The sequence below is a fragment of the Micromonospora sp. CA-248260 genome (assembly GCF_050942205.1).
Classification (GTDB): domain Bacteria; phylum Actinomycetota; class Actinomycetes; order Mycobacteriales; family Micromonosporaceae; genus Micromonospora; species Micromonospora antibiotica.
In genome coordinates, this window is record NZ_CP192021.1 from 6757087 (window position 1) to 6840000 (window position 82914).

61 protein-coding genes, 2 tRNA genes, 2 rRNA genes, 1 other RNA gene and 5 pseudogenes (2 of these 71 cut by a window edge) are annotated in these 82914 nt (G+C 71.1%); 33 read left to right on the top strand and 38 right to left on the bottom strand.

The features are described 5' to 3' along the window. Positions 1–625: the 3' portion of a GntR family transcriptional regulator gene (locus tag ACQP2H_RS29445; RefSeq protein WP_433229655.1), read on the top strand. Its footprint begins 167 nt before the window's first position; only the last 625 of its 792 coding nucleotides appear in the window; the start codon falls outside the window, past its left edge; the stop codon is at positions 623–625. Continuing rightward, on the top strand, positions 622–1233 hold the full coding sequence (locus ACQP2H_RS29450; RefSeq protein ID WP_433229658.1) for a GNAT family N-acetyltransferase: 612 nt from the start codon (positions 622–624) through the stop codon (positions 1231–1233). Before ACQP2H_RS29445 ends, ACQP2H_RS29450 begins: the two co-directional genes overlap by 4 nt. 36 nt (positions 1234–1269) lie before the next feature. Here the strand turns inward: ACQP2H_RS29450 and ACQP2H_RS29455 are convergent. From ACQP2H_RS29455 to ACQP2H_RS29480, 6 genes and pseudogenes are all read right to left on the bottom strand, one after another. Continuing rightward, positions 1270–2438, bottom strand: a protein-coding gene (locus tag ACQP2H_RS29455; protein ID WP_357538599.1) for an IS3 family transposase whose coding sequence is annotated in 2 segments (ribosomal slippage) — positions 1270–2151 and positions 2154–2438 — 1167 coding nt in all. Because the reading frame shifts where the segments join, the coding sequence is not laid out codon by codon here. 893 nt (positions 2439–3331) lie between these two features. After that, positions 3332–3497 (bottom strand): annotated as a pseudogene (locus tag ACQP2H_RS29460) (transposase family protein); the annotation flags it as partial. An 833-nt stretch (positions 3498–4330) separates the two neighbouring features. Beyond that, the gene (locus ACQP2H_RS29465; protein ID WP_433229663.1) at positions 4331–5548 is read right to left on the bottom strand and encodes a tyrosine-type recombinase/integrase; all 1218 of its coding nucleotides are present in this window, start codon (positions 5546–5548) and stop codon (positions 4331–4333) included. Next, a complete protein-coding gene (locus ACQP2H_RS29470) occupies positions 5548–5745 on the bottom strand; it encodes an excisionase family DNA-binding protein (protein ID WP_433229666.1) in 198 nt (65 codons plus the stop codon). The genes ACQP2H_RS29465 and ACQP2H_RS29470 overlap by 1 nt, the downstream gene beginning before the upstream one ends. Continuing rightward, positions 5742–7301, bottom strand: coding sequence for a replication initiator (locus ACQP2H_RS29475; RefSeq protein WP_433229669.1), 1560 nt, complete (start codon positions 7299–7301; stop codon positions 5742–5744). The genes ACQP2H_RS29470 and ACQP2H_RS29475 overlap by 4 nt, the downstream gene beginning before the upstream one ends. A gap of 1048 nt (positions 7302–8349) precedes the next feature. Next, entirely contained in the window at positions 8350–8955 is a 606-nt protein-coding gene (locus tag ACQP2H_RS29480; RefSeq protein ID WP_433229672.1) for a DUF4145 domain-containing protein, read from the bottom strand. A 152-nt stretch (positions 8956–9107) separates the two neighbouring features. Between ACQP2H_RS29480 and ACQP2H_RS29485 the strand changes: the two genes are divergently transcribed. Both ACQP2H_RS29485 and ACQP2H_RS29490 read left to right on the top strand, forming a co-directional pair. Beyond that, positions 9108–9644 (top strand): hypothetical protein, encoded by a 537-nt coding sequence (locus tag ACQP2H_RS29485; RefSeq protein ID WP_433229675.1) that lies wholly within the window; start codon positions 9108–9110, stop codon positions 9642–9644. A gap of 128 nt (positions 9645–9772) precedes the next feature. After that, a complete protein-coding gene (locus ACQP2H_RS29490; protein ID WP_433229678.1) occupies positions 9773–11170 on the top strand; it encodes an IS1380 family transposase in 1398 nt (465 codons plus the stop codon). A 321-nt stretch (positions 11171–11491) separates the two neighbouring features. Here ACQP2H_RS29490 and ACQP2H_RS29495 read toward each other — a convergent pair whose 3' ends face one another. The 3 genes from ACQP2H_RS29495 to ACQP2H_RS29505 form a co-directional block, all read right to left on the bottom strand. Then, on the bottom strand, positions 11492–11968 hold the full coding sequence (locus ACQP2H_RS29495) for a hypothetical protein (RefSeq protein WP_433229681.1): 477 nt from the start codon (positions 11966–11968) through the stop codon (positions 11492–11494). A 526-nt stretch (positions 11969–12494) separates the two neighbouring features. Beyond that, positions 12495–12935 (bottom strand): hypothetical protein, encoded by a 441-nt coding sequence (locus ACQP2H_RS29500; protein ID WP_433229694.1) that lies wholly within the window; start codon positions 12933–12935, stop codon positions 12495–12497. 1046 nt (positions 12936–13981) lie between these two features. Beyond that, complete coding sequence (locus ACQP2H_RS29505; RefSeq protein WP_091247778.1) at positions 13982–14383, bottom strand: winged helix-turn-helix domain-containing protein; 402 nt, start codon at positions 14381–14383, stop codon at positions 13982–13984. A 369-nt stretch (positions 14384–14752) separates the two neighbouring features. Between ACQP2H_RS29505 and ACQP2H_RS29510 the strand changes: the two genes are divergently transcribed. Then, complete coding sequence (locus ACQP2H_RS29510; protein ID WP_433229697.1) at positions 14753–14971, top strand: flavin reductase; 219 nt, start codon at positions 14753–14755, stop codon at positions 14969–14971. Positions 14972–15317: 346 nt separating this feature from the next. Here ACQP2H_RS29510 and ACQP2H_RS29515 read toward each other — a convergent pair whose 3' ends face one another. Further along, positions 15318–16145, bottom strand: a complete 828-nt coding sequence (locus ACQP2H_RS29515; protein WP_357536539.1) for a LysR family transcriptional regulator — start codon at positions 16143–16145, stop codon at positions 15318–15320. A 69-nt stretch (positions 16146–16214) separates the two neighbouring features. Here ACQP2H_RS29515 and ACQP2H_RS29520 point away from each other — a divergent pair, with 69 nt between their 5' ends. Both ACQP2H_RS29520 and ACQP2H_RS29525 read left to right on the top strand, forming a co-directional pair. Further along, positions 16215–16946 (top strand): SDR family oxidoreductase, encoded by a 732-nt coding sequence (locus tag ACQP2H_RS29520; RefSeq protein WP_357536541.1) that lies wholly within the window; start codon positions 16215–16217, stop codon positions 16944–16946. A gap of 197 nt (positions 16947–17143) precedes the next feature. After that, entirely contained in the window at positions 17144–17824 is a 681-nt protein-coding gene (locus tag ACQP2H_RS29525; protein WP_357536543.1) for a M23 family metallopeptidase, read from the top strand. A 270-nt stretch (positions 17825–18094) separates the two neighbouring features. On the opposite strand, the gene ACQP2H_RS29530 is transcribed toward ACQP2H_RS29525, so the two are convergent. Together ACQP2H_RS29530 and ACQP2H_RS29535 are read right to left on the bottom strand one after the other, a co-directional pair. After that, positions 18095–18571 (bottom strand): hypothetical protein, encoded by a 477-nt coding sequence (locus ACQP2H_RS29530; RefSeq protein ID WP_357536545.1) that lies wholly within the window; start codon positions 18569–18571, stop codon positions 18095–18097. A 495-nt stretch (positions 18572–19066) separates the two neighbouring features. Then, complete coding sequence (locus ACQP2H_RS29535; protein ID WP_357536547.1) at positions 19067–19750, bottom strand: histone deacetylase; 684 nt, start codon at positions 19748–19750, stop codon at positions 19067–19069. A gap of 174 nt (positions 19751–19924) precedes the next feature. Here ACQP2H_RS29535 and ACQP2H_RS29540 point away from each other — a divergent pair, with 174 nt between their 5' ends. Next, the gene (locus ACQP2H_RS29540; protein ID WP_308290930.1) at positions 19925–21346 is read left to right on the top strand and encodes a sensor domain-containing diguanylate cyclase; all 1422 of its coding nucleotides are present in this window, start codon (positions 19925–19927) and stop codon (positions 21344–21346) included. Between the two features lie 12 nt (positions 21347–21358). On the opposite strand, the gene ACQP2H_RS29545 is transcribed toward ACQP2H_RS29540, so the two are convergent. After that, positions 21359–22420 carry an aspartate-semialdehyde dehydrogenase gene (locus ACQP2H_RS29545; protein WP_208567686.1) on the bottom strand — a complete coding sequence of 354 codons (1062 nt, stop codon included), beginning with the start codon at positions 22418–22420 and terminating at the stop codon, positions 21359–21361. Positions 22421–22425: 5 nt separating this feature from the next. Then, on the bottom strand, positions 22426–23691 hold the full coding sequence (locus ACQP2H_RS29550) for an aspartate kinase (protein ID WP_208567685.1): 1266 nt from the start codon (positions 23689–23691) through the stop codon (positions 22426–22428). 419 nt (positions 23692–24110) lie between these two features. Between ACQP2H_RS29550 and ACQP2H_RS29555 the strand changes: the two genes are divergently transcribed. The 3 genes from ACQP2H_RS29555 to leuA all read left to right on the top strand — a co-directional run bounded on the left by ACQP2H_RS29555 (position 24111) and on the right by leuA (position 27417). Further along, positions 24111–24755 (top strand): hypothetical protein, encoded by a 645-nt coding sequence (locus ACQP2H_RS29555; protein ID WP_433229703.1) that lies wholly within the window; start codon positions 24111–24113, stop codon positions 24753–24755. 84 nt (positions 24756–24839) lie between these two features. Then, positions 24840–25370 carry a nitroreductase family protein gene (locus ACQP2H_RS29560; protein ID WP_433229705.1) on the top strand — a complete coding sequence of 177 codons (531 nt, stop codon included), beginning with the start codon at positions 24840–24842 and terminating at the stop codon, positions 25368–25370. A gap of 292 nt (positions 25371–25662) precedes the next feature. After that, positions 25663–27417 (top strand): 2-isopropylmalate synthase, encoded by a 1755-nt coding sequence (gene leuA / locus ACQP2H_RS29565; RefSeq protein WP_219465131.1) that lies wholly within the window; start codon positions 25663–25665, stop codon positions 27415–27417. A gap of 140 nt (positions 27418–27557) precedes the next feature. Here the strand turns inward: leuA and ACQP2H_RS29570 are convergent, their stop codons facing one another. Beyond that, positions 27558–29021, bottom strand: coding sequence for an MFS transporter (locus ACQP2H_RS29570; RefSeq protein WP_363819875.1), 1464 nt, complete (start codon positions 29019–29021; stop codon positions 27558–27560). A gap of 107 nt (positions 29022–29128) precedes the next feature. Here ACQP2H_RS29570 and ACQP2H_RS29575 point away from each other — a divergent pair, with 107 nt between their 5' ends. Both ACQP2H_RS29575 and ACQP2H_RS29580 read left to right on the top strand, forming a co-directional pair. Next, positions 29129–29788, top strand: coding sequence for an HNH endonuclease family protein (locus tag ACQP2H_RS29575; RefSeq protein WP_219465133.1), 660 nt, complete (start codon positions 29129–29131; stop codon positions 29786–29788). Positions 29789–29873: 85 nt separating this feature from the next. Then, positions 29874–30260: pseudogene (locus tag ACQP2H_RS29580) on the top strand (hypothetical protein); the annotation flags it as partial. Positions 30261–30414: 154 nt separating this feature from the next. Here ACQP2H_RS29580 and ACQP2H_RS29585 read toward each other — a convergent pair. From ACQP2H_RS29585 to ACQP2H_RS29605, 5 genes are all read right to left on the bottom strand, one after another. After that, the gene (locus tag ACQP2H_RS29585) at positions 30415–31491 is read right to left on the bottom strand and encodes an ABC transporter ATP-binding protein (protein WP_219470434.1); all 1077 of its coding nucleotides are present in this window, start codon (positions 31489–31491) and stop codon (positions 30415–30417) included. Positions 31492–31682: 191 nt separating this feature from the next. After that, complete coding sequence (locus ACQP2H_RS29590) at positions 31683–32669, bottom strand: ABC transporter ATP-binding protein (RefSeq protein WP_208567679.1); 987 nt, start codon at positions 32667–32669, stop codon at positions 31683–31685. A gap of 127 nt (positions 32670–32796) precedes the next feature. Next, entirely contained in the window at positions 32797–33894 is a 1098-nt protein-coding gene (locus ACQP2H_RS29595) for an ABC transporter permease (RefSeq protein ID WP_219465136.1), read from the bottom strand. After that, entirely contained in the window at positions 33891–34898 is a 1008-nt protein-coding gene (locus tag ACQP2H_RS29600) for an ABC transporter permease (protein WP_208567678.1), read from the bottom strand. Before ACQP2H_RS29600 ends, ACQP2H_RS29595 begins: the two co-directional genes overlap by 4 nt. A 99-nt stretch (positions 34899–34997) precedes the next feature. Beyond that, complete coding sequence (locus tag ACQP2H_RS29605) at positions 34998–36674, bottom strand: ABC transporter substrate-binding protein (protein WP_219465137.1); 1677 nt, start codon at positions 36672–36674, stop codon at positions 34998–35000. A gap of 767 nt (positions 36675–37441) precedes the next feature. Between ACQP2H_RS29605 and ACQP2H_RS29610 the strand changes: the two genes are divergently transcribed. After that, positions 37442–38035, top strand: a complete 594-nt coding sequence (locus tag ACQP2H_RS29610) for a hypothetical protein (RefSeq protein ID WP_433229713.1) — start codon at positions 37442–37444, stop codon at positions 38033–38035. Positions 38036–38154: 119 nt separating this feature from the next. Here the strand turns inward: ACQP2H_RS29610 and recR are convergent, their stop codons facing one another. The 4 genes from recR to ffs all read right to left on the bottom strand — a co-directional run bounded on the left by recR (position 38155) and on the right by ffs (position 42057). Continuing rightward, complete coding sequence (recR, locus tag ACQP2H_RS29615; RefSeq protein ID WP_208570826.1) at positions 38155–38748, bottom strand: recombination mediator RecR; 594 nt, start codon at positions 38746–38748, stop codon at positions 38155–38157. Positions 38749–38755: 7 nt separating this feature from the next. Next, entirely contained in the window at positions 38756–39064 is a 309-nt protein-coding gene (locus ACQP2H_RS29620; protein WP_219470436.1) for a YbaB/EbfC family nucleoid-associated protein, read from the bottom strand. 108 nt (positions 39065–39172) lie between these two features. Continuing rightward, positions 39173–41860, bottom strand: a complete 2688-nt coding sequence (locus ACQP2H_RS29625) for a DNA polymerase III subunit gamma and tau (RefSeq protein WP_433229717.1) — start codon at positions 41858–41860, stop codon at positions 39173–39175. 107 nt (positions 41861–41967) lie between these two features. Continuing rightward, an RNA gene (gene ffs, locus ACQP2H_RS29630) (signal recognition particle sRNA small type) lies at positions 41968–42057 on the bottom strand. An 82-nt stretch (positions 42058–42139) separates the two neighbouring features. Here ffs and ACQP2H_RS29635 point away from each other — a divergent pair. After that, positions 42140–42224 (top strand) — tRNA-Ser (locus ACQP2H_RS29635). A gap of 88 nt (positions 42225–42312) precedes the next feature. Here the strand turns inward: ACQP2H_RS29635 and ACQP2H_RS29640 are convergent. Next, positions 42313–43255 (bottom strand): annotated as a pseudogene (locus ACQP2H_RS29640) (tyrosine-type recombinase/integrase); the annotation flags it as partial. Here ACQP2H_RS29640 and ACQP2H_RS29645 point away from each other — a divergent pair. The 3 genes from ACQP2H_RS29645 to ACQP2H_RS29655 all read left to right on the top strand — a co-directional run bounded on the left by ACQP2H_RS29645 (position 43223) and on the right by ACQP2H_RS29655 (position 48511). After that, a complete protein-coding gene (locus ACQP2H_RS29645; protein WP_308290931.1) occupies positions 43223–43852 on the top strand; it encodes an HAD family hydrolase in 630 nt (209 codons plus the stop codon). The pseudogene ACQP2H_RS29640 and the gene ACQP2H_RS29645 overlap by 33 nt on opposite strands. A gap of 232 nt (positions 43853–44084) precedes the next feature. Next, on the top strand, positions 44085–47402 hold the full coding sequence (locus ACQP2H_RS29650) for a type ISP restriction/modification enzyme (RefSeq protein ID WP_219465142.1): 3318 nt from the start codon (positions 44085–44087) through the stop codon (positions 47400–47402). A gap of 413 nt (positions 47403–47815) precedes the next feature. Then, entirely contained in the window at positions 47816–48511 is a 696-nt protein-coding gene (locus ACQP2H_RS29655; RefSeq protein WP_219465144.1) for an alpha/beta hydrolase, read from the top strand. 133 nt (positions 48512–48644) lie between these two features. Here the strand turns inward: ACQP2H_RS29655 and ACQP2H_RS29660 are convergent, their stop codons facing one another. Continuing rightward, a complete protein-coding gene (locus tag ACQP2H_RS29660; protein WP_219465146.1) occupies positions 48645–48893 on the bottom strand; it encodes a flavin reductase in 249 nt (82 codons plus the stop codon). A gap of 157 nt (positions 48894–49050) precedes the next feature. On the opposite strand from ACQP2H_RS29660, the gene ACQP2H_RS29665 reads away from it, so the two are divergent. From ACQP2H_RS29665 to ACQP2H_RS29680, 4 genes are all read left to right on the top strand, one after another. Then, positions 49051–49257 carry a helix-turn-helix transcriptional regulator gene (locus tag ACQP2H_RS29665; RefSeq protein ID WP_088646531.1) on the top strand — a complete coding sequence of 69 codons (207 nt, stop codon included), beginning with the start codon at positions 49051–49053 and terminating at the stop codon, positions 49255–49257. 150 nt (positions 49258–49407) lie between these two features. Further along, complete coding sequence (locus ACQP2H_RS29670; protein WP_219465147.1) at positions 49408–50022, top strand: hypothetical protein; 615 nt, start codon at positions 49408–49410, stop codon at positions 50020–50022. A gap of 32 nt (positions 50023–50054) precedes the next feature. Next, positions 50055–50549, top strand: a complete 495-nt coding sequence (locus tag ACQP2H_RS29675) for a hypothetical protein (protein ID WP_374197584.1) — start codon at positions 50055–50057, stop codon at positions 50547–50549. Between the two features lie 90 nt (positions 50550–50639). Next, a complete protein-coding gene (locus ACQP2H_RS29680; protein WP_219465149.1) occupies positions 50640–53213 on the top strand; it encodes a hypothetical protein in 2574 nt (857 codons plus the stop codon). 105 nt (positions 53214–53318) lie between these two features. Here ACQP2H_RS29680 and ACQP2H_RS29685 read toward each other — a convergent pair. Continuing rightward, positions 53319–53405, bottom strand: a tRNA-Ser gene (locus ACQP2H_RS29685). A 75-nt stretch (positions 53406–53480) separates the two neighbouring features. On the opposite strand from ACQP2H_RS29685, the gene deoD reads away from it, so the two are divergent. Then, a complete protein-coding gene (deoD, locus tag ACQP2H_RS29690; RefSeq protein ID WP_433229724.1) occupies positions 53481–54191 on the top strand; it encodes a purine-nucleoside phosphorylase in 711 nt (236 codons plus the stop codon). 121 nt (positions 54192–54312) lie between these two features. Here deoD and ACQP2H_RS29695 read toward each other — a convergent pair whose 3' ends face one another. The 4 genes from ACQP2H_RS29695 to ACQP2H_RS29710 all read right to left on the bottom strand — a co-directional run bounded on the left by ACQP2H_RS29695 (position 54313) and on the right by ACQP2H_RS29710 (position 56157). Beyond that, positions 54313–54903, bottom strand: coding sequence for a nucleoside deaminase (locus ACQP2H_RS29695; protein ID WP_433229727.1), 591 nt, complete (start codon positions 54901–54903; stop codon positions 54313–54315). Further along, the gene (locus tag ACQP2H_RS29700) at positions 54893–55423 is read right to left on the bottom strand and encodes a tRNA adenosine deaminase-associated protein (RefSeq protein WP_208570818.1); all 531 of its coding nucleotides are present in this window, start codon (positions 55421–55423) and stop codon (positions 54893–54895) included. The genes ACQP2H_RS29695 and ACQP2H_RS29700 overlap by 11 nt, the downstream gene beginning before the upstream one ends. A 115-nt stretch (positions 55424–55538) precedes the next feature. Next, positions 55539–55706 carry a hypothetical protein gene (locus ACQP2H_RS29705; protein WP_208570817.1) on the bottom strand — a complete coding sequence of 56 codons (168 nt, stop codon included), beginning with the start codon at positions 55704–55706 and terminating at the stop codon, positions 55539–55541. Positions 55707–55779: 73 nt separating this feature from the next. Further along, positions 55780–56157, bottom strand: coding sequence for a hypothetical protein (locus ACQP2H_RS29710; protein WP_208570816.1), 378 nt, complete (start codon positions 56155–56157; stop codon positions 55780–55782). A gap of 165 nt (positions 56158–56322) precedes the next feature. On the opposite strand from ACQP2H_RS29710, the gene ACQP2H_RS29715 reads away from it, so the two are divergent. The 5 genes from ACQP2H_RS29715 to ACQP2H_RS29735 all read left to right on the top strand — a co-directional run bounded on the left by ACQP2H_RS29715 (position 56323) and on the right by ACQP2H_RS29735 (position 63783). Continuing rightward, a complete protein-coding gene (locus tag ACQP2H_RS29715; RefSeq protein ID WP_357536585.1) occupies positions 56323–57093 on the top strand; it encodes a M23 family metallopeptidase in 771 nt (256 codons plus the stop codon). A gap of 163 nt (positions 57094–57256) precedes the next feature. Further along, positions 57257–60202: a glycosyl hydrolase gene (locus ACQP2H_RS29720; protein ID WP_433229731.1), complete on the top strand. Its 2946-nt coding sequence runs from the start codon at positions 57257–57259 to the stop codon at positions 60200–60202. A gap of 75 nt (positions 60203–60277) precedes the next feature. Then, the gene (locus ACQP2H_RS29725; protein ID WP_433229734.1) at positions 60278–61348 is read left to right on the top strand and encodes a PHP domain-containing protein; all 1071 of its coding nucleotides are present in this window, start codon (positions 60278–60280) and stop codon (positions 61346–61348) included. 81 nt (positions 61349–61429) lie between these two features. Further along, positions 61430–62032 (top strand): Uma2 family endonuclease, encoded by a 603-nt coding sequence (locus ACQP2H_RS29730; protein WP_433229737.1) that lies wholly within the window; start codon positions 61430–61432, stop codon positions 62030–62032. A gap of 80 nt (positions 62033–62112) precedes the next feature. After that, positions 62113–63783, top strand: coding sequence for a DUF885 domain-containing protein (locus ACQP2H_RS29735; RefSeq protein ID WP_363823860.1), 1671 nt, complete (start codon positions 62113–62115; stop codon positions 63781–63783). A gap of 316 nt (positions 63784–64099) precedes the next feature. Here ACQP2H_RS29735 and ACQP2H_RS29740 read toward each other — a convergent pair whose 3' ends face one another. Beyond that, on the bottom strand, positions 64100–65269 hold the full coding sequence (locus tag ACQP2H_RS29740) for a DUF3068 domain-containing protein (protein WP_363823859.1): 1170 nt from the start codon (positions 65267–65269) through the stop codon (positions 64100–64102). Positions 65270–65381: 112 nt separating this feature from the next. Between ACQP2H_RS29740 and ACQP2H_RS29745 the strand changes: the two genes are divergently transcribed. Then, positions 65382–66602 (top strand): acyltransferase family protein, encoded by a 1221-nt coding sequence (locus tag ACQP2H_RS29745; RefSeq protein WP_363823858.1) that lies wholly within the window; start codon positions 65382–65384, stop codon positions 66600–66602. Here ACQP2H_RS29745 and ACQP2H_RS29750 read toward each other — a convergent pair. After that, positions 66497–70759 carry an alpha-(1->3)-arabinofuranosyltransferase domain-containing protein gene (locus tag ACQP2H_RS29750; RefSeq protein ID WP_433229742.1) on the bottom strand — a complete coding sequence of 1421 codons (4263 nt, stop codon included), beginning with the start codon at positions 70757–70759 and terminating at the stop codon, positions 66497–66499. The two genes, ACQP2H_RS29745 and ACQP2H_RS29750, sit on opposite strands and share 106 nt — an antisense overlap. Positions 70760–70943: 184 nt before the next feature. Between ACQP2H_RS29750 and ACQP2H_RS29755 the strand changes: the two are divergent. Next, positions 70944–72089 (top strand): annotated as a pseudogene (locus tag ACQP2H_RS29755) (glycosyltransferase family 4 protein); the annotation flags it as partial. Between the two features lie 164 nt (positions 72090–72253). Here the strand turns inward: ACQP2H_RS29755 and ACQP2H_RS29760 are convergent. After that, the gene (locus ACQP2H_RS29760; protein WP_208570806.1) at positions 72254–72448 is read right to left on the bottom strand and encodes a hypothetical protein; all 195 of its coding nucleotides are present in this window, start codon (positions 72446–72448) and stop codon (positions 72254–72256) included. A 206-nt stretch (positions 72449–72654) separates the two neighbouring features. Then, positions 72655–74202 (bottom strand): annotated as a pseudogene (locus ACQP2H_RS29765) (hypothetical protein); the annotation flags it as partial. Between the two features lie 382 nt (positions 74203–74584). On the opposite strand from ACQP2H_RS29765, the gene ACQP2H_RS29770 reads away from it, so the two are divergent. The 3 genes from ACQP2H_RS29770 (at position 74585) to ACQP2H_RS29780 (ending at position 80608) form a co-directional block, all read left to right on the top strand. Further along, positions 74585–75811, top strand: coding sequence for a polysaccharide biosynthesis protein (locus tag ACQP2H_RS29770; protein WP_219470443.1), 1227 nt, complete (start codon positions 74585–74587; stop codon positions 75809–75811). Continuing rightward, entirely contained in the window at positions 75801–78362 is a 2562-nt protein-coding gene (locus ACQP2H_RS29775) for a DUF5005 domain-containing protein (protein WP_433229746.1), read from the top strand. Before ACQP2H_RS29770 ends, ACQP2H_RS29775 begins: the two co-directional genes overlap by 11 nt. 422 nt (positions 78363–78784) lie before the next feature. Further along, positions 78785–80608, top strand: coding sequence for a VanW family protein (locus tag ACQP2H_RS29780; protein WP_357536599.1), 1824 nt, complete (start codon positions 78785–78787; stop codon positions 80606–80608). A 109-nt stretch (positions 80609–80717) separates the two neighbouring features. On the opposite strand, the gene ACQP2H_RS29785 is transcribed toward ACQP2H_RS29780, so the two are convergent. The 3 genes from ACQP2H_RS29785 to ACQP2H_RS29795 form a co-directional block, all read right to left on the bottom strand. After that, positions 80718–81344, bottom strand: coding sequence for an NADPH-dependent F420 reductase (locus tag ACQP2H_RS29785; RefSeq protein WP_219465168.1), 627 nt, complete (start codon positions 81342–81344; stop codon positions 80718–80720). 387 nt (positions 81345–81731) lie between these two features. Then, positions 81732–81848: ribosomal RNA gene (gene rrf / locus ACQP2H_RS29790) — 5S ribosomal RNA — on the bottom strand. Between the two features lie 100 nt (positions 81849–81948). After that, positions 81949–82914, bottom strand: a 23S ribosomal RNA gene (locus ACQP2H_RS29795); it runs 2144 nt beyond the window's last position.

An 82914-nucleotide genomic window follows, 5' to 3' on the forward strand; every position in this document is an offset into this window, starting at 1 on the left:
CGTCCGCCTAGCCCTGTCCGCCCTGAAGTCGCAGGGCCTGATCGGGTCTGGGCAGGGGCAGGGCACGTACGTGCGCAAGGCTCGGCCCATTCGCGTCATGGCGATGGATCAAGATCGACGGGCCCGGCGGGCCGAGAACCATGCGGCGACCTTCAACAGCGAGGTTGCTCGGCAGGGTCGGATCGGGCGTCAGAACATCCTCAGCGTCGCCCCGGAACCCGCCTCAGCCGAGGTGGCACGGTGGCTACGCATCGCGGAGGGAACGCCAGTGCTGGCACGCCGTCGGGTGATGCTTGTCGATGACGATCCGTATCAGCTTGGCGACAGCTACTACCTCAACGAACTAGTCAAGGACACTGCCATTGCCCAGGCAGCACCCGTCGAGGAGGGCGTCTTGACGGTGCTCGAACGGGTGCATGGCAAGCCGATCTCGTACTACATAGACGAGCTGAGCTTCCGCATGCCGACGCCCGAGGAGGCCACGACGTTACGTCTCGACCCTGGGGTTTGCGTCGTGCGTGCGGTCCGCATCGCATACGACAGCGAGGACACGCCGATTGAGGCGTTCGACCAGCTTCTAGCCGGCGATAAGCACATCTTGGTATACGAGGTTTCGGGCGAATGAACGAGCCGATGGAGCTTGGACAACCCACCCTCACCGGGAAGCTCATCCGACTGGAACCCTTGACCGAGGACTCAGCCGCTGCACTCGCGGAAGCTGCAAAGCACGCGGAAATCTGGCGCTACCTCGACGAGCCCACACCGGACACCAAGCAGGCCGTCTCAGACCTGGTGAAAGAGGCCATCGAGGAGCAGCGCCAGGGCGTGCGAGTACCGTACGTAATTACTGAACGTCTCCACGGAAACGCCATCGGAAGCATCAGCTTTATCGACATTCAACCCCGGCACCGAGGCGTGGAGATCGGGTGGGCATGGGTAACGCCGAGCCACTGGCGCACCGGCGCTGCACGTGAGGCGTCATATCTACTCATGCGCCACGCTTTCGAGACGGCGGGTGCGATTCGAGTCGTCTTCAAGACGGACTCTCGCAACCTCCGCTCTCAACGAGCGATCGAACGAATCGGTGCAACCCGCGAAGGCGTCTTCCGCAACCACCGCATTCTGCTCGACGGCCACATTCGCCACTCGATCTTCTACAGCGTCACGGTGGAAGACTGGCCAGGCGTACGCCAGTTGCTCGACTCATGGCGAGAGTCGTTGCCGGCCGGGTAAGGCAGGGTCTGCTGCACCGATAGGTGACAGGTGTAGTCACGCGGCCTGACTGGCCGGTGGGGTCATGATGGTCTCGTACTCGATGGGGGTCAACCGGGACAGGGATCGTTGGCGTCGGCGGCGGTGGTAGGTCCGCTCGATCCAGGTCACGATCGCGGTCCTCAACTGCTGCCGGGTGGTCCAGGTTCGCCGGTCGAGGACGTTGTTCTGGAGCAGGCCGAAGAAGGATTCCATGGCGGCGTTGTCGCCGGCGGCGCCGACCCTGCCCATCGACCCGATCATGTGGTGCTGGTTGAGGGCGTGGACGAATTTCCGGCTTCGGAATTGCGACCCGCGGTCGGTGTGCAGCACGCAGCCGGCCACGTCACCACGGCGGGCTACGGCGTTGTGCAGGGCGTTGACGGCCAGCCTCGACTTCATCCGTGAGTCGATGGAGTAGCCGACGATCCGGTGGGACCACACGTCCTTGATCGCGCACAGGTAGAGCTTGCCCTCGCCGGTGCGGTGCTCGGTGATGTCGGCCAGCCACAACCGGTTCGGGCCGTCCGTGGTGAAGTTGCGGCGCACCAGATCGTCGTGCACCGGCGGACCGACCCTGCCGCCCTTGCCCCGACGCTTCTTTTTGCTGAACGCGCTCCGCCAGCCCATGCCAGAGCAGATTCTCCAGGCGGTGCGCTCGACCATCGGCTGGCCGGCAGCGCGGGCCTCATCGGCCAGGAACCGGTAGCCGAACTCCGGGTCGTCGCGATGTGCGTCGAACAACGCGTCCGCCCGGTACGCCGCAGCCAGTTCAGCGTCGCCGACGGGCTGGGCGAGCCACCGGTAGTAGGGCTGACGAGCGATGTTCAATACCCGGCACGTCACCGCGACGGGGATCCCGTCGGCGGCCAGCTCGCTCACGAGCGGGTAGAGCCTTTTCCCGGCAGATTCGCCTGCGACAGGTAGGCCGCGGCCCGACGCAGGACCTCGTTCTCCTGCTCGAGGAGCTTGATCCGCTTACGGGCCTCCCGCAGCTCGGCCGACTCGCCGCCGCTGACACCCGGTCTGGTTCCGGCGTCAACGTCAGCCTGGCGCATCCACTTGAACAACGTCATCGGGTGGACTCCGAAGTCCTTCGCGATCTGCTCGACGGTCACGCCCGGATCACGGTCACGGGCCACCCGCACGACGTCATCGCGGAACTCACGAGGGTAGGGCTTGGGCACAGCAACATCCTTCCAGCTCACCGTCAGGGCAAGCCATCTCAGATGTCACCTATCGGTGCAGCAGACCCGCAGGTGGAGAAGGGTAGCCGGCGAGGCGACAAGGTTCTCAGCTGTCATGAGTTGGTGGAGATGAAGGCAGCGGCCCACCGGCAACAGCACGGGTGCCCCTCGATCGACAGACACGACCCTCACCGGGAGCAAGGCTGCAAGGTTGCTGCGGATGGGAGACGCCGGGTGGTTGGTGTCGTCGTACCCGTCCGGGTTGGCTCGGAGCTTGCGGTGATCTGTTGCCGAATTGGCCTGTACTAGATCAAGCGCGCTCCGCGCGGCGCGGGCCGGGCGCGGTAACCGGCTCCTGCGGAGCCGCCGCCCCGCTCGCCTTCGGCGGCGGGGCGGAAAGTCAGCCGGCCCGAAGCCCACGCCCGCCCCGCGCGTCACCCCCTGGTTCCGTGAAAGGAACCGGTGACGAGTCCCGGAGACCACCGGGACCAGGACCACAACCCCGATCCTCCGACCGTCTCCCACCTCGTGACGTCTCACCTCGGACCGGTCGACGGTCGGTCGGGCGAAGTTGCCGAACGGAATCCGTCGGGCCGCTCACGGTCCGAGGTAGGGAAGGGGTGAGGGTGGGGAAGGGGGCGGCGGGGTGGTGGCGGGGTTGGGGTTAGGGCTGTGCCTCCGGCGGGGGCCAGACGACTCCAGGATGGAGTTGCCGAACGTTGCGGTGGGTAGGTGGTGGGTGGTGGGGGTGGGATGCCATCCCGCCAGCCACCGACCCAGGCAGAGCCGAGCAGATCAGGGCCAGGGCGACAAGGTCGTTCGTCCGGTAGGGCGCTCCACCTTGTCACCCTGGCCCTGACCTGCTCCACGGTGTGTGGGTCGGCGGCAGACGGGATGGCAAGGGCATTAGCGATCGTGGTCGCTCGCCGCGGGCAGCAGCGCAGCATGGTCAGGATTCCAGGTCCTGAGGGTGGCGATCGCGCGTTCACCGCGGGCGCGGACCTTCGCGTGGGCGCGGTTCACGGCCTTCTGCCGGCGTGACAGCTTCGGGCGGAAGCGGCGACCTGCAAGATCAGCTTGAAAACAGCTCACTGTCTAGAACCTGACAGTATTCAGTGCGGTTATGGTGCTGCCGACGCAACTGCTACGCGACGGCCACCGCAGCAACCAGGGCTGACGCAACCAAGCTCGATGGGCTGTATGTCCGATTAATGGCGAATTTGGCGGAAAGTTCGATCCGGTGGGTGATTATGTGCCTCGCCCTTACAGTCGGCATGTGCGTCTGGCCCTCAAGCTGGGCCGATGCCGAAGAGATGCGGCCCTCCGGAGGCAAGCCGGAGAGCCGCAGGGATCCAGCCCTCGTCAGCGTGTAACAGGAGGCACAGAAACCCATGACAATCGTATCCCCGCGCTCGGAGACTAACCACGGGCAGCCAGGTTCTTCCGATGCCAACGCCATCCGGCTACTTGCGGGAGTGGCGGCTGGAGCCATCATGGCCATCTTGGTAGTCGTGGCGATGACCCTTCCTCAAGCCACCGCAGTAGCAGCAAGCGCCATCGCTGCGATCAGCGCAGTCGGCCTTGCCGCAATCGGCGCACTTGGTACCGCCCTGCGGCGCAGGAGCAGGCAGAATCGACGCTAGTCCCAGGAAGCAGCAGGAAGGCAGCGAACCTATCGCCAGCGGCTGACAACAGACCGCACTGGCAAGCAGGGCAACCACGCTCACCGATGCCGGAAGACAGCCAAGGGCAGCCGATGACGCTGCTCACCCGCGTTCGGGACGAAGAGGTCGTCGGTTCGAATCCGGCCACCCCGACAGAGGTCAGAGGGCACATCCGATCCATGGATGTGCCCTCTAGTGCTTCTGTACAGCAGTGAAGTACAGCAGCGGTCACCGCAGGCTCTCGCCGAGGCGTTTGAGGGCATCGCGGGTGGCGTCCGAGGACGCCTGCGAATAGATCTCCATCGTCACCGACACCTCGGCGTGCCGGAGCACCTGCATGATGACGCGCGGATGCACGTCCAGGTCGACGAGCAGGGTCGCGCAGGTACGCCGGGCGTCGTGCACGGTGATCTTCCGAACTCCGGCACGGGCGCAGCGGGCGTCCCAGGAACGGTTGACGTTGCGCGGCTCGATGGGGGTCCCGTAGCGGGTGGTGAACAGCAGTGGCGAGCCCTGCCAGGCGATCCCCGCCTCGTCGCGGTCGGCCTTCCTCGCCTGCTGGCGGAGGGCGAGTGCCGCCGCGCAGATGTCCGGCAGCGGGAGGGTTGCGTCCGAGGTCTGCGTCTTGGTCTCCCGGTGCAGCAGTTGGCCGCCGACCCGCTGCAACTGCCAGCCGATCGACAACTCCCCCGCCGCCAGGTCGACGGCATCCCCGGTGAGGCCGAGCACCTCGCCCTTGCGCAGGCCGAGCACCAGGATCAGCACGTACGCGGCGTACAACGGATCGCGGTCGGCCCGCGCGGATTCCAGGAAGCGACGCGCCTCGTCACTGGTCCACGCCCGGCCCCTGCGGCGACGAACCGGTGGGAGCTTGACCAGGGCGGCGGCGTTGCGGGTGACCAACTCCTCGGTGGCGGCGTGGTTGAGCGCCGAGCGCAGCACACCCCGGACGTCCTTGACGGTGCGGGCGGACGGCACGTCACCGCAGCACCGGCCGAGCGCGCAGCAGCGCCTTTTGAGTTCCGGGCGGCGGGCGTCCTTGCCCTGGGCGCAGCACTGGCAGGCGCGGGCCACCTCGTTGATCCAGGTCTGCACGTCGCGCACCTGAAGCCGGTCGAGCCGCTTCCCGCCGAGGCCGGGGATCACGTACAGCCGGAGGATCGTCTCGTAGGTGGCGCAGGTCAACGGCGCGAGGTTGGGGCACACGACCTCCCGGTGCCAGTAGGTCAGATAGTCACCGAGGGTCGGCACCCGGGTGGCGACCGGCCCGGCCTTGGCCTGCTGGTGCAGCTTGATCCACTTGTCGTGGACGACCTCCCGGGTCTGGCCGTAGACATACTTGCGGGTGCGTTTGCCGTCGGGCTTGGTGACCCAGACGTACGCGGCGAAGCCGTTGCGGTACGGGAAGATCGAGCCTTCGCCGTTGGCGCGGGTACGGGCGGGCATCAGGCGGCCCCCTGCCGCTCGACCTGCTCGCGGACGTACTCGTCGACCCACTCGGGTAGGACGCGGCGGTACTTGCCGTCCTTGATGGAGCGCAGCTCGCCGGTGGCGATCTTCATCTTGACCTTGGACAGGCCGAAGCCGAGCAGGACGGCGACCTCGGCGGGCGAGTACCAGCGTGGGGTGAGGGGTCGGGTCACGCCGCCACCCCCGACCACGCTTCGTGGGCGAGTTCTTCCCGGCCGATGCGTTGGCGTTCGCGGCGTTGGGCGGCGGCGGTGTTGGCGAGCAGGGCGTCGCCGTCGGTCAGCCAGCCGGAGCCGACGAAGGCCAGCGTGCCGACGCTGACCGTGCCGACGGTGTCGTCGCTGTCGGCGGTGCCGGCGTGCTCGGTGCGGCGGTAGGCGGCGCGGGTGTCGCGGAGCAGGCCGAAGGTGACCGAGTAGCGGCGGGCCTTGGTGAGGAAGTGGCCGCCGTAGCCGAGCATGTGCGCCCAGCGGCGCAGCCCGGCGTATTCGTTGGGTGTGGTGTCAAGGTCGCCTTGACGGTCTTCTGTCTTCCCGACTGTCCGGGTGACGTGGTGCCGGGTAGGGCGGCCGAGTCGCCAGCAGGCGTCGATGAGGCGGGCGAGGTGGTCGCCTTCCGGGTCGGCGTAGGCGTCGACGGTCTCCGGGGTGAGTCGGGTGGAGCAGTGGCCGGTGACCTCGGTGGACTTGGTGGCGTACTTGGCGAGGTAGGCGGCCACCTTGGCGTCGGTCACGTCGCCGTCGCTGGGGCCGATGCGGCGTACGTCGATCTGCTCGCCCCAGGCGATCGGCCAGCCGTGCGGGCGGTCGGGGTGTGGTGGGGTGGTGACGGTGATCTGTCGGGTGGCGGCGTGGACGGCGGCGTCGAGGTCGTCGACGGAGACGCCGGCCGGCGGCGGGACCAGGGCGTGCCGGTCGTGGGGGTCGACGCCGTCGAGGCGCAGCAGGACGTGGAAGTGCACCGCGCCCCGGCGCTGCATCTCGGCGACCTTGCCGTGGGACACCCGCACCGGCGGCACCCGCCGGACCCGGCCGGAGTCGGTGGTGACCTGGACGTGGGGGATGCCGCGTCGGCGGCACACTGCGGTGAGGTGGCGTTCGATCGCCTGTTTGGTGCGTCGCCACAGCTCGCCGGAGAAGTAGTTCCAGACGGCCTGGTGGTCATGGTCGTAGCAGTCCAGGCAGAGCGGTCGACCGAGCTGCGGATCGTTGGCGTCGTGGCGGGTGAAGCAGGCGACGGGCTGCCCGTGTGGGCAGGTGCCGGCGGTGCTCCGGGCGCGGCAGGGTGCGGGGCGGCAGTCGCAGCGCCGCCGGTGTGTGCAGGTGTGTCGGGGGATGTGCCGGTGGTGGACCGGGCCGAAGGATGGGGCGGTGAAGGTGGCGAAGACGACCGGATGCGCGCTGACGGTAGCGGGGATGGTCTTGCCGCCGGTCAGGCCGCAGCGGACGACCTGGAAGGCGTCACCGGCGTAGACCCAGGCGCAGTCGGGGCACTGGGCGACACGGCGGTTGCCGCACGCCTTGTAGAGCGTCCGGTCGGGCAGTTCGTCGGTGTGCCGCTCGGCCAGGACTCGGCCGGTGCCGGGTTCGACGGTGGTGAGGGTGCCGGTCAGGCGGATCGGGCGGGTGCAGCCTCCGGCGGCGCGGGTGTGCTCCAGCCAGCCGAAGTAGTCCGGGGCGGCGGCGCGGCGCAGGGCCTGGGCGTCACGGCCGGCGGTGAGGGTGGACACGGTTTTCTCCTCAAGGGGTGGCAGGGGACGGACGACGAACTGCCACCGGACGCCGGAGCGGTGTCCGGTGGTGGTGTTCGTGGTGTCTCCTGGCACCGCCGGAGAAGGGCGGCTCACGCCGGAGCACGGGTGCAGGCCATCGGCCTTGGACCGCCGTTGAGCTGAGGTTCTTGGATCTTGAGTGATGCCGGGACGGGTAGGGTGCCTGGTCGTCGGCTTCCGGTGGTTGCCGCAGGCGATCCCCACCCGTCGAGGTGTTCGAATCCGAGGGCCATCGTGGACGGCGGGAAGGCCGTGCTGGGCCGCTCAGCGGATTCCGGGCCGGCGCAGTGGCCGGTGCAATCGAGAGCCGGCGGGACGTGACCCGCACCAGCGGCAGGAAGGCCGCTCGGCAACTCCGAAGTCGAGTTCAGCGATCCGGCGGGAAGGCCGCGCTGGCGTGCTCGACGAAGGCCAGAGTAGCACCGGGTACCGACACGTCAACCCGCCGTGAAACCGCAGAGCGGCCGGCTGCCGACCGGTGTGGGAGGACTTTCTGTACGTCTATCAAGGCGGCCCTGAACGGGCCGCACGCGCCGCCGCCTGGGCGCGCGTCCGTCGCTCCGCTGGCGCTCCGACTCCGGCCACGCAACACGCCCGGCGGCTGGCGCGGAGGGCGGGTAGCCCGGTGGGCCGCCGGATGACGACAGGCCGTTGCCCGGTGGGGTGGTGGGGCCGGCAGCCGGCCGGGCCGCGCGGCGAGCACCGCGCGGCGTAGGGGCAGCGGACGCCGGCTCCGTCGGCGGCTGCCGGGCGGGTGGGGGTTGCCGTTACTGCGCCTCCGGCGGGGGCGCTCCGGCTCCAGGATGGTCGGGGGTCCGTCGGCGGCTTGCGGTCCGTGGGTGGTGGCGGTGGGGAGCCATCCCGCCCGCCGTCGACCCGGGCGAGCCGAGCAGACCACCGCCCGACCCGCCAGCGTCCGACCGTTCGTCAAGGCCGCCTTGACGTGGCGGGCCGGGCGGCGGCCCGCTCCACAGGAGTGCGGGTCGACGGCAGACGGGATGGCGAGTCAGTTTGCGCTGCGGCGATCCTTGAACTCCTTGAACCTCTTCGCGAGGACGTAGAGGTGATCGAGCATGGCTTCCGCGAGATCTAGTGCATCTCGCGCATCTTCCCTGTTCACAGGGCTTCCGGTGTAATGCGCTCCTGCGTTACCCAATGCACGTAGCTCTTGGCTCCACTCCAACAGGCGTGCATCTAGGTGACCTTGTTCAAGCATCTTCTGCAGCGCCTTGGCCAAGGGGCGATCGTCAACGCCGTGTTCTTGGCATACGCCTTCCAGGGTTCGCCGGACCATCACCACAGCCGCCGTGTACGCCTTGGCGTCGTAGCACGCACGTGCTTCCTCTGCCTCGCGCCGTAACGACGCCGGAATTGCGGAACTTAGTAGCCGCTCGTTGTGAGGCCAGACGCGTACTGGATCATCCCAACCTTGGCCGAAGTCCTCTTGAACCAGGAGGGCCGGGTTCGTGCACTTGCTGCACCGGACCAGGCTGTAGAGACTGGGTGGACCGTAGCTTGAATTACGAACCTCAACCGTGCCGCGTGATGCAGCCAGGGTGGCTACCTCACACTCAGGGCATTGCAGCACCTGCCCTGCCTGCTCGTTACCCATGAGACCTCCTGTCACCTCGACCTACTGATCGTTGCTCTCTGATGGACAGTCGTCGAGTCCCTTTGCTGAGCACGAGCCTTGTCCGATGCAGACAGTTGAGAGTTTGGCTACCCGAGCGTGACACCGTTCGGAGGCTCAGCAAGTATTGCTGGATGGCAGCAACCGAAGTAGCTCTCTGGGTGCCTCTTGCCTCCGGCGCTCTCGGCATCCTGGGGGCTCTAGCCGGTGCCGGCATCACCCAGTGGGCCACCAGGAAGCGGGAGGACCGTCGTTGGGAACGTGAACGCGAGCTGGACCAGGTCCGGCACGAACGGGAGCGTCTTGCGCGGCAGCGCGAACGTCGGGCCGATCTCTACGTGGACCTGGCTGAGTACTCGCAGAGTGAGCAGTCTGCCCTGGAGTCTTCGACCGACGAGTACAGCGAGAGCCGGGTCAAAGTGCCAGACCTTCAGCATCCGGACCGCCTGACAGCGCGGGTGAGGCTATACGCGGCACCTCAAGTGATCGAGAGCTGGATCGCTCTGATTGAGGCTACAGAACGCATTCGGTGGGAATGGCACGAAGGGGACGTTAACTACAATGGGTCCCGAATGTGGATTGATGTGGAAAACCCTGCCGTAGTGGGACTAGATAAGGCCATCAAGGAAATGCAGTCAGTGCTGAGGGCTGCTGTCGACGAGGACGCCTGAGTGACTAACCTCGGCCCTTCAGTAAGGGCTGTCCACGGACTGGGCTGAGAACGAAGAAGTGCCTTCTGATCTGGGAAAATAGGGCTTGTCGAGAGTCCCATGTTCCTGTCACGGAAGGCACTTGCTGGGTGAAGGCTACCGCAACACGTCCGAAGATCGTGGTGACCGGGGGTGGGCGGGGCGTGGTGGGTCACGTCGGTGCCCGGCTGCTCGCTGACCTGGCCGATGCGACTGGGCTGACCAGCGCGTTCGGTGAGGCCCTGGCCGGGCTGCGGCAGCGGCGGGGCGGGCACGATCCGGGCCGGGTAGCGGTCGATCTGGCGGTGATGCTCGCCGACGGCGGTGAGGCTATCGCTGATCTCGCGGTGCTGCGTAACGAGGCCGGTCTGTTCGGGCCAGTGGCCTCCGACCCGACCGCGTGGCGGCTGTTGTCCCGACTGGACGAGCCGATGCTGGCCCACCTGCGTGCTGCGCGGGCCCGAGCCCGCGAGGTCGCCTGGGCCCAGCACGCCGAGGTCCGCGGCGACCTGCCGCAGCCCACGGTGGCCGGCCGCCCGGTCGACGGCCTGGTCCTGGACATCGACGCCACCATCGTGATCTGCCACTCCGAGAAGGAAGCAGCGACCCGCACCTGGAAGAAGACGTTCGGCTACCACCCGCTGCTGTGCTTCCTGGACAACACCGGCGAAGCCCTCGCCGGCCTGCTACGGGAAGGTCGGGCCGGATCCAACACCACCGCCGACCACATCACCGTGCTCGACCAGGCCCTCGCCCAGATCCCCGACGCGGCCCGGCACGGCACCCCCATCCTGCTGCGCAGTGACTCCGCTGGTTCCAGCCACGGCTTCCTCGCCTACATCCGAGCCTTGCGCGAGCAGCACCTGGACATCCGATTCTCCGTCGGCGCCGCGATCACCGAAGGCGTGCGGGCGGCGATCCGCGCCGCGACCGGCTGGGTTCCCGCCGTCGACACCGAGGGTGACCTGCGTGACCATGCCGAGGTCTGCGAGATCACCGGCCTGTTCGAGGCCACCGGATGGCCGCCCGGCACCCGGCTCCTGGTCCGCCGGGAACGCCCGCACCCCGGCGCCCAACTGACCCTGTTCGACACTATCGAAGGCTGGCGGCACCAGGTCGTCGCCACCGACACCCCACCCGGCGGCGGCAGCATCCAGTTCCTGGAGGCCCGGCACCGGGCCCACGCCCGCGTCGAGGACCGCATCCGCACCGGCAAGAACACCGGCTTCGGCCGGTTCCCGTCGCGACACTTCGCCATCAACCAGGCCTGGCTCCACCTCGCTCTGACCGGCATCGACCTACTCGCCTGGACCCAGAACCTGCTCCTGGACGGCGAGCTGGCCACCGCCGAACCGAAGAAGCTGCGTTACCGGCTGCTGCACGTCGCCGCCCGGATCACCCGCACCGCCCGGCGGACCCGCCTCGCCATCGCCGCCAACTGGCCCTGGACCGACGCCCTGACCAGCGCGTTCAACAAGCTCACCGCACTACCCCGGCCCACCGGCTGACCTCGAGACGCACGCCCGACCATCACCACGGAGGAACCCGGCCCAGCGCCGGGACCTTGGCATGCCAACAGAACATCAGCAAACACGCAAACTGCACTCATCGAGCGGCGGCTATTGATCCATGCTCAAGTGAAAGACCGAGGCTAACTGAGTGACGACGGGCGGGAGCAAGGCCGGCGTCCGTGGACGCTGATGGACAAGGTAAACCAGGGCGACATGCTGTCACCGCAGGCCAACGCTTAACGATCGTTGCCCGGGGGTCAAGGAGCCGAGGGCTCGTGCGATGCTTCGAACCCAGTCGTGCGAGAGCCGGCCGCCCGACTAGGCGTAGCTATCAAGGGTGCTGACTCCTTGCAACTCGGAGCGCATTTGAGCTGCGACGACTTCAAGTCGCGCTGACTCTTGTAGGATTATGCCCAAACGTTCAATTGAATGAGCTGTACCGATAAGGTCGTGCACCTCGGGCGATCCGAAGGCAGTGAGTTGGGCCAGCGCTGCCGAGAGAGCAGCCCTTTGCTCGATTTCGAGCACGACAGGGCCTCCAAGCTTACCCGCCTGAAGGGTTAGAGCCGCATTGAGGCTCATTTCTGAGGTTACCTTCATCCAGTTGATGTATGCCTCCGCCCTCTTCTCCCACAAGCGCTTTTCCTTGTCGGTATCACGCTGAAATAGCAACTGCGTAGCGAGGTTCTTGGTACTACGCCGCACGCTGTACCAGGCCATGCTGGTCGAGAGTAGTGCGGACAAGACGGCCACGCCTGTCGAGAGCAGGGCGGCGGTTCCAGGCGTGAACTTCACTCCGGCAGAGTATCGAATGAACTTGGGCCGAGGGTGACCGTGGTCAGGTCGGCGACAGCGAACAGAAGCACGGCGAATCGCGCGCCCGGCGTTGGAAGGGCAGCGAAAAGGCGGCGAATGCAGCACTACTGCCCGGCACCCATACCGGACGGACCATGCACCAGGTGCATGAAGCCGCACCGAGGAAACTGGGTGGCAGCCGCTGGCACGCCGAAGCGGTCACCGTGCCCGACGCGTACCTGATGCAGGGGTCAACGCCGGCGTGCAGAGGCGCTGCGGCTGCGGCAATCTGGACGCTGCGTGCGCGTCTACAAGGTGGTACGGCTGCCCATGGTGTAGATCTAGGCGATTCCCAAGCTGAGAGTCCGTCCCGGATGCCGGTGGCCCTGCTGCTGTCGACAGCAACGGTGACAGCAACAGGGCCGGACGCGGAGAGTCGGGGGCGGGCGGCTGCGGATCAGCGGCCGACGTCAGGGACGTGCGCGGACGCGTCCGGACGAAGCGCCCAGAACTTACAAGCGAGGGATCATGGTCGTCCGGCGGTGCTGTCCGGTGAGTAAGGAGTCCTGCCGAGCTGCTCGGCAAGCTCCTCTCGCTCACGGAAAAGACGCCGGAGGTAACGACGCTGTTCAGAGCCCCACAAACCTTCGTCGAGCTGTCGCTCCTGCTGCACTTGCACCGTCCACACCTGTCCGATGAACGACGCAAGTGCGAAGATGGAGCCTACGACAAGCGCAACGCCTAGCTCCTTGGTGTCCTTGCCGAACGTGAACGCTATCCCAGACCCGAACGTAACGACACAGACGCCGACCAGGACGAGGAACCAACTCCTTGAAGTCATCACTCGGATGACCCTGAGCGGACCGACATGGAGTTGCCATGTGGCCTCGCGTTCCCACGCCTCGTGCAACTCTTGCTCTACTTCATGCAGCCTTGCCGCGATCGCTTCAGCATCCCGTTTCACCACATGATGAGCGTATGTAGGGCTAGCAAGGCACAGCTCCCCTGCGGTCGAAGGGTGACGCCGGGGCAAAAGCCGTGAACAGGCCGTAAGTGGTGGACCAGCGTTGACCAATAAAGGCTACCGGTGCCCAGTGTTTGTGCAGCCCAGCGTCCGACCCGGCCCGCTTCGTCCGGCAGGTCGGCCCGACGGCCGGCGAGAGTTCAACGCCAAGTACTGGCAGACGGTTCTACTTAGGATTGGTCTTCCGAGAGGGGCGGCGCCCCCCGGCCCGCCTCGGCTGGTCAGGCTGCGCGTACTTCCTATGAGCAGCTTGAGTAGATATACCCAAATCCTCACCAACCTCTCGCCACGTGGGTCGACCTGGCAGTCCCAGCACCCGCATGAGTAGCCCTTCGGCCCCGTGGCCGACCTGGGCGAGAATGTTCTCCTCGACGGCTGCACGGATGTCGGCCAAGGCTCGCAACTGAGATCCGCCGGTGTCCGCGACTACGCGAGCTGCAAGCCGCTCGATCGCGACGCGCAAGGTTGTCCCCTCGATAGGGCGATCCGGATCAGGAGTATGTCGTGCCATCAACATATGTTGACGCCATCAGGCCCGGTACAACAAAAGCCCTGCTCACAGGTTCGCGACATAAGAGTTCGCGGTCAGTAGCGTTCCGGACATGACAGAGCCCGAAACTTCGCCGAGAAGACCCGAGGCGCTACTCAGTCTCCGTACCGCCCTGATCTTGACCCTTGGGGCAAGCTCGGGGCTTGCGATCGGTGTGCTGACTGCGTTAGCAGGTGGCACGACGCCGGCTTCCGCGATTGCCGGCTTGGTAGCGGCAGGCAGTAGCACTGTCGGGTTTCATAGCCTAATCGGTTCGTGAACCCGGCCTGCGACAGCAGCCCGGCAGGTAGAGGCAGCACGAGCCTTGACCCAGGTAGGCACCGAACGTCGAATGACAGCGGCGCGCACCTGCTCGACAGCATGAGCCGCTAGAAGTCGGCAGCGGCCAGCAGCTTCAGACCCCATCCCCCGGGCGGGGTTCCCCAGAGTTGGGGAAGGGTCAGCGACCGACGCGGATGCGGTCGGCGGCGTACAGCTCGCGGGAGCCGTCGGCGCGGAAGATCACGATGACCGGGATGCCCTCGCCCATCTCCAGCTCGCGTCGCTCGGCCGGGGTAGGCATCCGGGCGGTAGCGGTGTCGCCCTTGAGAAGGGTCACCGTTTCGGTCGGCTCGATGGCGCGGACGAACGTACCGCGCGGTGGTTCCACGATGACGAGCCCTTCCGACCGGAGCAGTGCTACCGCTTGTCGGACGCTCGTACGACTCAGCCCGTACTCCTGAGCCAACCGCAGCTCGCTGGGCAGTGAGGCCCCGGGCGCGAGGGCACCAGAGGTGATCCGGTCTCGCAGGAGGTCTGCGAGCTGCCGGAACACGGCGCGATCCGCACTCGGGTCGATCACGAAAGTGACGCTACGTGTCCAACAGTTCTACATCTTATTGTATCTACAGTCCTACGTCGTTACGGTGACATGAGCCGTGGCGTTGACCCCAGAGGCCGGCCCGGCACCCCGACCACCAGGACAACCGAGGGGAGAACCAGTGCCTCGCGTCTCGTATGAGGAGTACCTGACAGCCGTCGCGCTCACCCTGTCGAGACGACACCGACCGGTCTGGTCCTGGAAGCGATGGCGGACAGTCTGCCGATGCGGTAGCGAGCTGCCATGCCACGCCACACACCGGATTCCGATCAGCCGAGACCACTGGCCCTCTGAACACAGCCAGGCCGAGGCCCCACCATCCGATCAACCGGCCACCCGGGAGACACCGCGATGACCACACACCTTCCGCTCACGCCGGGCTGGACCTGCGGCGGCTGCAATGCCGAATGGCCCTGTCCCACCCGTCGTCAGGAGTTGCGAGCGGAGTACGACCGCGCCCCGGTGTCGCTGGCCCTCTACCTGGCCGCCCAGTTCGTCGACGCCGCCCAGGACCTGGCCCATATCCCCGCAGGCACCCTGCACTACCGATTCCTCGGCTGGATGCGATGAGGATCCACCGACTCAGTGCAGGCAGCTCATCCGACGCCAGCAGTACAGCAGCGAAGTACAGCAACCCAGCCCACCGAACCCGACCCGAGGCGACCCCAGCAGGCCGGATGACCTCGGATGACACCCGATCCACCCGGCCCGCCGCCAGTTCGGGACGAAGAGGTCGTCGGTTCCGGCCACCCCGACAGAGGTAAGAGGGCACATCCAATCGGTGGATGTGCCCTCTGGTGCTTCTGTACAGCAGTGACGTACAAGCGGGTCCGGGCGGCTGCGCGGGGTCGACGTGGTGCTGGACGCGGTCGGCAGGCAAGGGCTGCGCGTGTGTTGCTGCGGCGGCGAGCCGGTGTCAGCCGGCAACCGCCGCGCGGACGAAGGCGGCGACCTCGCGCGACGTGCTGGTCTGCGACCAGGCGAGGACCAGGGTGGCCGGGTCGGCGTCCAGGACGGGGCGGCTGATCAGGCCCGGGGGCAGGTACTCGCCTACCGATTCCGGGACGACCGCGATCAGGCGGCCGAGCTGGATCAGGTGCAGCAGCTGGTTGCTGTCGGCGACCGGGTGGCCGGTGACGCCGGGTCGGGCTTCGGGCCAGCGGGGCATCGGCTCGCCGTGCAGGTCGGCCATCGTCACGGTGGCGCGTTCGGCGAGCCGGTGGCCCTCGGGCAGCAGCACGACTTGGCCCTCTGTGTGCAGGTCGTCGCTGTCCAGGCCGGTCAGGTCGTTCTGCGGCCGGTGCAGCAGGGCGAGGTCGGCGCGGCCGTCGCGGACCATGGCGGCGCGTTCGCCGACCCGGAAGGCGAGGTCGACCGGAACGGCGCCGGGAGATGCCGCGTAGCGGTCGAGGATGGTGCGCAGCAGTCCGGCGTCGCCGCCGGGCTTGAGGGCCAGGGTGAGGTGCGGGGTGGTTCGGGCGGCTTTTCGGGTACGCCGGATCGCCGTCTCGACCGCGTCGAGCGCGCCGCGGGCCTCGGTGAGCAGCACCTCGCCGGGCGGGGTGAGGTGGACCGCGCGGCTGGTGCGTTCCAGCAGCGTGACGCCCATCCGGCGTTCGAGCAGGCGGATCGCTCGGGACAGGGGTGGCTGGGCGATGCCGAGGCGCTGTGCGGCGCGGCCGAAGTGGAGTTCCTCGGCGACCGCGACGAAGTAACGCAGTTCGCGCGTCTCGACGTCATCCATACCGCCAAGGTATCGCCACGGACCGGTTCGGTCCTGGTCCGCAGGCGCTGCCGGTGATGGGCTCGGGGCATGAGTGGAGCACGCATCGCGCTGGTGACCGGGGCGAACAAGGGGATCGGGCGGGCCGTCGCGGAAGGCCTCGCCGAGTTGGGGATCACGGTGCTGGTCGGTGCCCGGGACCCGGAGCGGGGAGCTGAGGCGGCGGCGAGGATCGAGGGCGCGTCGGCGATCCGGCTGGACGTGACCGATCCGGCCGGGGTCGCCGCTGCCGCCGAGGAGATCGGGGCCCGGTTCGGCCGGCTGGACATCCTGGTCAACAACGCGGGGATCGGCGGTGACCTGGCGGCGCAGGCACCGGGGGCGGCCCGGCTGGACGGCATCCGGGAGGTGTTCGAGACGAACCTGTTCGGGGTGGTGACGGTGACCGAGGCGATGCTGCCGCTGCTGCGCCGCTCGGCCGGGGCACGGATCGTGAACGTGTCCAGTGGCACGTCGTCGATGGCGTGGATGACCGACGCGACCCATTATTTGAGCCGGATGCCGGCGTCGCTGGGTTATCCGGTGTCCAAGGCGGCGCTGAACATGCTGACCGTGCAGTATGCGAAGGCGCTGGCCGGGGACGGGATCCTGGTGAACGCGATCGCGCCGGGCGCGTGTGACACGGATTTCGCCAAGGGTTTGCCCTTCCAGCTGTCCCGGACGCCGGCCGAGGGCGCGGCGGTGGTGGTGCGGCTGGCCACGTTGGGGCGGGAGTGCCCCAGCGGCGGGTTCTTCGACGACGGCGGGAAGGTGCCGTGGTGAGACGGCTCGACCGGGGCGGGGCACCGATCACCCACGAACCAGTATGACTGTCAGGCATGAATATGCCTGGGGGGCATGGAGCCCTCACCCGAAGACCGTCCCTCCGGGTCGACCACGACGCGCCCGCGTGGGGCGGGGAGTAGGAGGCGAGCGCGACGGTCCTAGAGTCGGTGGCCGGGAGACCGGGAAGGAGCCCGATGTCGATCCCCGATCCGGTCGTGCTCGCCCTGCCGTTCCGGGGCACCTGGCTGGTCCGCAACAGCCCCGCCCGGCGGGTGCCCAGCCACGGCACCGACCTCTTCGCCACCACGTACGCGATCGATTTCGTGGCGGTGCGGGGACGACGGACGGCGACCGTCCGGGACTGGCGGACGCTGCTGGCGACCGAGCCGCCGCAGCGGTTCCTGGCCTTCGGGCGGCCGATCCTCGCCCCCGCCGCCGGGCGGGTGCTGGCGGTGCACGACGGGGAGGTCGACCACGAGGCCCGCCGGTCGCCGACGACGCTGCTGGGCTACGCGCTGACCCAGGCGGCCCGGGTCCGCCGGGGCGCGGGCGCCGTCGCCGGCAACCACGTGATCGTCGAGCTGGCCGGCGGCCGGGGGTACGTCCTGCTCGCCCACCTGCGCGCCGGGTCGGTCCGGGTGGCGGTGGGTGACCCGGTCGACGTCGGGCAGGAGTTGGGCGACTGCGGCAACTCGGGGAACTCCACCCAGCCGCACCTGCACCTACAGGTGATGGATGCCGCCGACCCGTACGCCGCCCGGGGTTTGCCGATGGCCTTCCGGCACTACCGGTCGTGGCGGCGGCCGGGTGACCCGCCGGTCGAGGTCGACCGGGGCGTCCCGGGCGAGGCTGCGGTGGTCGAGCCGGCGCGGTGACCACCCCGGGCGCGGGGGCGTCCGCCGCCCGGCGCGACACGACGACCCGGTCTTCCTGGCAGGGTGTACGGCAGGGCTGCGCTGCGCCGCGCCCGGATGTCCGACTGGACGATCGTGGTACCCGTCCTCGCGGTGTTGCTGCTCGTCACCTGGAACCGCGAGCTGCCGGGTCTGCTGGTGGCGGTGGTGGCCCTGCTGCTGGCGGACGCAGCCCTGAGCTGCCCACCCTGCCCGGCGGGCGGGCGGGCGGCGTCGTGCCCGCCGGCAGGCTCAGTCGTCGTGACGTTCGGTGCGGGCGACCTCGGCGAACGCCGCCTCCAGGCACCCGGCGAACGGGGCCCCGGTCACCGTGAGCAGGTCGACCACCAGCAGCGGCGCGTGGGCGGCGACGGCGGCCGGGTCGGGCGGGGTGTCGTCGTCGCCCGGGTCGTAGACGCCGAGCGCCCCGGCCAGCAGGACCAGCACCACCTGCGGGTCGACGTCGGGTCGCCAGGTGGCGGCGGACCGGACGCAGCGTTCCAGCACCTGCCGCACGTCGTCGCTGTCGAGCCCGTCGGGGTGGGCCTGCTCCAGCAGGAGCCGGACCACCCCACCGACGACCAGCCCGGCACGGTCGGCACCGGCGAGCCGGACCACCGCCCGGTCGTACGCCGCGCCGTCGCGGGCCTGGGCGGCGTCCACCGCCTCGGTGGCGGCCACCGCGATCTCGCGGGCCGGGGCGGGCAGGTGTCGCCAGGTCACCGTCACCGGGCCAGCATGGCAGAGCCGACCGACACCGCACCCGCCCGGACCACCCACCGCCCGCCGGCCACCTGTCGATCCGAGACGGCCCGGGGTCGGAGCCGGATCCCGGATCACGAGGCGGACCCAGGGTCGGCGGCGGAAGGGGGTCCGCGGCGGGAGCGGGACGGAACCGGGTCGGGGTGGAAACGGGTCGACCGCCCCGGGGTGGGACGGCGGCTCCCGGTGCGAGGAGTCGCCGGCCGTTCACCCGGGACGGTCGGACGGTGGCCGGCGATCGCCCCTCCGCGCGCCGGTCACCGTGGGTGCTCCCGTACGGACCGTCACCAGGCCCCCGGTGATCGGCGGGTACGTGTAGCTGCCCTTGCTCCCGTCGGTGACGCCGTCATGAGGACGTCGACCACGGAGAGTGTGCGCCGAGGCTATAGGTGCCGGACGACAACTGTTAACTCGAAAAGCGCCGCGCCGGCAAACAGATCCGCCAGTCCCGGCAGTGGGGTCCTAATGGCGATCATGGGTGGCGCGATGGTCCGACGGGGGCGTCCCTTCCACCGATCCACACTCGTCCGCCGGGTGGATCAGGGCGACCAGTCGGTGCCGGGTCCAGTGCCCGGCCACCCCCGGTCGGGCGGCCAGGTAGTCGATCGTCTCGGCCGGCGACCAGCCGTGCGCCTCCCGCAGCCCGTCGGCGATCATCCGCAGGTAGACGGGGGCGGGCGGGGTCCATGCCACGTCGGCGGCCCGCCACGGGGCGGTGAAGGTGAGCATCGGCAGCCCGTCGGCGGTGCCGACCCGCAGCAGGGTCTCGTACCGGCCCGGGCCGAGGGTGGCCCGGCCGGCGGCGACCGCCTCGTCGAGGGCGGGCAGGTCGTCGCCAGGCGGGCGGTACATCTCCTGCGCCGCGAGGTCGGCGAACTGCGCCCGGGTGAGCAGGTAGCCCCGGGCCGCCGCGACGCCGGGCAACTCCGGGTCGTAGAAGGCCATCCCGCCGGTCCAGGCCCGGGACTCCCCGGCGAAGTAGATGCCACCCGGGATCAGCACCGGTCGCGTCCGGCGCGGTGGTCGGCAGTCCCGACAGCCGGGGTACGACCGCAGCCCGCCGGGCGGCCGGCCCCCGGCGAGGTACCAGCCGAGCCGGGCGGCGTGCAGGTTCGACCCGTAGGCGACGTACCAGAGCAGCTCCACCCGGCCCCTTCCGCCGCCTCCGGGCCTCCCACGCTATCGCCCACAGGCCCTGTCCACACCCTGTGGATGAAACATGTGTACGAACGAAGTGATCTTAGTGTGACCGGCTCCTTCCCGCTGAGTACGCTTGATTGCAGCCCCCGGCACCCGTCGGGCCTTCTCACCTGGAAAAACGTGGATCACGAGCGAGTCGTCCGGGACGTCACGGTCCGCCTGCCGATGGCGTCGACCGCTGCCGAGGCGTGCCGGTGGACGGTGACCGCGCTCGCCCGGTACGTCCCCGCCACGATCTCCGTCCTGCTCCAGGCGCACGACCGGCTCCGTTGCATCGCCGCGACCGGCGCCTGGCAGGTGTTCTCCACCGTCGCACCCAAGTCGGGCATCGTCGGCCGGGTGTACGCCTCCGGCGGGGGCGCCACCGTCGACGACGTCACCACCGACCCCGACTACCTGCCGTTACGCCCCGACGTCACGGCCGAGGTCTGCGTACCGGTGCGGGACCCGGCGGGGCGGGTGATCGGCGTGCTCGACCTCCAGTGGAGCGGGCCGGTCGAGCTGGCCCCGTGGCGGGAGACGGCCGAACGCCTCGCTGAACGCCTCGGGGCCCGGATCGCGGCGCTGGGCGGGCCGCCCGCCGAGAGCCGCAGCGAGAAACTGCTCCGGCACGCCACCGCGATGACCTCGGCCCCCACCGACTGGGATCTGATGGCCGCCGCGCTCACCGCCGCCCGGGAGGTCTCCACCCTCTCCACCGCCGTGCTGGTGCTCGCCGGTCGGCACGGCCCCCGGGTCGGCGCACCCACGACGGTCCCCACCGAGTGGGAGTCGCGGATCCGGGCCGCTCTCGCCGACGCCCCGCCCGCGCAGCTCGACCGGCTCGTCGCGCGGGCCCACCGGTACGGCGCGGCGTACACGCTGGGTGAGGCGGGGTGCCCGCCCACCGAGGAACATCTCGCGCTGGCCCGTGCCGGGGTGCGCACCCTGGTGTCGGTGCCGGTCGGTCCGCCGGACGACGGTGGGGTGCTGCTGGTCGCCGACGAACGGCTGCTGCGCCCCGACCCGACCACGGTCAACCTGATGGAGCTGCTCGCCGGGCAGGCGTGGGCCGCCCTGGAGCGGCTGCGCACCCTGGCCCAGCTGCGGGAACAGGCAAGCCTGGACCCGCTCACCGGGCTGCGGCACACCGGCACGTTCGGGCGGCGGATCGCGGCGGCCGCCCCCGGGCGTACCGCACTGCTCGCCATCGACGTGGACGGTTTCAAGACCGTCAACGACACCTACGGTCACCAGGCCGGGGACCGGTTGCTGGTGGGGCTGGCCCGGGCCCTGGAGGCGGCGCTGCGGCACGGCGACGAGCTGTACCGCACCGGCGGCGACGAGTTCGTCGCGGTGATCGAGGTGGCGCACCCGGACGAGGCGGTCCGGATCGCCGAGCGGCTCACCGAGGCGGCCCGGCGCACCGGCCGTACGATCAGCGTCGGTGTGGCCCTCCCCCACCCCGGCGAGGCGGCCGACCGCACCCTGCACCGCGCCGACCAGGCCCTCTATGCCGCCAAGCACCGGGGCCGGGACCGCGTCCACCTGTCCACCGGCTGACCGACCGGTCGGTCAGGGGCGGGAGCGGGGTTTGACCACGAGTTCGGCGACCTGCGCGGTGTTGAGGGCGGCGCCCTTGCGGAGGTTGTCGCCGGTGACGAAGAAGTCGAGGGCGCGCGGGTCGTCGACGGCCCGGCGGATCCGGCCGACCCAGGAGGGGTCGGTGCCGACCGCGTCGATGGGCATCGGGAACTCACCGGCGGCCGGGTCGTCGACCAGGATCACGCCGGGGGCGTTGCGCAGCGCCTCCCGGGCCCCCTCGGCGTCGACCTCGGTGGCGAAGACCGCGTGCACCGCGACCGAGTGGCCGGTCACCACCGGCACCCGTACGCAGGTGGCGGAGACCTTCAGGTCGGGCAGACCGAGGATCTTGCGGGACTCGTTGCGGACCTTCATCTCCTCGGAGGACCACCCGTCGTCGGCCAGCGATCCCGCCCACGGCACCACGTTCAACGCCAGCGGCGCCGGGAAGGGCCCCAGGTCGTCGCCGACCGCCTGTCGGACGTCACCGGGCCGGCAGCCGAGCACCCGGTCCCCGGCGATCTTGCCGAGTTGCCGGTGCAGCGCGTCCACCCCGGCCTGGCCCGCCCCCGACACCGCCTGGTAGGACGCGAGCACCAGCTCCCGTAGGCCGTACTCGCGGTGCAGCGGGGCGATCGCCACGATCATGGTCAGCGTGGTGCAGTTGGCGTTGGCGATGATCCCCCGGGGGCGGTGGTCCACCTGTTCCGGGTTGATCTCGGGCACCACCAGCGGGACGTCCGGGTCCATCCGGAACGCGGCGGAGTTGTCGACGACCACCGCTCCCCGGTCGACCGCGATCGGTGCCCACCGTGCCGACACCTCGTCGGGCACGTCGAAGACTGCCACGTCGACCCCGTCGAACGCCTCCGGGGTGAGTGCGCCGACGGTCAACTCCTCACCCCGGCAGCGCACCTTCCGCCCGACCGAGCGGGCCGAGGCGAGCAGCCGGATCTCTCCCCAGACGTTGCGCCGGGCGGAGAGCAGGTCACACAGCACGGTGCCGACAGCCCCCGTCGCCCCGACCACGGCCAGGGTGGGCTGCGGTGCCACCGGGGCTACCGTCCTGTTCCCGCGTACACCACGGCTTCGGAGTCGCCGCCCAACTCGAACTGGTCGTGGATGGCCCGGACCGCCCGGTCGAGGTCGGTGTCCCGGCAGACCACGGAGACCCGGATCTCCGAGGTGGAGATCATCTCGATGTTGACGCCGGCCGCGCCGAGGGCGGCGAAGAACCCGGCCGCCACGCCCGGGTGCGACCGCATGCCCGCGCCGATCAGCGACACCTTGCCGACGTGGTCGTCGTAGAGCAGGCCCTTGAACTTGACCGGCTCCTGGATCTTGCTGAGCGCGGCCATCGCCGTCGGGCCGTCGGCCTTGGGCAGGGTGAACGAGATGTCGGTACGCCCGGTGCCCTCGGTGGAGACGTTCTGCACGATCATGTCGATGTTGATCTCGGCACCGGCCACGGTGTCGAAGATGCTGGCGGCCGCGCCCGGCTCGTCGGGCACCCCGACGATCGTGATCTTCGCCTCGCTGCGGTCGTGGGCGACCCCGGTGATCAGTGCCTGTTCCACGGGAAGGTCCTCCATCGATCCGGTGACCATGGTGCCGGTGTTGGTCGAGTATGACGAACGGACGTGGATCGGCAACCCCGCCCGGCGGGCGTACTCCACGCTGCGCAGGTGCAGCACCTTGGCGCCGCAGGCGGCCAGCTCCAGCATCTCCTCGTAGGTGATGTGCCGGATGTGCCGGGCGTTGGGCACGATCCGCGGGTCGGCGGTGAATACGCCGTCCACGTCGGTGTAGATCTCGCAGACGTCGGCGTACAACGCGGCGGCGAGCGCCACGGCGGTGGTGTCCGAACCACCCCGGCCCAGGGTGGTGACGTCCTTGGTGTCCTGCGAGACGCCCTGGAAGCCGGCCACGATCACCACCGCCCCCTCGTCGAGCGCGCCCTTGAGCCGCCCGGGGGTGACGTCGATGATCCGCGCCCGACCGTGCGCCGAGGTGGTGATCACCCCGGCCTGCGAACCGGTGAACGAGCGGGCCTCGTACCCCAGGTTGTGGATCGCCATGGCGAGCAGCGCCATCGAGATCCGCTCCCCGGCGGTGAGCAGCATGTCCAGCTCACGCCCCGGCGGCAGCGGGCTGATCTGGTTGGCCAGGTCGAGCAGCTCGTCGGTGGTGTCGCCCATGGCGGAGACCACCACCACGACGTCGTCACCGGCCTTGCGGGCGGCGACGATCCGCTCGGCGACCCGCTTGATCCGCTCGGCGTTGGCGACGGAGGACCCGCCGTACTTCTGCACCACGAGTGCCACGACGGCGCACTCCCTCCCAGCGACGACCCTGAGCGTGCCGACGCCGCCGGCTGAAGTCCGGCGGCGCGTGTCAGACCTCCCCAGGGTATCGGGCGGTACGCGAGAGCGGGTCAGGTGATCCCACCATCCGGCGCGGGCGGCCGATCCGGACGGGCATTTCCCGTGCGGCGGCACCGACACGCCGACCCGGCGACCCGTGGGCACGGGGCTGCCCGCGACGGCCGCCCGGCGCAGAATGACCCGGTGCAAGCCCACCCCCGCACGGCCCGCCGGTCGATCGTCGTCCCGGCCCCGTCCCGGCCGACACTGCCGGCTCCGCTGCTGCTGGTGCTGCCCGTGTTGCTGGCGTTGCCGGCCGGCTGCGCCGCCGACGGCCCGGCCGCACCGCCGACCGCGGCCCCTCCGATCCCGCGCCGGCCGTGGCGGACACCGCCCGGGACGAGCTGGCCGCGTTGGCCGCCGCCGCCCGGGACCGGCACCTGACCGCCCGCTACACCCTGTCCGGCACCGACGGCCCGACCCGTGACGTCACGGTGGTCAGCGCCGCCGACGGCAGCTGGCGGGTGGACGTGCCGGGAGGCGCACTCGGCGGTACGGCCGACGTCGCGCTCGCCGCCACCCCGGACGGGCTCTTCCAGTGCGGGCTGCCGTCGGCCGGCCGTCCCGGGCCGGCGAGCTGTGTGCGGCTCGGCGGACGCGACGACGCGGTGCCGCGCCCGCTGGACCCCCGGGTGCAGCACCCGTTCACCGACTGGTTGGCGGTGCTCACCGACCGGCGTAGCGCACTGTCGGTCTCGGTGGCGACGGCCCCGCCCGGGGTGCCCGGGAGCTGCTACGCGGTGGAGAGCACCGCCGCCTCGCTGACCCCACCGCTGGACGTGGGGATCTACTGCTACCAGCCGGACGGTACGCCCACCTTCGTCCGGGCGGCGCTGGGCACGTTGACCCTGGCCGGCCCGCCCGGTCCGGCGCCGGACACGGTGCCGCTGGCGGGGCCGGTGGTGACCGGAGAGCCGCTGGGGCAGCAGGCGGAGCAGTCCTCCCCGAGCCCGGGAACGTCCTGACCCGTCAAGGCGTTACGGGTGCTCTTGACCACATTTGCCTGGGTAACGAAAATGGTCAAAAAGCTCATACGGGATTCTCTTCGCATGGCTGATCTCACTCCGCTGCTCGCCTACCGGTGGAGCCCTCGGGCGTTCCACCCGACCGCCGAGCTGACCGGCGACGAGGCCGCGTCCCTGCTGGAGGCCGCCCGCTGGGCCCCGTCGGCCGGGAACACCCAGCCGTGGCGGTTCGCCCTCGGCCACCGCGACGACGAGACCTGGAAACGCATCCTGGTCAGCCTCACCGAGGCCGACCAGGGCTGGGCCCGGCACGCCGCCGCGCTGGTGGTGGGCGCGCACACCGGCGGCGACCCGGAACGGCACGCGTACGACCTGGGCCAGTCGATCGCCCACCTGACCGTCCAGGCCACCGCGCTCGGCCTGTACACGCGCCAGATCCGCGACCTCGACCGGGCCGCGCTCGCCGCCGACCTGGACCTGCCGCCGGGGGTCCGCCCCCTGGTGGTGACCGCCGTCGGCCGGCTCGGCGACCCGTCCACGCTGCCCGAGGAGTTGCTGCGCCGGGAGACCGCCCTGCGGCACCGGCACCCCGTCCACGCCCTGCTGCTGGGTTGACGGGTCACCGCCGAACCGACGCCGATCCCGGCGGGTGCGATGCGGATCTCAGAGTCCGGACCGACCTTCCCACCCCCCGTCTCATCACGTAGGGTCACTCTGTCATGTGGCAGGCGTACCTTCTCCTTGGTCGCCGCGACGGGGCCTGACCGGCCGGCACCCCGTCGCGGAGTCGAACCGCGCCGTCCAGCAGATCCGAACTTCTTTCGGCACCCGTCCGGGCATCGCCGCCCGACCCCTGCCGACATCATTCGCAATGCTGACGCCACCTGACCCACGGGAGCACTCCGTCATGGCTCAACCTGTCACCACCGACGCCGAAGCCGATCAGATCGCCCGGCAACGTCCCAGCCGGATGCCGTACCAGCGCTACGAGCCCTACCACCAGCAGTTCCGGATCGACCTGCCGGACCGCACCTGGCCGACCCGGCACGTCGAGGCCGCCCCCCGCTGGTGCGCGGTCGACCTGCGCGACGGCAACCAGGCCCTGATCGACCCGATGTCGCCGGAACGCAAGCGCCGGATGTTCCAGCTGCTGGTGCAGATGGGCTACAAGGAGATCGAGGTCGGCTTCCCGTCGGCCAGCCAGACCGACTTCGACTTCGTCCGGCAGCTCATCGAGCAGGACCTGATCCCCGAAGACGTCACCATCCAGGTGCTCACCCAGTGCCGGGAGCACCTGATCGAGCGGACCTTTGAGTCGCTGCGCGGCGCGCGCCGGGCCATCGTGCACTTCTACAACTCCACCTCCACCCTCCAGCGTCGGGTGGTCTTCGGCCTGGACCGCGACGGCATCGCCGACATCGCCACCCAGGGTGCCCGGTTGTGCCGCAAGTACGCCGAGATCCACACCCCGGACACCGACATCTACTACGAGTACTCGCCCGAGTCGTACACCGGCACGGAGCTGGAGTACGCGGTGGAGGTGTGCGCCAAGGTCATCGAGGTGATCGACCCCACCCCGGACCGCAAGCTGATCATCAACCTGCCGGCCACCGTCGAGATGGCCACCCCCAACGTCTACGCCGACTCGATCGAGTGGATGCACCGGCACCTGCCCCGCCGGGACAGCCTGGTGCTGAGCCTGCACCCGCACAACGACCGGGGCACCGGGGTCGCCGCCGCCGAGCTGGGCCTGCTGGCCGGCGCGGACCGGATCGAGGGCTGCCTGTTCGGCAACGGCGAGCGCACCGGCAACGTCGACCTGGTGACGCTGGGGCTGAACCTGTTCTCCCAGGGCATCGACCCGATGATCGACTTCTCCAACATCGACGAGGTCAAGCGGGCCGTCGAATACTGCAACCAGCTGCCCGTACACGAGCGCCACCCGTACGCCGGCGACCTGGTCTACACCGCCTTCTCCGGCTCCCACCAGGACGCCATCAAGAAGGGCTTCGACGCGCTGCACCGCGACGCCGAGGCGGCCGGGGTGCCGATCGACGAGTTCACCTGGGCGGTGCCCTACCTGCCGATCGACCCCAAGGACCTGGGCCGCACCTACGAGGCGGTCATCCGGGTCAACTCGCAGTCCGGCAAGGGCGGCGTCGCGTACGTCATGAAGACCGAGCACCAGCTGGACCTGCCGCGCCGGCTCCAGATCGAGTTCTCGGGCGTCGTGCAGCAGGTCACCGACCACGATGGCGGCGAGGTCGAGCCGGGCACCATGTGGCAGATCTTCGCCCGCAACTACCTGCTCGACCACCAGGTCGACCCGGCCGTCACGCTGACCGGCTACACGATCGGCACCGTCGACGGCAAGGTCGAGATCGAGGCCCAGGTGGTCGTCGACGGCGCGGCGCGCACCCTCACCGCCGTCGGCAACGGCCCCATCGACGCGTACGTCAACGCGCTCCAGTCGGTGGGCGTGGCCGTACGCGTGCTGGACTACCACGAGCACGCCCTCTCCTCCGGTGGCGACGCCCAGGCCGCCGCCTACGTGGAGTGCGACATCAACGGCCAGACCGTGTGGGGCGTCGGCACCGACCCCAACATCGTCACCGCCTCCATCAAGGCCGTCACCAGCGCCGCCAACCGCACCCGGTCCTGATCGCCGCCGTCCGGGCTGGTGGTCGTCACCGGACGATCCCGGATCACGACCACCAGCCCCGGGCCGGCTGCCGGTCCGGGGCGGCACGGCCGGCCGAGCCCACCCCGCCACCGGCCGGCCACCCCGGCGCGTCCATCCCGCTACGTGCCCCGGGTCGACGGCGCGGCCCGACCCGGGGCGCGGTCCGGGGACGGGGGACGGCGGACCAGCAGGGCGGCCAGCAGCGCGCCGCCGAGCAACAACCCGGCGCACCAGGCCATCGCACCCCGGAACGCGTCGGTCAGCGCGCCGGCCTGCTCGTAGCCGGTACCGGACAGACCCACCAGCAGCGGCAACGCGGCCACCGCGAGCAGACCGCCGGTGCGCGACGCGGCGTTGTTGAAGCCGCTGGCCACCCCGGCGAACCGGTCCGCCACGGCAGCCAGCACCGACGCGGTCAACGGCGCCACCACCAGGGTCAGCCCGATCCCGAACAGCAGCACCCCGGGCAGCACGTCCCACCAGTACGACGCGCCCGGCCCGACCCGGCGCAGCAGCAACAACCCGCCGGCGGCGACGACCGGGCCGACGGTCAGCAGCAGCCGGGGGCCGATCCGCGCCGACAACGCCCCGGCCCGCGCCGAGCCGAGCAGCAGCAGCACCGTCATCGGTACGGTGGCCAGCCCGGTCCGCAGCGCCGACCAGCCGACGACGTTCTGCAGGTAGACGGAGAGGAAGAAGGTGAACCCGCTCAGCGCGGCGTAGACCAGCACGGTGAAGACGTTCAGCACCGAGAAGAGCCGACTGCCGAAGATCGTGGTGGGCAGCATCGCCCCCTCGCCCCGGTGCCGTTCCAGCAGCACGAAGGAGACTGCGGCGAGGACACCGGCACCGGCGGCGAGCAGCACCGGCCAGGAGCCGACCCCGCGTACCGGGGCGTCGATCAGGGCGTAGGTGAGCCCGCCCAGCGCCAGCGCGCCGAGCAGCGCACCGGCGATGTCGAACCGTCGGCCGGCACTGCGGGAGACGTTCTCGTCTCGGCTCTCCGGCACCCAGCGCATCGCGGCCAGCAGCACGCCGACCGCGAGCGGCAGGTTGATGAAGAAGATCCACCGCCAGGAGAGCGCGTCGATCAGCCAACCCCCGACGAACGGGCCGAGCGCGGTGGACACGCCGGACAGCCCCGACCAGGTGCCGATCGCCCGGCCCCGGTCGTCCGGGTGGAAGCTCGCCTGGAGCACCGACAGCGACCCGGGGGTGAGCAGCGCCCCGCCCGCCCCCTGGAGGAACCGGGCGGCGATCAACTGGTTGGTGTCCTGGGCGAGCCCGCACAGTACGGAGGCGACCGCGAACCAGACCACCCCGATCAGGAAGATCCGCCGCCGGCCGAACCGGTCCCCGAGCGACCCGCCGAGCAGGACGAACGCCGCCAGCATCAGCGCGTACCCGTTGACCGTCCACTGGAGACCGGCCACGGTGGCGTCGAGGTCCGCACCCAGGCGGGGTAGTGCCACGTTGACCACGGTGCTGTCCAGGAACACCATGCCGGAGGCGAGGATCGCGGCGAGCAGCGTCCCCCGCCCGGCTGTGGTACGGATACGGAGCGCGTGAGCCGGTGCCGTCATGGGTACCAATCTGCACGCCCACATCCGGAGACGCCACGAAATGCGGAAACCGTGCTTGGGTACTGTGCGGGATCGCCGGAAGCCCGCAAGCTGGAAAGGTGTCGTCTGTGCGTACCAGATCAGGAGGCCGCGCGGCGGTGGCGGCGGCCCTTGCCGCGCTGCTCGCCCTCGGCGCGGGTGGTTGTGACGTCTCGGTGGCCGAGCCGGAGGCGCCACCCGGCAACTCCGGCAACGTCGGTGAGCAGCTCGCGGAGCTGACCGTCGCCGAGGCCGGTTCGATGAAGGGCTACAGCCGCGACCGCTTCCCGCACTGGCGGGACACCGGCAAGAACTGCGACGTCCGCGACAGCGTGCTCCAGCGGGACGGGAAGGACATCCGCCTCTCCGGCTGCAACGTGGTCGGCGGGCGGTGGGAGAGCGTCTACGACGGTCGGACCTTCACCGACCCCTCCGACGTGGACATCGACCACATGGTGCCGTTGGCCAACGCGTGGCGTTCCGGCGCCGACGAGTGGGACGACGCCAAGCGGGGTGACTTCGCCAACGACCTGACCCGGCCGCAGCTCTTCGCGGTCTCCGCCAGCTCCAACCGGTCCAAGGGTGACCAGGATCCGTCGCAGTGGAAACCGCCGAACCGCGCCTACTGGTGCACGTACGCGGAACACTGGGTAGAGGTCAAGCACCACTGGAAGTTGACGGTGACCAGCGCCGAGAAGGCCGCCATCACCGACATGTTGGGAGGGTGCACATGGGCGGGCAAGCGCTGACACCGACCGGCCCGGGCGGTGCCGACGCCGGGGCCGACCCGGCCGGGGCGGCAACGACCGGAGCAGGGGCGGCACCCGAGGGGGCGGCACCGGCCGGCGACGGGGTCGACGGGGCGGGGCCGCAACGGCGGCCACCGCCGGGATGACCGCCGACGGCCGGGCCGCCGGCTCGGCCGAGGTGCCCGGCGCAGGGATGACCGCCGACGCGGGCGGCGACGGTACGCCCCGCGAGCTGACCGCCGACCTGGTCGCCGGCCCCGGTGGGGTGATGACCGACGAGGTCGGTGTGGTGACCGGCGAGCTGACCCTGAAGTCCCGGTACGCCGACGGCCAGGTCACCCTCGCCGTCCAGTACAAGGACGCCGACGAGTGGTACGCGGTGACGGGCGGGACCGCCAAGCTGGCCGACCCGGCCGGCCTGGACGCCGTACACACCATTGCGGTGGCCCTGCTGCACCGCCCCGAGGGCTGACCCGGCACCGCAGCGGTCCGGTCGGCGTCGCCCGGGATCACCGCCGCTGCGGCCGCACCTGCGGCGGCCCGCACCCGTCCCGCCGGCCGCCCGATCGGCGTGGCACACGACGAGGGCCCCTTCCCGTACCCGGGAAGGGGCCCTCGTCGTGTGCTCACAGGGTGGGGATCAGCTCACCGGTGTCGCCCGGCGCCCCGCCGTCGTCCGGTCGGACCAGCTCCGGCGCCACGTCGTGCGGGCGGAGCCGCCCGGCGGCGATGTCCTCGGCGAAGTGGCAGGCCACCCGGTGCCCGCCCACGACGTCCCGCAGCGCCGGCCGCTCGTCGGCGCAGCGGGTCGGCTGCGCCCACGGGCACCGGGTGTGGAACCGGCAGCCGGCCGGCGGGTTGGTGGGCGACGGCAGGTCACCGGCGAGCAGGATCCGCTCCCGCCGGTCCTCCACCAGCGGGTCCGGCACCGGCACCGCCGACATCAACGCCCTGGTGTACGGGTGCATCGGCTCCCGGTAGAGGTCGTCGCTGGACGCCTCCTCCACCAGCCCACCCAGGTACATCACCCCGACCGTGTCGGCGATGTGCCGGACCACCGCCAGGTCGTGCGCGATGATCAGGTACGTCAGCCCGCGCTCGTTCTGGAGGTCCTCCAGCAGGTTGAGCACCTGGGCCTGGATCGACACGTCCAGGGCGGAGACGGGTTCGTCGGCGACGATCAGATCCGGGTCGAGGACCAGCGCGCGGGCGATACCGATGCGCTGGCGCTGCCCGCCGGAGAACTCGTGCGGGTACTTGCTCAACGCCGAGGCGGGCAGCCCGACCGCCTTCAGGGTGTCCCGCAGCCGCCGGTTCGTCGCCTCCTTGTCGTCGGCCAGCCCGTGCGCCTTGAGCCCCTCCACCAGCAGCGACTCCACCGACTGCCGGGGGTCCAGGCTGGACAACGGGTCCTGGAAGATCATCTGCATCCGGCGGCGGGCCTTGCGCATCGACTCGCCCTTGAGCGCGCGCACGTCGGCACCGTCGAAGACGATCTCACCGTCGGTCGGCTCGACCAGCCGCAGCAGGCCCCGGCCGAGCGTCGACTTGCCGCACCCCGACTCGCCCACCAGGCCGTACGTCTCACCCGCGTTGATCGACAGTGAGACGCCGTCGACCGCGTAGACGTAGCCGACGGTACGGTCGAAGAGCAGGCCACTCTTGATCGGGAAGTGCACCTTGACGTCGCGCAGCTCGATCAGCGGCCGCCCCTGCCCGGTGGCGTCCCCCGGCCCGGGCTGCCCGGCCCCGGCGTCGCCCGGCGCGGTGGTCGTCCCGGCCCCCGTTCCCGGCAGCCCGGTCGCGGCGTCGTCCGTCCCCACCCGCCCGGTCGCGGCGTCGTCCGTGGCCGACCGCTGGGTCGCGGCCTCGTTCTCCGGTCCGGTCCGTTCGGTCACGGCACCGCCACCTCCTCCGAAACAGGGTTGTTGCAGCGCAGGTCGCCGCCGGTGGCGGTGGGCTCCAACGGGGGCGGGCCGTCCAGGCAGGCGTCCACCACGTTGTCGCAGCGCGGCGCGAAGGCGCAGCCCTCGACCCACGGGATGTTGTCGGCCACCGAACCCCGGATGGCGTGCAGCCGCTCGCCCCGCGGCGAGTCGAGCCGGGGCACCGAGCTGAGCAACCCGTGCGTGTACGGGTGCCGGGGCCGGGCGAACAGCTCGTGCCGGGCGGCCCGCTCCACGACCCGGCCGCCGTAGAGCACGTTGACCGTGTCGCAGAGACCGGCCACCACCCCGAGATCGTGCGTGATCATGATGAGCGCGGTGCCGGTCTCGTCGACCAGTTGCTTGAGCAGGGTGAGGATCTGCGCCTGGATGGTGACGTCCAGCGCGGTCGTCGGCTCGTCCGCGATCAGCAACCGGGGCTTGCAGGCCAACGCGATGGCGATCAGGGCACGCTGCCGCATCCCACCGGAGATCTGGTGCGGGAACTCCGTCAGCCGGCGGTCCGGGTCGGGGATGCCGACCGCGTCGAGCAGCTCCCGGGCCTCCCGCAGCGCCTTGCGCCGGTCCATCCCCCGGTGCCGCTCCAGCACCTCGGCGACCTGCACCCCGATCGGGATGACCGGGTTCAGCGAGGACAGCGGGTCCTGGAAGATCATGCCGATGTCCCGGCCCCGCCGGTCCCGCAGGTCGTCCGGGCGCAGCTTGAGCAGGTCGGTGCCCTCGAACAGCACCTCGCCGGTGACCCGGTTGCCCCGCTTCGGCAGCAGCCCCATGATGGCCAGGCTGGTCACGCTCTTGCCGCAGCCGGACTCGCCGACCAGGCCGACCGTCTGCCCCGGCTCCACCGTGAAGCTGACCTGGTCGACCGCCGCGAACGGCCGCTCGCCCCGGCGCTGGAACACCACGCTCAGATCGCGTACGTCGAGCAGGCTCATCGGGTCACTTCCTCACTGTGCTGGTCGTTCGCTCCCGGCTGCGGTCGCCGGCCCACCGGGTGCCCGCCCGGCCCGGGACCGCCGGCCCCCGGTCGGGCGGGTCGCACACCGACCTGCCGCACCGCCGTCACCGCCGGTTCTTCGGGTCGATCGCCTCACGCATCGCCTCACCGAGCAGGGTGAAACCGAGCGCGACCACGATGATCGCGAGCGCCGGATAGTAGGCCAGCTCGGGGCGGACCTCGAAGTAGCGCTGGCCGTCCACACCCAGCATCAGCCCCCACTCGGCCCGGTTGATGTCCGGGTCGCCGAGGCCGAGGAAGGACAACGCCGCCGCGTCCAGGATCGCCACCGCGAAGGTCAGGGTGGCCTGCACGATCACCGCGGTCAGCGAGTTGGGCAGCATGTGCCGCAGGACGATGTTGCGCTCCTTGACGCCCAACGCCCGCGCGGCGAGCACGTGGTCGCTCTCCCGCTGGGCGAGCATCGAGCCGCGCAGCAACCGGGCGAAGACCGGCACGCTGACGATCGCCACCGCGAAGATGACCGTCCACTGGCTCGACCGGCTGGCCATCGCGACCAGGGTGATCGCCAGCAGCAGGCTGGGCAGCGCCAGCATCACGTCGGTGAGGCGCATCAGCACCACGTCGACCCAGCCGCCGAAGGCACCGGCCACCGCACCGAGCAGTACGCCCAGGGTGAGGCCGATCAGGGTGGCGAGTACGCCGACGAAGAGGGTCTGCCGGCTGCCGTGGATCATGCGGGAGAAGAAGTCCCGACCGAGCGGGTCCGAGCCGAACGGGTGCCCGGCGGTGGCGCCCGGGATGCTGTCCACGGTCAGGTCCCGGGTCAGCTCGTCGAACCGCTGCACCGGGTCGTGCGGGGCGATCAGCGGCGCGAAGATCGCCACCAGCACGAACAGTCCGACGATGACGGCACCGACGATGGCCACCGGGTTGCGGCGCAGCCGGCGCAGCGCGTCCCGGTAGAGGCTGACCCCGCCCGGGTCGGCGGTGGCCCGCGCCAGCTCGTCGAGCCGGGCCCGCTTACGGTCGCCGAGCCGACCGAGGCTGCGCTCCCGCCGCTGTGCCGGGGTGTCGCCGGGCTGGCCGGTCGGGTTCTCGCCGGCCTGCCCGTCGGCGGCCGGGCCCTCGGCGGGCTGGTCGGTGGGGGTGTCGCCGGTGCGGGGCTTGCCCACGCCGGGGCGGGTGGTCGGGTCACTCATCGCACACGCACCCTCGGGTCGATGAACGCGTAGGAGAGGTCGACCAGCAGGTTGACCAGCACGAAGACCAACGCGGCGAGCAGGATGATCGCCTGGAGCACCGGATAGTCCCGGCCGCCGCTGATCGAGTCGGTGATCAGGGTGCCGAGGCCGCCCCAGTTGTAGACCTTCTCGGTGAGCACCGCGCCGGAGAGCAGCGCGCCCGTCTGCAGACCGATGGTGGTGACCACCGGCAGCAGGGCGTTGCGCAGGATGTGCCGGCCCCGGATGGTGCGGTGCCGCAGGCCCTTCGCCTCGGCGGTCCGCACGTAGTCCTCGTTGAGCACGTCGAGCACGCTGGCCCGGGTGATCCGGACGATCACCGCGAGCGGGATCGTGGCCAGCGTGACCGCCGGCAGGATCAGGTGCCAGAGCGCGTCGGCGCTGGCGTCGAACTCCCGGGTGAGCAGGCCGTCCAGGACGTAGAACCCGGTCACGGTGGTGTTGTCCATCCCGGTGCTGATCCGCCCGGACGGCGGGAACCAGTGGATGTCCTGGGTGAGGACGTCCTTGAGCAGATAGCCCAGGAAGAAGATCGGGATCGAGATGCCGAGCAGGGTGCCGGCGATGGTCAGGTTGTCGAGGAGTCGGCCCCGGTAACGGGCGGCGAGGTAGCCCAGCGGCACGCCCAGGCCGACCGCGATGATCATGGCGGCGACGGCCAGTTCGATGGTGGCCGGGAAGGCGCGGGCGATGACGTCGGTGACCGGGTCACCGGAGCGGATCGAGTTGCCCAGGTCCCCGGTGATGACCCGCTGCATGAACTTGCCGTACTGCACGAGGATCGGCTGGTCGTAGCCGAGGGCCTTGATCAGCAGCGCCCTTCGTTCCGGGGTGGCCCGCTCGCCGAGCAGCGCCTCGACCGGGCCGCCGGGCAGGTTGCGCAACCAGACGAAAATCAGCGCGGACAGCGCTATCAGCGTCACCACCAGCTGCAGCAGGCGGCGGACTATGACTCGCAACATCTCTCACACACCAGACTCTCGATGTTCGCGGCATCGGCCCGGGCCGGCACTTGCTCCCGACCCGGGCCGATGCACGCCTACGGCGTCAGCCGACGGACGTCACTTGCTGACGCTGACCGTGTTGAACCGCTCGTCGGTCAGCGGGCTGGCGACCAGCCCCTGCACGTCCTTGGTGACGACGATGGCCGGCGGGGCGTGCCAGACCGGCACGGCCGGCAGCCACTTGGCGGCGATGTCGCGGTTGACCTGCTCCCAGGCCGCCTTCTTGCCCGCCTCGTCGACGGTGCCGTCGGCCTTGGCGATGGCCTCGAACATCTCGGTCATGGCCTGGTCGCCGAACTCGACCTTGCCCCGGCCGAAGAAGGTGCCGACGAAGTTGCCCGGGTCGTTGTAGTCACCGGTCCAGCCGAGGATGTGCAGGTCCTGCTTGCCGAACTGCTGCACGTCGTCCTTGAAGCCACCGTTCCACGGACGCGGGACGCCGTTGACCTTGATGCCGACGGCCTGCAGGTCGTTGGCCAGGACGGTGAAGATCTCCTGCGGGTTCGGCATGTACGGCCGGGAGACGTCCGGCGGGTAGTAGAAGTTGAGGGTCAGCCCCTCGGCGCCGGCGTCCTTGAGCAGCTGCTTGGCCTTGTCCGGGTTGTACTCGTACTTCTGCACGTCCGGGGCGTAGCCGAGCACGGTGTCCGGCATGAACTCGTCGGCGACCTTGGTGCCACCCGGGCCCTTGGTCTGCACGAGCTGCTGACGGTTGAGGGCGTAGGCGATCGCCTGGCGTACCCGCAGGTCCTTCAGCTTGGGGTTCTTCTGGTTGATGCCCAGGTAGAGGATGTTGAACGCCGGGCGGTCGAGGACCTGGAAGCCCTCACCGGACAGCGCCTTGCGGTCGGCCGGGGCCGGGAAGTCGATGCCCTGGACAGTGCCCGCGCGCAGCTCCTGCTTACGGGTGTTCTCGTCCTTGATCACCTTGATGATGACCTTGTCGACCTTGGCCTTCTCGCCCCAGTAGTCGGGGTTGCGGTTCAGGGTGATCTCGTTCTTGGCCTTGTCCCAGCCGCCGAACGTGAACGGGCCGGTGCCGACCGGGGTGGTGGTCGCGAACGAGCTGTACTCGAAGGAGTCGCCGTTCTGCTTGACCGTGTCGGCGTCGCCCTTCTTGAGGGCCTCCGGGCTGGCGATCGAGAGCGCGGTCAGCGCGAACGCGCCGGGGAACGCACCCTTGTACTGGTTGAGGGTGACGACGGCGGTGCCCTCGTCCTTGGCCTCACACTTGTTGTAGAGCGCCTGGCCGGCACCCTCGGCCTCGTTCTTGGCGAACCCGCCGAAGACGTCCTGGTAGTAGATCATCTGCGACTGGGCGGCGGCGCCCTTCATGTTGTACCAGCGGTCGAAGTTGTAGCAGACCGCGGCCGAGTTGAAGGGGGTGCCGTCGTGGAACTTCACGCCCTGACGCAGCTTGAAGGTCCAGACCTTGCCGTCGGGGTCGTGCTCCCAGCTCTCGGCCAGGCCACCCACCAGGTCAGCCGTGCCCGGCTTGTGCTGGATCAGCGTGTCGTACATCTGCCGGACCGGCCGGAACGACTCACCGTCGTCGTTGAAGATCGGGTCGAAGTTCTTCGGGTCACCGGCACCGGCGAAGATGAAGGTGCCGCCCGTCTTGGCCTCGCCACTGCTGTCATCGCCGCGGTCGCTCTCCGCACAGCCGGCCGCGCCGACCGCCAGGGCTGCAACGGCCACGAGGCTCACGGCCGTCCTTAGCCTTCTCGCCTGCATCTCTCACCTCTGTCATCCGCCTGAACAACGCCGGTCCATGGCTCGGTCCGTGAGCGGGAGGCTATGACACGTCACACCGAAGCGGAACGGCCGTTAGGCAATCGCTATCAAGCCGACACCAAGCGCAAGGTCTGACACCGCCGGATCTCCCGACAAACAGGACTGTCACAGCGGTACCTCGGAGATATGTCCGCAACCGCCCGGACCATCCGAGTCCGCGGTCGTTCCCGGTCACCCGCCGGCACCGGACCAACCGGCCGTCTCCCGCAGCCCGGTCGGCGGGGCACGGCCGGGGACCGTAACGGCCGCCGTGCGCACCGTGTCCGGTTCCGGGAGTACGCTGCGCGCCCGCCCGGGCGGTCTGCGTGTCATGGGGTCGACGTCCCGTGACCGGCGGCACCCCCGGGCCGGAATCCGGGCCGGCCCGCAGGCGTTACACCCTGCGTACGACCGCAGCAGCACCCCCCGGCCGCCCAGCCGACGCCCCCCCGGCGGAATGAGCGGGCACCGACGGTCGTTACACCCCCCACGGACGACCGCAGCAACACCCCCGACCGGCCCGCCCCCCGCATCCGTGCGGGAATGGCCCCGGCACCCCGGTCGTTACACCTGACCCCGGCACGAGCGGCCCACCTCCCCGGCCGGGACCCCCGAACTCCCCCACCTGAGCGCCCCGACGTGGTGCCCACGCCCGCTACGCCTGCCCCCGGCAGGCACACCGACCCCCCGGTCGGTCCCCGGGCGTCAACCCCGAAGGAGCTACCCCCATGAACACCACCATCCTGCGTAAGACCGCCCTCGGCATCGCCGGCCTCGCCTTCACCGGCGGCATCCTCGCCGGCCCCGCCACCCACGCCCACGCCGCCACCGACACCCACCCCGCCGCCACCACCGTGCAGGCCGACAAGCCCGCCGTGGACAAGACCAAGCTGATCCCCCACGGCGTGCAGGGCGACCAGTCCCACATCGACCTGAACGACGAGCAGACCGGCAACGCCAAGGCCATCATCACCGCCACGAAGAAGGCCGGCATGGACGAACGCGCCGCCGTGGTCTCCATCGCCACCGCCCTACAGGAGTCGAAGCTGGAAAACCTCGGCCACCTCGGCGACCGCAACGACCACGACTCCCAGGGCCTGTTCCAGCAACGCCCGTCCTCCGGCTGGGGCACGGTGGAGCAGATCACCGACCCCGAGTACGCCACCCTGGCGTTCCTCAAGGGCCTCAAGCAGGTCGACGGCTGGCACGACATGCCCCTGACCAAGGCCGCCCAGACCGTCCAGGTCTCCGCCTACCCCGACCACTACGCCCAGTGGGAAACCCAGGCCGCCGAGCTCGTCGCCCACCACTGGAACAGCTGACCCCCGTACGACACGATGGCCGGCACCCCGCCCGGGGTGCCGGCCATCGGCATGTCCACCGTGTCGCCGTGGTGCCTGCCCTGGGGACCACGAACCGTCTCGGCACCGGAGACCGGGCGTCAGACCGCGCGGCGGCCCTCGAAGGCCCGGCCCAGGGTGATCTCGTCGGCGTACTCCAGGTCGCCGCCGACCGGCAGGCCGCTGGCGAGGCGGGTGACTGCGATCCCCATCGGCTTGACCATCAACGCCAGGTACGTCGCGGTCGCCTCACCCTCGGTGTTCGGGTCGGTGGCGAGGATCAGCTCACGGATCGTCCCCGCGCTGAGCCGGGTCATCAGCTCACGGATCCGCAGGTTGTCCGGGCCGATCCCCTCCAGCGGATTGATCGCCCCGCCGAGCACGTGGTAGCGGCCCCGGAACTCACCGGTCCGCTCGATCGCCACCACGTCCTTCGGTTCCTCGACCACGCAGATCACCTCGTCGGTGCGGCGCGGGTCGCGACAGATGCGGCACTGCTCCGACTCGGCGACGTTGAAGCAGGTGGTGCAGAACCGGACCAGGTCCTTGACCTTGCGCAACGCCCCGGCCAGCCGGGTGACGTCGGCCGGGTCCGCCGACAGAACGTGGAACGCGATCCGCTGGGCACTCTTAGGGCCGACGCCCGGCAGCCGCCCCAACTCGTCGATCAGGTCCTGGATGGCACCCTCGTACATCGGCGGGTCAGAATCCGGGCAGGCCGAGGCCGCCCATGCCGCCGGCCACCGGGCCCATCTTCTGGTCGGTCAGCTCCTTGGCCGCCTCGGCGGCGTTGTGCAGGGCCGCGACGACCAGGTCCTCCAGGGTCTCGACGTCCTCCGGGTCGACCGCCTTCGGGTCGATCCTGATGCCCTTGATCTCACCGGAGCCGGAGACGGTCGCGGTGACCAGCCCACCACCGGCGGTGCCGGTCACCTCCGCCTCGGCCAACTCGGCCTGCGCTTTGGCGATCTGCTGCTGCATCTTCTGCGCCTGCTTCAGCATCTGCTGCATGTTCGGCTGTCCACCTGGGCGCACGGATGGCTCCTTCTCGCACTCGTCTGCTCGGCCGCGCCCAGCCTAGTCGGGGGCGACCGGTGGTCCGGTCCGGGGAACGGCGCGTCAGCGCGCGTCCACCTCGTCGATCTTCTCGGCACCGAACGCCTCACGGAGCAACTGCACCGCCTGCTCCTCGCTCGACTGCCGGGCGGTCCGCTCGTCGATCACCTCGTCCAGCGGTTCGTCACCCGGGTCGAACCCCTCGTATGCGGGAGTGGCCCGGGTCGCGCCCGCCGGTGCCCCACCGGCACGGACCGGACCGTCGTAGTCCGGGTCGTAGGGCGGCTCGCCCGCCCACTCCGCGTCGGCGGTCCTGCGTCCCGCCGGGGCGGCCCGAGGTCCCTTACCCGCCGCAGCCGCCCGCGCCGCCGCGATCGCGCTGCTCACCGGCGCACCGGTGGCCCCGGCCGGCGCCGGCTGCGGTGTCGGTGGCGGACCGGCCGGTCTGGGTACGGCGGGCGCAGCGGGCACCGCCGGGGCGGCTGCCGTCGCGGTCGCCGTAGCCCCACCGGGGCGGGCCGGTTCGGGCCACTCGTCGGAGGATGCGCTGGCGGACCCGCCGGGGCGGGCCGGTTCGGGCCAGCCCTCGTCGTCGCCCCCACCGACCGCGTCGGCCGGGGTGACTGCGCTGCCCGCCCTGCCCACCTGGTCGGGCGGCCCACCCGGTGACCGTGCCGCACCGCCGCCGCCAGCCGCACCGTTTCGGGCGGTAGGGCCAGGCGAACCGCCCGGTGCGGTGGGGCCGGACGAGCCGGTGGACCCGGCCGGGGTGCCGCTGGACGGGCCGGCCGGGGTGCCGCTGGACGGGCCGGACGAAGCGCCGCTGACCGGCCCGGCCGGTGCGGTGGGTGGGGCGGGTGCCGGTCGGGGCGGGGCGGCAGCAGGGCGGGACGGAGCGCCGGACGACGCGCCACCCCGTTCACCGGCCACCTCGCAGCGGATCTGCCACCGACCGCCGAACTCCTCGTACAGCGCTTCGAGGAGGAGGTCCGGCTCGGCGGAGAGAGCCTGGGCGTGGAACGGGTACCGGAACGTGAGCAGGAGGGACTGCCCGTCGACCTCCCGGACGGTGGCCTCCCGCGCCCAGGCCGCCACCTTTTTGCTCTTCCGGCCGACCTTACCGACCACGTCCGGCCACACCCGGCGTACCGCGACGGCGTCGAGGGCACCGGGTGTCGCAGCACCCGGACGCGGCGGCTCGGGGGTGGCCGGGTCGGGCATGACGGCCGAGGGCGGCACCCGACGGGCCGCCGGGTCGGGGTCACCGACGCCCGGACCACCGGCCGTCGGGGTGGAGCCGTCAGTCGCGGGCCCCCCGACAGTGGGGACGGAGTCGTCCCGGGGCGGGCCGGCGGGGGCGGGCGGGGTGGGGGCGGGCGGGGTGGGCCCGCTGGGCCGGGAAGCGGCCGACGCGGCAGCGGCGCGGGCGGCAGCCGCCCCGGACAGCGCATCGACAGCCGCTGGCGGGCCGGCGGTCTGCGGGTCGGACGCGGCGGCAGCCGCGCCCGGGGCGGGAGGCTCCTGACGTACCGCAGGAGTGGGGGTGGGGGATGCGGAGCCGGCGGCGGCCGGCGGCAGCTCCCCGCCACCCAGGGTGAGCCGGCGCTCCATCCGTTCGAGGCGCTGGAGCAGGGCGCCGGTGGAGTCGTCGACGCCGGGGAGCAGCATCCGGGCGCAGATCAGCTCCAGCAGCAGCCGGGGCGCGGTGGTGCCACGCATGTCGACCAGGCCGTTGTGCACGATGTCGGCGCAGCGGGACAGGGTGGCCGGGCCGAGCCGCTGGGCCTGGGCGGCCATCCGTTCGATCTGGTCGGCCGGGCCGTCGATCAGGCCCTTGCCGGCGGCATCCGGCACCTGCTGGAGCACGATCAGGTCGCGCAGCCGTTCGAGCAGGTCGGAGGCGAACCGGCGCGGGTCGTGCCCGGCCTCGGCCACCCGGTCGACGGTGGCGTACGCCGCCGCGCCGTCCCCGGCGGCCAACGCGTCGCACATCTCGTCGATCAGCGCGGCGTCGGTCACGCCGAGCAGCGCGGCGGCCCGGGGATAGGTGACCCCCTCCGGGCCGGCGCCCGCGATGAGCTGGTCGAGCACGGAGAGGCTGTCCCGGGCGCTGCCGCCACCGGCCCGCACCACCAGCGGAAAGACCGCCGGGTCGACCGTGACGCCCTCGGCCTGGGTGAGCTGCTCCAGGTACGGCCGGAGCACCTTCGGCGGGATCAGCCGGAACGGGTAGTGGTGGGTCCGCGACTTGATCGTGCCGAGGACCTTCTCCGGCTCGGTGGTGGCGAAGATGAACTTGACGTACTCCGGGGGCTCCTCGACCAGCTTGAGCAGGGCGTTGAAGCCGGCCGACGAGACCATGTGCGCCTCGTCGATGACATAGATCTTGAAGCGGCTCTGGGCCGGCGCGAAGAACGCCTTTTCCCGTAGCTCACGGGCGTCGTCGACACCACCGTGGCTGGCCGCGTCGATCTCGATGACGTCGATCGAGCCGGAGCCGTCGACGGCCAGCGACCGGCAGGAGGCGCACTGCCCGCACGGCTCCGGGGTGGGCCCCTGCTCGCAGTTGAGCGAGCGGGCCAGGATCCGGGCGCTGGAGGTCTTGCCGCAGCCCCGGGGGCCGGAGAACAGGTAGGCGTGGTTGAGCCGCCCGCTGCGCAGCGCCTGCGACAACGGCTCGGTGACGTGCTCCTGGCCGATGACCTCGGCGAAGGTGCGCGGCCGGTACTTGCGGTAGAGCGCCAGCGTCACTCGCCCCGCCTCCTCTCGACCGAGCCATTCTGCGCCGGTCGGGCGCGGGTGACCACCCACCACCCCGGGACCCGACCCGCAGGTACGGTACCGGTGGGCGGAGACAAAAAGGCCTCCCGTGCACCCGGCAGAGCTCGCTTATCCTTGCTGCCTTCCGGCCCTGGGGAGGTTCACGAGATACCGCCGCACGGGAGGTAACGCCCACCCTACCCGACCCCCGGTGGATCTTCAGGGGGTGGTGGGGTGGCCCGGCGGGCGGGGACCTGTATCCTGGCTCGCGGAGGATTCGCCTAGAGGCCTAGGGCGCACGCTTGGAAAGCGTGTTGGGATAAAACCCTCACGAGTTCGAATCTCGTATCCTCCGCTCACACGAGCAGCACGAACGTCAGGGCCGGCCCCACGGGGACCGGCCCTGAATCGTCTCTACCGTCGCTCTCGTCTCAGTTGTCGTCTCACTTGCCCTGTTCCGGCTGGTCGGGCGGCGGCTTGGTGACCCTCTCCCCCGGCCCGGTCGGCGGGTCGCCCCAGAGCAGCCTGCCGAGCTGCTGCGCGATGTCCCGGCGTACCTGGTCGGTCATGTGCTGGTAGCGGACCGCCATCGCCGAGTTCGACCAGCCCATGATGCCCATCACGGCGCGGCCGGAGACGCCGAGGACCAGGAGCGCGGTAGCGGCGGTGTGGCGGGCGTCGTGTAGCCGGCCGTCCCGCACTCCGGCGAGCTTGAGCAGTCGTTTCCACTCGTCGTAGTCCGTCGCCTGATGGATCGCCTGGCCGGTTGGCGAGGCGAACACCCAGCCCTCATCGCGCCAGAGCTGGGCGGCGGTTTCGCGCTCGGCGTCCTGCTCTTTCCGGTGCTGCCGCAGCAAGGCGACCAGGGCGTCCGGCAGGCAGATGGAGCGACGACCAGCACGGGATTTCGTGTCCGCTGCCACCGGCCGTTCGTTCACTCGGTCCGGGCACTGGCCGGGCAACTTCTGCTCACACTTCCCGTCGCAGCCGTGCTGCCATTTCGGCTGGAGAAGCGCGCGGCGCACGGTGAGCGTCCCGTGGTCCAAATCCACGTCCGGCCATTTCAGGCCGAGCGCTTCGCCCTGGCGCAGCCCCAGGGCGAAGCGCCACGGCCCACCGGGCACTGTTCCTCCGCGACGCTGCCGCCCGAAGGATCGCCTGCACCTCGGGGATGGTGTACGGCTGCACCTCGGAATCCGGGAGGCGGGGCGGCTTGGCCAGCGCGGCGGGATTCCGGGCGAGGTGCCCACGGCGGACCGCCTTCCCGAGGGCCGTACGGATCGTCCGGTGCGCCTGGTGGGCGGTGCCAGCCGCGCTGCCGTTGGCCATCATCCGGCCGTAAAGCTTCTCCAGGTGCTCCGGCTCCAGGCGGTCGAGACGGTGGGCGCGCCGCAGGTTGCGGCCGAGCTGGTTGAAGTGCTGTGGCGGCACGGCGTTGACGTGCCGCCCGATCTCGCCAGTGAGCCGGACCCGCTTGAGGTACTGCGCCGCACCGGGGCGGCCGGCGAACAGAGCGCCACCCGAGCGGTAGAGGATGCGCTTTGCGCCGCTGAGCGCCGGGCGGTCGAGACCGCCGAACCGACGCCCTACAGCCGCGAGGTGATAGTGGCTGCACAGCAGGTGGGTCTACCGGTTGCGGTGGTCAGCAACAACTCTGCCGGCGCGATGGTGGCCTACCTGGCAGCGCACCGGCTCGCCGGGTACGTGTCGCCGGTGGTCGGTCGGGCGTACGCCGACCCGACCCGCATGAAGCCGAACCCGGAACCGATCCTGCAAGCCGTCCGCATCCTGGGCCAGCCACCCGCTCGCCGTGTTCTCATCGGCGACTCGCTTTCAGACATCGAGGGAGCGCGGGCGGCTGGGGTACGGGTAATCGGCTATGCGAATCGACTACCGAAGGTCGAGCAATTCCGCGCTGCCGCCGCACATTCGGTCGTCACGAGTATGCGCGAGGTCGCACACGCACTAATTGAGATGAGCTGACTTCGGGGCCTGGATAACCCGATAAGTAATCGCGAAGGCGAGGGTCACCGGCTTCAAGCTTGCACCTCCGTCCGCTCCCCTGTTGTCCGGCCCGGCGTTACGAGCCTCTGTCAGGCGGCTTGGTCTGGCGATAGAACGACCTTGCCCCTACCAGCGGTCCTTGCGTCAGAACCGGCTTGCCGTACGCTGACCGCTACGTGTGCCCCGGGGGAGGTAGCTAATGGCGGCGGGTGTGAACTCAGCTTGGCTGGCCAGCGCGTTGCAGGAGTTCGGCCAGGCTTGCGCCGACAAGTTGTCGGGTCCAGGTGACGCTGAGGCGGCCATCCGTGCGCCGATTGAGGTTCTCCTTGCGGCAGTGGGGAAGCGTCTCGGCCTGAAAGTCGTGCCCCACGATGAGGTTCGAGACACGGAACGGGGTGTGCGCCCGGATTACGCCATCAGCGTGAATGGCGCAATAACTGGTTATGTCGAAGTGAAGCGACCCGGGAAGTCAATCGATCCGGGCTCTTTCAGAGGTCATGACCTGAATCAGTGGCTTCGCCAACGAGATCTACCGAACCTTATTTACACGAATGGCTCCGATTGGCGGCTGTGGCGAGATGGAGAACTCCTTGCGACCGTCACGCTTGAAGGTGGCCCTCTAGAGACAGCAGGCAACGGCCTTACGACGCCGGGGCAGGAATTCGAGCAGCTAGTTACCAACTTTTTGCGGTGGAGCCCTGCCCCTATCACCTCAGTCGGTGCACTCGTTCGCGCTATCGCGCCCCTTACACGCCTACTCAGGGGAGAAGTACTCGACCAGCTTTATGATGAGCGCAGACGGGTTGCGGCTGGTGACGAAAAGTGGACTCAGCCATTTCTTGGCCTGGCTTCCGACTGGCGCTCCCTTCTCTTTCCGCAAGCAGATGACGGCACCTTCGCGGATGGCTACGCCCAAACTGTGACGTTTGCACTTCTTTTGGCGCGCAGTGAAGGAATCTCACTGACCGATGGAAGCCTCCATGACGTCGGCACGCGCATGGCAGAAGAGCACTCCCTTATGGGCCGTGCGCTACAACTCTTGACAGACAATCTTGCAGGAGATTTCCGAGTCACGCTTGACCTCCTTACTCGGGTAATCAGCGCTGTCAACTGGGTGCGGGTAAGATCCGGCAGTCGTGACACATACCTCCATCTATACGAGAACTTCCTAGAGATCTATGATCCGGACCTACGCCAGAGGTCCGGCTCTTACTACACGCCGCGCGAGGTCGTCGCGGAAATGGTACGGCTGACTGAGAGCGTCCTCAAGACTCGGCTAGCTGAGAATTCTGGCTTTTCGTCTGATCGGGTGCGGACGGTTGATCCAGCCATGGGCACCGGGACCTATCTACATGAGGTCATAAGTCGCGTGGCCGATGTAGAGGGTCAGGAAGCCCTGCGGGATGGCCCGGGGGCAGTCAAGGGCGCGGTTCAGTCGGCAGTGCAGTCGCTGATACAACGGCTCATCGGCTTCGAGCTCCAGATGGGCCCTTATGCCGTAGCAGAGCTGCGGATAACGGATCTCCTCCGGAAGTTTGGTGCCGAGGGTTCGGCCAGTGGCATGAGAACATATGTAACTGACACCCTGGACGACCCATATGTCGATGTCGAGCAGCTCGGATCTGGCCTGGGCACCATTGCTGCGTCCCGCAAGAGAGCCAACGAAGTCAAGGCGGATGTGCCCGTTACCGTCGTGATCGGCAACCCTCCTTATCTTGATCGGGACCAGAGCCAGGGCGGCTGGGTGAGGTTTGGATCCGAAGGAAAGGCGAGTCGCAAGCGCGGCAGGGTCCTTCTTGACGATTTCCGAGCTAACGGCAACGGGCTTGCCGAGTTCCGCATGAATACCGCATACGTTTACTTCTGGCGCTGGGCTTGCTGGAAGGTATTCGATGCGCATGAGTCAGACAACCTGGGGGTTGTCTGCTTCATCACGCCGAACAGTTACACGCATGGCCCAGCCTTCAAGGGCATGCGCGAATACCTTCGGCGAAAGGCATCCGAGGGTTGGGTTATCAACGTTACGCCGGAAGGTATCAGGCCTGACGCCGCCACTCGCTTCTTCCCTGGGGTTGGTGCAACGCTGGCCATCGGGATCTTCGTTCGGGACGGCTCATCATCCAACGATGCCCCTGCCCGTATCCGCTACACCGAGGTATACGGCCGGAAGGAAGAAAAGTATGAGGCGCTAGCTCAGCTTGAGTTGGATGGTGGCGATTGGCGTGAAGCTCGAACCGGATGGCAAGATCCCTTTACGCCTGCCGCGGGCGGAGCTTGGGATTCATGGCCGGCGCTAGGTGATCTCTTTCCTTGGAATACGACCGGAATCCTGGCGAATCGAACCTGGATCTACTCGGCCGATCAAGAGGTCCTAGCGAAGCGATGGAACACGATCACGTCCGAGCCCGACCTCGAAGTGAAGCGTGAACTGTTCAAGGAAAGCCGTGATGCGAACCTTGTGAAGGTAAAGAAGTCATTGCCAGGGATCCGGGTGGAGTCTGGGCAGCGCCCATTCCGCGAAGAGCGAGGCCCGCTGCCGGTTCCGGTTCTCGTGGGATTTCGCTCCTTCGACCGGCAATGGATCATTCCAGATCACCGGTTAATCCACTCGGCTTCGACTGCACTCTGGGCGTCGCACTCAGAGAGCCAGGTCTTCGGGATTGAGCAACATTCGAAGAGCATCTCATCGGGGCCGGGCATCATTTTTACTGCACTAGTCCCTGAGGCCAACCACTTTAATAACCGAGGTGGCCGCGCTTTGCCAATGCTTCACCCGGATGGCTCGCTCAATGCGCCGCCGAGACTCCGGGAAAAGCTAAGCGAGGAACTAGGTCTGCCTATTGGCGAGTGGGACGTTGCTGCGTACATTGCAGGCGTTGTAAGCCACAGGGGATTTACGAGCCACTTCCAGGACGAACTTACTACCCCCGGCGTACGGGTTCCGGTTACTCGCGACGCGGAACTCTGGGGGAAGGCTGTCTCTCTCGGTAAGCAAGTTATCTGGCTCCACACCTATGGTGCCCGGTTCTGGGACGAAAACGAGGGGCGACCGAAGGGAAACGTACGGTTCCTCGCCGGAGACTCCCGGCAGCCCCTTAGCCTGGAGCCGGTGTCCCAAATGCCAGAGGCGATGATTTATGACGAGGAACGCCTTATCCTCTGCCTCGGCGAGGGGCGTTGGGGGCCAGTATTGCCCGCTGTTTGGAACTACGATGTCGGGGGCGTGAACGTCCTCTGGTCATGGTTCAACTACCGCAAGAGGAATCCGGGCGGCAAAAAGACAAGTCCTTTGGACTTTGTCCACGTTGAATCATGGCCTAATGAGTGGACCAGGGACCTGGTCGATCTCCTCACGGTATTGACACGGCTCGTCGAACTGGAGCCGGAACAGGAATCCTTGCTGACCAGGATCACTGGGACCGGCCTCTACACCGCCTCCGAACTCGCGGAGCTTGGGGTTCGGTGGCCCACCGTCAAGAAGCGAGATATGTCTCCGCGCTATGAGGGCAGCCTGATACAGGATGTATAGATCGGCCGGGCTCGGTTTCACCTCTGGTCTCGCCGTCTCAGTTGTCGTCTCGTTCGCCCACGTTCAGAGTTGTCCGGCCAGGTTCCGCCCCGCGCGGGCGCTGGGGCTCGGTACGGTCTGTGCGCTGGGCGAACGTGGGACAACAGACTTGGAAAGCGTGTTGGGATAAAACCCTCACGAGTTCGAATCTCGTATCCTCCGCTCGTCTGAGCAGCACCAACGCGAGGGTCGGCCCCGGTCGGGAACCGACCCTTCGTTGTTTCCTCCGACGCCCGGCCGAGCGTCCGCGTCCGCCGGTAGCACCCGGTCCCGCTGCGCTATGCCCGTGGCAGAACGGGCGTACCGTACCCCGCCCCGGTCTCTAGGGTCGGCGCAGGTGGGGTGGTGGGGTGCCGCCCGGTGAGGAGGCAGCCATGCGGATCGTCTTCGTGCACGGGGCGTGCGTACGCGACGGGGCGTGGTGGTGGTCCCGGATCGACGCGCTGCTCGCGGCCGGCGGGACGGCGAGCGTCGCGGTACGGCTACCGAGCTGCGGCGAGCTGCCGGACTCGCGCCGACCGTCGGGGCTGGACGACGACGTCGAGGAGACCCGTCGGGTCCTGCGCGACGCCGGGCCGGCGATCCTCGTCGCCCACTCCTACGGCGGGATGGTCGCCACTGCGGCGGCCGACGCCGGGGATGTCCGGCACCTCGTCTACGTCAGCTCCTTCCTGCCCGACGTGGGTGAGTCCCTGGCCGATCTCGGGCCCAGCGGACCCGCGCCCCACCTGGAGTTCTTCCCCGACGGCACGTTCGCGGCCCGGCCCGAACTGGTCCCGCCGCTGTTCCTGCACGACTGTGACGCGGCGACGGTGGAGGGCGCCATGGCCAGGTTGGTCCGGCAGGACGCCGCCGTGCTCACCACCCCTGCCCGGTACGCGGGCTGGCGGTCGACCCCGTCGACGGCGGTGGTGTGCGCCGGGGACCGGGCCACCCCGCCGGAGGTGCAGCGCGCCCAGGCGGCACGAGCGGGGCGGACTGTGGAACTGGCTACCGGGCACCACCCGATGCTCTCCCACCCGGAGCTGCTCGCCGCTCTGCTGCGGGAGATCGCCGTCGAACACGACTGACGACGTATGCGCGGGACGCATACCGTTCATCCTCCGCTCGTCTGAACAGCACCAGCGCGAGGGTCGGCCCTGATCGGGAGCCGACCTTTCGTCGCTTCCCGAAGCTGTGCCAGGACAGGGCGGGCAGGGGGGTTCAGGCCCGGGGCGTCGTCTTCACCCAGCCGAGGAAGCGCTGGTACGTGGCGATCGGGTCGGGCGGCTCGGGGCAGATCCGGGTGAGATCGGCCATCGCCTCCCGGAACAACTCGGCAAGGTCGACAGCGAGATTGACCCGCTCCCCCGCGTAGTCGGCGACCAGGTCGAGTCGAGCCCTCCCGCAGGGCCAGGGCAGCGCATCGGCCGTGCAGATCCAGAGGGGTTTGAGCGGTGCGTGTCTCTGCATCTCGCCTCCGAGGTGAGGGTCGGTCTTCACGGCACCCCGACCCGCCGGGAAGCTCCTCCAGCAGGCCAAGGGCCATCTCTACCTCACCCCACCCGGCATGCACTTGTCAATCAGCAAGTAGCGATAGTCAAGCTGACGCCGTGCTTACGGTCGAACGGTGAAGCGACCGCGCTTGTACGGACCGGGCGAACTGGCCGCCCTGTTCAACGTGTCGCGGCAACGGGTCCTACAGATCACCCGCCGACCCGGCTTCCCCGAACCACTCGCCCGCCTGATCGGCACCACGGTCTGGGACGCGGACGAGGTGGACGAGTGGGCACGCCACCACCGCCCGCCCCGCCCACCTGCGGAAGACGACGAGTAGTCACCCGACTCATCGGGCAGGGCATCCACCGGAGCCAGTGCTCCGGCACGCCTCCCGCCTCGAACCCCGGTACGGTGCGGGCAATCACGGCGGCCCCGGACCCGTCGTACACATGTGCTATCCACAGGGTGTGGACGGCGGGGGGATCGGATGAGTTACCAGCTCAGCGCGGTCGTCGCAGACGTCGAGCTGCTGCGCGAGCAGACCGCCGACCTGGATCACGCGGTGCTTGCCGCGCTCCGACAGGATTTCGCGCTGCTGCCGGTGACCCCGCAACTGGTCGAGGAGCTGACCGGCGGGCTGCCGGATTTCCATCCCGAGGAGCCGACCGCCGGGCAGCCGTTCGAGCTGGTGATCTCGCCGGCGCTGGGTGGGCTGCTGGACCGCTGGTCGCGGCGGGGGCCGGTGGCCTACCTGGAGGCGGAGTTCGCCGGTGGGCTCGGCCACCAGGCGTCGGCGGTCTGGTTGGGCGGCCGGTTGAGCTGGGGTCCGCGCTTCGACTCGACCTTCACGCTGCCGCGCGAGGAGTGGCCGATCAACGCGGCGCTGGCCCGCCTCGGCGTGGAGCCCGGCCGGTGGCTCGACCCGTTCGCCGAGCTGGGCCTGCACCTGGAGCGGAACACCGCCGGTTGGCTGACCCACGGCCGGCGCGGGCTGACCGCCGACTACTGGGACGAACTGGCCGAGGAATGGGAAGAGCAGCAATTCCCGCCCGACCAGCAACCTGAACGCCCCGGTCCCGTTGGGGACTGGGGGATTCTATGAAATTGCGACAATTTGCCGTCCTTGCGGCGTTACTGGTGGCTGCCTCGGCGTCGGGCAGCGGCACCCATCCATCGGGGCCCGACGTCCCGGCGCAGCCGATCGGGGCCAGTCAGGTGGTCGGGCTGCACGGGTTGGCCGGGGCCGAGTTCGGTGCCAGCGAGACGGAGCTGACCCGACGCGGGGTGCTGCGCGCCGGTGCCGACACCTGCGGTATGACGCTGGCCGGACACGGCACGGCCAGCCCGATCTTCGTCGACGACCGGCTGGTGCTGCTCTGGCTCGACGACCCGATGAGCACCCCGGAGGGGATCACCGTCGGCACCCCCGTCGCCGAGGTGTTGAGCCGCTACCCGTCATCCGTCCGGCTGCACGCGCCACCACGGACGTACCGGTTCGACGGGCTGCTGGCCCGCGACGGCGACCGGGGCTACCTCTTCCTGCACGACGGCACGGCCGTCCGGGAGATCATCGCCGGGTACGCCGACTGGGCCCGCCGCCTCTTCGACGAAGGCCACAGCCCCTGCTGAACTGCAACCGCGACGTGGATTGTCCGCGACCGGCCCCGATGGGACCATCTCCTGGCCACGCGGTCGGCGTCGGCAGCACACGGGGGATCGATGTCACGTACCGTCCTGTCCCGCCCGGTGATCCGGGCCGGGAAGTCACTGCCACGCCTCGCGCTGGCCGCCCTGCTCGTCCCGGCCCTGGCCGTCGGCCCGATCGCCGCAGGTGACGGGGCACCGACCCCGGCTGCGGCGGTCGGTACGTCAGACAGCGCGGCGACCCACCCGCCGGCACCCGCCACATCGGACCCGGGGTCGCCGGCCGCCACCGCCCGGAAGATGCCGGCCACCGGATCCGGCCGGAACACACCGGACCGGGACGTGCCGGTTCCCGCAGCCGAGCGGACCGCACCACAACTGGCGACGACCCCGGCCCCCGGTACGCAGGCCGCCGGGCTGAGCACCGGACAGCCACGTACCCGGTCCACCACCATCGTCCGGCCGGCCAAGCCACCCCGCTCCCGCTGCGGCGGCGTTCTGGCCCTCGGCAGGGTCTTCACCTGCACCGCGATCGTCGACCAGGCGCAGGACGTCTGGACCGTCACCACCACCGCCGACGATCTGCTGCTGATCCAGCTCGGGCGGGGCTCCGGGCCGGACTCCGTCGGCGGCCGGGTCGCCGATGCCGCAGGTCGCGAGTTGTGCCGGCTCGGCGTGGACGCGAACCGCTGTCGGGTCGGTGCCGCCGGGACCTACCGGATCACCCTGCGGTTGCCGTACTCGACCGGGCGGGGGAACTACACGATCGCGGCCGAGTCGACGCATACCCCGTCGAGCTGCGGGCAGTTGCCGGCGGACCTGTTCGACTTCGGGTCACCGGGAAGCACGGTGACACTGCCGGCCGGGGCGGCGGCCCGGTGCCACCTGTTCGACCAGCCGCGCGGCGCGCTGCTGCGGTTCGTCGACCCGGGCGGTCCGCGCGACATCCGTGGGCTGATCCTCGACGGGCAGTTCGGAACGCTCTGCGAGTTGAGCTACGGCGGCGGTGACTGCTGGCTCGAACGGCCGGGCCCCTACCGGCTGCTGAGCTGGGAACAGTACGGCAAGGAGGGCACCCACCTGGTCAAGGCGCGGCGACTGTCCGACCCGGCGGGCTGCCAGAGCCTGCCGCTCGCCCCGTACGGCGACCCGGGCAGCGCCGTGAACAGTGGCGTTACCCCGGCCGGCGAGACGACCTGCCACACCTTCAGCACCGACGCGGCCCGGCCGCTGCTCGTCCGCGCCGTCAGCCTCGACGCCACCAGCTTCGACTGGCAGGTGCTGGATGCCACGGGCGCTCAGGTCTGCGCCCGGGAGGGCATCCCGGTCTGCACCGTGCCGGCCGCCGGCCGGTACACCCTGCTGGTCAGCAGTCCCCTCTACGCCGACCGGCCTCACCGGTACGAGGTGGCGCTGAACCCGCTCGACCGGGCCGACGGATGCGCGCCGAACACCGGCTACACCCCCTGGGACCAACCGGCCCTCCAGGTACGCCAGCTCGCCCGGGTACAGACCGACTGCCATCCCTTCACCGGCCTGGCAGGTGAACGGGTCATCGTGTCCGGCGCACGCTGGACGATGGACAGCGGTGGCGAACGGATCTGCACTGAGCCTTCCGACCAGGTCGGCTGCGTGCTCCCGGCCGACGGCGACTACCGGGTGATCTCATACCGGGAGTGGACCGGGAACACCCCCGAGACGTACCCGCTGGCCATCAGGCGGATCTCCGACCCGGTGGGCTGCCCCACGGTCCGGCCCGGCAGCTACGGCACGGCACCCACCGGTGCCCCGGCCCCGGTCGCGTGCCGGATCCTGGACGTCCCGGCCGCCGGGGTCTACCGGGTGACCGCCCTGCACAGCGACAACGTGACCACGTTCGCCCGGGTCCTCGACACCGCCGGCCGGACGGTCTGCGCCCAGGTCCGCTGCCCGCTGCCCGCCGGCCGGCACACCCTGCTGGCCAGCAGGGACGCCACCAGCACCACCGAGTTCGCGGTGTCCCTGCTGCCGCTGCGGCCGACCGGGTGCACACCCGTCTCCGACGCCGGCTGGGCCGACGCGCCGTACCGGGGCCGGATCGACACCTCCGGCCAGATCGACTGCGTGGTCCTGCCCACCCCGTCCGGGGCGTCGATCGCCACGCTGCTGCCTGTCGACGCCGAGCTGAACGTCGACATCGTGGACGCGGACGGCGAGCCGGAGTGCAGCCTCTGGTGGTACACCTGGCACGGCTGCGTACTGGACGGCCCGGCACCGCACTCGGCGCTGCTCACCGGGCACACCTTCGTGACGCAGCTGGCGTACACGGTGGGCTTCGCCCGGACCGACGCGCCGGCCTGCCCGACGCTGCCCCGGGACACCACGGACACGACGGTGACCACCGGCCCGGACCGCCTCGCGGCCTGCTTCACCGTTCCGGCCGACCAGCACGCCGCCCGGCAGACCCTCACCTGGGCGCGCACCGCCGGCACCGGCCGGGCCCGGCTGACCGTCTTCGACCCGACGGGTCGGTCGACGTGCGGGACGGACCGCGCCGCCCAGGGCACTGTCACCTGCGCGCTGCCTCCCGGCCCGGTCACCGTGCTGCTGGGCACCGACGGCAACACCGCCACCTACCGAGTGGGTCAGCGGAACGCCGGCACGTCCTGACCGGGTCGCGGGCCGGCTCCGACCAGGGGCCGACCCGGTCCGGCAAACGCGGAACGCCCGGTGCGATCCTCACGGATCGCACCGGGCGTTCTCGCTTGTCACGAGCGGTGGCGGCGGGATTTGAACCCGCGGAGGGCGTAAACCCTCACACGCTTTCGAGGCGTGCTCCTTAGGCCACTCGGACACGCCACCGCCGACGAGGGTACAGGAACACCGGTTCGGATGCCGCACCGGTATCGCTCCGGCCGGCCTGGCAGGATCTTTGCCATGAGTACGCACATCGGCGCGAAGCCGGGCGAGATCGCCGAGCGGGTCCTGATGCCGGGCGACCCGCTGCGGGCCAAGTGGATCGCGGAGACCTACCTCGAGGACGCCACGTGCTACTCGACGGTGCGGGGCATGTTGGGCTTCACCGGGCGGTGGAACGGCGTCGAGGTCTCCGTCCAGGGTTCCGGCATGGGGATGCCGTCCGCCTCCATCTACGCCCACGAGCTGATCAACGAGTACGGCGCGAAGACCCTGATCCGGGTCGGCTCCTGCGGTGCGCTCACCGAGGACCTGCAACTGCGGGACGTGGTCGCGGCGATCGGGTCGTCGACCGACTCGAACATGAACCGGATGCGCTTCGACGGGTTGATCGACTACGCCCCGGTCGCCGACTTCGGGCTGCTGCGTACCTCGGTCGAGGTGGCCGAGCGGCGCGGCATCACCATGCACGTCGGGCCGATCCTCGCCGCCGACGCCTTCTACACCGACCGGCCGGACCTGTACGACACCCTCGCCGACTACGGCGTGCTGGCGGTGGAGATGGAGTCGGCCGCCCTCTACACGATCGCCGCCCGGTTCAAGGCCCGCGCCCTGACCCTGCTGACGGTCAGCGACCACATCAAGACCGGCGCGAAGACCACCGCCCAGGAGCGTGAGCAGACCTTCGGCCAGATGGTCGAGATCGCCCTGGACACCGCCGTCGCCTCCTGACCGCCGCCCCGACGGCTCCGGCTCGCAACGGGGCCGATGTTGGGGTGTCCCCGCCCCGGCGATACCGCAACATCGGCCCCGTCGTCCCAACCCAACCCGGCTCCGTCGACCCGACGCGGGGTCAGCGGAAGAAGGCGCGCAGGACGGCGGCGTTCTCGGTCTCCAGGACACCGGAGTAGACCTCGGGGCGGTGGTTGAGGCGGCGGTCGCGCAGGACGTCCCACAGCGACCCGGCGGCACCGGTCTTGGGCTCCCAGGCGCCGAAGACGACGGTCGAGATCCGGGCCAGCACCAGTGCGCCCGCGCACATCGTGCACGGCTCCAGGGTGACCACCAGCGTGCAGTCGTCGAGCCGCCACCGGCCCAACCGTGCGGCGGCCCGGCGCAACGCCAGCACCTCGGCGTGTGCGGTCGGGTCGCCGGTCAGCTCCCGTTCGTTGCGGCCGACGGCCAGTTCGGTGCCGTCCGGGCCGTAGACCACCGCCCCCACCGGCACGTCCCCCACCGCCCCGGCCGACTCCCCGGCACCAGGCGCACCAGGATCGGGCCCGGCGGAGCTGCTGGCGGGAAGGGGTGCCGGGCTGGTGGTGGCGATCTCCAGCGCGCGGCGCATCCACCGCTCGTGCCGCTGCCGGCGGCCGGCGGGACCGGGGTCGATCAGCGACGCCGGATCGTCGGCGTCGGGTGGCTGCGCGGGTCGGTCAGACCTCACGCAGCTCCTCGACCTCGTCGGCGCAGCCGAGCACCTGGCAGACCTCGGCGGTCACGTCGGCGGGGAGCATGCCCTCGTGGGCGCAGAGCTTGAGCAGACGTTGGGCGGAGATGCCCAGGTCAGCGAGGATGTCGGCGTCACCGACCGGGTCCGCTTCGGGGTCCACGACCGGTTGTTCGCTCTCCTCGTCGCCACTGGTGGTGGCCGACGGCGGTTCGTCGACGTCGTCGAGGCCGGTGACCGAGGTCTTGAGGTCGCCGACGAGCAACGCACCGAGGCGGGACTCCTCCGCGTACGCCGAGTCGGAACCGAAGACCCGCAGGTCCTCCCCCTCGTCGAGGCGCAGGAGCACCAGGTACGCGTCGTCGGCCTCGACGAAGAGCAACGACACGTCGGCGTCCGGTTCGACGTCGCGCAGCCGGTCGGCGACCTCGTCGATGTCGGTGGCACCCCGCAGGTTCACCTCGGCGGCGTTCCAGCCGCCCTCTTCGCGCACCACGGCAGCAGCGAAGTACGACATGGTTCCCCCAAAAAAGAACTCGGCACAGCCGACCGTTACGCGTGCACGTTAACCGGTCGGGTCGGCAGCCGGCCGCTCAACGCCCCGAAGGGCGGGCCGATCCGGGAAAAGTTCGTCAGCCGGCGACGCGGCGACGGGTGGCGATGAGTTGGCGTAGCCGCTCGGTGCGTTCCCGCTGCGGCCGTTCCCGCTGGCGTACCGCGCGGGCTCCCGCCAGCTCGGCGAGAATCTGGAGGCGGCGGCGGCTCCGCTCGGTGTCGAGCCGCGGGGTGTTCCAGGCCATACCGAAGAGCGTCCCCAGTCACAGCGGGTACGTCAAGATGGTGCGGCAAACGAAGCCGTGCAACGACGCAGAGTCACCACATCGGCCAGTCCGCGCTCGTCGCCCACCGCACCACGACGATCCCGAAGGCGATGCTCCAGCCGCCTGCGGTGACGATCGCGACGCCGGTGCCGACACCCCGGTCGCCGTAGCGGACCAGGGCCAGCGCGGCGAGCCAGGCGAGCGCACCGGCGATCACCGTCCACCAGGCGTAGCTGGCGACGTCCCGGCCGAGCAGGCCGAAGAGCACCAGCCAGGCGGCGGCTAGCGCGCCGCCCGAGGCCACGGCGGCGCCGGTGACCGGGTGCGGTTCCCGCCAGGTCGGTCGTCGGGGCGGCCCGGAGGGAAACAGACCCGAGGCGGCGTACGGGACGTGACCCCCGACGGGGCCGGGCTGGTGGTTCGTCGTCACTGCGCTCCCCCTGGCGGCCGGGACGGATCCCGCAGCATCCGGCCCCGGGGCTGCTGGCCGTAACGGGCCGGCCGGCCGCGTCGGGGAGCCGACGGGTGGCCACCCTGTCGGCCGGGTGCTGCTGGCGGTGCGACCTCCACGGTAGCCGTCTGTCAGGATGTCCGAATGTCCCTGCTCCGGCCCGACCGACGTCGCACCCGTCCGGCGTACCCCGCGCTGCTGGTCGTGGTGGCGGTGCTGGCCGGCTGCGGGACGGACCAGCCGGCCGCGCCCCCGGTCTGGGACGCTCCGACGGCGGTGGCGACGGGCGACCAGCCGGCGACGCCGACGGGCCCGGCCGGCACCCCCTCGGGCACCGGCGGCCCGACCGCGTCGCCGTCGGCCACCCCGGACCCGGCGGCCCTGCGCCGGGTCTTTCCGGTACGCGCGGGCAACGTCTCCTACCACCCGACGCACTCGGGTTACCCGGGCACCGACATCTTCGCCGACTGCGGTGAGCCGGTGGTGGCGGTGACCGACGGGACGGTCCTGGAGGTGAGCCGGGTGGACCGGTTCGACAAAAAGGGGCCGCTGGGGCCGTACAACGGTGGCCTGTCGGTGTCGTTGCTGGGCGACGACGGGGTGCGGTACTACGGGTCGCACCTGAGCGCGATCAGCGCGGGGATCGACGTGGGGGTCCGGGTGTCCGCCGGCCGGCAGCTCGGTGAGGTGGGCCGGACGGGGAACGCGAACAACGTCTGTCACCTGCACTTCGGGTTGTCGCCGAAGTGCACCGGGCACGACGACTGGTGGATCCGGCGGGGCGTGGTGTGGCCGGCGAAGTACCTGGACTCCTGGCGGGGCAAGGGCAACCGGTCACCGGTGGCGGCGGTGACCGCGTGGGAACGTGAGCACGGTTGCCCGCGCGCGCCGCGTGGCTCGTCCGGCGCGGGCTGACCAGCGTCGACTGTCGCGTCGTCGGTCGTACGCATTGACGTGGGTATTACTCGTCGGTTAACGTCCCGAGGTGAGAGAGCGCTCTCTCGAATCACTAACCTCCCGAATTCCGACGTACCGCGTGCAGGTGGTCGTTCCGGCGACCCCGCGCGGAGGAGGCACGATGACACCTCCCGTCCCCCGGCGCCGCGCCCCCTGGGTGCTCGCCGCCACCACCGCGCTGACCGTCCTCGTCGGCGGCCTCACCCTCACCACCGCCGGCACCCCCGCCGAGGCCGCCACCGTCGGCGCCGGCAGCTACACCACCGACCCGGTCGGCCCGCTGCCCACCGGCTGCGGCACCCTGTCCACCAACCCCCGCCAGTTCGCCACCGCCAACGCCCCCGCCGGGCCGGTGCCCACCAACGACTGGTGGTCGTCGCTGCTGTGGAAGAAGACGAACTGCTCCTACAGCGAACCGCTGCACGCCCACCCGGTGTCCTACCAGCCGTTCAGCGACGGGCTCGGCTTCTCGGCACCCTCGGCCGCCACCGTCAGCGGCACCGCGACCGGGGTGGGCGAGTTCAAGTACACCTACACCGAGGACATCCGGGTCGGCGTGGCCGCGCTCGGCGCACCGGTGGTCAAGGTCGACGACTGGTCCGACTGGACGGTCACCCCGTACTGGACTGACGGGTCGCGGACCCTGCGCGCCACCATCGGCCACGGACTGCCGTTCGCCTACTTCCAGGCCAGCGGCGGCGACGCCCAGATCAACCCGACCGGCGGCGCGGCCACCGTCTGGTCCAACAGCGGCGCCACCATCGGCTTCACCGTCCGGGGCCACGACTACGTCGGGTACGCCCCGACCGGAGCGACCTGGACCGTCGCCAACGGACGGATCAGCTCCACCCTGGCCGGCAAGGGTTACTTCTCGATCGCCCTGCTGCCGCCCACCGCCGACGCCACCGCCCGCGCCACCCTCGCCACCAGCTACGGCCGGTACGCCCACGCGCACGTCACCGGCACCCGGGTCGGCTACACCTACGACCCGGCGACCAGCGCGGTGAACACCACCTACTCGTTCACCACCACCGCCCGGGAGGGCACCGCCACCCAGACCGTGGTCAGCCTCTACCCGCACCAGTGGAAGGCGCTCGCCGGCAGCACCCCGCTCACCCAGACCTACCCGTCGGCGCGCGGCCGGATGAAGGTGCTGACCGGGGTGGCCTCCTTCCGAACCGCGATGAAGTTCCACGGGGTGCTGCCCGAGGTGCCCGCCGTGGCCACCGGCTCCGGCACCGACCTGGCCCAGCTCAAGGAGCAGCTCGCCGCCGTCCGGGGCAACCCGATGGACCAGCGCGGCGGCGACACCTACTGGACCGGCAAGGGCCTCGGCCGGGCCGCCCGGATCGCCGAGATCGCCGACCAGGTCGGCGACACCGAGACCCGCAACGCGGCGCTGGCCGCCATCCGCAGCACCCTGACCGACTGGTTCACCGCCACCCCGGGCAAGACCGCCAAGGTCTTCTACTACGACCGCAACTGGGGCACCCTGATCGGCTACCCGGCGTCGTACGGGTCCGACCAGGAACTCAACGACCACCACTTCCACTACGGGTACTTCATCGCGGCGGCGGCGACGCTCGCCAAGTTCGACCCGACGTGGGCCACCCAGAACCAGTACGGCGGCATGGTCGACCTGCTCATCCGGGACGCCAACAACTACCAGCGCTCCGACACCCGCTTCCCCTACCTGCGGGACTTCGACATCTACGCCGGGCACGACTGGGCCGCCGGGCACGGCTCGTTCAACGCCGGCAACAACCAGGAGTCCTCGTCGGAGGGGATGAACTTCGCCAACGCGCTGATCCAGTGGGGGCAGGCCACCGGCGACACCGCCGTCCGGGACGCGGGCGTGTTCATCTACACCACCCAGGCCGCCGCCATCGGAGAGTACTGGTTCGACGTCGACGACGAGAACTACCCGGCCGCGTTCGGGCACTCCACCGTCGGCATGGTCTGGGGCGACGGCGGGGCGTACGCGACCTGGTTCAGCGCCGAACCGGAGATGATCCAGGGCATCAACATGCTCCCCGTCACCGGCGGGCACCTCTACCTCGGCTACCGGCCGGCCTACAACCGGACCAACTACGCCGAACTGGTCCGCAACAACGGCGGCGAACCCACCGTGTGGCAGGACATCCACTGGCAGTTCCTCGCCCTCGGTGACCCGGACGCGGCACTGGCCAAGCTGCGCGCCAACCCCGGCTACACCCCGGAGGAGGGCGAGAGCCGGGCACACACCTTCCACTGGATCCGCAACCTCGCCGCGCTCGGCCAGGTCGACACCACGGTCACCGCCAGCCACCCGCTGGCCGCCGTGTTCAGCCGCAACGGCGCACGCACCTATGTGGCCAGCAACATCACCGCCGCGCCGCTGACCGTGCGGTTCTCCGACGGGACCAGTCTCACCGTGGCCGCCGGGAAGACCGCCACCACCGGGGCGTACACCTGGAGTGGTGGCAACGCGGCCGGCGGCACCAACCCGAGCCCCACGCCGACCACCTCCCCGACGACGTCGCCCACCCCGACGCCCACCCCGACCGGGCCGTCGCCGACGCCGACCAGCCCGACCCCGCCGCCGACCACCCCGCCGCCCGGCTCGCCGACCCGGTTCCTGCTGCCCGGTGGCGGCCTCGGCTCCGCCGGCAACGCGGCGACGACCACCGTCCCCGGCTCCGGGGGCGCGAACCACGACGGCACCCCCAGCAACCCGGTGGTGTTCACCGCGACCCGGCTCAACCTCGCCTACACCGGGGGCCAGACCGGGTTCGACCTGTTCCTCGACGCCGGCCAGTCGGTCGGCAACGGGGTGCAGGCCCGGGTCTCCTACGACCTGACCGGGGACGGCACCTTCGACCGGGTGGAGACCTACCGGTACTTCGCCACCGACCCGGTGCCCGGCTACGAGCACTACACGCAGAACGCCGGCCTGCACTCGGCCACCGGCACGCTGGGCAACCTCGCCGGCGGCACGGTCAAGGTGGAGATCTGGTCGGCGATCGGCGTCAACCCGTCCACCCTCGGCACCGGCAACCAGTCGGTGGTGAAGCTGCCGTACTCCTGATCCGGTCCCCGTTGTCCACACCCCGCGCCGCCGGTCGTCCCCCGACCGGCGGCGCGGGCGCGTAGGTTGCCATCCATGAGCGCCAGAGACCCCGTCGCCGACCTGCGTCGGATCGCGTTCCTGCTGGAACGCGCCAACGAGGCCACCTACCGGGTACGCGCGTTCCGCAGCGCGGCGACCGCCCTGGCCGCGCTGCCGGCGGCGGAGTTGGCCGAGCGGAACCGGGCCGCAACCCTCACCGACCTGCCCGGGGTCGGCGACGTCACCGCCCGCTGCGTCACCGAGTCGTTGGCCGGCGAGGAACCGGTCTACCTGCGCCGGCTGGTCGCCACCGAGGGCGTCGACCTCGACGAGGCGGCCGGCGCGTTGCGGGCCGCGCTGCGCGGCGACTGCCACACCCACTCGGACTGGTCCGACGGCGGGTCACCGATCGAGGAGATGGCGCTCGCCGCCGTCGAACTCGGCCACGAGTACGTGGTGCTGACCGACCACTCGCCCCGGCTCACGGTGGCCCGGGGCCTCACCGCCGACCGGCTGCGCCGGCAACTCGACCACGTGGCGGCGGTCAACGCGGCGCTGCCCGAGGGGTTCCGCATCCTCACCGGGATCGAGGTGGACATCCTCGCCGACGGCACCCTCGACCAGGACGAGGAGCTGCTGGCCCGGCTCGACGTGGTGGTCGGCTCGGTGCACAGCGGGCTACGCGACGAGCGGGCCCGGATGACCCGCCGGATGCTCACCGCGATCGCCAACCCACACCTGGACATCCTCGGCCACTGCACCGGGCGGATGGTGTCGTCCCGGCCCGCCGGGGTGACCGGGCCGGGTGACAAGGGGCACCGGGCCCGGACCCGCGCCGAGAGCGACTTCGACGCGGACGCGGTCTTCGCCGCCTGCGCCGAACACGACGTGGCCGTCGAGATCAACTCCCGGCCGGAGCGGCAGGACCCACCGAAGCGGCTGATCCGCCGCGCCCTGGAGGCCGGCTGCCGGTTCGCCATCGACACCGACGCGCACGCCCCCGGGCAGCTCGACTGGCAGCGGTACGGCTGCGAACGGGCGGCGCTGTGCGGCGTACCCGCCGACCGGGTGGTCAACACCTGGCCGGCGGACCGCCTGCTCGACTGGGCCCGTAGCCGCGCCTGACCCGGCACCCACCGCGAGCCCGCCGGGCCGCGCCAGGAACCCCGACGGCCCCGCCTCGTTGATCGACCGGAGGTGGCGTGGTTGAGATCGTCGACGGGCAGTACGGGACCGGTGCCGCAGCTGCCCGGTGGTTGGACCGTACGGCGGGCGGAGCGGCACCTGCCGGTCGGCGCGCTGGCCGGCACCCGACACGAGTGCGTCGACGGCCGGCTGGTGGTCACCCCGTTCCCGCCCGCTGTCGAGAGTGTCGCGACGGCCACCCTGGCCAGCGCCTTCGTCCCGGCGGCCGAGGCGACGGGGCGGCACGTGCTCGGCCGGGTCAACCTGACCTTCACCGCGTCCTGCTGGATCCAGCCGGACGTCACCGTCCTGCACACCCTGCCGGCCGGCGACGAGCAGGAACGCTGGGTGCCGGCGACCCTGTGCACGATGGCGGTGGAGTTCGTCCGGCGCGGCACCCGACGCGACCCGGTCGACCGGTTACGCCGCTGCGCGGCCGCCGGGGTGCCCTGGTTCCTCCGGGTGGAGCTGGACCGGCGGCCCCACCGGATGACCGCGACCCTGCTCCGCCGGGAGGACGGCGGCTACCCGGTCGTCGGCCGGGCGGTCGGCCACCAGCGGCTACGTACCCGGTTGCCCTTCCCGATCGACTTCGCTCCGGGCCGCCTGCTGCCCCGCCCCTGACCGGCGGTCGCCGCAACCCGACAGCCGGGTCCGGCAAACGCGCTCGACAACCGGACCCGCTGGTCACGTAGGGTCGCAGCGTGGGACGAATCGATGACCTCGCGAACCGGTACGTGGCTGACTGGGCGCCACTGAGCCCGACCGGTGCCACCTATGTCGGCATCGCCGGCTACGACGACCAACTCGACGACCTCTCGCCCGCAGGCTACGAGGCACGGGCCGAGCTGACCCGGCGCACCCTCGCCGACCTGGACGTGACCGAGCCGGAGTCCGAGGCGGAACGGACCGCCAAGGAGGCGATGCAGGAGCGCCTGGGGCTGGAGCTGGCCCGGCACGACGCGGGTGAGATCACCAGCGAGGTGAACGTCATCGCCAGTGGCCTGCACGAGATCCGGATGGTCTTCGACCTGATGCCCACCGAGGGTGAGCAGGGCCGGGCCGCCGTCGCCGCGCGGCTCAACCGCTTCGCCGCCACGTTGGAGGGTTACAAGACCACGCTGCGTGAGGCCGCCGCCGCCGGGCGGGTCAGCTCCAAGGTGCAGCTGACCGAGGTGGCCAAGCAGTGCGACATCTGGACCGACCCGCACGGCGACAACTTCTTCCACGGGCTGGTGCAGCGGCTGGACGCCGACGGCACGCTCGGTGCCGAGCTGCGCCGGGGCGCTGCGGCGGCAACCGCGGCCACCGTCGAGTTCGGCCAGTTCCTGCGCACCGAGCTGGTCCCGCGCGGGCGGGACAAGCAGGCCGCCGGCCGGGAACGCTACGAGCTGGCCTCGCAGTACTTCCTCGGCGCGAAGGTCGACCTGGACGAGACGTACGCCTGGGGTTTCGCGGAGCTGGCCCGGTTGGAGGCCGAGATGCGGACGGTGTCCGGCCGGATCGCCGGCCGGGGCGCGACCATCGACGAGGCGGTGGCCGTGCTGGACGCCGACCCGGCCCGGACCATCCAGGGCAAGGAGGCGTTCCGGGACTGGATGCAGGCGCTGGCCGACAAGGCGATCGGTGAGCTGCACGGCACCCACTTCGACATCCCCGAGCAGGTCCGCCGGATCGAGTGCTGCCTCGCCCCGACCAGCGACGGGGCGATCTACTACACCGGGCCGAGCGAGGACTTCTCCCGCCCGGGGCGGATGTGGTGGGCGGTGCCGCAGGGCGTCACCGACTTCTCCACCTGGCGCGAGGTGACCACGGTCTACCACGAGGGTGTTCCCGGGCACCACCTCCAGGTCGCGCAGACCGCCGTCCGGGCGGAGCTGCTCAACCGCTGGCAGCGGCTGCTGTGCTGGGTCTCCGGCCACGGCGAGGGCTGGGCGCTCTACTCGGAGCGGCTGATGGACGAGCTGGGCTACCTGGAGGACCCGGGTGACAAGCTCGGCATGCTCGACGGGCAGGCGTTCCGGGCGGCCCGGGTGATCATCGACATCGGGATGCACCTGGAGCTGGAGATCCCCCGGGACAACCCGTTCGGCTTCCACCCGGGCGAACGGTGGACGCCGGAGCTGGGCTGGGAGTTCATGCGTTCGCACTGCCGGGTGCCGGAGGAGAACCTCCGCTTCGAGCTGAACCGCTACCTGGGCTGGCCGGGGCAGGCACCGTCGTACAAGGTGGGCGAGCGGATCTGGCTCCAGGCCCGGGAGGACGCGAAGGCCCGCAAGGGTGCCGACTTCGACCTCAAGGAGTTCCACCGGCAGGCGCTCGACCTGGGCGCGCTCGGGCTCGATCCGCTGCGCCGGGCGCTGGCCCGCCTCTGAACCGCGCGCACCGGGCGCTGGCCCGCCTCTGAGCTGCACGCACCGGGCGCTGGCCGGCGTCGAACCGCGCCGCCGGCCAGGTGGGGACGCCCAGCGGGTGAGACGGATGGTCGGGGGCGGGCGAGGGCCCGCCCCCGACGCACCGTGGGGGTGGAGTAAGGCTCAGGAGAGGCTCGACGCCAGCGCCGGTCGGGCGGTCAGCGTGTCGGAGTCGACGAACGCCAGGTCGATCGATTCTGCACGGATTCCTCCTCGGGCTGGTGCCGACCCGGCGGGCGGGCCGGAAACCCGACCCGCCCGCCGACAGGTGATCAGCTCAGCGCTTGCCGACCTCGTCCTCGGCCCGCCAGTTCGTCGACGCGGGTGGGATCTCGTCGCTGAGCGGGCCGCCCTGGCGCACCGCAGCCGGCTGCTCGACCCTGGTCGACGCGTCCCGCACCGACCCCCCGGTCGGAGCCCCGTCCGGCCGACGCCGCGCCTCGGCCACCGGCGCGCGCCGCCCGGAGACCATCAGCCAGAGCCCCAGCAGCAGCAGAACGGCACCCAGGGCGGCCAGCCCGATCGGCAGGGTACGACCGATCAGCTGGAGCTTGTCCCGGGTCACGCCGGCCGACTTCACGCTGTTGGCGATGGTGGCCTCGTCATAGACGAAGTCCGCGTCCAGCAGGGTCACCGGGCTGCCCTGGTTGGGCACGAAGTTCTTGCGTTGCTGCTCGCGTACCTTGACGAAGTTGCCGCTGACCGGCTCGATCCAGATCGTCCGGGTGTTGCTGTAGGTGACCTTTCCGGTGGTCGCGCCCGGGGCCAGCGCACCGGCCAGCGCGGTCAGCGAGCCCGCCGGGGTGACCAGGTCACTCTCCGGGATCTGCTGCACGTACCGGTACGCCTCGGTGCCGTTGATCTGCTCGGTGCCGTCGAAGGCGATCGGCAGCCCCTTGCGCAGGTCCCGGTCGAAGAAGGTGTGGTCCCTGCGCTCGGCACGGAACGGGAACTTGTAGGTCTGCCCGGCGAAGGTCACCGAGTCGTCGGTGCCGCCCGGACCGTCGGTGTCCAGGTACTGCTTGTCCCAGTCCCGGGCGGCGGCGCTCACCCGGTCCAGGGCGAACTCGGCCGCGTACTTACTGACGTCCGAGCCGTTGTCGGTGCGTACGACGGTGCCGTAGACGTCCCAGACGACCGCCTCGCCCCGCAGGTCACCGGTCATCTCCTTCTCGGTCGTCGCCGCCTGCGGCACCACCTCGGTGGTGGCCTTGAGCTGACCGGTCTGGATCGTCGGCTTCCCGTTGAGCACCTGCATGTAGGTGGCGTTCTCGGCGATCGCGACGCTCGCCCGCAGGCAACCGTCCGGCTTGCCGTCCGCGTTGCAGAACGTCAGGTCGTACGGCAGCTTCGTCACCGACGGCGCCACGTAGTACGCCGTTCCCGCGGCGACCGCGAGCGACAGCACGCCGATGCCGAACAGCGCGGCACCCAGGCGAGTCTTCACTGGTCCTCCCCTAACAAGACGGTCAGCCGGTTACCGGCGGAAGATCGAGAATGTAAAACTTGGCCGCACGTTACTCCCGAGTCACATAGGCCCGCGACCCTCTGGACGGTTGATGTCTGCCCCGATTCCCGATCAGGTCCTGCGGCGGCTGCCCGCGCTCGACGCCGTCCGGGTGATCGGAGCACTCGCCGTGGTGGGGCACCACGTCGGTTTCGCCACCGGGCGCAACACCGGCGACACCGCCGTCGGGGCCTGGCTGTCCCGGCTCGACGTGGGGGTCGCGGTCTTCTTCGTCCTCTCCGGTTTCCTGCTGTTCCGGCCGTACGCGCACGCGCGGGCGACGGGTCAGCAGCCCCCGGGCACCGGCCGCTACCTGTGGCGGCGGGCCACCCGGATCCTGCCCGCCTACTGGGTGGCGGTGGTGGTCTGCCTGCTGGTGCTGCCGCAGAACCGGCCGGCGTCGACAGGTGACTGGCTGCGGCACCTCACGCTGACCCAGATCTACCAGCACGGTCAGCTCCGGCACGGGATCAGCCAGACCTGGAGCCTGGCCACCGAGGTCACGTTCTATCTGCTGCTGCCGGTGCTGGCGGTCCTCCTGCTCGGCCGGCGACGGCCGACACCGGGCCCGCCGGCGTCGGCCCACCCGGACGGGGTGCTGCGGATCGCAGTGGCCGCGACGGTGGTGACCGGGGGCTGGGTGGCGTTGATGGGTACGGGCGTACTCAGCCTCGGCCTGCACACCATGTGGCTGCCCTCGTACGCCGGCTGGTTCGGTGCCGGGATGGCCCTGGCCGGCGCGCAGGTCGCGTTGCGCACCGGCCGGGGCGTGCGCTGGCGCTTCCTGGACGACCTGGGCCGGGCCCCGCTGGCCTGCTGGACGATCGCCCTGGGCGCGTTGGCCGTCGCCACCACCCCGGTCACCGGCCCCCGGGACCTGGCCGAGCCGACCGCCGGCCAGTTCACCACCAAGCTGGTGCTCTACCTGGTGGTCGCGGTGCTGCTGATCGTGCCGGTGGCGTTCGGGCCGCAGACCCGCACCAAGGGCGTCTTCGACAGCATCGTCGGCCGGTGGTTGGGCCGGGTGTCGTACGGGCTGTTCCTCTGGCACCCGTTGGTGCTGGAGGGGATCTACCTGGTCGACGGCCGGCCGGAGTTCACCGGTGACCCGCTCGGCACGTTCATCCTCACCGTCGCCGGTGGGCTGGTCCTCGCGGCGGTCAGCTACTACGCGGTGGAGCGCCCCTTCCAGCGCTGGGGTGGGCGGTGGCCGCGTCGGCGCAGCACCAGCGAGAGCCAGAGCAGGGTGGCGGTGGCGACCGCGGCCAACTGAGGCAGCCAGGCGGTGTGCCCACCCCGGGTCGCCGCCCACCAGCCGGCCACGGCGAAACACGCCACCGGCAGCCAGCGCACGGTCGCCCGGCGCAGCCGGTGCATACCCCGCCGGTCCGGCGGGTGCAGGTGCGGCTCCAGGGCCCGCCCGGCCAGCACCACGACCACCACCGCCAGTGCCACCCCGACCGCCGCCGGCCCGCCGAACAGCAGCAACGCCCCACCACCGACGAGCGCGGCGAGCACCCGTCCGCGCCTGCGCCGCACCACCGCCACCATCCCCGGGGTACGCCGTGCCGGCAGCACCGCCAGCAGGGCGACCCCGGTCAGCAGCACCGCCCCGGCCCCGAGCGCCGCCACGTACCCCCGGTCCGGGGCGAAGTGGAGCGTCACCGCACCGGCGACGTCGGCCGGCACCAGCCAGCCCTGCTGCCAGCCGTCCACCACGAACGGGGTGAGGGTCCGGCCAGCGGCGGTGGCCACCCAACCCGCGTTGGCGTTCTCCCGCAGCGCCAGCACCCGCTGGCCGGGGTAGCTCTCCAGGCGCAGCACCCGCCGGGTGGCCGACCACTCGTCGACCCGCAGCACCGTCCGGGTCGCCCCGGGTTGTCGGGGTCCGTTCGTCGCGTCGCCGGCCCCGGGTGCCGCCGTACTGCCACCGTCCGTGCCGGCGATCCCCGACCCGCCGGTTGTCGCCGGGCGGGCGGAGGTCCCGCCGGCTGGGGCGTCCGTCGGGGTGAGGGCGAGCAGGGTGGGTACGGTCAGCCGGGTCCCCGCCGCCACCACCCGGTTCTCCCCGGCGGTCAGCCGCAGCGGCGTCTTCGCGGCCGGACCGCAGAGCACCGCCGGCACCTCGCGCAGTTCCACCAGGTCCCGTCGGCTGGCGACCAGCGCGGTCCGGCGTTGCCCACCGGCCACGGTCACCGTCGGGCCGGTGCCGCAGGGCAGGGTCACCCGCCTCGCGGGGTCCGCCGGGCTGGCCGGGCCGTCCGGCAGCACGGTCAGCTCACCCACCCCCACCGGCAGGCCCTGCGTCACCCGCCCGTACGGGTCGTACGACGCCACCGGCACCACGTCGGCGATCAGCACGGTCAGGTCGTCGCTGCGCATCGGCCGGTCGAACAGCAGCGTGCCGCCCTCGTCGAGCACCCCGCCGCGCATCCCCTCGTCGCCGAGCACGGTGACCCGCCAGGGGCGGGCCGCCGCCGCACCGGGTGGCAGGGCGATCCGCAGCCCGGTGACGGTACGCGCCTTCGGCCAGGTCAACCGCAGCCATGGTTGCCGGTCGGCGTCGGCGGCGTACCAGATGGTCGCGGGGTTCCCGTCGACCACCGCGCCGGGGCGGGCGGTCGGGTGGGACACGCCGACGGTCGAGGCGGCCACGGTCGGGGTGACCCCGGTGGTGACCGCCGCCGCCCCACCGGGGTCGAGCAGCGCGTTGAGCGCCCCGCCGGGCCGGGGCCGGGCCCACAGTGCGACCCGGTAGTCCGTGCCGGTCGGCAGCTGCACGGTGCGGTCGATCCGGTCGCTGTCCTCGGAGGCGCGGGCCATCGCCCCGGCGCAGAGCGGCCGGCCCTCGTCGAAGACGCACGCCGGGGTGGCCGGGGCGGCGCCGAACACCATCGTGGCCGGCCGGTCGGTGGCCGGTGGGGCCGGCACCACCAGGGTCCGGGCGGCCTCGACACCGGGGATGACGAGTTCGGCGATGCCCACCCCACCGAAGCCGGCCCGGACGTCGAAGACCTCCTCGACGGTGACCCGGACGAACCGGGTGGGGTAGCCGTCGGGCAGGGTCACCTCGACGCTCTGCCCGGCGGTCTGCACGGTGGCCTGCTGCCGGCCGGCGGTCACGGTGATCCTGGTGGGCAGCGAATCGGCCCCGGTGTCGAAGGTGATCCGCACCTGCCGCACGACCTGCGGCCGGTCCAGCTCCACCTCGAACCACTGCCCCGGCGCGCGGGTCCCCGGGGCGGACCGCCACGACGTGCTCAGGTCACCGTCGACCGCCGCGTACGGCTGGTGTTCGGGGCGGCCACCGCCCAGCGGCTGCGCCTGCGACCAGGAGCTGGACGCGGACACCCCGCCGATGCCGAGGTAGCGCACCACGGTGGACTCCCCCTCGGCCCACGGCGGCAGGTAGTCCCGGGCCGGGGCGTCGAGCTGGGGGCGGTCCCGGGCGGTCATGGTGGCCGAGGCGTTGTCGTGCTGCTGCCCGAAGGCCACCTCCCGGCGGCGCAACCCGTCGGTGAGCGTCACCTGTGACGCGGCCAGCCCGGCCGGGCGGTCCCCGGCGAGCACGGTCGGCGCGGCGGAGAGCCGGCCGGCGGCGGCCAGCGGCAGCAGCGACTCGGGGCCGCCGACGACAGTGGTCAGGTCGGCGGCGTCGTACGCGACGACCTGGTCGACGGCGCGGCGGACCTCGTACACCTCCAGGGCCCGGACCCCGACGTCCAGTCCCCGGTCGACGACGTTGCCGGGCAGCCGACCTCCACCGACCTCGGGGCCGAACCCACGCACCGGTTCGATGCCTGGGGAACGCAGCAGCGCCTGCCGGACCACCACCGGCCGGACGGCGCCGCTGTGGCCGTAGTCGAGGTCGGAGCGCAGCAGCAGGTACTTCACCCCGGAGCGGGCGAGCAGGTCGGCGAGGCCGGCGGAGCCCTGCCCGTCGGCCAGCGCCGACTCGACGGTGTCCAGCAGCCGGATGGTGCCGGGCGGGGTGAGCGGCACCGAGCTGCGCACCGCCCACGGCCGGTTCGACAACGGCTGGGTGATCTCGTCGCTGGGGCTGCCCCACAGGTAGCGGGGGAAGCGGGCGGCGGGCACCACCAGCACCCGGTCGTCGCCGACGGCCCGGTCCAGCCAGTTCGACGCCTGCTGCCAGTAGCCGGGTACCCCGGTGAAGCTGCCCGGGGCGGCCAGCCCGCCGCCGAGCGCGGGCGCGGCCACCGCGGCGACCGCGACCAGGGCGGTGCCGGTGACCAGGCCGGCGCGCAGCCGCACCGGCTGGAGCGGCCGGGGCAGCAGAGCGGCCAGTTCGGGCCGGTCGCCGGTGCGGGCGGCCCGCAGCACCAGCCCGACCAGGTGGGCCAGGCCGAGGATGAGCGGCAGCCGGAGCACCACGTCGAACTTGTGCACGTTGCGCAGCGGTGCGCCCGCCGCGTCGAGGAAGGTCCGCTGGGTCTGTGCGCCGAACCCGTCGAGCTGGCCGAGGTGCCCGAGCCCGACCAGGGCCAGCCCGACCAGCAGGCCGGTGACCAGGAACCGCCGGTGCGGCATGCCCCGGCGGGCCAGCCCGGCGATGCCCAGCCCGGCGACCACCAGCCCGGCGACCACCAGGGGTCGTTCGGTGGCGAGCCGCCAACCCGCCGTCCACGGCGGCCCGTACGCGCCGTTGAGGTAGGCGTGCCAGTGCGAGGCGCCCCGCAGCACGGTGGTGGCGTCGGTGGGGGTGGTGGTCACCGGCGCGGTCTCGATGTAGTCGAGGAAGGGCGGGCTGTACCGGCCGAGCAGCAACAACGGCACCAGCCACCAGGCGGTCGCCGCGCCCACCGCGAGCCCCCAGGCGAACAGCGCCTTCACCCGCAGACGCAGCGGATGCAGGCCGAGCAGCCAGAGCGCGGCCAGCGGCACCACGGCCAGCACGGCGGTCGCGTTGACCCCACCGGCGCACGCCACCACCAGGGCCGACCTGGTGACCGCCCGGCGCAGCGGCACCCCGTCGGCCAGCCCGACCAGCGGGACGAGCACCCACGGCGCGAGCGCACTGGGCCACGCCTCCACCGAGATCGGGCCGAGTTCGGTGAGCAGCCGGGGGGAGAGCGCGAAGGCGGCCCCGGCGAGCAACCGGGCCCACGGGGTGCCGACGTGCAGCCGCTCGGCGAGCCGGACGACGCCGACGCAGGCCACCGTCAGCAGCAACGCCCACCACAGCCGCTGCACCACCCAGGCCGGTACGGCGAGCAGCTTGCCGAGCAGGAAGAACGGCCCCATCGGCCAGAGGTAGCCGTACGCCTGATTCTGCAACTGCCCGAAGGTGCCGTCGGGGTCCCAGACGTGCAGGGCCCGGGTCAGCCATCCGGCCGGATCGATGGCCAGGTCGACCTTGGTGTCGATGGCGATCAGGCCGGGGTCCTGGAGGAAGGCCAGTGCGGACAAAGCCAGACACACCGCAACCAACCGCACACGCCACACCGTGCTGGATGTGTCGTCCGGCCCGTCGGCCGCCCCCGGACGGCCCGGCGACTGCTGCATCTCGCCTCCGATCGGGCATTGCGACGTGCGTGACGCAGCCCATAGTGTGACGCGACCGCGAAGACTACTCGGCAGTAGGAGTTGAGTGTTGGACGCACCCGCTGCCGCCACCACCAGGCACGTACTGTTGCTCAACTGGCGGGACACCCGGAATCCGGAGGGTGGCGGCTCGGAGGTGTACGTCGAGCGGATCGCCGGGGAACTCGTCCGGCACGGCCACCGGGCCACCCTGCTCTGCGCCACCCACCCCGCCGGCCCCGCCGAGGAGACCACCCCCGACGGCGTACGGGTGCTGCGGCGCGGCGGCCGGCACACCGTCTACCTCCGGGCCGCCCTGGCGTACCTGGCCGGCGCGCTCGGCTTCGGCCCGCTGAGCCGCCGCCACGGCGGTCGACCCGACCTGATCGTCGACGTCGGCAACGGCCTGCCCTTCCTGTCCGCCCTCTACGCCCGCCGGCCGGTCATCGCGCTGGTGCACCACGTGCACCGGGAGCAGTGGCCGGTGGTGCTCGGCCCGAGCCTGGCCCGGTTCGGCTGGTGGGTGGAGTCCTGGCTCGCCCCCCGGGTCTACCGCCGCTGCCGGTACGTCACCGTCTCCGCCGCCACCCGTGACGAGCTGGCCACCCTCGGCATCGACCCGGCCCGGGTCGACATCGTGCACAACGGCACCCCCGACATGACCGTCGGCCCGGTGCCCCGCTCGCCGGAACCGTCGCTGGTGGTGCTCGGCCGGCTGGTCCCGCACAAGCAGGTCGAGGTGGCCCTCGCCACCCTCGCCGCGCTCGGTGACGAACTGCCCGGCCTGACCCTGACCGTCGCCGGGCAGGGCTGGTGGGAGGCGCAGCTGCGGCACACCGCCGCCGAGCTGGGCCTCACCGACCGGGTCCGGTTCACCGGCTTCGTCTCCGACGCCGACAAGCGGCACCTGCTCGCCTCGGCCTGGGTGGCGCTCACCCCGTCGCTCAAGGAGGGCTGGGGGCTCACCATCGTCGAGGCCGGCGCGGTCGGCACCCCGACGGTGGCGTTCCGGGGTGCCGGTGGGGTCGAGGAGTCCCTGGTCGACGGGGAGACCGGCCTGCTCGCCGAGGACGTCGACGACTTCGTGGCCAAGGTGCGGCTGCTGCTGACCGACGACGGCTACCGGGCCACCATGGGCACGGCGGCCCGCGCCCACGCCGCCCGGTTCACCTGGCCGGTCTCGGGAAAGAAGTTCGCGGCCCTCGTCACGAGGGCCGCGAACGGTACGACAGGATCGTCGGTCGAGCAGCAGGCTCCGGCGGGATCGCCGGCAGGGCAGTCAGGGCCGGCAGGGTCACCGGTCGGGCGATCGGGTCCGGCGGTGCCGCCGGTCGGGCGGACGGATCCGGCAGGGTCACCGGTCGCGCAGGTGGAACAGTCCTACTTGGTGCCGTAGACCAGCGGCTGGTTGGCACCACCGTTGCCGCCGCCGGACTCGGTGCGGGCGGCCTGCTCGGCCTTCGCCGCCTCGGCCGCCGACGTACCGGTCAGCGTGGTGGCCAACGCCACCGTGCCGAAGGCACCCAGAGCGATCGCGGCTACCGCGACCAGAACCAACGAGAGAGCACTGCGCATGGTGCTGTTTTCCTCCTCGTGAGCTGCGTGCGCGGCACGTTACCACCAAGTAGCCCACACCGGGAGAGTCGCGCGGGTGATCACCGCCGGCCCGCCGGGCGGCCCGGAGCGCCGGTGACCGGACCTCGGCCCGCACCCGCCCGTTGTCGGTGTCGACGGCCGCCCCGCCGCCCACCCGGGACGGCTGACCGCTCCGGTCAGCGCCCGGCCGGATTCTCATAGAGGGTGAGGTCCACACCGGCGTACACCTCGCGCAACCCGACCAGCGCCGCCGGGTCGACCCGCTGGCCGTCGACCGTCCGCTGCACCACCACCCAGCGCACCCCGGTCACCGCGACCGGGCCACCGGCGGCCAGCACCCGGCCCACCTCGGCGGCACGCGGGTTCTCCCCCCGCACCCCGGTCGCGCCCACCCAGAGGGTGTCGTCCACCAGCACGTCGGCGTCGACGTAGCGGGGCAACGGGTCCAGCACCGTCCGGCCGTCGTTCCACGGGTACGCCCGGTAGGCCCCGAACGGCAGTGACAGCACCTCCCCGGACCGGCCGTCGAGCCGGCGGGCCACCGCGTCCCAGTCCGCCGGGTACGTCACCGGGCGCAGCCGGCCCGCCGCACCGAACGCCAGATCGGGCAGCACCACCACGGGCAGCAGCAGGACGGCGACGAGCAACGCCCGCGCGCCACCGGTCGCCCCCCGGGCGGCGACCCGGTCGGCCAGTCGTTCCGCGCCGAGCGCCCCGGCCACCACCAGCAGCAGCGCGTACGGGATGAGGAACTTCTGCCCGTCGCGCAGCACCCCGGCCCCCGGCACCGACGCCACCGCCCACCCCAGCAGGGTGGAACCCCCCGGCAGCACCCCCAGCAGGGCGGTCAGGAATCCGGCGGCGGCCAACCCGGCGAGCCGGTCCGCCACCCCGACCGGCCAGCGTCCGCGCAACGTCCGGACGCCGTACCCCGCCAGCACCAGCAGCAGCACCGTCGCCACCGGCGTCAACGGCGACGAGCGGCTCAGCGGGGTGGTCTGCCCGTTCCAGATCCCCCCGGTGCCGGCCAGCGCGCCGAACACCCCGCTCCAGTTCTCGGCCCGCGCCGCGAAGGCGGCCACCCCGGCCGGGTCGGTCCGGGCGTCCGCCGCGCTCAACCCGGCGACCACCAGCCACGGCAGGTTCAGCACCAGCAGCGCGCCGACGGCCACCGTGGTCGTCCGGGCGGCACCCCGTCGGGCGACCAGCACGGCGACCGTGACCAGGGCGATCAGGCCACCCGTCGGGGTCACCACGGCGGGCAGCGCGACCAGCAGCAGCCGGCGCAGCCCCCCTGGCCGGTGCACCCGGATCGCGGCGTCGACCAGCCACGGCAGCGCCCCGTACGCCAGCAGCAGCCCCCAGTGCCCGATCAGCAGCCGCTCCGCCAGGTACGGCGTCCAGGCGTATCCGACGGCGGCGACCACCCGCACGACCGGCTGCCCGGTGGACACCAGCCGGCCGGCCCCGATCGCGGCGAGCAGCAGCACCCCGGCCAGCACCACCCGTTGCAGCAGCCATCCCGGCACCGCCTGGCTGGCCAGCGAGACCAGGGCGTCCAGCGGCACCGCCCGGGGCAGCGAGTCGACCGGGGCGACCAGCTCGGCCCGCCACGGCTGGTGGGGCACGAAGACCATGTCGTAGCTGAGCACATAGCCGGGCGCGGCCAGCGGAGCCAGCACCAGCGCGGTGACGGCCAGCCCGGTGGCGACGAGGATCGACCTCTCCCGCAGGGGTTGACCTCCTCACTAGGCTGACCCGGCGATCGGCGCCGGCGTGGCGACACTGTACTTGCGCTGCTGGTGACCGGCGGAGCCGGCGACCCGGGACGGTCACGGGCGGGCAGCGGACGACCGGCGCGGCCGGCGACACGGAGCGGTGATGGGCACAACATCGGACGACGGGCACGGCCGGCGACCCGGGGCCGTCGGAGGACCCGAGGCCCCCGACGGGCACAGCCGGCGATCCGGCGACGTCACGGGCCGGGGTCCGGGCGACGGGCCAGGTCAGGGGTCGGGCGACGGGCCAGGTCAGGGATCAGGCGACGGGCCGGGTACGGGATCAGGCGACGGGCCAGGTGCGGGGTCGGGCGACGGGCGCGGTCGGACGGTCGGGATCGGCGTCGCCGGGGTGGCCGTCACCCTGGCCGGGGTCTTCGTCAACGGGCTCGCCTACGTGGTGCCGGTCCTCGCTGCCCGGCACCTCGCCCCGGCGGAGCTGAGCGCGCTGGCCACCCTGCTGGCGCTCGGCGCGATCGGCGGCGTGGCCAGCACCGGCCTCCAGATCGCGGTGGCCGTGCACCGGGCCCGGCACGGCCGGGCCGCCACCGCCCGCCCCACCCTGCTGACCGTGGCGGTGACCGCCGCGCTGCTGGCCGTGCTGCTGCCGGTGGCCGCCGTCGGGCTGCGGCTGACCGGCCCGGCGGTGCTGCTGCTCGGGGTGCTGACCGTGGCGGTGGTGGCCGCCGGCCGGTGGCTGGGCGAACTCCAGGGCGACCAGCGTTTCCTGCGGCTGGCCGGCGGGATGGCGCTACTCGCCGCCGGCCGCTACGGCGGGATGATCGCCGGACTGGCGCTGGGCGGCGGGTTGACCGGGGCGCTGCTGGCCGGGGCGGTCACCTCCGTACTGGTCCTGGCGCTGCTGGTCCGGCTCAACCGGGGGGCCGGTCTCGACCCGGTGGCCCCGACCCTGACCACCCGCACGGTGCTCACCGCCAGCGGGGCGACCCTGGCGATGCTCGTCGTGTCGTACGCCGACCTGCTGCTGGCCCGCCGGTTCCTGCCCCCCGACGCCTCCGGCACGTACGCGGTCGGCACGGTGCTGACCAAGGGCGCGTTGTGGGCCCCCCAGGTGGTGACGGTCATCGCCCTGCCCCGGCTGGCCCGGGGCGACCGGGGGACGCTGCGCACGGCGCTGCTCCTGGTCGGTGCGGCCGGGGCGGCGCTGGTGCTCGCCTCGGCGCTGGCCGGCGGGCTGGCGTTCGGGCTGGCCGGTGGCCCGGAGTACGCCCGGTACGGCGGCCTCGCACCGCTCTTCGCCGCCACCGGGGCCCTGTACGCGTTGGTCTTCGTGCTGATCAACGCCCGGGTCGCGGCGTCGGCCCGGTGGCCCTCGGCACCACTGTGGATCTCCACGGTCGGCTTCGTGGCCGCGACCGCCACGGTCGTGCCGCACACCGTCGCCGGTATCGCCGGGGCGGCCCTGGTCACGGCGACGGTCACCGTCGTCGGCACCGCAGTGTCGACAATCCACCGCAGAACGGATGCGTCGGTCGCCTCCACCCTTCCGACGGCTACCGTCGCCGTCCCGGGTCGTGACACCCTGCCGGTAGGTGACCGGTAGACGGGGGTTTCTGGTGGCGGTGGTCGACCCGGTCCGGCAGCTGGCCGGCGTCCGCCGTGGGCTGACCGGCACCCGCCGGCCGGTGCGCTGGCTGCTCGTCGTCGGGCTGCTCGTCCTGCTCGCCACCGTGCCCGGGGCGGCACCGCACCGGGCCCTGCCGGACAGTGGGCCGGTTGCCGCCCGGCTGACCGCCGCCTTCGACGACTACGGCGACACCTCCGGCCGGTGGAACGGTGCCGACCGGACGGCCTCGGTACGACTGCCCGACGGCCGGCTGCTCTGGCTCTTCTCCGACACGTTCCTCGGCCCGGTGCACCCCGACGGTTCCCGGCCCCGCACCGCACCCTTCATCCACAACTCGGCCATCGTGCAGCGGGGCGACCGGCTCGCCGAGACGGTGCACGGCGGCACCACCGAGGACCCGCGCGACCTGGTGCCCCCGACGGCACCCGGCGAGTTCTCCTGGATCGGCGACGCCACCGTCTCCGGCGACACCCTCCAGGTGCTGGTCCACCGCTACCGGCGCACCGGCCTCAGCCCGCTCGACCACACCCTGGTCGGCACCGCACTGGCCAGCTTCGCACTGCCCACGCTCACCCCCACCGGGGTCCGCCCGTTGCCACTGGGCGCCCGGGTCTCCTGGGGTTCGGAGCTGCTCCGCGACGGCGGGCACACCTACGTGTACGGCACCGAGGCGGCCGGCGGGGCGAAGTTCGCCCACCTGGCCCGGGTGACCGGCGACGACCTGACCGGCCGGTGGGAGTTCTGGACCGGTGACGGCTGGTCCACCGACGACCGCGCCTCGACCCGGCTGCTCAGCGGCGTCGGTACCGCCTACGGCGTACAGCGGATCGGCGGTCGGTACGTGCTGGTCACCCAGGAGAACAACCTGGTGTTCAGCGGCGATCTGGTGGCCTACTCGGCCGACGCGCCGACCGGCCCGTTCACCGGCCCGGACTACCTGCACCACGCCCCGGAGACCGCCGCCGGTCACCTGGTCTACGACGTCGACCTGCACCCGGAGCTGGCCCGCCCCGGTCGGCTGCTCCTGTCCTACAACGTCAACGACGTCGACGACTCGGTCACCTACGCCGACGCGGGCCTCTACCGGCCGCGTTTCGTCGAGCTGGTGTGGCCCCGCGACCGACCGGAGCACGCCGACCTCCCCCCGGCGCCGTCGACGCTCACCGCCCGACCGGGCGGCGCCGGCACCGCCGAACTGGACTGGCCGCCGGTACGCGCCGACGACGAGCTGCGCTACCAGGTGCACCGGCGGGACGTCACCGCCGGCCAGACCCACTTCGTCCGGATCGGCGAGCCGACCACCACTCCCCGGTTCTCGGCCGACTTCCTGACCAACGGGCACGACTACGAGTTCCGGGTGAGCACGCTGGGCCGGCGCGGCGAGAGCGCACCCTCACCGGTCGGCCGGGTGACCGCCACGGTGCCGCCACCGCCACCACCGCAGGGCCTGCGGGCGGTGCCCGGCCGGGCCGGTGACGTCGCACTGGGCTGGGAGCCGGTGCCGTTCGTCCAGCTCTTCCGAGTGACGCAGCACGACCTGGGCACCGGGGAGGAGACCACGGTCGGCACCTTCACCGGCACCACCGCCACCGTCGGGTTCCTCCGGCACGCGCACACGTACGCGTTCACCGTGGTCGCGGTCGGTGGTGGCGGGGACAGCCCACCGTCCGAGCCGGTCCGGGCGACCGCCCTGGTCACCCCGCCCGCCCCACCGCCGGGGCTGGTCGCCGTCGGGCAGCCGGACGGCACCGTGCGGTTGTCCTGGCGGACGCTCGGCCCGGGTGTCTCCTACCGGGTGTACCGCCGCGACCTGACCGCCGGCACCCCGCAGGACGGCCCACCGGCGGTGGAGGTCAGCGCCGGGCACGTCGCCCGGCACCTGACCCACGGCCACGAGTACGAGTTCACAGTCGACGCGGTCAACGACGGCGGAGCGGGGGCCCGGTCCGCGCCGGTGCGGGCCCGCGCCCGGTTCACCGCCCCCACCGTCGCCCCGACGGACCTGCGCGCCGAGGCCGGGGTCGGCAGCGTGGAGCTGACCTGGCGCGCTTCGGTAGCCGACGGGTGGCACCGGGTGTACCGGCGGGACGTCAGCGCCGGGGAACGCGACTTCACCGCCGAGGAGATCCCCACCCGGGGCACCCGGGCCGTCGTGCCGGGGCTGCGCAACGGGCACGAGTACGAGTTCACGGTGGCCGCGACCAACCAGGCGGGTGCGGGCCCCCGCAGCGCACCGGTCCGGGTCACCCCGCAGTTGCCCACCCCGACCGGGCTCGACGTGACGGCCACCGGCAGCGGCGAGGTCCGGTTGACCTGGCGGTCGGCCGGGCCGGGGTTCGCCTACCGGGTGCACTGGCGCGACGCCACCACCGGGGAGCGGTGGCGGGTCGGCCCGTACCCCGTGTGGGAGACCCGGCACCAGGCGGTGCTGTTGGCCCGGGGGCACGACTACCGGTTCCGGGTCGCCGTGACCGACGGGCGGGACGACGGGCCGCCGTCCCCGGAGGTCGGCGTCCGGGTCCGCTGATCGGCGGGCGTCGACCCTCGCCGACCCCGCCTCCGCTTCCGCCGTTCCGACCCTGCCCGCGACCGTCCCGGCCCCGCTTCCGCTTCCGCCGCGAACGTCCCGACCCCGCCACGGCCCCCGGCGTGCAGACGCCACGGGGTCGCGGTGGCCGGCGGCGGCCGGCTGATCGGGGGGTGCGCAACTGTGCCGCCAGCCACTCCGGGTCACCGCGCGACGCCCCCGCCCGGCCGATTCGTCCGCCCCCGCAGGGCGGCCCCGGTCGGCGCATCCGGACACCGTGCCACGATCGGTCATACACCGTGTGACCGGCTACGACACGCGGTGGTGAGGATGGCCGGACGCACGCTGTCGGCTGGCCGTCCGGTTGGCTACCGTAGGTGTCCCTGGGGGCCGCAACCCCCCACGTGGTACGTCCGATCGAGGTGGCTGTGACCCTGTACGGCGACAATCAGGTCTCCGACGACCGCCCCACGGTGCAGGTCACCGCGGTGAGCTGGCCGGGCGAGGACGAGCCTCCGACGGCTGGCGGGGCCGCAGGCTCGGGCACCGGAGGTCGGCCGTGGTGGCGACGCGGGCGGGTGCTGCTCGCCGGTGGCGTGACCACCGCGGTGCTGGCCGGGGTGGTCGGCGTGGGCGCCTGGGCGTACGCCGGGGACGTCCCGCGCGGCACGAGCGTGCTCGGCACCGAGCTGGGTGGCCGCAGCCGCGCCGACGCGGCCAAGGAGCTGCGGGCAGAGCTGGAGAAGCGCGCCGGCAGGCTCAACGCGCCGTTGACCGTGGTGGTGGGGGAGAACCGGGCGGAGGTCAATCCCGCCGACGTCGGCCTGACGGTGGACGTGGACGCCACCGTCGCCGCCGCCACCGACACCCAGGCGCACCCGGTGGACCGGCTGTTCGGCTCCCGTACGGTCGAGCCGGTGGTGACGGTGGACGCCGCCAAGCTGGACGCGGCGTTGCGCCAGATCCTCGGTAAGCAGGGCCGGGACATGACGATGCCGGCGATCATCTTCACCGGCACCACCCCGAAGCCGGTCTACCCCAAGCCGAGCCTGACCCTCGATGCGGAGCAGTCCGCCCGGGTGGTCCGCACGGGTTGGCTGGCCGGGCAACCGGTGACGGTGCCGGTGGTGGAGAAGAACCCGGTGACGACCCGGGAGGAGGTGGACCGGCTAGTCGCCGAGCTGGCGAAGCCGGCCGTCGCCGCTCCGGTCACCATCACCTCCGACAAGGGGTCGGTGAGCGTCCCACCGGCGGCGATCGCCCGTGCGCTGCGCTTCTCGGCCGACGACGAGGGGAAGCTGACGCCGAAGGTCGACGTGAAGCGGCTCCGGTCGGCGCTGGGCAGCAAGCTGGCCGCGATCGAGTCGACGCCCAAGGATGCCGGTCTGACCATCTCGGCCGGCAAGCCGAAGGTGGTCCCGGGGCGGGCCGGGAAGCAGCTCGACTCGGCGGCGCTGAGCCGGGACCTGCTCGCGGTGCTGCCGAAGGCGGACGGCCGGACGGTCACCGGGCAGCTGAAGGAGGCCGAGCCCGAGCTGACCGAGGCGAAGCTGGCCGAGCTGGGCATCAAGGAGCGGGTCTCCACCTTCTCCACGAAGTTCCCCGGCGGGTTGTCCTCACCGCGCAGCCAGAACATCATCCAGGCGGCGAAGGACGTCGACGGCACGATCGTGCAGCCGGGTGAGACCTTCTCGCTGAACGCGCACACCGGCGAGCGCGGCTACGCCCAGGGCTACAAGGACGCCCCGGTGATCCTCGGCGGCAAGCTGGTCCCCGGGGTCGGCGGCGGTGTCTCCCAGTTCACCACCACCCTGTTCAACGCCAGCTACTACGCCGGCCTCCAAGACGTCGAGCACAAGCCGCACTCGTTCTACTTCAGCCGCTACCCGGCGGTGATCGAGTCGACGATCTTCTGGCCCGACCTCGACTTCAAGTTCCGCAACAACACCCCGCACGGGGTGCTGATCGACACTGCCTGGACCTCGAACACGATCACGGTGTCGATGTGGAGCACCAAGATCTACGACAGCGTGAAGACCGAGTACGGCCCACGCCGCAACGTCACCAGTCCCAGGACCGTCTACCTGGAGCCCGGCCCGACGTGCATCGCTGCCGCCGGCAGCACCGGTTTCACCCAGGACGCGTTCCGGGTCATCAAGAAGGACGGCAAGGTCGTCAAGCGGGAGAAGTTCAGCTGGACCTACGACCCCGAGCCGAACTTCGTCTGCGGTCCCAAACCCTCCTGATCCCCCTCACCTCTCCCCACCCGCCCGCTCTGACCCGGGTGGGCTGGGCACGGATGAGCCCCGCCGGCGACACCGGCGGGGCTCTCGTGCTCTTTCGGGTCGGCCCCGGTCAGGGGCGGGCGTCGGCGAGTCCCTGGCGGACGCCCTCGGCGTCGCGGTCGGTCCCGTAGACGGGGGTGTCGGGCTGCTGCCGCCAGCTCTCGTCCAGCGTGCCGGCGTCCACCGGGTCGAAGCCGAGCGCGTCGACGAGCTGCATCACCACCTGCTTGGCGTCGTCGTCGTCACCCGCCACCGGCAGCGCGATCCGGTCACCGGCCCCGGCCGGCTTGCCGTGGTCCATCAGGTGCGCGGCCTGGATGTTGTTGAAGGTCTTCACCACCCGGGCGCCCTTGAGATGGTCGGCGGTCCACCGGCTGGAGCTGAGGCTGCGGTCGAGCAGCTCGGCGATGTCACCGTCGCGCTGCGGGTAGTAGTTGTTGGCGTCGACGACGATTTTGCCGTCGAACGGTTGGGGCGGCAGCCCCGGCACCGCGAGCAGCGGGATCGCCACCACGACGAGTTCGGCGTCCTGGACGGCCTGGTCCAGCGTGCCGGCGGTGGCCCCGGTCTCCTGGGCCAGCTCGGTGAGGCTCTGCGGGCCCCGCGAGTTCGCGACTGTCACGTCGTGCCCGAGGGCGCTCAGCCGCCGGGTGAGGGTGCCGCCGATGTGCCCCGAACCAATGATTCCGATCTTCATGACCACTCCTGCCTCCGCCGGTCCCGACGGTCAGTTCCGGTCGTACGGTCAGCAGGTACCCCGCCCGGTCCGCTGCGATTGCGGACACGACGTACTCCACGTCACGTTTCCCGCCATGCTGGGTGTGGGTCCCTCCGGAGCCGGGTCCCGCATCGACGGTACGAGGTGAAGCCCGCTGCTCGGGGCGATTCACCGAAGGCGGCACCAGCTCCGGACGCGGGCCCCCGTGGCTCTACGCGGGCCCCCGTGGCTCTGGACGCCGGCCCGCGTGCTGCCAGGCTGCACCGGTCCCGCGACCGTGCCGGTGGACGGTGTGACCCGATGGAGGGGTTCGGGGCGTGAAAACAGTTGAGGCCGACCCCGAAGGGTCGGCCTCAACCAAAGATTGTCCGGCGGTGTCCTACTCTCCCACACCCTCCCGAGTGCAGTACCATCGGCGCTGGAGGGCTTAGCTTCCGGGTTCGGAATGTAACCGGGCGTTTCCCCTCCGCCATGACCGCCGTAACACTATGAACATATCAAACAACACACACACCCACACAACACACAGTGGGGGGTTGTTTGGTGTTTGTTCAGAGTTGCACAGTGGACGCGTAGCAGCCTTGTTATCAAGTCCTCGGCCTATTAGTACCGGTCAACTGAACCCGTTACCGGGCTTACATTTCCGGCCTATCAACCCAGTCGTCTAGCTGGGGGCCTTACCCCCACAAAGTGGGGTGGGATACCTCATCTTGAAGCAGGCTTCCCGCTTAGATGCTTTCAGCGGTTATCCCTTCCGAACGTAGCTAACCAGCCGTGCCCCTGGCGGGACAACTGGCACACCAGAGGTTCGTCCGTCCCGGTCCTCTCGTACTAGGGACAGCCCTTCTCAAGTATCCTACGCGCACGGCGGATAGGGACCGAACTGTCTCACGACGTTCTAAACCCAGCTCGCGTACCGCTTTAATGGGCGAACAGCCCAACCCTTGGGACCTGCTACAGCCCCAGGATGCGACGAGCCGACATCGAGGTGCCAAACCATCCCGTCGATATGGACTCTTGGGGAAGATCAGCCTGTTATCCCCGGGGTACCTTTTATCCGTTGAGCGACACCGCTTCCACTCGCAAGTGCCGGATCACTAGTCCCGACTTTCGTCCCTGCTCGACCTGTCAGTCTCACAGTCAAGCTCCCTTGTGTACTTGCACTCAACACCTGATTGCCAACCAGGCTGAGGGAACCTTTGGGCGCCTCCGTTACCCTTTAGGAGGCAACCGCCCCAGTTAAACTACCCACCAGACACTGTCCCTGAACCGGATAACGGTCCGAAGTTAGATACCCAAATCAACCAGAGTGGTATTTCAAGATTGCCTCCACCCATACTGGCGTACAGGTTTCACCGGCTCCCACCTATCCTACACAAGCCCATTCAGATACCAATGTCAAGCTATAGTAAAGGTCCCGGGGTCTTTCCGTCCTGCCGCGCGTAACGAGCATCTTTACTCGTAATGCAATTTCGCCGGGCCTGTGGTTGAGACAGTGGGGAAGTCGTTACGCCATTCGTGCAGGTCGGAACTTACCCGACAAGGAATT

Excerpts from the sequence above, each read along its gene's own strand:
- ACQP2H_RS29600 (WP_208567678.1), bottom strand. The coding sequence starts at position 34,898 with ATGTTGCGAGTCATAGTCCGCCGCCTGCTGCAGCTGGTGGTGACGCTG.
- ACQP2H_RS29570 (WP_363819875.1), bottom strand. The coding sequence starts at position 29,021 with ATGACGGCACCGGCTCACGCGCTCCGTATCCGTACCACAGCCGGGCGG.
- ACQP2H_RS29700 (WP_208570818.1), bottom strand. The coding sequence starts at position 55,423 with ATGTCGTACTTCGCTGCTGCCGTGGTGCGCGAAGAGGGCGGCTGGAAC.
- ACQP2H_RS29590 (WP_208567679.1), bottom strand. The coding sequence starts at position 32,669 with ATGAGCCTGCTCGACGTACGCGATCTGAGCGTGGTGTTCCAGCGCCGG.
- leuA (WP_219465131.1), top strand. The coding sequence starts at position 25,663 with ATGGCTCAACCTGTCACCACCGACGCCGAAGCCGATCAGATCGCCCGG.
- ACQP2H_RS29655 (WP_219465144.1), top strand. The coding sequence starts at position 47,816 with ATGCGGATCGTCTTCGTGCACGGGGCGTGCGTACGCGACGGGGCGTGG.
- ACQP2H_RS29605 (WP_219465137.1), bottom strand. The coding sequence starts at position 36,674 with ATGCAGGCGAGAAGGCTAAGGACGGCCGTGAGCCTCGTGGCCGTTGCA.
- ACQP2H_RS29560 (WP_433229705.1), top strand. The coding sequence starts at position 24,840 with ATGGCTGATCTCACTCCGCTGCTCGCCTACCGGTGGAGCCCTCGGGCG.
- ACQP2H_RS29670 (WP_219465147.1), top strand. The coding sequence starts at position 49,408 with ATGAGTTACCAGCTCAGCGCGGTCGTCGCAGACGTCGAGCTGCTGCGC.
- ACQP2H_RS29760 (WP_208570806.1), bottom strand. The coding sequence starts at position 72,448 with ATGCGCAGTGCTCTCTCGTTGGTTCTGGTCGCGGTAGCCGCGATCGCT.
- ACQP2H_RS29745 (WP_363823858.1), top strand. The coding sequence starts at position 65,382 with ATGTCTGCCCCGATTCCCGATCAGGTCCTGCGGCGGCTGCCCGCGCTC.
- ACQP2H_RS29485 (WP_433229675.1), top strand. The coding sequence starts at position 9,108 with ATGGCAGCAACCGAAGTAGCTCTCTGGGTGCCTCTTGCCTCCGGCGCT.
- ACQP2H_RS29715 (WP_357536585.1), top strand. The coding sequence starts at position 56,323 with ATGTCCCTGCTCCGGCCCGACCGACGTCGCACCCGTCCGGCGTACCCC.
- ACQP2H_RS29785 (WP_219465168.1), bottom strand. The coding sequence starts at position 81,344 with ATGAAGATCGGAATCATTGGTTCGGGGCACATCGGCGGCACCCTCACC.
- ACQP2H_RS29525 (WP_357536543.1), top strand. The coding sequence starts at position 17,144 with ATGTCGATCCCCGATCCGGTCGTGCTCGCCCTGCCGTTCCGGGGCACC.
- recR (WP_208570826.1), bottom strand. The coding sequence starts at position 38,748 with ATGTACGAGGGTGCCATCCAGGACCTGATCGACGAGTTGGGGCGGCTG.
- ACQP2H_RS29465 (WP_433229663.1), bottom strand. The coding sequence starts at position 5,548 with ATGCCCGCCCGTACCCGCGCCAACGGCGAAGGCTCGATCTTCCCGTAC.
- ACQP2H_RS29680 (WP_219465149.1), top strand. The coding sequence starts at position 50,640 with ATGTCACGTACCGTCCTGTCCCGCCCGGTGATCCGGGCCGGGAAGTCA.
- ACQP2H_RS29725 (WP_433229734.1), top strand. The coding sequence starts at position 60,278 with ATGAGCGCCAGAGACCCCGTCGCCGACCTGCGTCGGATCGCGTTCCTG.
- ACQP2H_RS29480 (WP_433229672.1), bottom strand. The coding sequence starts at position 8,955 with ATGGGTAACGAGCAGGCAGGGCAGGTGCTGCAATGCCCTGAGTGTGAG.
- ACQP2H_RS29610 (WP_433229713.1), top strand. The coding sequence starts at position 37,442 with ATGAACACCACCATCCTGCGTAAGACCGCCCTCGGCATCGCCGGCCTC.
- ACQP2H_RS29520 (WP_357536541.1), top strand. The coding sequence starts at position 16,215 with ATGAGTGGAGCACGCATCGCGCTGGTGACCGGGGCGAACAAGGGGATC.
- ACQP2H_RS29720 (WP_433229731.1), top strand. The coding sequence starts at position 57,257 with ATGACACCTCCCGTCCCCCGGCGCCGCGCCCCCTGGGTGCTCGCCGCC.
- ACQP2H_RS29705 (WP_208570817.1), bottom strand. The coding sequence starts at position 55,706 with ATGGCCTGGAACACCCCGCGGCTCGACACCGAGCGGAGCCGCCGCCGC.
- ACQP2H_RS29510 (WP_433229697.1), top strand. The coding sequence starts at position 14,753 with ATGACCACACACCTTCCGCTCACGCCGGGCTGGACCTGCGGCGGCTGC.
- ACQP2H_RS29620 (WP_219470436.1), bottom strand. The coding sequence starts at position 39,064 with ATGCAGCAGATGCTGAAGCAGGCGCAGAAGATGCAGCAGCAGATCGCC.
- deoD (WP_433229724.1), top strand. The coding sequence starts at position 53,481 with ATGAGTACGCACATCGGCGCGAAGCCGGGCGAGATCGCCGAGCGGGTC.
- ACQP2H_RS29515 (WP_357536539.1), bottom strand. The coding sequence starts at position 16,145 with ATGGATGACGTCGAGACGCGCGAACTGCGTTACTTCGTCGCGGTCGCC.
- ACQP2H_RS29595 (WP_219465136.1), bottom strand. The coding sequence starts at position 33,894 with ATGAGTGACCCGACCACCCGCCCCGGCGTGGGCAAGCCCCGCACCGGC.
- ACQP2H_RS29450 (WP_433229658.1), top strand. The coding sequence starts at position 622 with ATGAACGAGCCGATGGAGCTTGGACAACCCACCCTCACCGGGAAGCTC.
- ACQP2H_RS29660 (WP_219465146.1), bottom strand. The coding sequence starts at position 48,893 with ATGCAGAGACACGCACCGCTCAAACCCCTCTGGATCTGCACGGCCGAT.